The sequence below is a fragment of the Klebsiella ornithinolytica NBRC 105727 = ATCC 31898 genome (genome assembly GCF_001598295.1).
GTDB lineage: Bacteria > Pseudomonadota > Gammaproteobacteria > Enterobacterales > Enterobacteriaceae > Klebsiella > Klebsiella ornithinolytica.
Genome location: NZ_BCYR01000001.1, coordinates 284,161 through 399,503, shown reverse-complemented (window position 1 = coordinate 399,503; position 115,343 = coordinate 284,161). Strand labels below are relative to the sequence as shown.

Here is a 115,343-nt window from a genome sequence, read left to right as displayed (position 1 = left end):
GATAAGGCGTCAGATCGCGCACGTTAGCGCGGGCTAAATCTTCGATGCTCATGCTTGCTCCTTAAGGGCTGCAACGCGCAGCGTAACGGCATTTTTGTGGGCGGTCAGGCGCTCTGCGGCGGCGAGGATCTCAATGGTCGAGGCGAGGGCGGCAAAACCTTCGCGCGACAGCTCCTGCACGGTCATTCGTTTCTGGAAGTCCGCCAGTCCCAGACTTGAACAGGTGGCGGTATAGCCATAGGTCGGCAGCACGTGGTTGGTGCCGGAGGCATAATCACCGGCGGACTCCGGCGACCAGTCGCCGAGGAACACCGAACCGGCGCTGGTAATGTTGTCAACCAGTTCACGGGCGTTACGGGTCTGGATAATCAGGTGTTCCGGACCGTACTGGTTGGAGATTTCTACGCACTGGGCGAGATCGCGGGCCACGATAATACGGCTGGCCGAGAGCGCTTCCCGGGCGGTCTCCGCACGCGGCAGCTCCGCCAGCTGGCGCTCAACGGCGCGGGCGACCTGTTGCCCCATCGCCGCATCCGGCGTCAGCAGGATCACCTGAGAATCCGGGCCGTGCTCCGCCTGCGACAGCAGATCAGAGGCGACAAAGTCCGGCGTCGCGCCGCCGTCGGCAATCACCAGCACTTCCGACGGTCCCGCCGGCATATCGATCGCCGCGCCGTCCAGTCGCTGGCTGACCTGGCGCTTGGCTTCGGTGACGAAGGCGTTGCCCGGGCCAAAAATCTTATCAACTTTTGCCACCGACTCGGTGCCGAAAGCGAGGGCGGCAATCGCCTGAGCGCCGCCGACGTTGAAGATTGTGCGCACGCCGCAAAGCTGGGCCGCGTAAAGAATCTCATCGGCAATCGGTGGCGGCGAGCACAGAACCACCTGCTGGCATCCCGCGATGCGCGCCGGCGTCGCCAGCATCAGTACCGTCGAGAACAGCGGCGCAGAACCGCCGGGAATATAGAGGCCGACGGAGGCGATAGGGCGAGTCACCTGCTGGCAACGTACGCCCGGCAGCGTCTCCACATCCACGCCCGGCAGTTTTTGCGCGTTGTGGAAGGTCTCGATATTGCTGACCGCGACCGCCATGGCTTGTTTCAGCTCATCGCTGAGGCGCGCGCCGGCGGCGGCAATCTCTTCTTCGCTGACTTGCAGCGTTTTGACGTCGGTTTTATCAAACTTTGCGCTGTATTCACGCAGCGCCGCGTCGCCATTGTTTTTGACGTTATCAAGAATGTCCGCTACCGTGCGGGTGATGCTGTCGGAGGCAGAAATCGCCGGGCGCATTAAGAGCTGCTGCTGCTGTTGTGCGCTACAGCTGTTCCAGTCGATGATGGTATTGAAGCTCATGGTCGTTTCCCCTGTCTAATCTCTGAGACAGACCCGTCGGGCCTGTTCCCCGTGGATTACTCCATCATTTTCTCGATGGGCAGTACCAGAATGGAGCTGGCACCCAGCGCTTTCAGTTTTTCCATGGTTTCCCAGAACAGGGTTTCGCTGCTGACCATGTGCATGGCAACGCGCTGTTTGTCACCTGCCAGCGGCAGAATGGTCGGGCGCTCAGCGCCAGGCAGCAGGGCCACCACTTCCTCCAGACGTTCGGTCGGGGCGTGCATCATGATGTATTTGGATTCGCGCGCCTGAATCACCCCCTGAATACGGGTCAGCAGGCGGTCGATTAGCTGCTGTTTGGCATCGGCCATTTCGCCATCGCGCTGAATCAGGCAGGCTTTAGAGCGGAACATCACTTCTACTTCGCGCAGACCGTTGGCCTCCAGGGTGGCGCCGGTGGAGACCAGGTCGCAAATGGCGTCGGCCAGGCCAGCGCGCGGGGCGACTTCAACGGAACCGTTCAGCAGACAGGATTTAAAGGAGATGCCTTTCTGATCGAGGTAGCGCTTCAGCAGGTGCGGGTAGGAGGTGGCAATACGTTTGCCGTCCAGCGACGCCGGGCCGTCCCAGCGTTCATCCGCCGGAGTGGCCAGCGACAGGCGGCAGCCGCCAAAATCAAGACGACGCAGAGTGAAATAGCGCGGGTCTTCACCCTGAGCGCGACGGCTCAGCAGCTCTTCTTCCAGCACGTTCTCGCCAATGATGCCCAGATCCACCACGCCGTCCATAATCAGGCCCGGGATATCGTCATCGCGGACACGCAGAATGTCGATCGGCATATTTTCCGCCAGCGCAATCAGACGCTGGGTGTGCAAATTCACTTTAATGCCACAACGGCTCAGTAATTCGCGTGAATCTTCACTCAGGCGGCCTGATTTTTGAATAGCTATGCGTAAACGGCTGTTGTCTAACATTCTTGTTTCCTCTTAATTCCTGTCTGAATCTGTCCGAATTTGGTTCAAAAAAAAGCCCCCGGAAGTAAATCTTCCGGGGGCTCTATTCGCGCTCATGCACCTCTGGAAGATCTAAACGTCTTCCAGCACACATCGCCTGAAAGACTAGTCAGGATGATGGTGATGATGATGGTGTTTAAATTGAACGCTGTTCATAAAATTCTCTTTGAATGACTATGCATTTGATGCCTTTTAACCTAAACCACTTCAAGCGCAGAAAGCAAGGGCTTTTTGCCATCATTAATTCATTTCATCTTCACTGAAGAAATTGTCAGTTGCCGCTGGCTGGCGTAGCCTTAAGTCAGCACAGCGAAAGAGTCAGGAGCCAGGTATGAAAAAGGTCGCAATTGTCGGTTTAGGATGGCTGGGCATGCCGCTCGCTTTGTCATTGAGCGCGCGGGGATGGCAGGTTACCGGCAGCAAAACCACCCAGGACGGCGTGGAGGCGGCGAGGATGTGCGGTATCGACAGCTTTCCGTTACGCCTGGAGCCGCAGCTGGTCTGCGATGCCGAAGATCTGGATGCATTGATGAACGTGGATGCGCTGGTGATTACGCTGCCGGCTCGCCGCAGCGGGCCCGGGGAGGATTTTTATCTGCAGGCGGTACAGGAGCTTGTCGATACGGCGCTGGCCTACCATATCCCGCGGATCGTCTTCACCAGTTCCACTTCCGTATACGGCAATGCCAGCGGGACGTTAAAAGAAAATTCGCCGCGCGATCCGCAAACCGCCAGCGGCAGGGTGTTGAAGGAGCTGGAGGACTGGCTGCACAACCTTCCGGGCACCTCGGTGGATATTTTGCGTCTGGCCGGACTGGTAGGGCCCTCTCGTCATCCCGGGCGTTTCTTTGCCGGGAAGTCCGCGCCGGACGGTCAGCACGGCGTGAACCTGGTACACCTGCAGGATGTCATTTCAGCAATCGAGCTGCTGCTGCAGGCTCCGAAGGGCGGACACATCTATAATATATGTGCGCCCAAACATCCGGCGCGCGGCGTGTTCTATCCGCAAATGGCCCGTGAACTTGGCTTACCGGCCCCGGTGTTTGCCGATAGCCCAAATGGCGGCAGCGGAAAAATTATTGATGGTAACCGTATCTGCTATGAACTGGGGTTTGACTATCAGTACCCCGATCCGCTGGTGATGCCGATGGAGTAATCCGCCAGCGGGGAATCGCGAACCTAAGGGGGCGGCGATGAAACCACTGCTGGATGTCCTCGTCATTCTGGATGCGCTGGAAAAAGAGGGGAGCTTTGCCGCTGCGTCGGCAAAGCTGTACAAAACGCCTTCTGCGCTGAGCTATACCATTCATAAACTGGAAAGAGATCTCAATATACAGCTGCTTGACCGCAGCGGCCATCGGGCGCGCTTTACCCCCACCGGACAGATGCTGCTGGAAAAGGGGCGCGAAGTTCTGCATACCGTCCGCGAGCTGGAAAAACAGGCGATTAAACTGCATCAGGGCTGGGAAAATGCGCTGGTGCTGGCGGTGGATAACACCTTTCCCTTCTTTTTACTGGCGCCTCTGGTGAGCCGCTTCTATCAGCAGCATACCGCTGCCCGACTGCGTTTTGTCCGCGATACGCCGGCCAGTGGCTGGAGTGCGCTGGTGGAAGGGCGGGCTGATATCGTCGTAGGGGTCTTAAGCGACCCGCCGGCGCTCGTCGGCTATGGTTTTAGCCCGCTGGGCGAGCTGGCGCACATCTTTGTTATCGCGCCGCAGCACCCGCTGGCAAAAATGGATGCGCCGTTAAGCTGGCGGGCGATGAAACACTATCGGGCTATCGTCAGCGGGGGAGAATGGCCGCCGGTTGACGATCAGGAAAGCCTCGTGACGTACGATTTTGCCGGCCAGCTGATGTTGATTAGCGCGGGGCTCGGATGGGGGTATGTGCCCAGGTATCTGGTGCAGGATCAGCTGGAAAGCGGTGAGCTGATAGAGAAAGAGGTGGCCTCTCATTTACCCGCGCATCGCGCATGGCTTGGCTGGAATGAAGACGCCGCCGGACTCTCTTGCGCATGGTGGCGCAGCGAGATTTTAGCAAATAATGCTATCCATACGATCTATGATATTAAAATTGTATAAATATTAATCTGTTAAGTAATTGTGGCGACGATTTGCCGCTTCAACATCTTGTCATTTGGCCAGTAAGTGTTGCAAAATACGCGGCCTGAAAAAATAGAAACTAGCCGACGCTTTTTTAAAGTGTCGGTTATTTTTTTGCTTTAAAGACACATCATTCAATACCAAGAGGCCGGGCTTCGTACCGGATAGATATTTACTAAAAACCGACAGTCGTTGTCGCTGAGGAATACACTAAAATGGGGCAATTTTTTGCTTACGCGCTGGCCTTCGCCGTAAAAGGGGATAACCACCATGTCGCATAACGCTACTCCAAAAACCTCTCGCGTGGAATTACGTAAAACGCTTACGTTGATTCCGGTTGTAATGATGGGCCTGGCCTATATGCAGCCGATGACGCTGTTCGATACGTTTGGTATCGTCTCTGGTTTGACCGACGGTCACGTCGCGACGGCTTACGCCTTCGCGTTGATCGCCATTCTCTTTACGGCACTCAGCTACGGTAAACTGGTTCGTCGTTTCCCGTCAGCGGGTTCCGCTTACACCTACGCTCAGAAATCCATCAGCCCGGCCGTGGGCTTTATGGTGGGCTGGTCATCGCTGCTGGACTATCTGTTCATGCCGATGATCAACATTCTGCTGGCCAAAATTTACTTTGAAGCGCTGGTGCCTTCTATTCCTTCGTGGATCTTCGTTGTCGCGCTGGTGGCCTTTATGACCATCTCTAACCTGCGCAGCATCAAGACCGTAGCAAACTTCAACACCCTGATCGTTATCCTGCAGATGGGGATCGTGGCGGTGATTGTTGGCCTGATTATCTACGGCGTGATGCACGGCGAAGGCGCAGGCACACTGACCAGCACCCGTCCGTTCTGGTCTGAAGGGGCGCACGTGGTGCCGATGATTACCGGTGCGACCATTCTGTGCTTCTCGTTCCTGGGCTTCGATGGCATCTCTTCGCTGTCTGAAGAGACCAAAGACGCTGAGCGCGTGATTCCGAAGGCTATTTTCCTGACTGCGTTGATTGGCGGCCTGATTTTCATCGGTGCCTCTTACTTCCTGCAGCTCTATTTCCCGGATATCTCGCGCTTTAAAGATCCGGACGCATCGCAGCCTGAAATTATGCTGTACGTCGCGGGTAAAACCTTCCAGTGGGGCGTGCTGATCTTCTCCAGCGTGACCGTGCTGGCTTCCGGCATGGCCGCACATGCAGGCGTTTCTCGTCTGATGTACGTCATGGGCCGCGATGGCGTGTTCCCGACCCGTTTCTTCGGCTACGTACATCCGAAATGGCGTACTCCGGCGTGGAACGTGCTGCTGGTTGGCGCGATTGCTCTGCTGGCGATTAAATTCGACCTGGTGACGGCGACGGCGCTGATTAACTTTGGTGCGCTGGTGGCATTTACCTTCGTTAACCTGTCGGTCATCTCCCAGTTCTGGATCCGTGAAAAGCGTAACAAGACGCTGAAAGATCACTTTAACTACCTGATCCTGCCGGTGTGCGGCGCCCTGACCGTGGGTGCGCTGTGGATTAACCTGGAAGAGAGCTCAATGATTCTGGGCCTGATCTGGGGCGGTATTGGTCTGGTGTACCTGGCCTGCGTGACCAAAAGCTTCCGCAACCCGGTACCGCAGTACGAAGACGTAGCGTAACCATCGCCCGTTGTGATTAAAAAAGCCGGAGGGAAACCTCCGGCTTTTTTGTTTTTGTCCTCTGCCGTTCCCGGCCTGACTGCGGCTGATAACCCGAATCACGCCTTCCTACATCACCTTCAGAAGCGCATCCAGCAGCCCGGGAAAGCGCGCGTCGAGATCCTCCCGGCGCAGGGAAATCATATTCTCCCGCCCCTGAGGGCGCTGCCAGATGACGCCGCTATCGCGCAGGACGCGCCAGTGGTGGGTCATCGTCGACTTGGCGATGTCTTCATGACGCAATGCGTTACAGCTCTGCTCGCTGCCGTCGGCCAGGATGCGAACGATCTCCAGGCGCATCGGGTTACCAAGGGCAAAAAGAACATTTTCCAGGCGAATGTGTTCACGTTCGGGGTGATTGGCGATCATAATAATCCTGTGTCGGCGGTTGCGCGGCTCCCGGGAGTCGCGGCCCGTATCGGCGGCTGGCAGCTAATATATCCAAACTGAGGGTCTAACGCCACGCGTGCAAGCCGTCGCTTCACCAATGACAGTAATAGCAAAAATAGTTCGAATATACTCGTACAGTTGTACTATGATGACGGCAGTTAACCACTCTGCGGCACCATTTGGCCGCTTACTGACAGTCAAAATGACTAAGGACGCATCATGCCCCGACCCATCCCTCTCGAACGTTATCGCAACATCGGTATCTCCGCGCATATCGATGCCGGTAAAACCACCACCACCGAGCGCATTCTGTTTTACACCGGAATGAGCCACAAACTGGGTGAAGTACACGATGGCGCGGCAACCACTGACTGGATGGCGCAGGAGCAAGAGCGCGGAATTACGATTACTTCCGCTGCGGTGAGCTGCTTCTGGCCCGGCATGGACCGTAGCTTCGAGCCGCATCGTATCAATATTATCGATACCCCGGGCCACGTGGATTTCACCATCGAAGTAGAGCGCTCGATGCGCGTGCTGGATGGTGCGGTGATGGTCTATGACTCCGTCGGCGGCGTGCAGCCGCAATCGGAAACCGTGTGGCGACAGGCGAATAAATATCACGTTCCGCGGCTGGCCTTCGTCAATAAAATGGACCGTCCGGGCGCCGACTTCTTCCGCGTCGTGCAGATGATGATTGACCGCCTGAAAGCGAATCCCGTGCCGATCGTAATCCCCGTTGGTGCCGAGGAGCATTTCACCGGCGTGGTGGATCTCATCAAAATGCGCGCCATTTTATGGGATGACGCAACCCAGGGGATGACTTTCAGCTATGCGCCGGTACCGGACGAGCTGCTGGCAACCGCCCGGCAGTGGCGAGAAAAAATGGTCTCCGCAGCGGCGGAAGCTAACGATGAGCTGATGGATAAATATCTCGAGAGCGGCGAGTTGAGCGAGGCCGATATTGTGGCCGGGCTGCGTAAACGTACCGTCGGCGGCGAAATTCAGCCGGTGCTGTGCGGCAGCGCCTTTAAAAATAAAGGCGTGCAGCGGATGCTGGATGCGGTTATCGAACTGATGCCTTCGCCGCAGGATGTGCCGGCGATTGACGGCGTTGATGAGAAAGGGCTGCCGGCGGAACGCCATCCTGGCGACGACGAACCGTTCTCGGCGCTGGCGTTTAAACTGATGACCGACCCGTACGTCGGCCAGCTGACCTTTATTCGTGTCTATTCCGGCACCCTGAAAAAAGGCGATGCGGTCTATAATCCGGTCAAAGGCAAGAAAGAACGCATCGGGCGTATTGTGCTGATGCATGCCAACGATCGCCATGAAGTGGATGAGCTGCATGCCGGGGATATTGCCGCCTGCGTCGGGTTGAAAGATGTCACCACCGGCGACACCCTGTGCGATCCGAATGCGATCATTACCCTGGAACGGATGGAGTTCCCGGAACCGGTGATTTCGCTGGCGATTGAGCCGAAAACCAAAGCGGATCAGGAGAAAATGGGGATTGCCCTACAGCGGCTGGCCTCTGAGGATCCCTCTTTCCGTCTGCATACGGATGAAGAGTCCGGACAGACAATTATCTCCGGGATGGGCGAACTGCACCTGGAAATTATCGTCGACCGGATGAAGCGTGAGTTTGGCGTTGAGGCGAATATCGGCCGTCCACAGGTCACCTACCGCGAAACACTGCGTAAAACGGTGAAAGAGGTGGAAGGTAAATTTGTCCGTCAGTCCGGCGGGAAAGGGCAGTATGGTCATGTTGTGCTGACCCTCGAACCGCTGGCGCCGGGGAGCGGTTTTGTGTTTGAAGACGCAACGAAAGGCGGCGTGGTGCCACGCGAGTACATTCCTTCGGTGGAGAAAGGCTTGCGTGAAGCGATGGGCACCGGCGTGCTGGCGGGTTATCCGGTCGTCGATGTCAAAGCGACCCTGACATTTGGTTCGTATCATGATGTCGACTCGTCGGAAATGGCCTTCCGCATGGCGGCGATTTTTGGCTTCAAGGAGGGGGCGCGCAGAGCCGATCCGGTGATTCTCGAACCGGTGATGCATGTGGAGGTGGAAACGCCGGAAGAGTATGCCGGGAATATTATGGGCGATCTCTCTTCTCGTCGTGGCATGGTGCAGGGGATGGAAGAGCGATTCGGCAGCCAGATTATCCGCGCGGATGTTCCGCTGGCTGAAATGTTTGGCTATTCCACTACGCTGCGCTCGATGTCGCAGGGACGAGCGACCTACAGTATGGAGTTCCATCACTACGCGGAAGCCCCGCGCAACGTGGCTGACGCGATTATCGCCAGCCGCGCCAAAGGCTAAATCACCGTTCCCGGGTCGTGGCTCTTGCCTCACCCGGGAGACGGGAGCGTGCTGTATTGGGTTTTATCGCCCGGACAGGGCGCAGCAAGCGCCGCCTCCGGGCGCTCCCGCAAATTAAACAATCTCCTGCGCGTATTGCCACAGCGCCTTCAGCTGTGCGAGCTTTTCACTGTCCTGTTCATGCTGTTGATACAGCATCTGCAACTCATCGGCATAGGCCTGTAAAAACGCCGGCGTAAACACCTCGCGACGATGTTCTAACCAGCGCTGCTGCTCGGCCTCGTCAAGGCTGCCGGGGAAGTTGCGGGCGCGGTAGTTAAACAGCAGACGCTCGATCCGTTTGTCGGCAAAAGTAATATCCAGCGCCGGCAGGTTGCGCGGCTCGGTTTCCAGCACAATTTTCATCGCCGCGCGGTCGGCATCGCTGAAAAAGCCGTTATAGAGCTGAGTATCGACGTTGTCGGAGGGAACAAACGGCTCCGCTTCAGCGAAAATAGCCACCGCTTTTTCCCGCACCTGCGGATGACTGCGCAACAGCTGCAGGTTATCCAGACAGCGCTGGCGGTTAATCCCCAGGCGGTCGGCATCCTGCGGGCGTAGCGTATTATCCTGCGCCAGCACCGGGCATTTGTTGAGATGAACCAGCTTAATCGGTACCGCCGCCAGTTCGCCCAGATCGGCTTTTGGCGTGTACAGACGCTCGCGTAGGGTATCGGCATCCAGTTCCAGCAGCGGCGTCATATCGCCGGCCAGATCGACCATGATCACCGCATTGCGGTTATCCGGATGCCAGGCCAGCGGTGCCACCAGGCTGGTGTTGCCGCGCGCCGCGCCGAACATGCCGGAAACATGGACCAGCGGCTTCATTTGCGGAACGTCGATCAGCGTCGCCAGCTTGCGCTTGTTGCGATGACTATAGAGATAGTCAAACAGACGCGGTTGCCGGGCTTTGACCAGTTTTGCCATGGCGATGGTGGCGTAAACGTCGGCCATCGCGTCGTGGGCGTTGCTGTGTTCAATATCATTAGCGACAGTCAGATGCTCAAGGCGAAAGCTTGGCAGTCCGTCGTCGTTCTCCGGCCAGTTGATCCCTTCCGGGCGCAGGGCGTAACAGGCGCGCATTACATCCAGCAGATCCCAGCGAGAGTTGTCGTGCTGCCAGCTCCAGGCGTAGGGATCGTAAAAGTTACGATAGAAAATATTCCGGCTGACCTCATCATCGAAGCGCACGTTGTTATAGCCGACGATGCAGGTTTTCGGCACCGTGAACAGATCGTGAATCCGGCGGGCAAAGGCGGCTTCATTATCGCCTTTGGCGTTCGCTTCCTGCGGGGTGATCCCGGTTATCATCACCGCCTGCGGCTGCGGCAGATAGTCGTCGGCCAGTTTGCAGTAGAAAACCTCCGGCTCACCGATGATATTCAGTTCGGCATCGGTGCGAATGGCGGCGAACTGGGCCGGCCGATCGAGCGCAGGGTGGGTACCGAAGGTTTCGTAATCGTGGAATAAAAATCCGGGCTGGTTGGCGCTATCTTGCATAATCTGTTCATTTTCCATGGTGGCTGGCACCCGTTATGGTAAACGATTTACCTGGGCATCAGAAGGGCGTTGGCTGCGCGGCGCTTTTGCCGTGTCATATTTTCTTGCAATTAAACCCTGATTTGAAAGGAGAACTTCCGTAAAAAGGACGGCGAATCTGTCAATTTAGAGGATATGCCGTTGAAAGGCCGTTTTTTTATTGCTGTAACTTTGCTCGCTTCGAGCGTTTCTTGCGCATTTGCTGCCAATGATTTCACCGTCACCGTGCCGCCACCGTCCATTCAGGCGGGCTCCTGGGTACTGATGGATTACACGACCGGGCAGATCCTGACTGCGGGTAATGAACACCAGCAGCGCAACCCTGCCAGCCTGACCAAACTCATGACCGGATACGTCGTCGATCGCGCCATCGACAGTCATCGTATCTCCTTTGACGATATTGTGACCGTCGGCCGCGACGCCTGGGCGAAAGGCAACCCTGTCTTTGACGGCTCGTCGTTGATGTTCCTTAAGGCCGGCGATCGGGTCAGCGTCCGGGATTTAAGCCGCGGCCTCATCGTCGACTCCGGCAATGATGCCTGCGTGGCGCTGGCTGATTATGTCGCAGGCGGCCAGCCGCAGTTCGTGGCCATGATGAATGAGTACGTAAAAAAACTGCATCTGCAGGATACCCACTTTGAAACCGTGCATGGCCTGGATGCGCCGGGTCAACACAGCTCGGCGTACGATCTTGCGGTGCTGTCGCGGGCGATCATTCACGGCGAGCCTGACGTTTATCACATGTACAGCCAAAAAAGCCTGACGTGGAACGGGATCACCCAGCAGAACCGGAACGGGCTGCTGTGGGATAAGACCATGAATGTTGATGGATTAAAGACCGGGCATACCTCCGGCGCCGGCTTTAACCTGATTGCCTCCGCGGTGGACGGCCAGCGGCGCCTGATTGCCGTAGTGATGGGGGCCGATAGCCCGAAAGGGCGCGAACAGCAGGCGGCAAAACTGCTGCACTGGGGTCAGCAAAATTTCGACACCGTTCAGGTGCTGCAAAAGGGCAAAAAGGTCGGCAGCGAACGTATCTGGTACGGTGATAAAGAACAAATCCAGCTGGGTACCGATCAGGATTTCTGGCTGGCGCTGCCGAAGTCGGAAGTGCCGCGTATTAAAGCCAAATATGTGCTGGATAAAAAAGATCTTGAGGCGCCAATTGCCGCAAATCAACGGGTCGGGGAAATCTCACTCTATGACGGCGACAAAGTGGTCGCTCACTGGCCGCTGGTGACGCTGGAAAGCGTCGGCAAGGGCGGGGTGTTCTCGCGGATGAGCGATTATCTGCATCACGCGCTGTAACCGCAACGCCCCGCACGGGGCGTTTTTTTTGCTCATTTTTCGCCCCCCTTCATTGGCCACTCTGTGAATCAGCGCACATACTGATGTGCATCACCTGGCTACAGTATATGTACGTTTATACAGTTGTTATCACTGGTGGAGGCAATATGAACTACAGCGTGAAGTCCGTCGGCAAACGAACCATTGCCGGTTTTCATATGGTGGGGCCCTGGGAGCAGACCGTTAAACAGGGTTTTGAGCAGCTTATGGCGTGGGTCAGCGGCCGTCAGACTCCGGCACAGGAGTGGGTGGCCGTTTACTATGACAATCCCGATCAGGTTCCACCGGAGAAGCTGCGCTGCGATACGGTGGTCACCGTAGCAGACGATTTCGTCATTCCGCCCAACAGCGAAGGGGTTATTCTCACTGAGATTGCCGGGGGAGAGTATGCAGTCGCCAGCGCGCGGGTGGAAAATCACGACTTCTCGACGCCGTGGCTGGCGTTCTTCAATAGCCTGGTGCAGAGCAAGGCGTATCGGCTGGCGGAAAAACCCTGTTTTGAGGTCTATCTCAACGACGGCAATCAGGACGGTTACTGGGACATCGAAATGTATGTCGCGGTGGAACGGGTGGCGAAATAAGCGCTTACCCCTGCAGTGGACAAGGTTTTTTACATTAGCGTACTGCTTACATTGAAAAAGCAGTTACAATTGGCCTTTGCTTCCTGCCGCCGTTTGCTTGCTGGAGAGGTCTGTGCGCGCTGATAAATCACTTAAGCCTTTCGAAATCCGTCTGTATCGCCACTATCGCGTGGTGCATGGTATTCGAATTGCTCTGGCCTTTGTCCTTACCTTTTTGCTGGTTCGTTTGCTGAATGTACCGGAAGGGACGTGGCCTCTGATCACTCTGGTGGTGGTGATGGGGCCGATTTCGTTCTGGGGCAACGTCGTACCGCGCGCCTTTGAGCGTATCGGCGGCACTATCCTGGGCTCGGCGCTCGGGCTGGTGGCGTTAAAGCTTGAGCTTATCTCCTTACCCGTCATGGTGCTGTGGTGCGCGGTGGCGATGTTCCTCTGCGGCTGGCTGGCGTTAGGGAAAAAACCGTATCAGGCGCTGCTCATCGGCATTACGCTGGCGGTGGTGGTGGGCGCGCCGCCAGGGGATATGCACACCGCGCTATGGCGAAGCGGCGATGTTATCTTTGGTTCCCTGCTGGCCATGCTGTTCACCGGCATCTGGCCGCAGCGGGCGTTCCTGCACTGGCGAATCCAGATGGCAAATTACGTCACCGCCTTCAACCGTCTTTATCAGGCCGGGTTCTCCCCCAATCTGGTGGAAAGACCGCGGCTGGAAAAACATCTGCAAAAAGTGCTTAACGATGTGGTGAAGATGCGCGGGCTGATTACCCCGGCGAGTAAAGAAACCCATATCCAGAAAGCCATCTTTGAAGCTATTCAAACCGTGAGTCGTAACCTGGTCTGCATGCTGGAACTGCAGATCAATGCATACTGGAGCTCGCGTCCCGGCCATTTTGTGATGCTGAACGCCCACACGCTGCGCGAGACCCAGCAGATGACCCAGCAAACGCTGCTGACGATTGCGCATGCGCTGTATGAAGGTAATCCGCAGCCGATTCGCGCCAACACGGAAAAACTCAATGATATCGTCGCCGAACTGCGCGAACTAATGAAAGAGCATCAGGGAGATAGCCTGGCGGAAACCCCGATCCACGGCTACGTCTGGCTGACGATAGAACTGGCGCGCCAGCTTGAACTGCTGTCGAATTTAATCTGCCGGGCTTTGCGTAAATAAAAACCAGATGCGCGCAATTTGCCCACAGGTTGCTTCGATTCAGCAGCATTTAGGGTTATGATAAACGTAAAGGAAAAAACATTGTCATCCGCGGCTGCTAACAGTTATGTTAGCCCTATATAGCAGTCGCTTTAGCGAATCCGAATCTCAAATATTAGGGGTGTAAAAATGGAAACAACTAAGCCTTCTTTCCAGGACGTACTGGAGTTTGTTCGTCTGTATCGTCGTAAGAACAAATTGCAGCGTGAAATTCAGGACGTTGAGAAAAAGATCCGTGATAACCAGAAGCGCGTACTGCTGCTGGACAACCTCAGTGACTACATCAAACCGGGCATGAGCGTTGAAGCTATTCAGGGCATCATCGCCAGCATGAAAAGCGATTACGAAGATCGTGTTGATGACTACATCATCAAAAATGCCGAACTGTCGAAAGAACGTCGTGACATTTCCAAAAAGCTGAAAGTCATGGGCGAAGCGAAGGTCGAAGAGTAATCGCATCGTACCTGCCCGGCGGCGGCTCTCGCCGTCGGGAATTATCCCCTCTCTGATTTATCTCCTTCTCCCGGTGGCGAACCGCTGCGTCACGCCAGCTTTCATGCGCGACGGCGTTCACGACGGGCTATGGCAAATCACCTGCAAGTGCTACGAGGAACATGATGGACAATCTTTCGGCCTTCATCGCCGACATTCCGCTGCCGGACCGCGCGGCGATGGCTCAGGCGCAACAACATCTGGATGGGTTATTGAAACCACCGGGCAGTCTGGGACGACTGGAGGCGCTGGCAGTACAGCTGGCCGGAATGCCAGGGCTGCAGGGACAGCTGCAGCTGGCGGAAAAAGCCATTGTGGTGATGTGCGCCGATCACGGCGTCTGGCACGAAGGGGTGGCGATCTCGCTGCAGGCCGTTACGGCGATTCAGGCGATAAACATGACCCGCAAGAATACCGGCGTCTGCGTGCTGGCGGCCCAGGCGGGCGCGCAGGTGCATGTAGTCGATGCCGGTATCGACGCGGATCCGATCCCTGGGCTGGTGGATATGAGAGTGGCGCGCGGCAGCGGTAATATTGCCCGCACGGCGGCAATGAGCCGGGAACAGGCGACGGCGCTGCTGCTGGCCAGCATTCGCTATACGCGAGAACTGGCGTCGCAGGGCGTACGCGTGTTCGGCGTTGGCGAACTGGGGATGGCGAACACCACGCCGGCGGCGGCGGTCGTCAGCGTTCTTACCGGGAACGACGCGCAGGATGTGGTGGGCATCGGCGCTAACCTGCCGGTCTCGCAGTTGGGACACAAAGCCGATGTCGTCCGTCGGGCGATTGCTGTGAATCAGCCGCAGGCCGACGATGGTCTTGACGTGCTGGCGAAAGTCGGCGGATTTGATTTGGTGGGGATGACCGGCGTGATGCTGGGCGCCGCCTCCTGCGGACTGCCGGTTGTGCTGGACGGTTTCCTCTCCTATGCCTCCGCACTGGCAGCCTGCCGTCTGGCTCCAGGCGTGCATTCGTATCTGATCCCTTCACATCTGTCGGCGGAAAAAGGGGCGCGTATTGCGCTGGAACATCTGCAGCTGAAGCCCTATCTGGATATGGATATGCGGCTGGGAGAGGGGAGCGGTGCCGCGCTGGCGATGCATCTTGTGCAGGCGGCGTGCACCGTATTTAACGAAATGGGCACCCTGGCGGAGAGTAATATCGTGCTGCCGGAAAGCCGCTAAGCCAGATTCAGGGCGACGGCCGTCGCCCTGAATTTTTGCGGATTTACAGCGCTTTTTGCCATACGCTCTGCGGCAGCAGATAGACATTCGCTTCCGCGTTCATGCCGTCCGTGACGATGTGATGAATCCCGCTGGCCATGACGGCTAGGGTTACGTCAAAGGCGTTCAGGCTGTCACCAAATCCCGCAGTCAGGTTCAGCATTGAGCCGTTGGCCATCAGGTAGACGGTTTTATCGCCCACCCGGTACGCATTAATATACGGCATCACCTCATCGTGGCTGAAGTGACGCAGGTAGCCGCAGTCGATCTCTTCCGCAACGTGGCCGACATTGAGAATAAAGACGCCATCTTTGGCGTTATCCAGCGCCGTACTATTGACCACTTTTTTCGCACCGGTTGCCGTAGCGACAACATCTGCCGAGGCGATGGCATCCTGTAAATCAACAACATGCCAGCCATCGTAGGCCGCCTGCAGGCGACGGGCGGGATCGATCTCTGCCACCATCACCTGTCCGCCAAAGGCTTTTGCTGCGGCGGCAACGCCTTGTCCCACCAGACCGTAGCCAATGACCAGCACTTTCTTCTCATGCAGCGTCAGGTGAGTCGTCTGGAAGAAGGTGTGCCAGGCCGTGAGACCCACCATATGGCGGTTATGCAGTCCCTCTTTAACCGGGAGATCGTCCCAGTTAAAGATAGGGTAGCCGGGACGAATATCGCCCAGGCGGCTGACGCCGGAGCCGGTTGCTTCCAGACCGGCGACGATGTTGCCAAATTCGCCGCGCTGGTGCAGCAGGGTGGTGATATCGGCGCCCATTTCACACAGATGGGTCGGGCCCCAGGCGATCGCTTTTTCCCAGGACTGCTGCCAGTCGGCATCGCTCATATCGCGCCAGGCGCAGGCTTGTGCACCGCGCTCTACCAGCCAGGCGACAACGTCGTCCTGAACGGTGGTGGGGTTACAGGTGGTCAGAAAGACTTTCGCTCCTTTCTCCAGTATCCCCTGCACCAGCGGAATCATTTTCATATCCAGATGCATGCAGCAGGCCAGGCGGACATGGCTCAGATCGGGAAGGGCGGCGACCTGACGCAGCGTGCGCGGCATATTCTGGCTGGCCCATGCCACGTCTTTCACTAAATTTGTCTTATTATTCACTGTATTGTGACCTTCAATCCGTAGAGTGGGTTAAATCCCGGTGGGGAAATGATTCTAACGTAGTGTCCCGGGATCACATAACGGCGGCGCATCGCTAAATTCAGGGGGGAGGGAAGTAGCCCTTCGAAAGATATGGTTGTTAAAATATGGTTAAAAAATGAAAATAAAATATAAGTAATTTATATGACGTGAGTGAGCCGTTCGATGTTAAGCGTTTTACCGACCGCACTGTTTTCGCGGGTCCGCATTTTTCTTGGCCGATTAAAGCCGCATGCTCTGCCCGTTGCCCGAAAACATATCCTCCTCGGCTCGATAGGTGCCGGTACGGGGCTGGCCGTCACCAGTATGTTCAGCCACTGGCTGCTGGGTGAGATGAATCTGTGGTTTATTGCGCCGATGGGGGCCTCTGCAGTGCTGCTGTTCGGCGTGCCGAGCAGTCCGCTGGCGCAGCCGTGGTCAATCGTCGGGGGGAATGTGGTTTCGGCGTTGATCGGTGTTACCGTCGGGATGTGGGTGCCTCAGCTTGCCCTGGCCTGTGGTCTGGCAGCCGGACTGGCTATCGCCGCCATGTACTTCCTCCGCTGTCTGCATCCGCCCGGCGGTGCCGTTGCGCTGACGGCTATCCTCGGCGGAGCGGGCGTACACAGCGCGGGATACCACTTTGTGCTGACGCCGGTACTGCTAAATTCGGCGATGCTGGCGCTACTGGCAATCATCTTCAACAACCTGGTCGGGCGCCGCTATCCCCACCCTCTGGCGGCTGAAGAGGTCAAACCCAAGGTTGTGCCGCTGGGGATCCCGGTGACTCGTGAAGATATTCATGCCGCATTACTCGACGGTCAGTTCCTTGATATTGATGAGGATGACGTGCAGGAACTGCTGGAAAACATCGAGCAAAAGGCACGTATGCGGATGGCCGCCGCGCCGAAAGCATAACGGCACGGGGCCCGGGAAGGTTAAAGCTCTCCGGTCATATATTGGGCGACGCCGCGGCCAAAACTCCAGTCGCCTTTCTGGTTACCGATCACGGAAATCATCAGGTCATCAGCGCTGAGTCCGCAATGTTCCTGCAGCTCAGCGAGCAGGGTGGCATAGAAGAGCTGCTTTTGTTCTTCGCTGCGCGGGCTGGTGTACACCCGCACGACCAGCAGCTTGTTGCTGCGCGTGAATCCCAGTCCGGTATCCTCAATCACCATATGGTGGGCCTTGTTTTCGTGAACAATCTGGTAGCGATCGCGCTCCGGCACTTTAAACGCATGAATAACCGCGCGATGTGCGGCATCCAGCAGAGTATTAAGTTCGCGTTCGCTACGGCCTTCAATCACATCAAATATCAGTAACGGCATGGCAGGTACTCCTTACTTCCGCGGTTGGTAAGCTGACTTCCGCGATGCTAATCCATGTTCTGCCGGGCAAAAACCGCTATAGTGGAATTCATTGTTTATACAGGTGAACAATCGAGATGAATGAGATTCGCCCGGAGAGTTACTGGACCCATCTGTACTGGCTGACGGTGCTGGAAGAGCAAAAAAGCTATACCCGCGCCGCGGAAAAACTGGCGGTCAGCAAGTCGGCGATCAGTCAGAAAATTAGCGAGCTGGAACGGATTACCGGCAAAAAGCTGGTGCATCGCACGACGCGGAATGTGACGCTCAGCGAGGATGGCCTGCGGCTGGTGGCGGAGCTGAACGAACCTTTCGGACAGCTGCGCGATATTTTTGCCGGTACCTGTGATGAAGGCGGGCCGCTGCGGGGAACGCTACGGGTCACGGCGCCGGTCGCCTTTTCCCGTCAACAGCTGGTACCGGCGATTACGCCATTTTTGCACCAGCACCCGCAGCTGCAACTGCAGCTGGAGGTGACCGACCGGCTGGTATCCCTGGCCAGCGAGGGATTTGACCTGGCGATACGCCACTGCCGCCGCGAAGCGTTGCCGGAGACCCACGTGGCCTGGCCGCTGTGCAGTACGGCGACGCTGATCGTCGCCTCGGCAGAGTATATCCGCCGTTTTGGCCGTCCGGATTCCCCGGAGACGTTGCGCCATCATCAGTGTCTGACCTATCCGCGCGGGGCGCAAAGCCCGCAGTGGACGTTCGAGTCCAGCGAGCAACCGGCCGAACGGGTGAGTGTCAAGGTTCATGGCCCCTTCGCGACCAACAATAGCGAATCGCTTCGTGATGCGGTGCTGGCAGGGCTGGGTATTGCGCTGCTGCCTGATTTCAGCGCCCGGGAGGCCATCGGCCGTGGGCTGGTGCAGGAGTTGCTTCCTGGCTGGCGGCCGATCGAGGTTTTCGCGCCAAATCTGTACGTTATCCGCCCCTATGCACCGCGCGTATCACGCGCGGTAGAGACATTCAGCCACTATTTGAAGCACACCTTCAGCTGAACAGCGCCAGCTGTTCCGCCAACGCCTGGTGAAAGCGGGGAAGTAACTCTGTTTCGCCGGGCAGCAGCTGCGCCAGCGTCACGGTTTTATCAGCACGATAGACCCGGCCACTGTTGAGGCGGGCTTCAAAATCGTTCGCGGCCTGATGCGCGCCGATCAGATCGGTATCCACTAAAATCACCGCATGCGCCAGGACAACATGTCCTCGATCATCGGCCAGCGGTCGCCAGTACTGGGCAGTACCGACAATTTTGCGGGCATGGTCACCCTCGCCGCAGGCCAGGTTGTAGCGCCCGTCGCAAAATGATCCCGTCACCGCCTGATAGTGACTCCCGACGCCAAACGTTGCCAGCGTGCGCTGAAGTAGCCCGCAGAGCTGCTGATAGATAGGTTCTGCCGCTTCGCCCAGCGGTTGCGCGATAGGCCAGGCGAGGCTGAGATTGATAATCCCGGGGCCCTGCGGGACCAGTCCACCGCCGGAGCGGCGAAGCCACACCGGCCAGCCGCGGCGGGAAAAAAGCGCGCTGACGGCGCTGAGCTCACTGAATTTGCGATAGCTGCCAGGCACCACCAGTCCTTGCGGCGCCTGCCAGATCTGCGCCACCGCATCGCCGCGGCGGGCCTGTTCAAACAGCGGCTGCTCAGCCAGCGTCGGGTCAGGGCAGTAGAGCAGCGGTAGCGGCTGGGGATGAAACTGTGCGGGCCAGCAGGCCGGGCGGTTGTCCTGAATCATAAGGTCTCCATGTACGCGGCGGTTCCCCGCCGCGTACCGCGCAATCAGGGGTGAGGGGTCTTTTTCATCAACATGGCGGTGACGGCAGAGAGCAGACAGCCGCCGGTCAGGTAAATCGCCACGCTGTGCCAGGAGCCACCGGAGAAGGTGACCAGTGCTGCGGCAATAAATGGCGTAAAGCCGCCGCCAATGACGCTGGCGACCTGATAGCCGACGCCGGCCCCGCTGTAACGATAGCTGGCGCCAAACATCTCGGTGAACATCGGTTGCTGAACGCAAACCACCATATCATGGGCGATATTGGCCAACATCAGGGCGAAAAAGAGGATCCAGAAGTACGACTGACTCTCCAGCGCCATAAAGAACGGGAACGCGCTGAGCGTGCCGATTAGCGCACCGGTAATGTAGATCCGCCGGCGGCCAAAGCGATCCGCAAGCCAGGCGAAGCAGGGGATTGTCAGACAGCTAATCCCACCGACCAGCAGGCCGATATTAAGGAACAGTTCACGCGGCAGGCCGAGGTTCTGCGTTGAGTAATTCAGGGCGAAGGCTGTGACAATATACATGGTCAGCAGTTCGCACAAACGCAGGGCGATAATCAGTAAAAACGCCCCGGGATGACGAAACAGGGCTTCGACGACCGGCAGGCGCTTTTTGGCCGTCTTCAGCTGCGCTTCCTGCTGCTGATTTTCAAATTCGGCGGATTCGGCCATGCCGTTGCGGATCCACAGCGCAACTAACACCAGCACCACGCTGAACAAGAACGGCAGGCGCCAGCCCCAGCTGAGAAACTGCTCGTTGGTGGTGTTGGCGCTGATCAGCGAGACCAGGCCGGTGGAAAGCAGCAGACCCACGCCGTAACCCACCTGAACTCCGCTGCTGTAGAAGGCTTTTTTATTTTTGGGCGCACTTTCTACTGCCAGCAGCGCCGCGCCGCCCCATTCTCCGCCGACGGCGAAGCCCTGAATAGCGCGTAGGGTGACAAGCAGCACGGGGGCCCACCAGCCGATTTGATTGAAAGAAGGGAGCAGACCAATGCAGGCGGTCGCAATCCCCATCATCCAGACGGTCATCATCAGCATCCGTTTGCGGCCGAGGCGATCGCCGAAATGACCGAAGATAATGCCGCCGAGGGGACGAAACAGGAAGCCGACGCCGAAAGTTGCAAAGGCGGCCAGCGTACCCATTGCCGGGCTAATCTGCGGGAAAAATTCGCGGTTAAAAACCAGCGCGGCGGTAATGCCGTAGAGTAAAAAATCGTACCAGTCAACCACCGCGCCGGCAAAGCTGCCCCAGGCCGCTCTTCTGGCGCGATTGAGTGAACATGTCTCCTTGCCGGGGCGGGAGGAAATAAGCGTTGAGTCCATACCTGTCCTGTCTGTTGCCGTGTTTATCATTATTGGAATGAGACGCAGTCTTAGCGGCGTCTGTACAAAGACTACCGCGCTCCAGGATGAGAGAAAAGATTTTTACCGAAAGTGCTGCCTTAATGGCAAAAAATGTGCTTTTTATCGTCAGGCGTAAACACAGGTTCAGAGTGTTCTGGAAAGAGAAAATATTTTTAATCGAGAACCTCACAACCCGCTGCTGACGTCTTTTAAGAATTGACCTTAATGGTTTACAATTAACTTATCTCCAATTCCGGAATGGTGAGCTAAATGCGTCTACTTTTCGCAGTTTTATTTTGTGTTATGGTTTTGCCTAATGCTTTTGCAGAAAAACTGCCTGCCCCTACGGGGAAGCCCGTTTTAACCATTTCCGGCTTGATTGGAAATACAAATGCAGGCGATACCGCGGTTTTTGACCTGGCGGCATTAGAAAAACTGGGGATGGAGACCATTGTCACCACCACGCCCTGGTACTCAGGAAAAGTGCGCTTTGAGGGCGTTTCCCTTAGCAAACTCATGGATTTAGTCGGTGCCAGGGGCAAGACGGCCAAGGTTATTGCCTTGAACGACTATACGACGATGGTCCCGCTCGATGATTTTCGCCAGTTCCCTGTTATCCTCGCGCTAAAATTAAATGGCGAATATATGCACATCCGTGATAAAGGCCCTTTATTTATTGTTTATCCGTACGATAGCAGCCCTGAACTGCAAAACCAGGTTTATTATTCCCGTTCAGCGTGGCAAGTTTCAAAAATTATCATTGAGTAAGGGTTTGATCTTGAATCGAATACTTACCGGGATTATTTTGTCGCTGTTCATCATCACCGGATACATTACCTATCTGGTGCATGAGCGGCAAAGTGAGTTACAGAAATTAACCCGCTATACGGACTCCTGGTCAGTCGCCCAGATAGTATCCGAGTATATGCGGCTGGAGTCGAGTTTAGGCGCATTCGCACTTGGCGTGGAGAGCGCTGACCGCGATCAGGTACGTCTGCGCCTGGATATTATGTTGAGCCAGATTGAACTGTTGCAGCAGGGCGAACTGAGGAATTTTATTCATAAAGATGCCGGGCGCCAGGCTACCGTCGATACGTTGTTCGCTATTTTGCAGCAGCTCGATAGCGGGCTGGATAAAATGACACCTGCTCAGATTAAGACGGTGTTAGGCAAAATGAGAGAGATTGACGGCCCGATGACCTCGCTCGCCTCCACCTCGCTGGTGCAGGGGATTGACGTTGTTAATCATACTCACGATAAAATTCAGAATCTGTATTACATCTATTCAATTATCTCCATCCTGTTGATTACAACCTGTATCACGTTGGGCCTGTTGATGCTGCGGCAGAATAACAATCTGCGGCGTGCCCATGTGCGAATGAAGCTGCTGGCCGACGATCTGCAGCTGTCAAAAGAGAAGCTGCAGGTGCAAAACCGCCGTCTGCAGTACGATGCTTACCATGACTCGCTGACCGGTATGCCGAATCGGCTCTCCTTCTGGCAAAAGTTGCAGGAAATTGTCAATCAGGTCAGGCCTTACGATGGCTGTGCCGTGGTGATGCTTTTCGACCTCGATAATTTTAAAGATGTAAACGATACGCTGGGCCACGATTCCGGCGATAAACTGCTGCAGGAACTGGCCAGCCGCCTGTCGTTTTTCCGTAAAACTGCGGAAACTCTCTATCGTCTGGGAGGCGATGAATTCGCCCTGATCTCCTGTGACCTGAGCGAAGAGATGGCGCTGGAACGGGCGATGGTGATCCGGGAAAAAATCATCCAGCCCTATCAAATCTATGACTCGATGATCAACATCGATGCCTGCATCGGCATCGTGCTTTCCGATCGCGAAACGCGCACCGATTATTTATATAAATGTGCCGATCTGGCGCTGTATGAGGCGAAAAAAGAGGGCGCAGGTACCGTCAAGGTCTTCCGCGCCGGCATGCTGCAACGTCTGCAGGAGAATAAATCGTTCGAGGATGATCTGCTGCAGGCGCTCGGTAATGGTGAATTCCGGGTGTATTACCAACCGATAGCCGACACGGTCAGCGGTGAAATTTACGGTTACGAAGCGCTGGTGCGCTGGTTCCATCCGGTACGCGGCGTGGTTCCGCCGAGCACCTTTATTCCGATTGCCGAGAAAACGGGCATGATAAACGCCCTCGGCGAGTGGGTGCTCAGCACCGCCTGCGAAGAGGCGGCGCGTTGGTCATCGCCGCTTAAGGTCTCGGTAAACGTGTCGCCTATTCAGTTGATTAACAGCTCGTTGACCGATGTGATTGTCAGCGTATTGAAAAAAACGGGCCTCGATCCGCATCGTCTGGATCTGGAGATTACCGAGTCGGATGTGTTCAATGAAAACACCCGCTCTTTAGAGATTCTCAGCCAGCTGCGTGAGCTGGGGATCCAGATTTCGATTGATGATTTTGGTACCGGCTACTCGTCATTGTCGCGGTTGAGCTATTTCCCGTTCGATAAGATAAAAATCGATCGCTCGTTTGTGATTAATATTCCGCTGCAAAAAGACGATCTTGATATTGTGCGTCTGATCATCAGCATGGGAAAAAGTTTACATATGCGTATTGTCGCCGAAGGCGTCGAAACAGAAGAACAACTCCATTCGCTGCAACAATTAGGTTGCGATCTGGTTCAGGGTTATCTAATTGGTAAACCCGGCCCCCTGAACACGCCGGTAAAATAAATCATCTTCTCTCCTGTCTTATCGCGGATCTGATTCACAGGTCCGTCCATTCTTATATTTCAGAAAAACTAACCCTTATTGAGTATTAACGGGGGTAGAAAATTCTCATCTTTAAAAATAATACCCTTAGTGATTAAAAGGGGTATATCATATGCAACATATTTCACCGTTCCCACCGCACGCAAGGGTGCGGAAAGCGAGGCCGAATCATGCAGCGAATTATTATTCCCACCCACTATGTTCATACGCGAACTACGCCCCTGTGGACTACAGAGACGGCGCCCGCCTCTATCTGGCAGCGGCATCTTGATGCCGGAACCCGGCAGGGAGTCTATCCCCGTCTGGCTGTGATGCAGGGGGCTATCCGCTATTACGGCTATGCCGATGAGACCAGCCCGCAGCCGGTGGAAACGCTGACCATTGAAGCCGGACAGTTTGGCGTATTTCCGCCGGAGAAATGGCACCGAATTGAAGCATTGACTGAAGACACCGTCTTCAACGTAGATTTTTATGTCGATCCTCAAATTCTGATAGAGGGATAAGGCTGCACGTATGAACAACGAAAATAGAGGTTATTCACTGGCTGTTGCTAATGGCAACAATAATGACAGACAAGAGAAAGTCTATTTGAAGCCGATGGCGCTATATATTCCCGCCATGGCCGAGCAGGCGCTGGCAGAACTTGTTGCCCCGCTGTCGTCTGACAATAGCCAGGGGAAGGGGTTCACGCTGTCGGTGACCAATAATAATAATGGTGTATCGGTGGATAAAGAGTTTGCCTCCCTGAATGAGCTGCAGGCGCCGGGGGTGGCTGCCGATGCCGTCAAAGATCTGATTAATATCGTGCGCGGTTATGAATCGGATGAAGAGACCAACGTCTGCGGCTGGTAGTTTACAAGCGAAATATCGGGCAGACACCCCGGGTGTCTGCTTTCTTCACCGGCCAGCCCATCTTAGCTGGCGGTATTGTCACTTCCGCTCTTTCCGCTGTCACCTGAAAAGCAGCATCTGACGCTCCTTCGGATCGATTTTCGTACGACAAGCTTATTGTCCCGGCACGGATCCGTCGCCTGCCGTTCCCTCGCTTTATGCGCGTTCTTATTTATAAATATAACTAACTAGTTGGTTATGTGATTGCTGTCGTATTTACCCAACATATTAATTTCTATAATGCTTTGTTGAGAAAAATGATGCTCAACTTTTCTGGTTTAACGTTTTTCAGGCACAAAACACTGAGGTCACAGAGATGAGTCAACCCGACAGCCGTAAACTATCCCTCAATACCGCCACGGTGCGGGAGAAATGGACACTTGATCAGATCATTGAAGGCTGTGCCCGGCATGAGATTCGCGGCATTGCGCCCTGGCGCGATCAGGTCCAGGCGCTGGGGCTGAAAGAGTCCGCACGTCTTATCCGCCACCATGACCTGCTGCTGAGCGGCTATTGTCGCGGCGGTATGTTTCCCGGCAGCACCCCGGAGGAGCGTCGGGAGAAGGCTCTGGATAACCGGCGGGCAGTGGATGAAGCTCTGGAGCTTGGCGCACCTTGCCTGGTGCTGGTGGTCGGAGGGCTGCCTGCGGGATCGAAAGATTTACTCGCCGCCAGGCAGCAGGTGCGTGATGGGCTGAGTGAACTGCTGGACTACGCGCGCCCGCTCGGCATGCCGCTGGCGATTGAGCCCCTGCATCCGATGTACGCCGCCGAGCGCGCCTGCGTAAATACGCTGGCCCAGGCCAACGATCTTTGCGACGAACTAGGCGACGAGGGGCTGGGTATCGCTGTGGATCTCTATCACACCTGGTGGGATCCGCAGTTTCAGCAGCAGATTGAACGGGCAGGCGTCGATCGGCTGTTGGCTTTCCATATTTGCGACTGGTTAGTGCCCACTACGGATATGCTGCTGGATCGCGGCATGATGGGGGACGGAGTTATCGACATTCGTAGCCATCGCCAGGCTATCGAGGCGCTGGGCTACAGCGGTTTGCACGAAGTGGAGATATTCTCCCGTAACAACTGGTGGCAGCGGGACCCGGATGAGGTGCTTGCTATCTGCAAGCAGCGGCACCGCGAATTTGGCTAGGGGAGGGGGTTCCCAGAGCGGTGACTCTGGGAAATAAACGCCTCGTCGCATAATACTCAGAGGCCATAAACCGTCAGCAGATTTTTCATTCGCCGGGTAGCCAGCTGCGGATCTTGCAACAGACCGGCCTGGTCCGCCAGGCGGAAAATTTCGGCATAGTGGCTAATCTCGCGTGCCGCCTGCATGCCGCCGGCCATCGAGAAATGACTCTGGTGACCGTTGAGCCAGGCCAGAAATACAATGCCCGCTTTGTAATACTGCGTCGGCGCTTTAAAGATTTCCCGCGACAGGGCGACAGTGGGGTTCATCAGCCGATAGTATTCCCCGCTATTGCCCAGCGCCAGTTCGTTGAGTGCGGCGGCGGCTACCGGGGCGATAGCGTCGAAAATACCTAACAGCGCATGCGAGTAATGGCCATCCTCTCCGGCAATCAGTTCGGGATAGTTGAAATCGTCGCCGGTGTACATTTTCACCTGTGAAGGCAGGCGCTTACGGAAGGCGACCTCTTTTTCTTTACTCAGCAGCGAAATCTTAATGCCTTCCACTTTATCAACGTTGTTGGCGATGATCTCCAGCACGGTATCCGCGGCGGCAGCAAAATCCGTCGACCCCCAGTAGCCGGCTAACGCCGGGTCAAACATCTCTCCCAGCCAGTGGAGGATAATTTTATCCTGGCTTTGTTCCAGCAGACGGTTATAGACGGCAAGATAATCCTGCGGCGTTTTTGCCACTTTGGCTAAGGCCCGGCTGGCCATCAAAATGATTTTGCCGTTATGTTGTTCGACCAGTTCCATCTGCTCTTCATAGGCCGCGATAACCTGTTCCAGCGTGGTGGCGTGGGCCGCCTCCAGCTGATCGGTCCCCACGCCGGCAGCAAGATCGGCACCGGGTACGGTTTGCGCCTCTTGCAGCGAACGGATAATCAGCTCTTTGGCGATCTCCCAGCTGACTCCCATGCCGCGCTGGGCGGTATCCATTGCTTCGGCAATATTAAACCCAAGTCGCCAGAGATGGTGGCGATAGGCCAGCGTCGCGTCCCAGTCTATGCGCGGATTGTTCAGCCAGTCCGCTCCCTGATGCTGCGGGTCGATCACCACGTGGGCGGCGGCATAGGCGATACGGTTAAACGCGGGGGTGATAACCGTCGGACGTTCTTCTGTGGTCACGAGCGGATAATTCGTCATGATCCCTTGTGGGGTTGGCAGGTGAATGCTAAGCATATTGACTCCTCAGTTAAGTATCTATTTAGTTACTTTTAGGTGTACTTTTTGCCCGCGGAAAAGTCAAGATACTCACGACTAAAGTGATAAGCCGGGCAGCGAATGGTGAGCTGACCGCTGCCTGTGATTGCAATATTTGTCGATTGGTTAACAACAATTATTTAACTGGATTGACAACCATATTTATCCAATGTAGTAACTATCTGGTTATTTAATTAATGTGTTCGAATGTCGTGAGAAACAGACGGCATGACTAATAGCTGGCAGGAGGATGACCATGTATTTGACTGAAACCCATCAACAGATCCGCGAGATGACCCGTAAGTTTGCCGACGAAGTGATTCGGCCTCAGGCGGAAGAGCTGGACAGAGAAGAGCGCTTTGCCGCGGAGATCTACCAACAAATGGGGGAGCTGGGGCTGTTCGGTATCACCGTTCCGGAAGAGTATGGCGGCGTCGGACTGGATGCGGTGGCCTATGCCGTGGTGATGGAAGAACTGTCGCGCGGTTACGCCTCGATTGCCGATCAGTGCGGCCTGGTCGAGCTGCTGGGAACGCTGTTATCAAAATACGGGGATGATGCGCAACGCGCCCAGTGGCTGCCGGGCCTGCTGAATGCCTCGCTGAAAGGGGCCTATTGCATCACCGAAGCCGGGGCCGGTTCCGATGTCTCAGGAATTAAAACCACCGCGACCCGTACTGCGGATGGCTGGGTGCTGAACGGGAGTAAGCTGTGGATCCATAATGCGCCGGTGGCCGATGTGGCCTTTGTGCTGGCGCGCACGGATAAAGAGGCTGGTCACCGCGGCATGAGCATCTTTATTGTCGATTGCTCCCGCGATGGCGTCTCCCGTGGCCCGAAAGAGCACAAAATGGGTCAGCGCTCATCGCAGGTGGGCGAACTGCATTTCAACCAGGTCAGACTGCCGGCACACGCGCTGCTGGGGCCGGAAAACCGCGGCTTTCACATTATGATGAGCGTGCTGAATAAAGGTCGGGTGGGCATCGGCGCGCTGGCAGTCGGTATTGCCCGCGCCGGGCTGGAAGCGGCGATTGAGTATGCGAAACAGCGCGAACAGTTCGGCAAACCGATTGCTGATTTCCAGGGCGTGCAGTTTATGCTGGCGGATATCGCCAAAGATACCGAAGCCGCTCGTCTGCTGGTGCACAGCGCGGCCTATAAAATTGACACTGACGCCGCGGATACTTCGATTGCCTGCTCGATGGCGAAATGCTTTGCCGGCGATGTTGCGGTGCAGCACAGCGGCAATGCGGTGCAAATTTTTGGCGGCGGCGGCTATATTCGCGGCGTGGAGGTGGAACGCCTGTACCGCGACGCCAAGATAACTCAGATCTATGAAGGGACTAACCAGATTCAGCGCATGATTATCGGTCGCAATTTACTGGCGTAATCCTCTGTTACCCGGAAGAACAGGCACTCCAGACGGGGTGCTTTTTTTTTGCCTGTCACCGGCATATGGCGGGAAGGGGGCAGAACGCAGGCAAAGCAAACCCCGATAAAGAAAACCCCGGCGCTGCCGGGGTAAAGAACTGATCACATATTCGGGTAGTTGGGGCCGCTGCCCCCTTCGGGCACCGTCCAGACGATATTCTGCAGAGGATCTTTGATATCGCAGGTTTTACAGTGCACGCAGTTTTGCGCATTAATCTGCAATTTAGGCTTTCCGGCAAGGGTGATGATTTCATAAACCCCCGCCGGGCAATAACGCTGGGCCGGTTCAGCAAAACGCGGCAGCGTTTCCCGTACCGACAGCTCAGGATCTTTTAACCTGAGATGGCAGGGCTGATCTTCATCGTGCGACGTGTTCGCCAGATAGACGGAGGAGGGCTTATCAAAACTCAGCTGGTTATCTGGTTTGGGATAGTTAATGGGGGTGCTTTGTTCCGCTGTCTGCAGCTGCAAGTGATCCGCTTGACGGTCATGCAGCGTGAACGGTAGCTTACCTTTAAACCAGTTCTGATCGATATAGTTAAGCGCCCCGCCTGTCAGCGTACCAAAACGGTGCAGCAGCGGGCCAAAGTTACGTGACTGGCGTAGCTCTTCCCCGAGCCATGATTGATGAAACGCCTGCGCAAAATCAGCAAGGTCCCGTTTGTCATCGGGGGTTTGTATCAGCGCCCGATAGACCGATTCAGCGGCCAGCATCCCGCTTTTCATCGCCGTGTGGCTTCCTTTAATTTTGGCGAAATTGAGCGTGCCCGCGTCGCAGCCAATCAGCAGCCCGCCGGGAAAATGCATTTTGGGCAGCGCGTTGATGCCCCCTTTGGTGATGGCGCGCGCGCCGTAGGAGAGACGTTTTCCGCCGCTGAGGGTTTCGCTAAAGGCCGGGTGATGCTTCATACGCTGAAACTCATCGAACGGGCTTAAATAAGGATTACGGTAGTTGAGATCGACAATCAGCCCGACGACCACCTGATTATTCCCGGCGTGGTAGAGAAAACTCCCCCCCGATGCGCCGTCGCTCAGCGGCCAGCCGGAAGCGTGGATAACCTCTCCGGGGCGGCTTTTTTCCGCTGGGATCTCCCACAGCTCTTTAATACCCAGCGCGTAGTGCTGCGGATCCCGGCCGGCATCAAGTTGATAATTCGCGATCAGCTGTTTGCCCAGATGACCGCGGCAGCCTTCGGCGAACAGCGTATATTTCGCCAGCAGGTTCATACCCGGGGTAAAACCGGGTTTTTCTTCCCCCCGGGCATTGATCCCCATATCGCCGGTGGTGATGCCGGCGACGGCGCCGGCATCGTCATACAGGATGCTGGCGGCGGCAAAACCGGGGAAAATATCTACTCCCATCGCTTCTGCCTGGCGGGCCAGCCAGCGGCAAAAATCCCCCAGGCTAATGACGTAATTACCCGTGTTATGCATTGGGGCAGGGATAAAAGCCGCCGGGATCTTCCACGCTTTTTCACCATCGCGCAGCAACAAGAGTTCATCTTGCGTCACCGGCGTGTTCAGCGGTGCGCCGAGCGACTGCCAGTCGGGGAAGAGTTCGTTGAGCGCCCGGGGTTCGAACAGTGCTCCGGAAAGAATATGCGCGCCAACCTCAGCCCCTTTTTCAATGACGCAAACGCTCAGCTGACGTTGTTCCTGCTGCGCCATTTGCATCAACCGGCAGGCTGCCGATAGCCCGGCGGGTCCTCCACCGACAATGAGGACGTCAAATTCCATCGTTTCACGTTCCAACATAACCTCCATCTTTTGTTGCCTGCCCCATGCTCATCACAGTTTCGCGACCAGCTGCGGCACAATCTCAAACAGATCGCCCACCAGGCTGTAGTCGGCGATTTTGAAAATTGGCGCTTCTTCGTCGCTGTTGATCGCCACGATGACTTTGGCATTGCTCATCCCGGCCAGGTGCTGAATGGCCCCGGAAATACCCACTGCGATATACAGCTCCGGCGCGACAATTTTTCCGGTCTGCCCGACCTGCAGATCGTTGGCGACCATCCCGGCATCGACCGCCGCGCGGGATGCGCCGACGGCGCCGTGCAGTTTGTCGGCAAGCTGTTCGATCAGAGCAAAGTTTTCGCGGCTGCCCAGCGCGCGACCGCCGGAAACCACCACGCGGGCGGTAGCAAGCTGCGGGCGATCGGATTGCGCCAGCTCTTCATGAATAAAACGGGATAGCGGCTGGTGAGCGACGCCGGCGACCTGCTCAATGGGCGCGGCAGACTCGCTTTCTTGCGCTGCCGGGAAGCTGGAGGCGCGCAGGGTCATGACCACCTGCGGGTCGAGACTCTCAACGGTGGCGATTGCGCTGCCCGCATAAACCGGACGTTTGAAGACCCTGGGGCCGACCACTGCAATCACGTCGGAGATTTGCGCGACGTCGGCGAGGGCCGCAACGCGCGGCAGGATGTTTTTCCCGTTTGCGCTGGCGACGGCGAGCAGATGGCTGTAATCCCCGCGGAGCGAAAGCATCAGCGCGGCGACGTTTTCGGCCAGCTGATGTCTAAAGGCGCTATCGTCAGCGAGCAGCACTTTCGCCACCCCGGCAATGCGCGCAGCCTGTTCCGCCACCGCGCGGCAGTTTTCGCCCGCCACCAGCAGGGTCACCTCGCCACCCAGCTCCCGGGCGGCGCTGACCGCATTTTTGGTCACTGCGTTGAGCTGGTTATTGTCATGTTCGACAAGGAGTAAAGTAGCCATATCAAATCACCTTCGCTTCGTTTTTCAGCTTGTTCAACAGTTCATCCACGCTATCGACGCGTACGCCGGCTTCGCGCACTGGCGGGGTTTCGACTTTTAACAGGGTCGTGTGCGGGCGTAGCTCAAGACCAAACTCCTCCACCGGCAGGATGCTGAGCGGTTTCTTTTTCGCTTTCATCATGTTGGGCAGGGAGGTATAGCGCGGCTGGTTAAGGCGCAGGTCGGTGGTGACCACTGCCGGCAGCGTCAACGACACGGTCTGCAGGCCGCCGTCTATTTCACGGGTGACCAGCGCCTGGCCATTCTCAATACGCAGCTCGGCGGCAAAAGTTCCCTGCGGATAACCGCACAGCGCGGCAAGCATTTGCCCGGTCTGGTTATTGTCGCCATCGATGGACTGTTTCCCCATCAGGATTAACGACGGCTGCTCCCGTTCGACCACTTTCGCCAGCAGCTTTGCCAGGTTGAGCGGTTCGAGGGACGAAGGGGTAGCGATGAGCAACCCGCGGTCGGCTCCCATCGCCAGCGCGCTGCGCAGCTGCTCCTGGGCCACTTCTTCACCGATGGTGACCACCACGATCTCGCTGGCGATGCCGAGCTCTTTCAGGCGAATGGCTTCTTCAACCGCAATTTCGCAGAACGGGTTGAGCGCCATTTTCGCGTTGCTCAGATCAACCTGGCTGCCATCGTTTTGTACGCGGATCTTAACGTTATGATCGACAACGCGTTTTACGGGGACGAGAACTTTCATCGTTACCTCTCGGGATGTTGACATGTCTTTCTGGTTTTAAGTAAATAACTATTTAGTTATTTATTCAACCGATTTTTGCCCATGAAAACGAACATGGGCGACAATTTGTGATCAGTGCGACGCGATAATCAGATCGCTGGCTTTCTCGGCGATCATAATGGTGGGGGCATTGGTGTTGGAGCTGACCAGATCGGGCATCACCGACGAGTCCACCACGCGCAGCCCTTCAATGCCGCGAACGCGTAATTGGGTATCGACCACCGACATTTCGTCGACGCCCATTTTGCAGGTGCCCACCGGGTGATAGCAGGTGCGCGCAAACTGGCGGATGTAGTTTTCCAGATCTTTATCGCTTTGCGCGTCCTGTCCCGGCATATGTTCGCGGCGAATATAGGGCGAGAAGGCGCTTTGTTGCATGATATCGCGCATCAGCTTGCAGCCTTCGACACTCATTTTGAGATCGTACGGATCGCTGAGATAGTTCGGGTCGATCAGCGGAGCATCGCTGGCGTTAGCCGAGCGTAATGTGACCCGACCGCGGCTGCGCGGACGCAGGAAGTAGCTGTTAATCGTCACCCCGGAGCCGGAAGGCACCGGTTCGATACCGGCTTCCACCCCGGCACCCGCCAGGAAGTGAATTTGCGTATCGGGAGTGACGGACTGTTTATCGACATACCAGAACGCGCCGCCTTCGACGATGTTCGAACATACCGGCCCTTTGCGGAACAGCAGATATTCCAGCCCGGCCCACAGCATCCAGTGCGTCTTTTTGTACTTGTCATAGCTCAGCGCGTTACTGAGCTCAAAGATCAGGTCGATGCCCAGATGGTCCTGCAGGTTTTCCCCGACCCCCGGGAGATCGGCAACCACCGGAATGCCTTTTTTACTCAGCTCATCGGCCGCGCCAATTCCCGAAAGCTGCAGCAGTTTAGGAGAACCAATGGCTCCGGCGCTGACGATGACTTCACGGCTGGCATGCAGTCGTTGCGGTGTGCCATCCTGATAGATCTCCACGCCGACGGCGCGCTGGTTATCGATAAGCAGCCGGGAAATATGGCAGCCGGTCTTAATCGTGAGATTGCTCCGCTGGCGCGCGTCTTTCAGATAGCCCACCGCCGCGGAACAGCGACGGGCGTTGCGGGTGGTGGTCTGATACAGACCGCAGCCGGCCTGGGTCGCGCCGTTGAAGTCGGGATTGTAGGGCAGTCCCGCCTGCTGGCAGGCTTGACTGAAGGTTTTGCTCATCAGATTAGCGCCGATCGGGCTGGAGACGCCGAGCGGGCCGCCGACGCCGTGCCAGGCGTCGGAAAAGGTGTCGTTATCTTCGGATTTAATAAAATAGCGCTGAATATCGGCAAATGACCAACCGTCACAGCCCTTTTCCGCCGCCCAGCGGTCATAGTCCGCCGGCGTACCGCGGGTGAATACTTCGGCGTTGATAGAACTCCCGCCGCCCAGCACCCGCCCCTGGGCAAACAGCAGCTCACGATTGCCGAGCTGGGGCTGCGGTACCGTTTTATAACCCCATGTCAGCGGCCCGGCGGTGAGTTTGCTAAAGCCAACCGGTAAATGGATGTAGGGGTTGCTGTCCTTTGGACCGGCCTCAACCAGCAGCACTTTGCAGTCGGCGTTTTCGCTTAAGCGCGACGCAAGGACGCTGCCCGCCGAACCGCCGCCAATAATAATGTAGTCGTACATGTCTGATCCTCTGCCCCAAAATCACTCAGCGAGCCATTTAGCGCGCTTGCCCAACTGGATATGTACGGATTTAATCTCGGTATATTCATCCAGACCATAGCTGCCGCTTTCGCGCCCGATACCGGACTGTTTAAAGCCGCCGGAAGGGAGCTCGGGGCCGCCGGCGATAGTGGTATTCACCCACAGTCTGCCCGCCTTCAGATCGCGGAAGCCCTGCACCGCCTTATCCAGATTCGACGTCCAGATGCTGGCCGCCAGCCCGTAGCAGGTGTCATTGGCAATGCCGATCGCCTCTTCATAGCTGTCGAACGGGGTAACGCAGAGCACCGGGCCGAAGATCTCTTCGCGGAAAATAGTCATTTCCGGGGTCACATCATCGAAAATGGTCGGTTCGATAAACAGCCCATTCCCGGTGGGAACCGCCTTGCCGCCGGTGAGCAGGGTCGCCCCCTCATTTTTCCCCTGCTCGATATAGCCGAGCACGGTCTGGTAGTGTTTCTCCGTAACGATCGCGCCAATCTGGGTGCTTTCATTCAGCGGATCGCCGCTGCGCACTTTCTGCGCGCGTTCAACCAGCTTCTGGCAGAAATCTTTATGGATAGAACGTTCAACCAGTAAACGACTGCCGCTGACGCAGCACTGCCCGGTATTGAACAGGAAGCCAAACAGCGTACCGTCCAGCGCGGCGTCAATATCGGCATCGGCAAAAACCACCTGCGGATTTTTACCGCCCAGCTCCAGACCAAGGCGTTTGATGTTTTTTGCCGACGCGTGCAGCGCCATCTGTCCGACGGCGGTGGATCCGGTGAAAGAGACCATATCGATATCGACATGTTCGGTGATCCGCTGGCCGACGACCGAACCGCTGCCGGTGACGACGTTAAATACGCCGTCGGGCAGCCCCGCCTCTTTAAGAATACCGGCCAACAGCAGAGTCGTACCGGATGTGATCTCGGCGGCTTTCGCCACCAGCGTACAGCCGGCGGCCAGAATATAGGGGTAGCGTTCTGCGCCAATAAAGAAAGGGAAGTTCCACGGCGTGATGACGCCGACGACGCCGATGGGTTCGCGAGTCACCAGACCCAGCATGTTGTCGCCGAGATTATTAAAGCTGTCGCCATTGATGCTGCGCGCCAGGCCGGCGGCATATTCCCAGATATCGGCCGCGCCCTGGATCTCGCCGCGTGACTGGGCGATAGGTTTACCGGTTTCCAGCGTTTCCAGCAGCGCCAGTTCCGCAAGGTTCTCGCGAATGAGCTGGGCGGTTTTCAGCAATACCGCCGCACGCGCTGCGCCGCTAATGCGCGACCATTTTCCGCAGTTAAAGGCGTCTCTGGCTGCCTTTACCGCCTCATCAACGTCTTCAACGGTTCCCGCCGGATAGGTGCTAACGACAATATCGTGGGCCGGGCTTTTACGGACAAAACTTTCGCTGCTGTGGCCCGTGGTCCATTTGCCATTGATGAACATCTGAAATTCACGCGCTTTTTCAGGCAGCAAAGGGTGGTTAACGTCTACAGGGTGAAATGTATTACTCATCGTCCTCTTCCCATCGTTCATAGCCTTCCTTACCGCTCGGTAAGAGCCAGCGAGTGATCGTTGTCATCCTGTCCATCGCATTTTTAGATGGGGACAAGATGGGTTGATTGTGTTTGGGTTTAACTTTATGTTTTATAAGTATAATGTTATTTATATATAACTATATGGTTACATATATTAGCATGCTGTTTTTGAATTGAATAAGGAAACGCCAGCCCTTGTAATGAAATTGTTAAGCGGCTAGCAGAAAGGAGATTAGCGAAAAATTTTTCTTGATTTCCGCCAATGAGTAAGGGTTAATCATCAGCCAGATCCGCAACCAAAACGATGTAATGACTAAATCAGCTACGGAAAAAACAGTACAGGTCCGTGACCCTGTTGCGACACAAAATCGGATCCTGAAAGCCGCGAAACGAGAGTTCGCGCAAAAGGGACTCGGCGGCGCACGCATTGACGTTGTCGCTGAAAAAGCAAAATCAAATAAGCGTATGATTTATCACTATTTTGGTAGCAAGGAGCAGCTTTTCCAGAAAGTGGTCGAAGATTCCTACCTTGATATTCGTGCCGCGGAAAAAAAATTAAATCTCGACAGTCTGGAGCCGAAAGAAGCGGTTGAAGCGCTGGTCAGGTTTACCTGGAACTACTACCTGAAAAACCCGGAGTTTCTGACGCTGGTGAACAGCGAAAACCTGCATCGCGCCGTACATCTGAAAAAATCAGTGGCGATCAAGTCGGCACAGAAATCAATGGTTACCCTGATGGAGGGGATTCTGCAGCGCGGTGTGGAGCAGGGTGTTTTCCGGGCGGGCGTTGATGCTGAACAGCTGGTGATCACCATTGCGGCGGTCAACTATTATTACTTCAATAATAAATATACCGGCGCCATTCTGTTCGATCGCAATTTCATGGATGCTGATTCCCTTCAGCAGCGCCTTGATTTTAACGTCGAAACGATAATGCGGATATTACAGCCCTGATATCCGCATCGCTTTGCTCATTCAGAGAGAGACGACCGCGGGGCTGTCGACTTTCGGGCAGAATTGCATACGCTGCAATACATCCTGCTCGAGGTTAACCCCGCTGACGATTGCCGCCAGCTCCACGCCTTCTTCCGTCAGCCGGAAAATGGCGCGCTCCGTAACGTACAACACTTCCTGTCCGCGTTTTATGGCTTCCGGCCCGCTGAAAGTGATATGGCGAACTTTCCGCACCAGTTTGGGAATTTGCCCATGGGACTCGATCTGTAAACGCGCACCCTGCTGGCACACCTGTAGGCCTTTTGCTTCGAAGGTGCCGCAGAAAACGACCTTTTTGGCACCGCAGGTAATATCGATAAAGCCGCCCGGTCCGACGATAGTGTCGCCCAGCTGCGAAACGTTGACATTCCCTTCAGCGTCCATCTCGCCCATGCCGAGGAAGGTGATATCCAGCCCGCCGCCGCTAAACAGATCGAACTGATCGAGCGAGCTGACAATGGCATGCGGATATTTTGCCGCGCCGAACAGCGCGCCGTCGAGAAGCTGGCCGTTGTGAATGCCTTGTTCCACCATTTGCCAGCAGGAGTCGACCAGCGATTTGTCCGCCATGGCTGAGATCCCGCCGGGGATGCCGAACCCATAATTGACCCGCATATTTGGCTTCAGCTCCCGTACCGCCAGACCCGAGATCAGGCGGCGAATGCCCTCTGCCGGCGCGTCGAGCGGGTGTTCATCCGGCGGGGCGACCTGTCCGGAGATGGCCGGATCGTATTCGGCAAGATAGCTCTGCCACTGCGCCGGGCATTCAACGATATGGTCGATCATCACGCCGGGAACGGTGACCTTACGGGCCGGGACAAAGTGCTGATCGGCGGTGGATTTCACCTGGGCGATAACCATCCCACCGTTGTTGTGTGCTGCTAAGGCGACGGCATAAGTATCCAGCTCCGCGGGCTCTTCGCTGGTGGATATGTTCGCCACGACGTCCGCCTGCGATCCGTGAATCACCGCAACATCCACTTTAAACGGTTTGTAATGCAGCCAGGTTTTACCGTCGAGTTCAATACGCGAAACGATATCCTCGCAGGTGATGTCATTGCATTTGCCACCGCTTATCAACGGGTCGACAAAAGTGCCCAGCCCGACGCTGGAAATGACGCCCGGTCGCCCGGCGCCGCTTTCGCGATACAGCGTCATGATGATGCCGGTGGGCAGACAGTAGGCCTCGATCTCATTGTCGCGGGCCATTTTTTGTAGCTCGGAAGACCATGACCAGTGGCCGCCGATGATCCGTTTCACCAGTCCCGGTATAGCGAGGCGGCCAAGACCGGATCCTTTGCCATTGCCAATCCCTAAAGCATGAATCAGGGTGAGATTCCGCGGATGTCCGGTTTCGCGGTAGCGCGTCGCGATGGCCGCCATGACGTAGTCAGACTCCAGCAGGCCGCCGCCGGAGCCGGTGAAGGCAACGGTGGAGTTATCTTTAATCAAAGCAACCGCTTCTTCGACGCTTTTTAGTTTGCCATGCATGCTCGTTATCCTCGTTGAACTCAGTACAAAATAAACTAACTAGTTAGTTACAATTGCAGAAAGTAAAAGCCGGATCAACGTCATTAATGCCGCTTTGTTATCCAGGTAACATTTTCACAACATTCGTTTTGATATAACTATCTTGTTAGTTAATTAAACTCTAAACCTGCAGGAGCACAGACATGGATCCATCACAGAAGAATGCGTTTGGCCGTACCGCTGTTCAGGTTACGGCAATGGGTTACGGTGCCGCGCCAATTGGCAATATTTTCCGTCCCATCAGTGAACAAGAATCGCAGAACATGATTCGCCAGGCGTGGGACAACGGTCTGCGCTATTTTGATACCGCGCCGCTGTATGGCCATGGCCTGAGCGAAGCGAGGATTGGCCACGGTTTGCGCTGGTATCCACGCGATGAGTATGTGTTGTCCACTAAGGTCGGTCGTCTGCTGAAGCCGAAAAAACGTAGCGAAATTGATTCCGGGGTGTGGGTCAACCCGCTGCCGTTTGAGGCGGTCTTTGATTACTCCTATTCGGCAACGATGCGATCCATCGAAGACAGTCTGCAGCGCATGGCGCTGGAGCATATCGATATCGCGTTTATTCACGACTGCGACTTTTATACTCACGGGGATAAACAGCCGCACTACTTTCGTCAGGCGATGGATGGCGCATGGCGCGCGCTGGCGCAGCTGCGCGATGAAGGCGTGATTAAAGCGGTAGGGATGGGCGTCAATGAATGGCAGGTGTGCCATGCTGCGCTGCAGGAAGCCGACTTTGACTGTTTCTTGCTGGCCGGGCGCTATACGCTGCTGGAACAGGAGGCGTTAAAAGCGTTCCTGCCGCTGTGCGAAGAGCGTAATGCGGCGGTGGTGATTGGCGGGGGATTCAACAGCGGGATACTGGCGACCGGGGCGGTTGAGAACGCGAAATATAACTATGGCCCGGCCAGCCCGGCGATTCTGCAAAAAGTCAGCAAAATTGAAAACGTCTGCCGCGATTATCACGTCAGTCTGCCAGCGGCCGCGCTGCAGTTTGTCCTGGCTCACCCGGCGGTGCCCACGATTATTCCCGGCACCCGCACGGTAGTGCAGTTGGAAAACTGCCTGGAGTGGATTGCCGCGCCGATCCCGGATGATTTCTGGCGTACGCTGCAACAACAGGGCCTGCTGGATGAAGGGGCGCCGACGCCAGCCGACCGCAAAGCCTGAGTGACCCGGGAAGGCAAAAAAGGTGCTCATCAGGAGCACCTTTTTTATTGTCATCCCTACACCACCTCCTGGGGAGGTGGTGATTGATTCTGCCGTCTTATCCGTGCGGCGAAAATCTTACTCCTCGGCAATACGTAGCTGAATTTTCAGGTGCTGCGGATGAGCGAGCAGGGTGGAGAAAACCTGCTGAATATCCTCCAGCGGGTGAACGGACTCGCGGAACGGGGCGGTAATAAAACGTTGATGGCTCAGCAGATGCAGCGCCTGGTGCATATCTTCCCCCATCCCGGCCACGCTGCCCTGAATCCTTTGCTCCTTTAAAATTATCTCCAGCGGTTTAATGGCTATCTCGGTTTCCGCATCGGTTAAACCGAAGGCCAGCAGCCGTCCGCCTGGGCGCATAAACGTCAGCGCCTGTTGATACAATTCCGGATGGCCGACGCTTTCGATGACCACGTCGGCGCCGCGTCCCTCCGTGAGCGCCTTGATCTGCTCCAGCGCGCGTTCGGGGTCGGTGATGACGCTATCCGCACCGCACTGTCTGGCGAGCTCGGCCCGCTGCGGATTCAGCTCCACGGCAATAATCGGCGCGGCGCCCAGCAAACGCGCCATCTGAATATGCATGTTGCCCACCGGGCCCGCGCCAATCACCACCACGGACTCTGCCACGCTGAGGCCGATTTTTTTACTGGCGCGCACCACGCAAGAGAAGGGTTCGGTCAGGCAGGCAACGCTATCCGCAATCTCATCGCCGATCGGGATCACCAGACGGGCTGGAATCGCCACATACTGCGCAAACGCGCCGTGGGTGTGAATGCCGAGCTGGCGGATCTCCGGGCAGTTCAGCAGTTCGTTGCGCCGACAATAATAACAGTGGCCGCAGCCGATATTGATATCGGCGACCACCCGCTGGCCCGGCGTCAGAGTCGAGACCTGGCGACCAATGGCAACAATTTCCCCGCTGAACTCGTGGCCGGGAATTAACGGCAGCTTATCCTGGGAGTAATGGCCATTATAGATATGAATATCGGTTCCGCAGATTGAACAGCGGGTGACGCGAATCAGTACCTCGTCGTCGCCGTAGGCGGGGACCGCAACCTGGCGTATTTCGAACGTTTTCGGTGCCGTCAGCACCGCGGCCTTCATTAATTTGGGGATCATCGCCTGCTCCGGTTATTTAACGGTGGAAATTTTGGCGCGATCGATGGTCATCGCGATCGCCGCAATCATCAGCACGCCGAAGAAGATCTGCTGCGCCTGCGCTTCGACGTTCAGATAAGTCATACTGGTACGAATAACGGCCACGATGAGGGTGCCGATAAGCGTGCTCAATACGCCGCCCACGCCCCCGGTCAGCGGCGTGCCGCCCAGCAGCACCGCAACGATGGCCGGTAGCAGGAACTGGTCGGCCATGGTCGGCGATGCGCCGGAAAGACGCGTCGCCAGCAGCACCCCGGCGGCGGCGGAGAACGCGCCGGCAATGGCGAAGGTGATAATCTTCACCTTGATAACCTTCACGCCGCTGGCGAGCGCCGCGGACTCGCCGGCGCCAATCGCCTTCATGTGGCGTCCCAGCGCGGTGCGTCTTTCCATCAGCAGGGCCAGCAGCAGCAGTACCGCCGCGATAATGATTTCCATCGGCAGCGTAAAGACAGTGGAGGTCATCCAGCCAACCGTCTGGCTGCGAATATCCCCTGGAATATAAAACGCGCGTTGTCCGGAAATGACCTGTCCGCTGGCATAGGCAATTCCGCCGACGGCGAGCGTGGTTATGAATGACGATATTTTGAAGCGGGTATGTACCCAGCCGGAGATCGCGCCGAACAGCGCGCCGACCGCCAGGGTGAGCGGAATCGCCAGCACGCCGGTTTGCGACAACAGAATGACCAGCACCACCGTTGACATACTGGCAATCGACTGGGCGGATAAATCTATGCCGCCGATATAAATCACAAAAGTCATGCCAATCGCCATAATAAACAGCGTCGACGCATCCTGCAGGAGCTGGAATATATTGTCGGGTTTAAGAAAATCCGGGTTATAGAGGCTGACGAGGGCGACTAATACCACCAGGGTCAGAATGGGTAAATAACGGGTGATTTTTTCACGCCCGGTTAACGGCGGCCGGGTCGGGCTGCCGGTATTATTTTTTGTCGGCACTGCTAATAAATCAGAACGGGTGATTTTCATGGAGATTTGCCTTAATAACCTAGACGAAGTGCTGCAATAATTCATATTGCTCCGGACGCTTCTCTTCACAGCCGGTGAACTGATATCTCAGCTGGCCGTCCTTAAAAATAGCGATGGTATGGGCGAGACCGATGGCCTCCTCCAGAGAATCGGCGATCAAAATGACGCCGCATTGTTCATCGGTGAAGTCGCGGACTAAGTCGTAGACATCCTCTTTGGCGCCGATATCGAGGCCGCGGGTAGGGTGGTCGAGCAGGATGATTTTCGCCTCGGCGGTTCGCCATTTAGACAGCACCACCTTTTGCTGATTGCCGCCGGAGAGCTTGCCGCACTGTGTATCAATGCTGGCGGTTTTAATCGACAGCTTTTTAACCCACTCATTGGCCAGCTGGCGCTCGTGATGCACCTGCAGCAGTCCGGCGCGGGAATAGTCCTGCAGGTTGGCGAGAGTGATGTTTTCCACCACTGACATTCCTTCGACGATACCCTCGATTTTGCGCTCGCGCGGGATATATCCCACCCCTTCAGCGATGCTGTGCGTGGGGCTGAATTTACGTACCGCTCTACCGTTGAGGAGCACTTCTCCCTGCTCGGGCTGCAGCAAACCGAAGATGGTGCGGATAATCTCTTCGGTACCTGCCCCTTCGGTGCCAACCAGCGCCAGCACTTCGCCGGCGTGCAGCGACAGCGAGACATTCTGATAATGGCCCGGTAATGAGATATTTTTTAACTCTACGAGGGTGGTCGCTTTATGAATGCCATGCTTGCGATGCTCGCGATAATAGCGTTCATCAATATCCCGACCGACCATCTGGCGCTGAATATTCACCACATCAAAACGGTCGCGGGTGAGCATATCCATGACCTGCCCGTCCTTCATCACGTAGATGCGGTCGGAAAGGGTCATCACTTCGTCAAGACGATGCGAAACAAAAATGAAAGAGGCCCGGCTTTTTAGCTCTCTGACCAGCGCAAACAGCAGCTCTATCTCCTGGGCAGGTAACACCGAGGTCGGCTCATCGAGCAGGATAATTAAATGGCCGCTGCTCCTCTCCTCGAGAGTTAAAACCTTCGCCAGCTCTACCAGCTGACGTTGGGTAAACGAAAGCTCTGAGGTGATTGTTTTCGGGTCGATATCCAGTTTGACTTTCGCCAGCTGCTTTCTGGCGGCGGCCGCCATTTTTTTCCAGTTAATCACCCCAAGTTTTTTAAACGGTTGTTCAAAGCCGAGGAAAATATTTTCCATTACGCTCAGATTGGAAATTAGCGACTGCTCCTGAAACACCATCCCGATACCTTGCATCATGGCATCGCGCGGTGAGCGAAATACCACCGGCTGGCCATTAATCAGCACTTCACCTTTATCGTGCTGATAGGCGCCATATATGATTTTCATCAGCGTAGATTTTCCGGCGCCGTTTTCACCGACTAATCCAACAATTTCTCCGGGATTAATTTGCAGATTAATATTTTGCAAAGCCAGAACGCCCGGAAACGATTTACCAACATTTTTGAATTCAAGCATAATCGTCACTTCACTATTTGCAGACGTTTACGATTAGTGACTAATGCCACCGAGATAATAACTAACGCGCCTAAAACGCCCTGCTGGATATAGGTCGGGAAACCGACCAGCACCATGCCATTGTTAATCACGTTGATAATCAGCACGCCGATCAGGCTTTGCCATACGCCGCCGTTGCCGCCCATTAAGGAGGTACCGCCGACGACCACGGAAGTGATGGCGATAAAGGTGTAACCGTCGCCCAGGTTGCTGGCGACCGACCCCAGGCGGGCCACCGCAAAGACGGCGCCCAGGCCGTAAAAGACCCCGGCCAGCGCAAAGCCGAGCACGCGAATACGTTTTACCGACAGACCGGACGCGTAGGCCAGGTGCTCGCCGCCGCCGACCGCATAAAAATTACGTCCCAGCGCGGTATAGCGTTGAATAAACCAGGCGCACAGCAGGGCCGCCCCGGCGAGATAGACCATCAGCGGGAAATCAAAAATGCGTTCGGTCAGCAGGAGCCGGAATGTCCGGTCGGGCAGGGGAATGCGTTCGCCGCCGGTAATCACCATGGTGACACCAATTAAGCTGAAACCAATTCCCAGGCTGACCAGGAACGAGGGGATTTTTAGCGTGACGTGAATCAGACCATTAATGAGCCCACAGGCGGCCGAAATAAGAATCGCTGCGGGGATCGCTAAATAACCGAGTTCGCTAAAGCCGCCCAGCTTCACCATAATAATGGCCAGCATCGAACCGCAGAAAGCCATAATGCCTTCAATTGACAGGTCGATCGAACCCATAATGATGATAAACGTCACGCCAATCGCGATCATTAACGGCGCGGCGCTGGCGGTCAGTAAACGCGAGAAATTACGCACCGATAAAAATCCGGGATAAATCACGCTGATGATGGTGCACAGGAGCAGCAGCACCATCAGCGGCGCCCATTTGCGCAAAAACTCTTTATAGCTTGAATGTGATGACATGTTCGACCTTCACTCATTGAATGTATAACGTCTTCATTGAGAATAAATTTTCGCAGAAGGGGGAATACTATAATTTGCGATACTGAATGGGGCCTTTCGACGCCTGCCAGAAATTGTTCCAGTCGACCACCGGCGTATTCACGATATTCTCCTGATACCATTTCTGCGCGTCATCTTTGGTTATCATGATCGTCGGGCCATAAAATTCGCGATGCTCATGCGGTTCGGCGGATGGTTTGAAGCTGCCGATAGCCGCATGGTGAGCCAGGGAAAGCGCGATGCCGCCGGCCCAGTAGGGGTCAGTGCTCACGGTGCAGAGTATTTCACCGCTGATGCACAGCTTGACGGCGTCCGGGGTACCGTCGTAGGAGACAATGGGTATCTGCCCCGCGAGGCCTTCAGCGCGCAGCGCTTCAATAATGCCGAGAGTCATGCTGTCGTTGGAGGAGAAAATACCTTTGATATCATCCCCGAAGCGGGTGAGCATCGTTGACATCATGTCGTTGGCTTTTGACGTACTCCAGTCCGCATCCTGCCAGTCCAGCAGCTTGATATCCGGATTCTCCTTCAGCTTGTGCATCAACCCCGCTTTGCGTTCAATCGCCGGGACGTTAGAGGCGATACCGCCCAGCCCGACAATCCCGCCCTTTTTGCCCATCGCGTCAAACAGCAGCTGCGCGCACTGCTGGGCCGGTTCGAAATCAGACCAGCTGATATGGGCGACGTAGTTGTCGCCAAAATCCCACGGATGCAGATCGTCGGTTTTGTTCCAGATAGTGGTAATAAATGCGCCGCGCTGCTGACAGGCCGTCACCACCGCCCGGGCGTTAGGGGCATCGTTCGGATCGCAGCCGATCGCCAGCTTCCCTTCGGTTTTCGAGAGCAGGGCTTTGATATCAGAGAGCACCTTCTCGTTATTACCGCCGTTAATCAGACTCACCATCGGCGAGTTTTGCGTCTTCGCATAAGATTGCCCCCCGGCGGCAATCGCGTTCCAGTAGGAGTTATCAGGATCGCGGTAGCCCCAGGCCAGAGTGAAATTCCCCCCTTCGGCAGCCATGGCTTTCGACAGTGGGCTGATAAGCGGGAGCGCAGCCATGCCGCCGATGCCAAGGGCGCTTTTCAGCAGGAATTCACGTCGGCTAATCACGCTTTTTTCAACGAATTTTTTAATAAATGACATAGCGATATTTCCTGTCTTTTCGGTTCACATGGAGGATCGTTTCTGGTGATAAAACGCGTAACATGTAAATAACTAATTACTTACAAGTTGAGGATATATCATCCAGGAAAGTAATTGGCAATGAAGGGGGAGAGAGACAGTTTGCCTGGCGTTTTCATCTGATTAGGAATTATCTAGTTATTTGTTTTTACTGATAATTTATGAATGTACCGTTGGCAAATGCGTCAGCGCCGGTGTGACGGTTCTTTGCCAGCGAATTACTCTTATCGCTATGATTTATATTGTTTTTGTTGTTATTTTTCTGCGGGCGGTGTTTTGCTTGCGTTTGGGAGATCAGTCACAAAGATTTTGCTGACGATCTTGCCCTCAACTCCGCTATCTACCTGGATCGCATATTTGACATTTGTAAGTAACTATTTATTTACAAGTGGCGAGAGCCGTCGCTATGATTTCGGCGTATGCTCAACCAACAATGGGACGAAAAAATGACGGTTAAAACACGACAGGTTGCGTTTATCACCGGCGGGGCTCGCGGCATTGGTTTTGAGATTGCTGCGAAGCTGGCGCAGGCCGGTTTTGATATTGCGCTGAATGATTATCAGGATTCCGCCACGCTACAGGCATCCGTAGCGCGGCTGGAAGGTTGGGGGGTGAATGCGGTTGCGATCCCCGGGGATGTGGCGGATATCAGCCTGCACGACAGGATGCTGGCGCGGGCGGAAAATGCGCTAGGACCGTTGACGACGTTCGTGAATAACGCCGGCGTCTCGGTGACCAGCCGCGGCGATCTCCTCGACGTGACGCCGGAAAGCTACGATCGCTGTCAGGCGGTTAACGCCCGCGCCACGTTCTTCCTCTGTCAGGCTTTTGCCAGACGCCTGCTGGCGCGCACCTGCCAGCCAGAACTGCACTACAGCCTGATCGTGGTCTCTTCTTCGAACGCCTCCGCGGCCTCCATCAATCGCGGAGAGTACTGCGTGTCGAAAGCCGGGGCGGCGATGGTGGCGAAACTGTTTGCCGCGCGACTGGCGCAGGCCGGAGTGCAGGTTTTTGATATCCAGCCGGGGCTGATTGTCACCGAAATGACCCAGCCCTCGCTGGCCATGTATCAACAGCGCGTTGATGAAGGCTTAACGCTGTTGCCGGAACTGGGGACTCCCGCTCAGATAGGCACGATCGTGACCACCCTCGCCAGCGGGGGAATGCCCTATTTAACCGGTCAGGTGATTAGCGCCGATGGCGGAATGCTGGTTCCCCGTTTCTGATTTAAGCAGGTAAATGCGATGAAAATAATTATTGCCCCGGACTCCTTCAAGGAGAGCCTCTCCGCCAGCGCGGTGGCTGATGCTATCGAACGCGGTCTGCGCAGAGCGCTGCCAGATGCGGAATACGTGAAACTGCCGATCGCCGATGGCGGCGAAGGCACGGTTGACGCGCTGATTAATGCCACCGCCGGACAGCTGATTTTCGTCCCGGTTACCGGGCCGATGGGAAGGCCGGTGAACGGTTTTTTTGGCCTGCTGGGGGATGGGAAAACGGCGGTCATTGAAGTGGCCGCCGCCTGCGGTTTGCAGTGGGTGGCGCCGCAGGAGAGGGACCCGCTGATAGCGACCAGCTATGGGGTCGGGGAGCTCATTCGCGCGGCGCTGGATCGCGAGGTCGACAAAATCATTATTGGTCTGGGCGGCAGCGCCACCAATGAGGGGGGGATTGGCATGCTGCAGGCGTTGGGCTGTCGCTGTACCACCGCCGGCGGAGACGAGGTCTCGTGGGGCGCCGGGGGACTTGATCAACTGGCTGAGATTGATTGCTCCGGTCTCGATCCGCGATTAGCCGGGGTAACGTTCCAGCTGGCCTGCGATGTGAACAATACGTTGCTCGGCGAGCAGGGCGCTACGGCCGTTTTTGGTCCGCAAAAAGGGGTGACCGCGCACACGGCGCTGAGAATTGAAAACAACCTCGCCCGGGTCGCCAGCGTTCTCAGGGGCCGCTCCGGAACGGATATCGCCAGCCTCAAGGGCGGTGGTGCGGCCGGCGGAATGGGCGCTACGCTGCAGGGGATACTGGGAGCCGATATCTCCAGCGGCATCGATCTTGTGCTCAACACGCTTAACTTTGATGAGCAGGTGCGCGGGGCCGATCTGGTGATTACCGGTGAAGGGCGCCTTGACGCCCAGACCAGTCGCGGCAAAGGGCCTGCCGGCGTGATCAGCCGTGCGCATGCCCACGGTTGCCCCAGTATTGCGCTGGCCGGGTCGCTCGGCAGTGGTTATGAAGCGCTGTACGCGCTCGGGCTCCGTTCGGCATTTTCGCTGGTTCCTGGCATTATCTCCTATGAACGCGCGCTGCGCGAAGCCGCCGCTCTGCTGGAATCGACGGCGTTCAATATTGCCTCGTTGTGGCATCTGGCTGCGAGCCAGGCGGTTTGTCGCCAGCGCCCTCCGTTGAGGGAAAAAGCATGAATATTCTTTATCAGCCCGAGTTTATCCGCGGTTTTGGCACCTATAAACTGCGCGCAGAGAGATTAATGACGGCCCTGGAACAGGCTCTGAACGTGGGCTATCGGGCGATTGATACCGCGCAGATGTACGAAAATGAACAGGAGATTGGGCAAGTCCTGCGTCATCATCCCGTCGCTCGCAGCGAACTTTGTATTACCACCAAAGTGCTGCCGGCGAATTACTCCGCTGAGCGGTTTATGGCTTCGGTGGCGCAAAGCCTGGCGGCATTGAATGTTGAACAGGTGGATGTGTTGTTGCTGCATAGTCCGCCAAAGCAGGATTTCAGCGCCACGTTGCGTTTGCTGGAACAGGCGCAGCGGCAAGGGCTGACGAAATATATCGGCTTAAGTAATTTCTCTCCGCAGCAGATGGTAAGGGCACGTGAAGCCATTGCCGCGCCGCTGGTTGTCAATCAGGTGGAGTTCCATCCGCTGCTGGATCAAAGCAACTTATTGCAGGCCGCGGTCGCTACGCAAATCCCGCTCTCCTCATACTGTTCAATAGCCCGGGGGGAAGTGCTTAAATACCGGCTTATTCAGAGTCTGGCGGAATATTATGCCCGCACGCCGGCGCAAATTATTTTGCGCTGGATTTTACAGTCGGGCGTGCAGTCAAATACCATGTCCTCCGATCCGCAGAGAATGGCTGAGAACTTCGCGATCCTCGATTTTACGCTGTCCCATATCCACATGCAGCAGATAGCCGAATTAAAAAGTGCCAATTATCGCGTTGTGATGGTGTAAGCCGCGTTATGCGGCGGTGTCTGACGGGGAAGGCGAGTATCGCCTTCCCCGTTATTGTTTATTTTGACGCTGTGACCGTGTCAGCGTCTGGCTGGCGGCTAAGACGTGAAACCGAGTTGTTCCCCCACAGTTCCTGATAACGCAGACCGGTAATCTCCTCGAGAATACGCTGGTTTTGCGGACTTGCGGGGGCGAGTGGCCCGCCGGCGAGGCGCATTCTGTCGCACTCCTCGCGCAGTACCGCATGCGTTTTGATATTCAGCGTAAAGCGACGTGACGCCAGGTAACCGCCAATCAGAAGCAGAGTGGTGCCGAGACTGAGTACGGCCAGGATAATGTAATGCACCGACGCCGGTTGCTGTGGCTGGCCGGGATTAAAATGCGCCAGCTGCAGCAGAACGCCGACGAGCATCACCGCGACCGCCTGCGATGCCTTACGCGTCATGGTCATGACGCCGGCGAAAATACCTTCGCGCCGCAGACCGGTGATCGCTTCGTCGACGTCGGCCATATAGGTGTAGGTATTCCACGGGATATAGTTAATACCGCCGCGACCGAAGCCCGCTACCGCCGAGACCAGCATCAATACGGCAAGATGGGTAAAATCCCCGAGCCATAAAAAACCGTAGGTCAGGCAGGCAAGCGCAAAAAAGGCCACCGCCAGACGATAGGCCGGGGCGGGGCCCCAATGAATACACAGTGGGATCATGCAGAGTACGGCGATCAGCTGCATGATGGACATGATGCCGAGCAATTCGGAGGAGACGGTGGCGGTCTGGAACAGGACGTAGATGACGTAGTAGGTGAAAACGGCATTAAATACATCCTGGGCGATAAACCCGCCGAGATACATCCCAAGATGGGTGCGGAAGGCTTTCACTTTCAGGGTGGAGAGTGCGTCGCTGAAAAAACGCTTGAGTAAAGATCCGGACGCCGCAGGCGGCGCCTGCTGGTCAACGCTGCGCTCTCGTTCCCACGTATTGCAATACACCAACGTCAGGGCGATGGCGCAGATGATGGCAATCACCAGCCCGGCATAAAAGAAGGCGTGGGGGTTATCTTTTCCATACCAGCTAAAAAACAGGGCCGGCAGGTAGGCCGTGATGATGTACGACAGCTGGGCGAAAGAGATTCTGGCCCCTGAGAAGCGGGTTTTCTTTTTGAAGTCATCGGTCATTTCCGGAACCAGGGTTTCATACGGCACCAGAACCATGCTGTAGACCAGTTCGAAGACAAGGTAGGTCAACAGATAATAGAGGTAACCCATATCGCTGACCCAGATAAAACAGTAGGAAAAGACGGCGGGGATACCCGACAGAATAAAGAATTTGCGGCGACCAAACTTTTTCCCCAGAAAAGTATGGCCGAAGTTATCGGTAATATAGCCCATTAACGGACTGGCGATGGCATCGAAGACTCGCGCAATGGCGAAAATGGATGCCGCTTCAACCGCGCTCAGGTGACAGAAATTGGTATAAAAGAACAGCAGCCAGGCACCGGTGAGTGCCGTCGTTCCCATACCAAAAAAATCCCCTGAGCCGTAGCTGAGATAGTGTTTTAACGTGATTTTTCTTGCCATGATATACGCCTGTTATCTGAGTAACGAGTTCGCAGTACCATAGTTCACTGATATCTAAAAGTAACCAACTTGTTAGTTACTTTTGATCGTAGATCACATTTCATTAACCACCAGTCACGCCGTTACCGGCAGCAGGGGAACGTGAAAAAAGCAGCGGTCTACGCCCGATGGGCGCGGCGTGCATCCCGGGTAAATCGGCTGCTTAACCAAAACAGCGGGAGCTGAGCTATCGTTACCAGGAGTACACCGGCTAAGGGGGTCATCGCCATCAGCCCCTTCGCCACGACAGCACTGCCCAGCGTTTCACCGAGGGTTATCCCCAAATTAAACGCCGCAATATTTAAGGCTGAAGCAAAATCGACGGCTTTTGGCGTCCAGCGTTCAGCGGTGCTCAGCATGCCGGCCTGAAAAGCCGGTGACATCCCGAACGCCAGCAGTCCCCACAGGAATAACAGGACCATCACAGGCAGGCGCCAGGGTAATGCCACGGCCAGTAAAATGAGGGTAACTGCCAGCAGCAACAGCATCCGGCGTAATGCAGATGTCCAGCCCCGGGTCACCGTCAGTTTGCCGCCGAGTTGATTCCCGATTAGCGTGGCGATGCCAAAAATAATCAGCAGCAAACTCGCGGTCTGCGATGAAAAGCCGCTGATGTCGGTCAGGATCGGCGTAATAAACGTGAACGCGGCAAAGCTGGCGCCAAAGCCGGTGACGGTTATCGCCATCATGGCCAGAATTTCCGGCCGCAGTAACGCCGCGAGTTGCGTGACGGTTTTACCGGCCTCAGGTACGGCCAGCCGGGGCACCCAGATTGCCGTGGCGACCCACGCTATCACCGCCAGCCCGGCGACGGCGTAAAACGGTAGCCGCCACCCGACGCTATTTCCGATCAGGCTGCCCAGCGGGACGCCGATCACCATGGCTAACGTCAGGCCGGAAAACATCAGAGCAATCGCTCGTCCGCCTTGCCCAGGTGGCGCGAGGCGGCTGGCCACGGTCGCGCCGATGGCAAAGAAACTGCCGTGCGCCACCGCGGTGATGGCCCGGCCTGCCAGCAGCAGCGGGTAGCTGTCCGCCAGCGAGGAGAGGATATTGCCGGCCAGGAATAGCGTTATCAGGCTCAACAACACCGTTTTACGCGCTAACCGCGCCAGACCCAGTACCGCCAGCGGCGTGCCAATCGCCAGTGCGAGCGCATAGAGTCCGACCAGTTTACCCGCCGCGGCCAACGAGACGTGGAGATCTTGCGCGATGGCCGGAAGAACCCCGACAACAATGAACTCAGCTACGCCAATGGCAAAAGAGGTCACCGCCAGGGCCCAAATCCCCGGATGTATTGGCGTTTTCTGACTCATCGTTCACCTGCAGCGGCCTGGGCGATAGACTGATCCTGTTCAACCGTGGCGCCCGCGACACCGACGGCGCCCAGTATGTCGCCATTCGTATCATGTAGTACCACGCCGCCGCCAAAGCTGATTAATCCGCCGTTGGTGTATTCCAGGCTATAGATGGCCCCGCCGGGCTGGGCGTGTTCGCCAAGGTCAATGCTGTCGACGCCAAATAAGGCGGCGGTGCGCGCCTTCTTGATCGATACGTCAATGGTTCCGGCAACCGCACCGTCCATACGCAGGAACTGACGCAGCAGGCCTGAATCGTCGACGACGCAAATTGAAACCGAAAAACCTCGCTCACGGGCCAGGGTTGAGGCACGTAAAATCACATCCCGGGAAAGCTGCTCTAATTTCATTTTCAAAACTCCTCGTGTTAACAGGTGTTTTGATGATTCCAGAACGGCCGGGATGAAGAAACAGGGGAGGGAGATATCCGCTTATTGTTTGATAATGTCAAACTTTCCACCGCATCAATTGTGTGACGAGGTGGTTGATTCGCTCTGCGCTCAGGCGCTGAGAGGGGCCGGAAATACCCAGCGCGGCAACAATTTTCCCGTGTTGACGTAGCGGGAGCGCCAGGCAGTGCAATCCGCATTCAGCTTCTTCGAGATCAACGGCATAGCCCTGACGGATAATCGCCTGCAGTTCTTTTTCCAGCTCTGCGGACATCCCGTCCGCCCGGCGCAGGCTGCGAATAATTTCCGCTTTATCGGCGAGGAGCACTTTGCCGATGGCTGAGGTGGTCATGCCTTCTCTGCGGCCACGCGCGCTGAATACCGGCAGCGGGCCGTTAGCATCGATGGCATCCAGGTAGAGGTATTCGCGCGTTCCGCACGGCACCGCCAGATAACACACCTCGCCGCTGATTTCCGCCGCATATTGCAGCAACGGGGCGAAAAAGGATTTCACCTCCTGGTCGGCATCAATCAGCGTCTGGGCAATGGTTCTTAAGCGCAGACCCAGCGAGTAGCGGGTGCCGTTACGGGTGATATACCCCATTGACGCTAAAGTATTCAGCAACCCGTATATCGTACTTTTATGCAGTGCCGACCGGCGGGCCAGATCGACTAATCGGGCATCGCCACCCTGCTCAGCGATGATCTCAAGGAGATTCATCGCCCGTTCTACGGACTGAATTTTACGACTTTCATCGATCATCGATGTTTCTCTCTGTTGTCGATCCCGACGCTCAATGGCGGGGCAGATAATGGGGCGAATAATGAATAAAAAAGACCGGTGATACAATACGGCGTGTCGATTGCCGCGCGCTCCTGTGCCGTCACTTTTTTGCGTAATTGAAAATGATATTGCTAACCATTATCATCATGGCGCTACGTGAATAAGGCTTATCCGCCAGAGTGATACGGGAAAAACAGGTGAAGAGAGAGTATCAACAGGGGAAGGATCATCCGTCCCGAAACAGGGTCCAGCGCATCGCGGTATCTTGCATGCTCTCCTGTATGGCGCTGCTGTACGCCGGAAAAAGCGCGGCGAAACCGGATATGAAACCGCTGGGGCCGAATATTGCCGATCGCGGGTCTGCGGTATATCACTTCAGCGTTCATCAGTTTGACTCTGCGGATGGCAAAAGGCACTACCGGGTCTGGACCGGCGTACCTGACACATCGCCGCCGCCATCGGGCTACCCGGTCCTGTATATGCTGGACGGTAATGCGCTGATGGACCGCTTGTCTGATGAGCTACTGAAACAGCTGACCCAAAAAACGCCGCCGGTGATTGTGGCGATTGGCTACCAGACGCCGCTGCCTTTCGACACCCGCGCCAGAGCCTACGACTATACGCCTGCGGTGCAGCAGGGGGCCGGGGCCGTTGCCGTCGGCCATTATACGCGCGAGGGCGGCGGCAGCGCGACGTTCCGCCGGCTGCTGGAAGGGCGCATCGCCCCGACGGTAGAAAAAAATATTAACATCGACCCCAATAAACGAGGCCTCTGGGGACACTCCTTCGGCGGGCTGTTCGTACTGGACAGCTGGTTAAGCTCCTCTTTCTTCCACTTTTATTATGCGGCCAGCCCCTCTCTGGGCAGAGATAATTTCGCCCTGCTGACGAGAATGGAATCGCTTAATAAGCAAGAGGCCTGCCACAAGCAGCTCTATTTACTGGAGGGCGACGACCCGTCGGGAAGCAGCGCCGCCGCCGGCGCGGCCGGTGTGCTGAGCAGAGTGCGTAACACGGTTTCCCTCCTGAAGGAGGAGGGGCTGGCAGCCACCTACTGGCATTATCCGGGGCTGACGCACGGGCCGATGTTTAATGCCTCCTTCCGGAGTGCTTTGCTGCATATCGCTACGGCTGGCGAGAGCGGCGTGCAACGGTGCGAACACCGCTAGCCCGAACGGTGTGCTCGGCGAGGCATCGCTCCTGACGCGCTGTCACTGAGAGGGCGCGAGGTGATAATTTAAGCGAGCCGCCGGCGCGGTCTGTCGCATCGGGGGGCATCTTCCTCCCGATGGCAGGGGCTGTTTCGCTGAGCGCAGAAAAGCAAAAAGCCTGCTCGAAAGCAGGCTTTTCTATGTATGGCTCCTCTGACTGGACTCGAACCAGTGACATACGGATTAACAGTCCGCCGTTCTACCGACTGAACTACAGAGGAATCGTTGTGGAGTCGTATCTTAGCGGCGAAAAAAATTTTGTCAAACATCAATTTGCCCGCAAATGTTCAACTGCCGCTTCCATCAACAATTTGTTGCTATTACCGACAATTAATAAGGAAAAATGTTTTGCAGGATCCCTCATTCTCTATCATTATTTGAAATGTAGTTTCAACTTTTCTCACTAAGGTCTCCTTTGAACGTCACCTCCGCAGTAAGCCAGGTCCTGGGACGCACCACCTGGTTCAAAAAGCGTAAAAGTTATCGTGTACTTTACTGGCGTGAAATCAGCCCTCTTGCGGTGCCGATTTTCCTCGAAAACACCTGCGTTTTGCTGATGGGCGTCCTGAGTACGTTCCTCGTCAGCTGGCTGGGAAAAGAGGCCATGGCCGGGGTGGGGCTGGCCGACAGTTTTAATATGGTGATTATGTCGTTCTTCGCCGCCATCGATCTCGGCACCACGGTGGTGGTCGCCTTTAGCCTCGGCAAACGCGACCGGCGGCGGGCGAGGGCGGCGGCAAGACAATCGCTGGCGATTATGACGCTGTTCTCTGTTCTGCTGGCGGTCGCGATCCATGCATTTGGCCGCGAGATCATTAATTTTGTCGCCGGCGATGCCTCGGCGCAGGTGAAGGCCATGGCGCTGACCTATCTGGAGCTGACGGTCTTGAGCTACCCGGCGGCGGCCATTGCGCTTATTGGCAGCGGAGCGCTGCGCGGGGCGGGGAATACCAAAATTCCCCTGCTGATCAATGGCGGGATGAACATCCTCAACATCATTATCAGCAGCATCCTGATCTACGGCATTTTTTCCTGGCCGGGTCTGGGGTTTGTCGGCGCCGGTCTCGGGCTGACCATCGCCCGCTATATTGGCGCCGTGGCGATAGTCTGGGTGCTGGCAATTGGTTTTAACCCGGCGCTGCGCATCTCGCTGAAGAGCTACTTCCAGCCGTTCAATCTGGCGATTATCTGGGAAGTGATGGGCATTGGCATCCCGGCGAGTATTGAGTCGGTCCTGTTCAATGGTGGCAAGCTGCTGACGCAGATGTTTGTTGCGGGGATGGGGACCAACGTTATCGCCGGCAACTTTATTGCTTTTTCCTTCGCTGCGTTGATTAACCTGCCGGGGAACGCGCTGGGTTCCGCTTCGACGATTATTACCGGTAAACGGCTGGGGAAAGGGCAAATCGGACAGGCAGAGCGCCAGGCGTGGCATGTTTTTTGGTTATCCACCATCGTTCTGACGGTGATTGCCTGGGGGACGGCGCCGTTTGCCAATCTTATTGCCTCTTTCTACACCAGCGAAGAAGATGTCAAAGTAGTGGTTAAAGAGCTTCTGTGGCTCAACGCCTTCTTTATGCCTATCTGGGCGACTTCGTGGATCCTGCCCTGCGCCTTTAAAGGCGCGCGCGATGTGCGCTACACCATGTGGGTGTCGATGCTGGGAATGTGGGGCTGCCGTGTCGTAGCGGGTTATACCCTGGGCATTGTGCTGGGAATGGGGGTGATTGGCGTCTGGCTGGGAATGGTGCTCGACTGGGCGGTGCGCGGCGTGCTGTTCTATAGTCGAATGGTCAGCGGGCGCTGGCTATGGAAATATCCGCGCAGCAAGATTCAAGTGGACGAAACATAACCATTTTTCAGGCGTAACGGTACTTTTTGCCCAAAGTGGAGAATAAATCGGCAAACGATTTAAATTGTGAAAACAGCCTTTGACAAGGCCCGGCGGCGCCGTTAATATTCGCCCCGTTCACACGATTCCTCTGTAGTTCAGTCGGTAGAACGGCGGACTGTTAATCCGTATGTCACTGGTTCGAGTCCAGTCAGAGGAGCCATATTTAAGAAGCCCGCTTAAGGAAACTTAAGCGGGCTTTTTGCTTTCAACGCTATCCCCGATAGCCGACCACAATCCCGCGCCGTCCTACCCACGCGACTGCTGGGCCCTGAGGGGGGCGCTGCTATCGCCGTCAGGCATTCGCTTTCATCTACTGACTTCGCCGTTCCCGCAAGATGTGCTCCGGATGCCGGGCGGTGAAAAGAGAGTGCCGATACCCGCCCCCAAAGCGACCGCCCGGGATAAAACGATTTCCGCCTGGCGGGAAGGTCAACTCTCTCTATGCCTGCTGACGGCTACCGGCGGATTAAAGCCCGGCCTTAAGCCGCGATGCCGGCGCTGTTTTGTGCTCCAGTATTTTATCCACCCCTTCGATAAAACCGTCTCCCCCGGGGCCCACGCTTATCCACGCAGGCAGCGTCGGGATGGTCGCCAGGTGATGGCGTAGGGTACTCATACCGAGGGTATGTCTGAATCCGGCAAACATCGGGGCGTCATTTTCAGAGTCTCCGCTATAAAAGACGCTCTCCAGTCCGGCCCGTTCATCCAGGTGGTAAAAGGTCCTGAGGACGTGACGGCTCATGATTAACTTATCGTATTCCCCGGACCAGGCCAGCACCCATAGATTATTCACCGTGGTCTTTAACCCGGCCTCGTGCAACGACTCACGCAGCGTGTCAGTGCGCACGGTATGAGCGGGCAGGTCAAAGGCCAGGCCGGACAGGCGGAAGGGCTGGTCTGCCGCAAGGGTTGCCCACCGGTATTGTTCGGTGATTTTCCGCGCAATCGCGGTGAGTTTTTCCTGCACGTCGGCCTGCTTGTCCGCATGCCAAAAATAGCGGTTTACCCCATGGCCATCGGCGGCACGCTGAAAGAAAAAGCCGCCATTCTCGCCGATGACGCCATCGACAGGCCACATTCTGACCATCTGATCGCACCATCCTGCCGGGGCGCCGGTAACGGGTATCACCCGGATACCGGCAGACTGCAGCCGCTCTAATGCCGCATAGGTGGCGGCGGAAAGCCGTCCGCGAAAGGTGAGCGTTTCATCCATATCGGTCAGAACATATTGCACCGAAGAGAAGAGTCCCTGTGATGCCAGCGCAAGCGGTCGCATATCCACTCCCAATATAAAGAAACGATGTTATCGCGCTTTGGGTCGCAGGCGTTATAACGGAAGGCGATGAGTTATACCGTGGCTGAAGTCCGGCGCTGGGAGAAAGCCCGCCGGTGGGCGGGCCGATGGTGGTCGGTCGCGAGACCGCTTTGTCGCTTTCTCTTTACCCGTAATGGCGTCGGATAAAGAGGGTGAAAGGTTAGCGGAACGGCGGTTCGTTGAAGGTACGCAGCTTGCGCGAATGCATGTGGTCACCCTCGGCGCGCAGCAGATCAATAGCTTTAATACCTATTTGCAGATGCTCGGAGATTGCCCCTTCATAAAAGCGGTTGGCCTGGCCCGGTAGCTTAATTTCGCCGTGCAGCGGCTTATCGGAGACGCATAGCAATGTGCCGTACGGGACGCGGAAGCGGTAGCCCTGGGCCGCGATGGTGGCGCTCTCCATGTCGATGGCCACGGCACGGCTGAGGTTGAAACGCAGCGCCGAGGCGGAATAGCGCAGCTCCCAGTTGCGGTCATCCGTGGTCACCACCGTACCGGTACGCAGCCGCTGTTTAACCTCTTCGCCAGGCATACCGCTGATTTGCTTGGTAGCGTCGTACAGCGCGCGCTGTACTTCGGCAATGCTGGGAATCGGGATATCCGGCGGCAGCACGGCATCCAGAACGTGGTCATCACGCAGGTAGGCGTGGGCCAGCACGTAGTCGCCGATGGTCTGGCTTTCACGCAGACCGCCGCAGTGGCCAATCATCAGCCAGACGTCAGGGCGCAGCACCGCCAGATGATCGCAGATGTTCTTGGCGTTCGCCGGGCCGACGCCAATATTAATGAGCGTAATACCCTGGCCATCTTTGGTGATCAGATGCCAGGCGGGCATCTGATGCTTTTTCCACGCCAGATCGGAAATGGCCTGCTCCGGCGCTTCCGTATCGGCGGTTATCCAGATCCCGCCGGCGCAGGAAAGCGCGATATAAGGGCTGTCAGGATCGAGAATCTGACTGCACCCCCAGCTCACGAACTCATCAACATAACGGGTATAGTTGGTAAACAGAACGTACGGCTGAAAATGATCGACCGGTGTCCCGGTATAGTGCCGCAGGCGCGCGAGAGAGAAATCGACGCGGCGGGCGTCAAAATGAGAAAGCGGGTGGTGTTCGGTGGGATGGAACAGCCCGTCTGCGGTTTCATCGCCAATTTGCGACAGCTCGGTGGTCGGGAAATGGCGGGTCAGGCCCGCGCTCATCGAACGATCGAGCGTTAAGGCGGAGCCGTCGATGACATACGGATAAGGGATTTCATGCTGCGATAGCCCGACGCTGATATGCGCGCCGTAATCCTGATACAACGACGTGAGCTGCTCCAGCAGATAGGCGCGAAACAGCTTAGGATTGGTAATGGTGGTGGTGTAGCAACCGGCATGGGTGAAGCGGCCCCAGGCCCGGGTTTTTAGCGCTTTATGGTCTGCGCCGTCCCACGAAACGGACAGCTGCGGATAGACAAACAAGCCGTTAGCTCGATCGTCGTCATCCGGGAGAACGCTGTGGTTGATATATTCGCCGATGGCTTTACGTAATGCATTGACCGAACGCTCATACTGCAGTTCAAGCTGATTCAGCGCTTGTTCCGGGGTCAGACTGGCGGCCTTGTGGTTCATCTTCGCTCCTTTTTTCAGGTCTGCTGACATGCTTGATAGTATGTCACAGACGGAAAAGAGCGAAGGGGAATTTCAGCCGTTCCACGGTGAAAGTGATTGAATTAAATATTGTTGCTGCAGGGTCGGGTGCTGATTTATTGCCCAGGCTGGGTGATTTCCGCCCAACGTTCGCTGCTGAAGTGCGTGGCTTTTATCACTTTTAATGTCATAGCAGGATTGTCATTGAGGCAATACAGGGCATTTGCCAGCGGCGTGAGTTTATCCCCACACTGCAAAGCGCATTGCCGGGTGGTGATTTCGGCAATCACCAATAAATGCGCGCTTTGTAATACTGCGTAATAGTCTTGTGCGTTCTTAGATGATTGTACTTTTTTTATCCGCCATTCCATAAGACATTCCCTGATCTGCGCTATTCCTGGCGATAATTGCCCGTTACCTCTTTTCTTACAATAAGAATAGCCTAATGGTTTAGGATGCGTTTAATCTGAAAAGATTCAGAATATCGTCACATGCATAATGGTCCGAATAAGAATACCAATGATCGCGCCAGGGGCGGCAAAGCGGAACAGTCGAACAAAGCGCGAGCTCACGCCAAGGAATATACCAATGCCGGGCAGATCGAAGGTCTGAATTAATAGTCCGGCTGAGGCGTTGAGTTGGCTGACGGTGACTTTGCCTTGCTGCAGCAGTTCAGAGACCACGCCAAAATAGGCGGTACCGCCTGCGATACATTTGACCAGCGCAGGAAGGACAAAGTTGACTGGAATATGCAGCCACTGCAGCAGCGGCATCAGCAGATGCTGAAGCATGCCGATGATGCCGGCCGCTTGCATCACCCCGACGATGGTTAATGACAGGATCAGCATCGGCACCGCGCCGAGCGCAAGACGAATGGCATCTGATCCCGCATTGTTAATGACCGCAATCACCCCCTGGCTGTTTTGTTCGGCGTTGGGTAGCGCCTCCGCCCGGGCATTCTCCATCACTGACAGACGGCGCCCGATGACGTGCCAGGTGACCGCCCCCGCACACAGACCGCCGATAATCGAAATGCAAATCGAGGCCATCCAGTGCAGTCCGAAAGGAGTGAGAGGGTAAAAGACGTTGCCCTGGCCCATGGCAAAGACCATAGCGAGCGTGGCGGCCATCTGGCGATCCGAGACGCCACGCTTATCCATAATGGCCAGCGTCGCCAACGGGGCGGCGAAACTCACGAAGTTAATCTGAATCAACGCGAAGGCGCTCATCCCGCCAAGGCCAAAAGGTTTGAGCAGCGGCGCGACCCAGCGGACGATAACGTCCAGGACTCCGCGGACTTCCAGATATTTCATGATCATCAGCATGACGACCATAATGGGCAATAGCGTATAAAGCGCGACATCAACGGAAGATTTTCCCGCCGACATAATAATGCCGATAAGATCCATTTAACTCTCAATCATCGAATAGCGAAATGATAATGGTCATCATCATAATCCTCGTCAGACGGAAATGATACGGCTACCCGTTATCAGCCGTCCAGCAATGAAATGAAAGAATAAGCTAACGATATGACTTCATAATATGACGGCTTGCGGTTTATATGTCGTGTTTCGGTTTTGAATGAGGAGGGCTGTTGGTGAGATATTTTTTCATTCGATGCGTTAACGACCTGGGATGCTATCTGGAAAAATATGGTCAACTATATGGCCAACTAACGTCATCAGCGAAGCCATCAGAAAATAACCCGGTGACGACACATATCGTCACCGGGGGAAGTTAGCGAATCATTTCGGACGCAATTTTCTCAGCCACCATAATAATAGGCGCATTGATATTGGCGGTGGGGACACGCGGCAGGATGGAACCGTCGACGATACGTAATTTCGACAGGCCATGAACCCGGCCCTGATTGTCCGTAACCGCCATCTCATCGCTGCCCATACGACAGGTGCTGGTCGGATGATGTTCCGTATTTGCTACCCGGCGTAGCCAGGCTTCTATCTCGCTATCACTTGCGGAGAGCGAAGGCGTGTCGACAAATCCGCTAAGATAGCCCTCCCATGCGGGCTGATGAACCATTTCCAATGTTTTCCTGATCCCCTGAATCATCTCCGTAATGTCCCGTTTGTCGGATAAATAGTTGAAGCGAATCACGGGTTTTTGCCGAGGATCTGCCGAGCGAAGTGAGACGGACCCCCGACTGTAAGGACGCATCTGGCTGACAAAATACTGGAACCCATCGGCGATATGCACTTTTCCTGACTGGAAATCGGCCAGGAAAGGTAAAAATTCATGCTGCATATTGATGTAGTCAACGTCATCGCTGCTCTTAAAGAAAGCGCCAACTTCGAAGAAATTCGTCGCCCCTAACCCGGATTTGAATAATGACCATTCAGCTCCGAGCTTGAGACGTCCCAGCATATTAAGCTGTTTGCAGATAGAGACTCCTGCCGGGGAGCGAAAACGCAGAGGGGCCACAACGTGATCCTGCAAGCAGGCGCCGACGCCAGGAAGATGGGTGACGAGATCTATGCCGTGCTTGCTGAGCTGCGCCCGGTCGCCCACGCCTGACAGCAGGAGTAGATGAGGAGAGCCAATACTTCCTGCACACACAATAACCTCGCGAGAGGCGTGAATATCCTGGCGTGTTCCGCCATGTTGCAATGTCACGCCTGTCGCCTCTGTACCAGAAAAAAGAATACGCTCGACCAGACAGTCGGTCATCACGGTCAGATTCGGTCGGTTTGCCACAGGTTTGAGATAAGCCAGGCTGGTACTGCACCGTACCCCGTTGCGAATCGTTGCCTGAGTGACGTGGACGCCTTCTTGAGAACCGCTGTTATAGTCCCCGGCATTTTTCAGGCCAAACTGTTGGCCAGCGTCGAGAAAACGCTGATACAAAGGATGGTCTGCTTTACTGCGTGTTACGGAGATTGGACCATGACCCCCGCGTTCGGGGTCGCGTCCATCCTCGAAGTTTTCCAGTTTTTTGAAAAAGGGGAGGCAGTCGGCAAAATCCCAACCGCTGACGCCTAGATTTTTCCAGTTGTCATAATCTTTGTGGTGGCCTCGGACATGAACCATCCCATTGATCGATGAGCTTCCTCCCAGACAGCGCCCGCGCGCCTGACCGATGGTGCGACCGCCGAGTTCTGTTTCTGGTTCGCTTTCAAATTTCCAGTTATAGATATCGCTCTCAATCGGAAAGGTCAGCGCTGCGGGCATCTTGATAAAGATGCTGTTATCTCGTGGGCCCGCCTCTATCAGGCAGACGCGTATTTCAGGATTGGCCGTGAGTCTGTTTGCCATCACACAGCCTGCGGAACCTGCGCCAATCACCAGATAATCAAACTCCTGAATATGTTTAACCATGTTTTTAACCTGACTCTTATGACTTAATGGATACGGATTGTTGTCTGGCAGATGACGTAATATCGGTATGTTCGGGTTCATTGGCGACAACATATAGTGATAACGCTTTCCAACGGCGCTGACCGCTGCTTTTCAGCTTATATAAGCGCCATAAGCCGATGAGTAATAGCCCGGCAAAGGCAACCGGCGCGTAACCGACCGGCGGCTCCGGTAAAGGAAACAGAGAATAGTAGAGGACGCACAGCAGGACTGCGCTGGAAAAGATGGGGAACAGGATGTGCATCGTAATGCTTAACGATTTGCGCATGGTTGTGGTGAAAAAGCGGATCACGCCGATATTGCCCATTATGTAGACGAAAACATAAATAATGGTCGCGAGTGTGGCCAGCATAAAGAACACCTGATCGGGGGCGACAAGAGATCCCGCAATGAGGCCAATCACCAGACTTAACAAGGTTTGGGTCAGAATTGCGATGTGCGGCGTACGATGCTGTGGGTGCACTTTTTTCAACCATACCGGCATGGTCTCTGAGCGAGCCATGGCAAACCAGTTACGCGTGGCATCAACCGTGCAAGCAATACAGACCGCGATACCAGAGTTCAGTAACGCCAGTAATACCAGTACCCACGCCGGTCCCCACAAACGATGCGCGACGGTTAGTGCCGGGTTCTCCGTTGCCGCTCCTAGCGTGTCCATATGGGCAATTCCCCAGCCGGACTGAATTCCCCATGCGCAGAAGACATAAAAAATACCCAGTAAAATGACAGAGCCTACGATAGCCTGAGGAATGACTTTCCGCGGGTTGCGTGCCTCTTCTGCAACGGCGGCCGCACCTTCCCAGCCGGTGAACGCAAAGATGGATAAAACCACGGCCAGGAAAAAACCGTGAGAGGTTGGCGCGTTGGTTGGCAGGAAGCCAGCAAGTGTGACGCCCCCTTCACCGGGTGAAAGCAGACCACATAATGCCAGGGCAGCGACAATAAGAATTTCGAAAACCGATAAGACAGTCAGCATTTTTCCGGAGGTTTTAATGCCTCTGTAGGCCACCGTTCCGACCAGAATCAAAATAAACAACGTGATAGCCTGCCAGGGAATATGAATTCCGTAGTTCCTGGCAATTTCATTTTGCATAACAAAACCGGTATAGGCAGCCAGTCCGCCCGGAATCAGTGCCACTATCCATGAATACATCCAGCCGACGATAAAACCTGCGCTCGGGCCGACGGTGGCGCTCACGTAGGTATAGAACCCTCCCGCAGATGGAAAGTGTTTCCCCAGCTGTGCCAGCGAAACCGCGACGATGAGGCCGATGATGAAAGCCACAATGTAGGCGGAAGGTGCGCTCAGGCCTGCCTGCTGAGTATTAAATGCAATCGTGGTCAGTACCCCCACGGCGGGGGCTATCTGCGCAATGCTTTGCATCAAAACGGTAGGCAGGCCAATCGAGTTACGCTGCAAACCCGTCTCTTGCCCAATGGAAGAACGATCGGCTTTCATTGAAAACTCCTGGTTCAGTGTTAGGAAAATTCATCAAATGTTGTTGATATGTTTCGTTGGGGAGTATGTATGCATGAAATCGTGCAAGTCAACGCCTGATATTGTGTGTCGAGATGATTTATTCGCCTTTTTGTGACTTGTATAGCGTTTTTTTAATATTGACTGCACGAATTCGTGCATGTAGCATGAAAACATCATCAACAAAGAGGGTAAACTTATGTCACTTAAGGACAGTCCATACGAAGCCGATCTTCATGAACAGGTCACTGCGCTAAAGGCGCAGCTTGCTTATACCTTACCGCCGGCATTAGGTGAATTGGATTTGCACGCTTTCGGGCGAATTGTGTTATCAGGTATGGGCTCATCAGACTATGCAACCATCCCGGTGGAGCGTGAACTGCTGGCGATGGGATTACCCGTATGGCGCGTGGATGCAGGGAAATTGATGGATACGCCTGAGCTTGTTACGTCGGATACCCTGCTGTGGCTAACGTCTCAGTCAGGAATGAGTGGTGAAGTGGTGGCACTACTGGATATGTTGAAAGGGGAACGGCGACCGGCGACTATCATTGGCGTCACGAATGGCGAAACCAGCGAGCTGGCAAAGCAAAGCGATATTGTGGTTACGCTGAAATCTGGGCATGAGTCCACCGTCAGCGCGAAAAGCTATCTCAATACTCTGGTCGCGCAGTATCGTATTTTCCTGGCGCTGACCGGGCAGAGTGAAGCTTCATTACTGGCAGAACTGACGGCATTTTTACCACATGTTGCCGGACTAATTGCCGAAGATACCTTCGTACATCCTTTAACCGAGGCGCTATTTCGCCATTCACAGCCGCGCATTGCGTTAATTGGTATTGGGGCTGATGGCACAACAGCTATGACGGGGGCACTCATTTTGAAAGAGGCCAGCAAAATGACCGCAGAAGGTTATCTTGGTGGTGAGTTCCGACATGGTCCAATGGAAACCTCCGGCGAAGGAATGCTGGCTCTGTTGATTGGCGATAAAGGCAGTGAAACGCTGACCCACCTTGCTGAGGAGCTGGGTGCCAATGGTACGACCGTGGTGACTATTGGACCAGAACGTTATGGGAATGGAGTACATCTACCGACCTCGTCCGGTGAAGCTTTATTACGCCTGATTGGCGGGATGCTGTACATCCAGCACATGACCGTAGCGTTTGCGAAAGCGAAAGGACTGGTGCCAGGCCAGTTTTTCTATGGACAGAAAATTACGGTAAAAATTTAATATTCCGTCGGCGCTGTCGGCATACACGGTAGGGAGAGTAGGTTGAGATGATGCAGCCAAATGTTTGTGCTGGCCTTGATATGGGGGGGACGGGCATCCGGATTGTTATTATGCGTGAAGAGCGTGTTTTGGCCTCCACGACGATATCGACAGCATCGTTTGCCGATCTCGCACAACGACAGCGAGTTTCGATATTAGCGCAGAGTATTCTCGGCTTGCTTCCCTACGGTACCCGACTTATTGGCGTGGGTATCGGGGCCAGCGGGCCGGTTAATGTCGAGACGGGGGTGATTGATAATCCGTATACCTTGCCAGCTTTTTCAGGTTTTCCTCTCGCGGCACAGATGGAAACCTGTCTGCAGGTACCGGTCAGAATGGATAACGATGCTACGACAGCCGCATTGGGCGAGCACCATTTTGGCGCGGGGATTGGCAGCTCGCGGATGTTGATGGTGACACTGGGTACCGGAGTAGGGGTCGCATTGCTCGATCGCGGTAAGCCGTTTCGGATGGCAAACGGCAGCCATCCGGAAGCCGGGCATATTGCTGTCAGTGATGATGAGCGGGTTTGCTACTGCGGTCTGACCGGGTGTTGGGAAAGCCTGGCTGCACGTAGCTGGTTGCAAACTACGCTCATGGAACGAGTGCCAGAGGTTGATTATCGGCGGCAACGCCTGGTCGACTGGCTGGAAATTTGCCGGCAGTCTCCGGAGATAGCCAGCGTGTTTTATCAGTATGGACGGCAGGTCGGGAAAGGGTTGGGATCTCTCTTGATGGCGTACGGTCCTGACACGACGGTATTGAGCGGCAGCGCGGCGTCACTCTATCCGTTGTTCGAACAGGGTCTGCAAAGTGTTCTTCAGCGCGCTGCGGGTTTCGAGATTAATCGCGATATTCATATTTCGCTGCTTGGCGATACTGCCGGAGCCATGGGAGCAACCCGGCTTCTTCCTGATGCGACTTTGCTTATTTAGCTGATTACTATTACTATTCACACGAAATCGTGCATATCACATGGGATGTAGTCAATGACCGCGACAGAGCGCAGAAATCAAATTATCGAGCTGATCAATGAGCGGGGATACATCAATAGCGGCGAGCTATCCGCTTTTTTTTCTGTTGATAGCTCAACCATTCGCCGTGATTTAGCGTTTCTTGAAAAGAATGGTCGCCTGTTGCGCACCCACGGCGGCGTTCTGCCGCAGCAAGACTCGTTGGATGGCGATTCTCCCTGGAACGTGCGGCGTGATATGAACGTTCAGGCCAAATGTGCAATAGCCCAGGCGGCATTGGCCTGTATTCAAGATGGTCAGACGCTGATTCTGGATAATGGCTCAACCGTATATCAGCTGGCCGTTGCGCTGCGGGAAAGAAAAAATATTACCGTTATTACTAACGATTTGATGATCGCCATGCAGCTCTCTCAGCATCCGTCTATCACTTTGCATGTCGCTGGCGGAGTGATGCTCAATAATGTGTATACCCTTGTTGGACCGGATACCCTCAGTAAATTTGCGAACGTGCATACTGATTGGGCGTTTCTTGGCGCTGAGGGCGTTCATTTCGATAGCGGGATTACCAACATCAATACGGTAGAAGTCTCTGTAAAACAGGCGATGATCGCAGCGGCAAACCAGACAATAGTGCTAGCCGATAGTTCTAAAATTGGTCATAAAGCATTCTCACATGTATGCGGCCTGGATCTTATTACCCGGGTTATCACTGACGATCGGCGCGCTATCAAAGATGTTAAGCGCTACGGTGATAAACTGGAAATAGTGAGTATGTAAAGGGCGGGGAGGTCACGAGGGCTATTACGCGGCGAGGTCTTTTCAAATCAGATGGAAGGCTGTGGCACTCACGATCCGAAACCAAAGAGTAGGGAACAGGCGTAGCGAGAGAAAGTAAAAAGGCCGCTTAAGTTTCTTTAAGCGACCTTGTTAAATATGACCCGGTGCTGGCCCTGACGCAGCAGGTTGAAAGGGATGGTGTCATGTTGGTATTTATCAAACCCGGTCGGACAGCACCGAATACCTTTATCGAACGGTGCAACCGGATGCACCGGACAGAATACTGAATTTTTAACTGGTCAGAACGCTAAATAAGTTAACCGGAGAGGTGACTTTTTACTTCGGGAAATATTGCAGATATTGCGGTGAGAGGTAATTTGGGCATCCAGGTACGGGTTGTTCTACGAGAGGTTTAAATTTCCGCGGCTTCCCGAGGATGGGTAAATAAGGTTTTTGGTCTGTGATGATCACAATACCAATTCAGTTGTGAGAGGGGTGCGGTGACAGCACCCCTTTATACACTCTTAGAAGAAATCAATGCGCGTATTGATACCGACGGTGCGACCCATATTGACCTGCGCTACGGCGCTGCTGCCGTTCATATAGCCATAGGTACGGTAACGACGATCGAACAGGTTATCGACATAAACGGAAATATTCATCCGTTCAGTCGCCTGCCAGCCCAGGCTGCTGTCCAGAGTGGCGTAAGCGCCTTGCCGCAGCTGGTTGTCGCCATCGAAATAATGCGGCCCGACAAGATTGACCGCCAGTCGGGGCATCAGCGCCCCATAGCGGGTATCGATCAGGCCGTTTACGCTGCTTCCTGCGCCATAACGCGGCACGAACGGCACCCGGTTACCGCGATACAGCTCACTGTCATTGGTGAATTCGGAACGGATCGCGTTGCCATTGATATCCCATGACCAGCCCGGTGCGAACCGCCATTTTGCTTCAAGCTCAACGCCGGTGGCGTCGGCTTTCCCCGCATTGCTTAAAGTTTGCATCCCGACCGGACCTGAGTAGAGCTGCATGTCTTTGGTATGGGTATAAAACGCTGCGGCTTGTAGCGTAACATCGGCGGTTTCGTAGCGAGTGCCAAGCTCATAGTTAATAGATTTCTCTGCCATGAACGGTTTGGCATCAAGACCCGCCGTAGGCACAATATTATATCCGGAAGGTTTATATCCCTGGGCTACGCGGGTATACACTCTCCAGTCGTCGGCCAGCATATAGCCTGCGGAGAGTTGCCCGAGCACCCGATCGTCATTGCTCTTACCCTGGTCGCCAAATGGGCTACCGAGCACGCTGCCGTGATATTGCGTGCTGGCCTTATCATGTGAGAAGCGAACGCCGCCACCGATATCAAAACGATCGCTTAAATGCCAGGTCAGGTCACCGTAGGCGGCCAGAGTTTCAGCGCTGGTATAGCCGGTGCTGCTTAAATAAGGCATTGTCGGCATGTCGTAGGTCGAATTTATCTTCTCGCGGGTGTTCTGCCGATACAACCCGAACACCATATCAACGGTACGCGTATCGCCGAGGGTGGCGGCGCGCAGCTCCTGCACATCCTGATTCCAGCGCTGGGGCATATTGACGATTAACGAGCCAGAAGGGAAGGTTCGCGAATAATCCTGCTGCTGCCAGGCGCCGATCAGATTGTAAACCCAGTCAGCGGTGGTGTACTTCGCGCTCAGGGTCTGGCTGTCAGTGCAGCGCCGCATGTACGGGTCTGGTGAACCCTCGCCGAGCGACAGCTTACGGCTCTTAATATCATTCCATGCCACATAGGCATCCTGGGTGGCGCGAGTACATTCGCGTGAGGCGGAAAAACCCATCTCCCAGGGCCGATCGTCCGGCGCCAGACGCAGTTTCACATTCCCTATGCTGGCGCGGGTGCCGCCTAGATCATCGCTTCCCGTCGCGGGGTTAATCATCTCACCATCATCAACCTGGCGTAACAGAGTGACGCTACCGTACAGCAGGCCATCCTCAATGGGGCCGCTCAGGTTGAATTTGCTACGATAACTGTCGCGACTGCTGACACCACCTTCAATATAGCCGCGAAGCGTGCTGTCCGGCTGCTGGGTGACGATGTTGATAATCCCGCCCTGAGCGCTTTTGCCGTATAACGTTCCCTGCGGGCCACGCAGCAACTCTACGCTTTGCACATCGGTTAGCGCCTGGATGGTGTTAGTGGAAAGCTGAGGGACGCCATCGACATACAGGGTGACGGCAGGGTTATAAAAGTCCTGGGCTGAAGAGATGCCGCGTAGCGAGATCGTTGAAAAAAGCATGTTGCCGCTATTTTCAATATTGAGCCCGGGCAAGACTCTGGGGAGTTTGTCGCTGGCGGTCACGCCGGCGTCGCTTAACTCCGGCGCGCTGACAACGGTAGAAGAGACATTGTTGGCTGAGGCCGAACGAGAAGATTGTTTACTGGCGGTTACCACCATCGTGCTTTCGTCCGGCTGGGAAGTTTGGGCATGGGCAATGGCAGGAAGCAAAAAACCTCCCAGAACCAGAGGATAAAACCGTGTCATTTTCATTGTTATGAGTCCCTGTAAAACGGCGAAGCGCCAAAATACCGACAATATTGAGTTGAAAATGATAACCATTTCTAATTGCGCTGCTACCCGAAACGGGTTTATTTCAACCTGTTTCGGGTAGGGTTACGCTTATTGGGCAGAAGGGTGATAGCGGTCGATGGCGAGAGCCGTCAGGCGCTTTTTGTCTATCTTGCCGACGGCGGTGAGCGGCCAGTGGTTCAGGAACTCGATTTGGTCAGGGATTTTCCACGCGCTGAGCCCCATACTGGTCAACTGTTGACGTAGCTGCTGATAGTCAGATGGTGTTTGTTGCGCGATGATAAATGCGCAAATCCGCTCGCCAAGTAGCGTGTCCGGCGCGGCGACCACGGCGCAATCCTTCACCTCTTCTAAACGCATCAATGCCGATTCGACTTCCGCCGCGGCGATTTTTTCTCCGGCACGATTGATCTGCTCTTTTAGGCGCCCCTCAACGCACAGGTTTCCCGCCTCATCCAGCCTGACATTGTCACCAGTGCGGTAAAACCCCTGCGCATTAAAGGCGTGCGCGTTGTGAGCAGGAGCGCGGTAATAGCCCGAAATGGTGTAAGGGCCGCGTGTTAACAACTGCCCGATTTCGCCCGGGGCGACGTCGTTCTCGTTTTCATCAACGATTCGGATTTGATCCTCGGGAGACAACGGACGTCCCTGGCTGTGGAGAACGGTGGTTCGCGGATCGTCCAGCCGGGTAAAACAGAGCAGCCCTTCCGCCATACCGAAGACCTGTTGCAAGGTGCAGTCAAAGGTGGCGATAACCTGCTCAGCAAGCGCCGGGTCGAGCCGGGCGCCGCCCACCTGAATGACGCGCAGAGAGGAGAGATCGCTCTCTTCCCACTCTCTGGCCTGGATCCACAATTGCGCCAGCGCCGGAACCAGAGCAACGTGGGTGACTCCTTCATTAGCGATTAAGGGCATCACCTCATCGCAACTGGGGCTGTCGGTCAGCACCACTTTTCCGCCGCAGGCCAGCGTTCCCAGAATGCCGGGGCAGGCTAGCGGAAAGTTATGCGCCACGGGGAGGACGGCGAGATACACGCTCTGTTGACTGATGCCGCACAGTTCGGCAGACGCGCTGAAGTTATAGCTATAGTCGGCATGCCGGCGCGGGATAAGCTTTGGCGTCCCGGTTGTGCCGCCTGAGAGCAGCAGCAGCGCGGTGGCGGAAACATCAGGCTGCGGCCACTCCTGCCGTTCACCGCGCAGCGAGAAGAGAGGCGTAAAATCGTCGCCTGCGCGCTCTTCTACAACCAGAACATGACGTAAGCAGGCGTGTTTATGCGCCATCTGGCGGGCCAGCTCTGCGTGGTTTTCCCCGTGAATAACGTAAGCGACGGGTTGCGCCAGCGCCATCAGCGCGTCGATATCCAGCGCCCGTTGGGAGGGCATCGCCAGAACCGGGATAACGCCCAGTCTTAACAAGGCGAACAGCAGGATCACAAACGCGTTGCCGTTAGGAAGCTGCACAATCACCTGCTCCCCCGGGTGCAAACCCAGTGAGGACAGACCTGCGGCAAGTTCGTCGACCCGTGCATCAAGCGCGCTGTAGGTAAGTGAACCCTGTGCATCAACGACGGCAATTCGCGAGGCATAGCGGACCGCCCAGTGGCGCAACTGCTCGGCAATGGGGAAGGGATACGGTTTAATCAGAGATTCAAAAGAAGAATGCATACATCACCTTTCTAAAATGCTGGGCCGTTTTTGCAAAGCGGTCATCGCAGAAAATGCGTGGGGAAAATGGCGGACAATCTGCGTAAAAAAAGACCGGGATTGTTGAAGGGGATAGAAATGGTCGCCGTCAATCACGACCGGGCCTGTAACGTGGCGCAGCCACTGATGCCAGGCATCGACCTGTTGCCAGGAGGCTTCGCGATCGTGGCTGCCGCACAATAGCAGCGCGGGAGTGCGCAAGGGGGGACAGACATCGGGCGAGTCGTAGTGATAGCTCTCGGTGGCGTAAAAGTCAGCGCGCAGGAGAGGAAGAAACAGCGACATTAACTCCTTGTTTTGCCGCAGTTCAGGAGAACATCCGCCAATGTCTATCAGCTCAGCGATAAAGTCGGCATCATCGCGGTGGCTGAGCTGGCGTTCAGAACGCAGATGCGGGGCATGGCACCCGGAAATAATCAGTCCTTGCGGCACATGCCCCCGCTGTTCCAGAAGTCGACAGGTTTCAAACGCCACCTGAGCGCCCATGCTGTGCCCGGCGAGTAAAAGCGGTGTATCAGGCGATAGCGTCTCTTCCAGTTCGTTGGCCAGCAGCTCCGCCAGTTGCGTAATGCTTCTGACCGGCGCCAGATGGCGAAGGCGATCGCGCCCCGGCCAGATCACCAGGGAAAGCGCGCAGTTCGCCATTTGAGCATCTCGCCAGTGGCGAAACGCGCTACTGCTGCCACCAGCGAAAGGGCACATGACCAGATGCGCAGTATTGGCGCTCCGGGCGGGCCACAGCGGGATACACATTGTAGATTGCATCACAGCGCCTCCTTATCATCGGTGTAGAAACCGACTAAGCGGTCGTGGTGCGGCGGCGTAAGGCGTCTGATCTCCGCGCTGCCAGCCTTACGTAATATCTGCTGCCATAAACGGGATAGCGCTATCTGATGAGCACTGTGGCAGGCCGCTGGCGCATGTTCGCCCGCCAGATGGCCGCACAGCTGTTGCAGCAGCCAACTGACGCCCTCCGGCCCGGCGCTTTCGCAACAGTCACGCCAGTTCAGAGGGGCTACGCTGCGCGTCAGACCGGGTGGGTCGCGCAGGATCTCCGGCCTGCGATAGAGGCTGTGGGCGTTCTCCTGATGGTCTGCGACAAACAGGCTGGATGACCAGATGACGGGGCCGTAGCTCGCCTCCAGCGAAAGGTGGCCTTCCGGCCAGCCCAGCAGCAGGCGGTGCATAATAAGACTATGCATATCCGGATCCTCAGGGTCGAGATAGCGCTGAAGCAGCAGGCAGGCTTCTCCTTCCGGCCAGCGGAGTTTCAGGCAGTGAAAATCATTAAAGCTGCCGACCACGTCGCACTCTACGGTGGCGGCATCCACGCCCAGCGCCAGCAGCAACAAATCCAGGGTCGAGTAGAGCAACTGTCGGCTGGTGGTGGCGTGGACTACCGGCGGCGCCTTCGCCAGGCAGCGCCGTAGCTGCTGCGCATCGCTAAGCCATGTGCGTCCTGCAGGCGTATGCGGATAAAACGTGTTGACCCAATAGCAGCAGCCCTGTTCCTGCGCCAGCGTTTGTAATGAACTGATGTCATCCGGATGGAGGGGATGCTCCTGAATGACGTGCACACCGCGCGTCAGAAAGTGTCTGGCAAGCTGCGTACCGGTGCCACCGGCGACGGTCGAACGCACGACAATACAGGCAATATCCGGCATCTCGGTTATCTGCTCCGACGAGGTATACAGCGGAATACCAAAGGCATGAGCCAGCTCCCTCGATCGCGCGCTTCCCTGGGCCAGCAGGCCAACCAGTTCCAGCCCTTTCCCGGGCCGCATAAAGGCATTAAGGTACATTTCGCCAAATTTGGCGCCCACAATCAGTACGCGTTGTTTTGGGATGGCAGACTGCATCATAACGTGTTCTCCGGTTGCGTTGAGGTGGCGCCAAGCCAGCGCTTAATGTGTCGTGCGCAGGCCTGAACGTGGGGAAGTTCCAGCATGATTTGCCAGTGGCTGGCTTCAATCACATAGTCGTCAGCGTTGTTTATCCAGTCCTGCCATTCGGTTTCTGCCGGCGTCCAGCGCGCGGGTCTCCCGGCGGCATAGACCATGAGACAGGGGATCGGAACGCTTTCGCATGGCGTATGCTCAACCAGCAAACGCAGCAGATGCGCGATGTTGTCGAGCCACGCTTCTGCCGCTTGCTGCGTCAGGTTTGGCGACACCATACCGGCCGTTTTAGCGAGGCTGATAAAGTCGGCCAGCTGGCTGTCGGGTGCCTGTTGGTCGAAATGTTCCGCCAGCGCCAGAGGCGTTTGTCCTGCAGCTAACAGGCGCAGCAGGGCTGTCCGGTTTTGGCAACAGAAATCCTGTCGACACACGGGATCGATTAACGCGATCCGAACCGGCTCGCCCCTGGCGTACAGGCGCTGTGCGGCGCCCGCCGCAAGAAAAGCGCCGTACGACCAACCCGCCAGCACGTACGGGCCGTGAGGCTGCTGGCGGCGGATGCACTCGACATATTCGTCGATCATCTGGTCAAACGTTGCAAAGCGCTGCGGTGATTTTGCCTGCAGGCCGAAAACGCGCATATTCAGCGTACTGGATAGCGGGAGCCAGGCGCTGACATCGCCGTCCGAGGCGTGGAAGACGAACAGGGTTTCGTCGCCATCGCCCTGGCAAATGGGGATCGGGTTGTCCTCTCCCGCCGAACAGGCCTGCAGGTGGGCGCAGAAGTCGCTCAGCGTCGAATGGGTGAACAGATCCTGAAGGTTGGCCCTCGCAATCCCTCTTTGGTTCAACTGCGCCACCATCCTTGTCGCCATCAGACTGTCGCCTCCCGACTCGAAAAAGTCGTGATGTCTTGCCACAGGGCGAGACAGCAGCGATTGCCAGAGTTCAGCCACCTGTTTTTCCAGCGCCGGGTTCCCCCCGGCAGCTGGCATGGGTTCAGCAGGTTCAACCAGCGCATCAGATGGAGCATGCAGCGGCGCAAACAGCGTTTCTCTTTGCCGGATCTGTAAAACGGGCAGACCGCTGCCAAAACGCTGCTGTAAATCGCGGCGCACGGCTTCTTTGTCCGGGCGATTTACACCGGGTGAACGGGCCACCAGCAGATGCTGGCGCAGCGGTGACGACTCCTGCGCGGGCCACGCCAGCTCGTTGGCAAACCCGGCCTGAACAAGAACCTCCTGCCACGCCGAAAGGGTGAGCATCGGCTTCTCATCCCGACGGCGGAAATCGCGGTATCCGCTTAATCCCTCAATAAAGCCCACGCTCGCCAGCTGGAATACACTGTTTCGCTCCGTCGCCTCAACGATCAGCAAGCGTCCGCCGGCGTTCAGCAACAGTTTTAATCGGCGCAACGTCTGGACGACATGGCTGGCGTCGTGGAGCACGTTGACGGCAATGATCAGGTCGTAACCCGCCTCCGGGTGGGCGCTGAAATCCAGCGGCTGGTTGATATCGAACAATGCGTAAGTGACGCGTGATTGATCGTGGAAACGGCCTCTGGCATCGTTGAGGAATTGCGCAGAGACGTCGGTAAAGTGGTACGACTGCCGCGTGTTCCGCGTGGCTTCCAGCACCGGTGCGGCAGTGGCCGCGGTTCCGGCGCCAACCTCCAGAATCCGTTCTGCGCCGCACAAGGCGGCAATCTGCGCGGTGTAGCGATTCAGACAGGCGCTGGCAGGGTTGTCCCGATACAGTGCGTCAGTGACGCGCAGCGACTCGTTGAACAGCAATTCCAGCGGAGAACAGCGTCCGGAGAAGAGATCGTCGTGCCGGGCGATGCAGGTGTCCAGATACTGCGCCAGCGCCTGGCTCCATTGGCTTTGCGGGCATGCCTGCTGAGGTTCAGGAATCTCGCTGAGCGGAATACGGCAGCGCCAGCTTTCACCTTCGCGGATTAACCATTCTCTTTCCGTCAGACACTGTAGCCACTGGCGCAGCAGGCGCTGGTGAGACGCTTGCGCGGACAGCGCCTCTGCTATCCCGGTAAAGCGATGGGCGATCTCCGGCGTGGTGAACAGGCCGTGGCGATTTAGCGTGGCCGCAATACCCTGCAGCGCACGCGCTTCCAGCCAGCGCCAGGTCGCCTCCAGCTCATCAAGTTGCGCCTGCTCAGGCAACGGCAGCGCCAGCCGGGCAAGATCGTGCCCGTCAGAAGCGGCGGTTAAGCGCGGCGGATCGTCGGCCATCACAATATCCAGCGTTAACGCGCCTGCATCGCTTATTTCCGCCCTGGCCTGTTGGATGTGCGGATGTTCGAGCGTCGCCTGCTCAATATCCCGCAGATCGTAGTCGGCCTGCGCGCTCAGCGGCCAGCGTCGGCGGGGAATATGCCCGGCGATGCCACTGGTGCTAGTCTTCAGGCTTTCAGGACTGGTCATGACGGCCTGCAGAATGGCGCAGTAGTCATTGAACATCGCTTCAGCAGCGCCTGGCTCCAGTACGTTGTCCATGCAGTACCAGCTAAACATCAACTCGTCGTCGCTCTCCATGACCTGATGATCCAGCCAGACCTGCGGCGTTTGGGTGAACACATAGCAGGGTTCGCCAAACAGATGGCTCATTGCCCGATCGATAGTCATCCCTTCCAGCGTCATCCCCAGCATGCTGGTAAAGACTATCGGCATGAGCGGTTGACGTTGTGACCCGCGCAGGCGACCCAGCTCACGGATCACCTCAACACCGTTCATTTCACTGTGTGCCATGTTTTGCCAGAGGCGCCGTTGGGTCTGTTGCATTTGCTCCTGCAGCGTCACCGGTGTTGAGAAGTTAAAATCGACCAGCGTGACGGAGGTAAAATCACCAATCAACTGGTTGATTTGCGGATGGATCGGCTGGCGATTGAAGAAGGTCAGGTTTAGCGTAAAGGCCGGGGTGCGACTCCAGCGTTCAAGGGCGGTGGCAAACAGCGTGAGCAGCGCGGCAGACGGCGTGACGCCTTGCTGCTGCCAGCGCTGTTTTACTGCCTGCCATTCTTTCTTGCCGATCGTCGATTTGAAGGTGGTGAAGCGTGGCGTTTCCGGGGCTGTTTCAACCACCGGGAGCTCGGGCGCTAAGGGCAATTGCGGCAGTTTTTCCTGCCAGTAGTCCCAGGCATCGTGCCATGCCGGGGTCTGTCGACGCGCCTGTTCAGCCATCACATAATCACGGAAGGTAATATCGAGCGGCGCCAGCGTTTCGCCGCGCCAGGCCTGCGCCAGGTCGTCCATCATGACTTTAAAACTCTGCACATCGAACTGCAAAAGGTCGAGGTTCATGTGCAGGCGGTAGTGGCAATCGTCGATTTCGCTGACCGCCAGCTCAAAGAGAGGCCACTGGTCGGCAGGCAAAACGCGATAGCTAAGTTCATGCCGCCGTTTTTCCAGCGCTATGCGCTGTTCTGTCGGAGAAAGCATGCGCAGATCATCACGGGCGATGCGATATTCCGGCGTTGTCGCCAGGATTCGCTGCTGCCCGTCGGCATCCACTACCATGCGCAACATATCGTGACGGGCAATGAGCTGGTTCCAGGCTTTCTCCAGCACGGTGAGATCGAACTCATCGTGGCGTTTATCCCACTCAAACAGGACGTGGCAGGCAACGCCACCATAGCCAATGAGATGTGTGCGCCCCAGCCAGTAGGCGTGCTGAATGGGTGTCAGCGGGAAGGGCATATAACGCTCACTGGCGTCGTGCCGCAATACTTCCGGCTGCGAAGCGCCAGGCGTCGCCTCGGGCTTACCGCAGATAAGCTGCGCGAGGCCATGAGGCGACAGATCCTGCCATGCCCGTTCCGCATTGATGCGTACGCCCAGGTAGTGCTGAATATCACTACTGAGTTCAAGGAAGAGCAGCGAGTCCATGCCAAGTTGCAACAGATCCTGGTTAGGGAGCAATGACGCCGGATCGTTTAGTCGTAGCTGAACCGCAATCCGCTTTTTCAGCCATGCCATCACCGCCGTTTCATCGCTCAGGCTGCCGTTAAAGGCGTTGTCATCAGCAGGAGGGATGACGGGCGTTGCGGTTTTTCCCGCAGCACCGACGTTAAACAGAGCCTGTTGTAACGGGGGCATTTTGTCGATGAAAACGCGCATCGCCAGCCGCCACGGAGTACCGCGCATCACCGCCTGTTCCAGGTGCCAGCAGCCTTCAGCATCGCTTAACGCACCCATGCCACGGCTGGCGAGCGCCGCCAACATTTCCGGCGTGGCCGCCCGACCGCTTTCCCCCCATGCGCCCCAGGCGACAGAGAGCGTTTTCGGCGCATCAAGGGTGGAAAACTGTTGGGCCAGCCCGTCGAGATAACCGCAGGCCAGCGCATGGGCGCTTTGACCCGAGGCGCCGAGGGTGGCGGCAGCGGAGGAGTAGAGAATAAGATAACGTCCGCCGTGGTTGCGCAGGGTTTGCAATAGCTGGGTTGCCGCCTGCGCTTTTACCGCGAAAACGGCGGCCAGCGGGGGGTGATCAAGCTCCTGCAAGGGGGCATCAGCCAATACGCCAGCGGCATGAATCGCCCCGGCAATGCCGCCGTTGGCCGCCAGTTCATCAAGAACCGTGGCCAGTTTTCCGGCATCGCCCACATCACAACGGCAGACGCGGGTCTGCTCACCCTCGATGTCGCGTAGCCATGATTCATCCACGCGCGGCGCCAGCAGGGCGATGCGTCGCGCCCCTTTTTCTCTGAGCCAGTTCACGGCAAGACGGCCTAATCCGCCAAACGCTCCCGTTACCAGATGCCAGCGGTTATCGCCAGCAAACACGTTTGCCGGTAATTCGGCGGCGCATCCCGTATTGGGCGCCAGTGAAGGGAGCCAGAGGGTGTTACCCCGCGCGGCGAGCCAGCGCTGAGAGAGGGAGACGGCGCTCAACCCTCGATGCAGCGTTTCTCCCGGGGTGTTTTCGGCGAGATCGATGGCGGCAATCAACCGTTCTGGCTGTTCGTTGGCCGCGACACGAAGCAAGGCCCATAGAGCATGATGGGAGGCAGAAAGCGCCTCATTTTCCTCGATTCGCCACGCGCGGTGAGTGACCACAATCAAACCGGCTGTGCTGGCGGTAAGTGCCTCCATCACTTTCTCCGCTAAGGCCAGAGTATCCTCGCTCTCCTCAATAACCATCAGGAGCAAAGAGGCCTGCGGATCGTGGATGATGCCGTATTGCGCCAGCTTGTCGCCGCGCGCAAGCGTATTGGCGCTGAAGCTGAAGGTAAGAGGATGGTCAACGCTGGCGACGTTGTAGGGCGTCCAGCGCCATTGATAATGCGTTTGCGGGGCAGGAAGAGGCGCGGCGGGCGAAAGCGGCAGCCACTCGCCATCAGGACGACGGGCTTCAACGCGCATCTGACCGCGGGAAAACGCGTTGTTTTGCCAGCTTAAACGAACGTCCCCCAGCCATTCCGGGGCGGTGACGAGGGGCGGCTCCCCGGGAAAATCATCGCCATGACGCTGTGAGAGCTGGCACCAGGCCTCCTGCCAGCGGGCGTTAAACCGCTCAGGCTGACCAGCACAATCAGACCAGTCGGCGAGGTAGTCAGCGCTATCCGTCAACGCCTGTCCCAACACCGGGTCTGATGGCGCGCTGCCTGAGGTTGCACAAACCGCCTGACCGGGCAGCGTGGCAAGAATGATATGTTCGCTCATCCCGGCGGTTGGGCTGCCATCCTGCGGTAGCCACTCCACTTTGCTGAATCCGGCCCGGCGACACTGTTGTTGCCACTGATCGGTGGTGAGGAATAACTCACCTTCGCGGGCGCCGATATCCTGTAGCGGGAGGACCAGCGGACCGAAAACGAAATCAAACAGACGCATTGGCTGGGTGATTTCGCGCATCAGCAGGCGTCCGCCCGGTTTGAGCAGGGGGCGCAGATTGTCGAGCGTGTGGCCAATATGGCGCGTGGCATGAATCACGTTCGCCGCCACGATAAGATCGTAAGACTGCGCCTGGAAACCCTGAGATTGGGCCTCTTTTTCGAGATCCAGCTCGTTGTAATGCACAAACTCATAGTCGGCGAATTTCTGCTGCGCGCGGCGGGTGAACAGCGCGGAGATATCGGTGAAATGGTACTCCAGCGCTGGAACGCCTCTGAGTTCCGGCAGTAGCCACGCGGTGGTCCCGCCGGTTCCGCCGCCGACTTCAAGAATGCGCAATGGCTGGCGGGGCTGACGCGTCTGGAGGATACCGCGTAATACCCCAGCGGCGATTTGGTTGAAATAGCGGCCAAAGCTGAACTCCTGGTACAACACCTCCACACCGTCGGAGGCGCTTTGCGGGAAGATAATCGCCACCGGTTCTTCCGCGCCGCTCATCATTTCATATAACCGATCGCCGGCACGGGCGATAGTATCGGGAATGGCCTGAAAACCCTCACAATAACTGGCAAGTTCCGTCAGCAGTGATTCCCGCTGTTGATGATCTATGGGACGGGCGCGGGTGTAACGTCCGTCGGCGCAGCGGTAATCGCCGTCGACCACGCAGTTGTTGAGCAGGCGCTGGAGCAACTGCTGGTAGCGGGGCAGCAGACGGCCACGGCGCATGATGGTTATGGCGTCCACGCCGTGCTCAATGGCATCGCCGGTACAGCGTTGAACCAGCCGATCGACATAGATGGCGTGCAGTCGCGTGGCGCACTGTTTAAGCGCTTCCAGACGGGGGAGATCGAGCGCTGTTGCGGCGCGACTCGCCACCGCCAGCCCGGCGGACAGCGCTGCGTCGGCAGGCTCGTTGGCGCGGGAGGCGCGATCTTTCCAGTAACGCTCGGTATCAAACGGATAGCAGGGGGCAGCGATACGTTGTCCATCGCCCGCCAGCAGGTCGGCCCACGGTAAGGCGACGCCGGCCGCGTAAAGCTGGAGCAGGGCCTGATTGAGGACATCGCTCGCCTCTTTGCTACGTCGGGCGCTGGCTATCCAGTATGCGTTATCGCGATATTCGCGCTGCCCGCAAGCAACCAGCTGAGCATCAGGCCCTGTCTCAAGAAAAATGCGGGCGCCGAGTTCATGCGCCACCTGAATACTCTGGATAAAACGTACCGGCTGGCGCATGTGTCGGCGCCAGTAGTCCGCCTGATTGAGCGTTGACTCATCGATGACGTCGGCGAGGAGCGTGGAGATAAGCGGTATTTGTCCCGGCTCAGCGTGCAGCCCCGCGCAGGCTTCCTGAAAGCGGTCGAGTATGGGTTCCAGTAAAGCGGAGTGCGCGGCGCCGGTTACGCTCAGACGACGATAGTTGATGTCATGCTGAGAAAGTGCGGCGCAAAATTCCGCGAGACGGGCCTCCGGCCCGGAAAATACCGTATGTTGCGTGCCATTGTTGGCGGCGAGATCCAGCTCAAAGCGGCGGGCCAGCGGCATTAGCGTGTCTTCGTTTGCAAATACCGCCACCATGGCGCCGCTCGCGCACTGCTGCATGAGCGCGCCGCGCCGACAAACCAGTGGCATGACCTGTTCAATCGTATAGTGTCCGCAGACGACGGCAGCGGCAAATTCACCGACGGAATGACCCATAGCGAAGTCTGGTTTTAGCCCTTCAGCGCGCCAGTGCGCCGCCATTGCGATTTCAAACGCGACAATCGCCGGCTGGGCCCAGGCCATATTGTCCAGCTGCGTCGAGTCGGGGTTAAACATCGCTTCCCGCAGTGATGGCGTGAGCATTTCGCTACAGGCGGAAAAACAGCGATCCAGCGTGTCGGCAAACGCCGTCGAATGTCGGTACATTGCCTGGCCCATCGTGCGCCAGTGCGAACCCTGCCCGGTAAACAGCCATGTCTGCTTGCCGCTGGCGCCGTGGCCGCTGTAAACAGGCGGCCCCGATTTATCAGTAGCCCAGGCACTGAGCGCAGCGGCGGTTTCACGGTTTAATGGCACCGCCAGGCGGAAGGGAAGATCGAGACGGCGCGCGTGCATGGCCGTAAAGGCCAGATTGTTGGCATCTGCATTCTGCGCCAGCGCCCCGGCATAATTGGTCGCCAGTTGCCGCAGCGCGCTGTCGCTGGCGGCGCTGAGTAGTAGCGCGGTGCTCTCTCTGTCGCCATCGGCATTGGGGAGGCGCGTTTTGAGCGCGTCGGGCAGCGAGGCGACGATCATATGGCAGTTGGTGCCACCAATACCAAAGGAGGAGACGCCCGCATAGCGTATTTCGTCCTGCCACGCCTGTGCCGACACCGGTATGGTAAAGGGGCTCTCTTCAAGCTTAAGCGCCGGGTTGGGCGAGTGAAAATGCAGCATTGGCGGAATTTGGCCGCGGCTTACCGCCAGAACGGTTTTCAGCAATCCGGCAATACCCGCTGCGGTATCCAGGTGGCCCATGTTACTTTTCACGGAACCCAGCGCACAGCGTTGCTCCTGCGGACGTGGCGCGTAGACGTTGCGTAGCGCTTCAATTTCAATCGCGTCGCCCAGCGGTGTGCCGGTGCCGTGCGTTTCAATGTAACCGATCTGCCTGTCGTCGATGGCCGCCAGCATTAACGCCTCTTCGATGACCGCCTGCTGTCCTGCGACGGAAGGGGCGGTATAACCGACCTTTCTGTTGCCGTCGTTGTTGACCGCGCTGGAGAGGATCACCGAGATAATCGGATCGCCTGACAGCAGCGCATCTCTCAGGCGACGCAAAACCACGCAACCCAGACCGTTACCGGCCCAGGTACCTTCCGCTGAGGCGTCAAAAGGACGACAGTGACCATCGGGAGAAAAAATCATCCCGGGCTGGTAGCGGTAGCCCGCCTGCTGGGGGAAAGAGAGCGCCACGCCGCCGGCAACCGCCATATCGGATTCACCTGCGCGCAGACTTTCGCAAGCCAGATGCACGGCAACCAGCGAACTGGAGCAGGCGGTCTGTACTGAGAGTGCCGGACCGTGCAAATTGAGTTTGTAGGCGGCGCGGGTGGCAATATAGTCCTTGTCATTGCCCATCAGAGATTGCAGGCCCTTTACCTGCGCGACTTCAGTCACGTTCAGCGCCTCACGACCGGGATAGGTACTCATCCGGGAAGAGGCGAAAACGCCGGTCTTATGCGGGACGGCGCCGGGGGCATAACCGGCATGCTCCAGCGCATGCCAGACCGCCTGTAAAAACAGGCGCTGCTGCGGGTCCATCGATTCCGCTTCCTGTCGTGAATAGCCAAACAGAGTGGCGTCGAAGCAATCGGCATTTTCTAAAACCGTACCGATATTGACGTAATGAGGATCGTCAACGGTGGCGGCTTCCAGACCGACGGCCAGAAGCTCTTCGCGCGCAAAGCGTCGGCTGCATTCACGACCTTCCAGCAGGTTTTTCCAGAACGTTTCGCCATCCGGCGATTCAGGAAAATGGCAGGCATAGCCGATAACCGCGACAGGTTCGCAGTCCGGGAAGTGTTGAGCGATCGATGCATCAATGGAATCTGCTGTCGGCGCAGAAGAGAAGCGCAAGTTATCCATAATCGGTCCCGTTTCCTAAGATTCACAAAGTCAATGGAACGCCATGCATGCACGATAGCGTTCCGGGGAAAATCAGTTTGCTTCGCGCTATATCCGTCGCTGACGACGGCGAACAGGGCGAGGGCGTTGGGTTTTCTCCACCGAGGCGATGCCGGTCAGATAATCAGCCAGGGCGGCAGGAGAAGGGTGGGTGAAGAGATCCAGCAACGTCAGGGTGGAAAATTCGTGACGCTGTAATAAAACGTGCAGTTGCACCAGATTCAGCGACGTTGCGCCCGCCTCAAAGAAGTTTTCAGCTGGGGTGACTGGCACGCCAGCCACTTCGCGGAAGGCGTCGCAAATCAGGCTGACCGTGCGTTCGTCCGCCGCACCGTGTGGCTGAGCGTGCTCAGGGCATACGCGCTGTGGGCGCTCTGCGCGTTGCCCCGCGTGCTCAGCAGGGGGCACCAGCGCGGCGAGCGGCCGTTGCCAGGCGCTTTCATCCTCGGCCATTCGGTTGAGCAATGCGCAATACTGTTCAAACTGGCGTTCCACCTGGCCCGAAGGAAACAGGGCAGCGACAAAATCCCAGTTGAAGCGCAGTTCGCCTTCGGACTCATAAACCTGGTGATCGAGCCAGACCTGCGGCGTCTGGGAAATGCCCCAGACCGGCTTGAGCAGATTGCGCCGGGCAAGGAAGTTATCCTGTTCAAAGCCCAGCGCGCTGGTAAAGACGACGGGCATCGAAACGGCGGGCACGTTTTGCCGCTGCGCCAGTTGACGCATCACGCGGATTGCCGACACATCGCGGTGGCTGAGGTTTTGGCTCAGTCGCTGCTGCAGTAACTGCGCGCTGTGCAACCAGCTCTCGCCGGGATGCCAGCTCAGCAGCATCAGCGAGGTGAAATCGCCGAGGATCTGGTTGATTTGCGGGTGCAGTGGTCGTCTGTCGAAAAGTGTAAGGTTAAGCGTGAAGTCAGGCTGCGCACTCCATGCAGAGAGAACCGTTGACCATACGGACAACAGCACGGCCGATGGGGTGAGGTGTGCGTCAGCCGCCCGTTTTTTCAGACGACGCCAGCGCGCACTATCCATTGCACCGTTCAGGCGAGCGAAGCGCGGCGCCTCAACCTCCTGAGGCAAGCAGCGCAGCGGCAACGCAGGCGCTGGCGGAATATCATCAAGTCGCGCCTGCCACCAGGCCAGAGAGTCTGCATTGGGCGACTGGAGCGAGGATTGCTGTAGATAGTCCCTGAAGGTGACGGGAAGCGGCGGAGGGAGCTGTTGCGGATAGCGATAGCCGTGTTCCAGCTCCGCCAACAGGATCTGCATGCTCAGCCCGTCCAGCAGCAGGTTATCCAGACATAGCCACAGGCGGGCGGGCATCCCGTCCACAAATCCGGCCTGGAGATCGAATACCGGCCAGACTTCGGGATTGAGTACCTGATGCGCCAGTTTTTCCCGTACCCGCAACGCCTCTTCAGGCGTATGGAAGGTGTGCGTGGGTATCACCCAAGGGGGCGTCTGTGCGAGAACCTGCTGTTGACCATCACGCACAACGGCGCGCAGCATATCGTGGCGGGCGATTAATCGGTTCCAGACCGTCTCCAGCCGGGTGATGTCCAGTTCGGCAATTTCAAATTCAACAAAGAAGTGAGAGCCGACGCCGCCCAGGGCAAAGCCCGGCTGACGCCCCACCAGGTAAGCCTGCTGCACGTCGGTAAGCGCAAAGGGCTGGTAGCGTTCTTCAGGGGAGTGGACAAATTGTTGTTCGACAGGAACGTCGATTTTACGCAGCGTGGCGGCAAAATCTGCCAGCCGGGGCTGATTAAACAGGTCGCTTAATTGCGCTTCGTAACCTGCCTGACGGAGTTGCCCGGTCAGACGGGTAGCCAGCAAACTATCGCCGCCTTGTTGGAAAAAGTCGGTCTCTCTGGTGACGGGGCCCGTCGATAAGAGTTGTTGCCAGAGGGTGGCAACCTGTTTTTCAATGTCGCCCCGAGGTAAATCCGCCTCGGCCCGGTTTTCCGCTTCCGGGGTATGACGCTGCTTCAGCGCCTGATAGTCAATTTTCCCGTTAGCCGTCAGCGGTAGGGCATCGAGGAAGACAATTCGTTGCGGCACCATCCACCCCGGCAAGCGTTCGGCGAGGGCGGCCTGAAGTTTACGAGGATCGCGACGCACCTGGCTATCAGGACATTGTACGAGGAAGCGTTGTAACCCCGCGACCTCATCGCCATGCTGGCAGTTGAAGGCGGCGGCGGTAAATAATGCCGCCCAGTCTGCGCTGTTATGGAGCAAAGCCTCCGGCTGCCCATCGGTTAACAGGAGCGTGCTGAGCAGGGCAGACGGCGTTAACTGACGAAACTCCATCACGTAGAGCAGTGCGCCGGGGGCGGCAAGCTGTTGTAATGTTGCCAGGAGAGCGGGGTCTTCTGGCAACAGACGATGCAGAGCGTTGTTAAGCCAGATAATGTCCGCCGAGTGGGCGTGCGCCGCCAGCGTGTCTGCATGCCAGGGGAACAGCCGGGCGTCGGACCAGGGAGAAAGCCTCTGCCGGGCGTTCAGCAGCATCTCCTGGCTATGCTCAAGCCCGACATACTCAATCTGTTCAGCATTGAGCTGTGTTAACAGCGATTCTGCGGCGCGGCCAGTGCGGGTTCCCACCTCAAGCAGGCGTACCGGGCGCTGTAAACGTGGCGCAAGCCGTTGGCAAATTGTCGCCAGTTCCTGAATATACCAGGCGCTGGCCGGATGGTCGAAGGCCAGATTTTCCGGCGACCACCGGGCATCGTTCAGTAATGACAGTTCGTCGCGGGCGCCGCGAAGAATTTGCGCTAAGGTGACATCATGCCCGCTGAAATGCGGGTGTTCATCCTCGCGTTCTTCATGAGCGCAGACTTGATACTCTTCAGCTACGGGCTTCAGGCGCTGTTGCGTAACGAGAAATGCTAACCAGCGCTCCACCACGGCCTGCCAGCGTGGCTGGATAGCGAGTGCGTTCATCAGGGAGAGCGGATCGGCGCCAGGGGTTTGACCCGGCTTCAGTTTTAACAGCCGATGCTGAAGGAAATCGGCGACCTGTTCGGCGGATATCTCTGGCGAGAGCGTGCAGTAGGGCAATGCGCCCGCAAGCGCGTGCCATGCCTGCGGTAGTGCCGGGTCTCGATGATGGGGAACGCAAAAATCCTCGCCTTGAGGAACAACATATGCCACCAGCGTCTTTTCTTTTTCGCCAACCGCCACCACGGTTGATTGTTTCACGCCCGTCAGCTGGCTGAGCGCGTTTTCTATTTCGCCCAGCTCGATGCGATATCCTCCGACTTTGACCTGCTTGTCACGACGACCGAGGAACTCTACTGTGCCGTCTGGCCAGTAGCAGCCGAGATCGCCGGTGCGATACCAGCGCTCGCCGGAGAGCGTCAAAAATTGCTGCTCGCTGCGCAGGGGATCGTTGAAATAGCCTTCCGCGACCCCGATGCCGCCAATCCATAATTCGCCTGACACCCAGTCAGGGCAGTCCCGGTTCTGTTCATCCACCACCCGGTAGCGTTGGTTGGTTAGAGGAAAACCGTAAGGGATGGCACGCCAGTGGTCAGGGACCTGCTTAACCTCGCAGACGTTAGACCAGATCGACGCCTCGGTGGCGCCGCCCATGGCGATAAATTGTCCTTGCGGCCGGAAGGCCCGATAACGGGCGGGGAGCGCAAGACCGATCCAGTCGCCGGAAAGCATCACCGCGCGCAGATTTTCCGGCGTGGCGTCGGCGAAACCTTCACACCAGGTCAGCAGCATATCGAACAGCGCCGGGACGCTGTTCCAGAGCGTGACATGATGGCGTTGGATCAGCTCACACCATGCGTGAGGATCGCGCCGTTGGTTTTCCATCACCATAACCAGCGCGCCGCCGGCGCTCAGCACGCCAAAAATGTCGTAAACCGATAAGTCAAAATGCAGGGCGGACAGCGCCAGCATCCTGTCTCCGGGGCCAACCTGATAGCGGCTATTGATGTCGTAACAGGTGTTGAGCGCTCCCCGGTGCGAAATGACTACGCCTTTCGGCGTGCCGGTAGAACCGGAGGTGTAGATAATGTAGGCCGGTTGCGTGGAGGCGCGTGCCACCGGGTTGGCGATCGGCTTCGCCTCAATGGCCTGCTGCCAGGCAAGGACGGGTATCGCGTCTGACCAGACGCCGGCGTCGTGCTGGCAAATGAGCACCAGCCGGACGCTGGCGTCAGCGTAGATTTTCTCGCGCCGGGCGGCGGGCTGGTCCAGCGAAACCGGAACATAAACCGCGCCGGCCAGCAGGACGGCCAGAACGGCAACAAGTTGTCCCGCGCCTTTCGACATCGTGATAGCCACATTGTCGCCGGGCTGAACCCCGCACTCAATTAACCTGCCCGCGCAACGGTGGGCGTAGTCTGTCAGCTCACGATAACTCCACTGATAACGCATGTCCGTCACCGCCAGCGCCTGCGGCTGTTGCAGAGCGATACGGAAAATGCCTTCATGCAGCAAGCCTTTGGGAATGGGGCCGTCGGTGGCGTTGGCCCGTTCGCGTATCGCGCGCTGGCTGGCGGGCATCATATCGGCGAACGGCTTTTGCCAGGCGGTTTCGTCATCGCAGAGTTGGTTAATCAGCTGGCAGTAGGCGTCGAACAACGTCTCGACTAAGGCCGGAGGGAACAGCGCGTCGTTGCTGTCCCATTGCAGCCAGACCTCGCCTTGATGCTCGAACGCCAGATGATCTATCCAGACCTGCGGCGTTTGCGAGATGCCCCATTCAGGCTCGCCCAACGGTGACTCTGCGCGACTGCTGTAGAGGGAACGCCCCAGATTGCTGGTAAATACCACCGGGGCGCCGTGGGGGTAGCGCTGCTGGCGTTTGAGTTCACGGAGCAGTTCGACGCCGGACCAGTGGCGATGCTCCCAGTCTTCAGTAAACGTCAGCTGGTTTTTCCGCGCCAGGTTGCTGACGGTATCGCCGTCGCAGGCGGTATCCAGCAAAAGAATATTGGTGAAGTCGGCAAGCATTGCGTCAACCGCCGGGTGCAGCGGCTGGCGGTCGAATAAAGTGATGTTAAGCAGCAGACGCGTCAGGCCGCCCCAGCGAGCCAGAACGGCGGAAAAACAGGTCGCCAGTGCCATTGTCGGCGTGACGCCATATTCGCCAGCCCGTTGGCTAAAGACGCGCCAACGTGTTGCCGGGACAATCATGCGGCGCCGGGTATTACGGACTTCACGTAGCGTGGCGGGTTCGCAGGCCAGCGGCAAGACAGGCGCGGGAGGAAGCGTCGGTGCTTTCGCCAGCCAGTAGGCGCGCGCTTCGTCTCTCAGCGGTTGATTAATCTTCTGCTGGTGCAGTAAATACGAGCGGAAATCATAGCCGGTGTCGATAGCCGATAGCGATTCTCCGGCCAGCAGTGCGTTGAGTTCATCGAAGAAAAGCGTAAAGCTGGAGGCATCCATAATCAACAGGTCAATATTGACATGGAGGCGGTGGCGATTGTCCGGTAAGAGCGTTAGCTGAAAATCAAACGTTTCGCCGATCTCCACGCGTAAAAGACGGTGGCTCAGGCGCTGGCGCAGCGCTTGCAGATAGGCCTCGCGGCTTTCAGCATCATTATGGCGTAAATCATGAAGGGTGACGCCGTTCCAGTAAGGTTGCGGCAACCAGACCTGCTGCCCGTCGGGGCGAAAGGCGATATGCAGCATCGGGTGGCGTTGCAGCAAGGTCGTGATGGCCTGCTCCAGCTGCGACGCCGTCAGACAATGGCCTGCAAACTCCTGATACAGGTGGCACCCCACGCCGCCAAGCGTCTGTCCCGGCATACGGCCCGTCAGGTAGGCGTGCTGTACCGGCGTCAGAGGGAAGGGGGTACTTTCAGCCATTTTCGGCCAGGCGGTTTCGTCCGGCGGTGTTTCGTCGTCCGGTTTTTCAACACTACGGCTGCGCATCAACTGGCGCCATGCGGCCAGCGTGGGGGCGGCATACAGTTCGCGAAGGGTAAGGCGATAGCCTTTTTTACGGAACCAGTGTAACCATCTCATCAACCTGATTGAATCCAGGCCTGCCTGGATCAGATTGCTCTCTTCATGTAACTGCTGCGGCGTTAAATTCAGCTCCTGCATGAGCCGCTCGCGTAATTGTTGGTAATCAGCCGTGTGGCGGTTGCCCGGTAACAGCGAATCCTGAGAGGGTGCGCCAGAAATCATTCTTCCTCCTGATGGCACGTCTTACCAAAAAGCATTGTCTACATGAGAATAATAATTATTAACAATTGAGTGCTACCCGAAACGGGTTTATTTATGCCCGTTTCGGGTTGGCGGCAGGCAGAAAGCGCAGAGGCCCGGATGGGATATCCGGGCCTCTGTCAGGGAGGAATTGATGAGGAGACAACCCCGATTACATCACGCGTTTAAAGGTCGAAGGGGTAACACCAAACTGTTTCTGGAAGGCGGCAGAGAAATGGCTGGCGTTGGCATAGCCCAGATCGGCTGCCACCGTCATGACCGAGGTATTGCCATTGGCCAGGCGTCTTCTGGCTTCCTGCATGCGTTCTGCCTGAAACAGACCATAGACGCTGTTGTTGAACAGAACGCGGAACCCCCGCTTAATTTTGAGCACGCTCAGACCGGACTCTCTGGCCAGCTCTGCGACGCCCGGTGCTTGCGTCAGGTCTGCCAGCAGCAGATCCTTCGCCCGCAGCAGTTTCTGGCGTTCCATTGGGTTGAAGTGGCAGGAGAGGCAACCGGTGTCTTCGCGATGTTCATCCAGCACCAGACTGAGCATCACCAGACTTTGTCCCTGTAGCCAAAGCGTCGATGGCTTTTGCTCATGACTGAAGCCGCTGTGCATCCGCATCAGCGCGTGACGCAAGGCTTGAGCCGTTAAGTGGGTTTCAGCATTACAACGCTGCTGCTGACAGCAGCAGTGGGAGTCGATCTTCTTCTTAATGACCGCGCTAATATCCGGCACCCACAGCGCGAGGGTTTCAGGGCTGAAGGAGAGCGTAATGCTCTCGAAGCGGCCACAATAGGAGGCGCTGCCGCGGCAGCCGGGCGTATGGGTAATGTAATGGCGATTACGCGCAAGCTCCCAGTCGGTATGGCGTCTGAGTCCCTGGATAGCAAAGTGAGATGTGCCTTCCAGAATGCACGAGAAGTTAATCCTGCCCAGATCGTCATGTAGCTGCAACGTCTCAGGCCGCGCAAAATTCCCCCTCCAGAGCAAAATATCCATCCCTTCCTGCAACGAACAGCGTAGCAGTTCACACTGGGCAGGAATATTGCCATCCTTTACGGGTTTCCCGGCTACCAACTGATGAATAGAGATTTCAGATTGCGTTTGTGGTGACTCCGTCATGACCTGGTTATCTCCCTGTGGCTTAGTCCAATGCGGGTATATACCCGTCATACTTCAAGCTGCATGTGCGTTGATTGGGTTACTCGGCTCATTCATGAGCTTTACCCTGGCGGGCCGCCGCGACACGGCATTCAACTCTGTTCCAGACAGATTTGTCCCGCCCCCCGTCAATGATTGCTATAAATTTCTGGGATTCCCTCGCTTGCCGCCTTCCTGCAACTCGAACTATTTAGGGTAAAAATAGAACCGAATGGGGTAGATGAGTAATTGATAATGGTTATTATTCACATTAATTATCAGAACGCCACTCTGAATTGTCGTTTTTGGTGTGCGTAAAAATTCATCAGGAAATTCAGCCATTCCCATGTCATCTCAATCATCAAATACTGAATCGCTATCCCGATTTCCGCTCTGGCAGGTGATTACACCGGTTCGCCGGAAGGTTATTTTAGCGATGGCGCTGGCGGGGCTGGCGGCATTAACCAGCCTGGGAGCGCTCCTTTTTCTGGCGTGGAGTCTGCGCGACATCCGCGCGACGCCTGACGCGATTCCTGCCTGGCCGCTGAGTGGCCTGATTAGCTGCGTGGTATTGACTTTTGTCCTGCGCCTGCAGGCATTCAATATCTCTCATTACGCGGCTTTTCATCTGGAGAACATTCTGCGCAGCAGGTTAGCCCGTAAAGCATTGCAGCTTTCGCCTGGCGCGTTACAGCAAATGGGCAGCGGATCAGTGGCGAAAGTGATGCTGGATGATGTGAAGTCGTTACATATTTTTGTGGCTGACAGCACGCCGCTCTACGCCCGCGCGGTCATCATGCCGCTGGCGACTATCGTTATCTTGTTCTGGCTGGATTGGCGACTGGCTATCGCGACGCTGGGGGTACTGGCGTTTGGCTCGGTTGTTCTCGTGCTCGCCCGCCAGCGTTCGGAAGATTTGGCCCAGCGTTATCATCAGGCGCGCGAGCAAGTCAGCGCGGCGGTTATTGAGTTCGTGCAGGCCATGCCCGTAGTGAGAACGTTTGACAGCGGCAGCAGCAGTTTTTTGCGCTACCAACATGCCCTTGAAGAGTGGGTTGGCGTGCTCAAAACCTGGTATCGCAAAGCCGGTTTTTCAGCACGTTTTTCATTCTCGATTCTGAATCCTCTCCCGACCTTATTTGTCCTGATCTGGTCGGGATACGGCCTGTTGCACTATGGCGGTTTCGACTTTATCGCGTGGGTGGCCGTTTTACTGCTCGGCAGCGGAATGGCCGAAGCCGTGATGCCAATGATGATGCTCAATAACCTGGTCGCGCAAACGCGTTTAAGCATTCAGCGTATTTATCAGGTTCTCGCAATGCCGGAGTTATCGCTGCCGCTATCTGACCAACAGCCGAAAGAGGCGAGTATTACCTTTGAGCAGGTGAGCTTCCATTATCCGCAAGCGCGGGCTGATGCCGCGTTGCAGGAGGTGAGCTTTCATGTACCTGCCGGGCAAATTGTGGCGCTGGTCGGGCCAAGCGGCGCCGGGAAAAGCACCGTGGCACGCTTGCTGCTGCGTTACGCCGATCCCGACAAAGGCCACATCCGTATTGGCGGCGTGGATCTTCGCGATATGCAGACGAACACCTTGATGAAGCAACTCTCTTTTGTGTTTCAGGATAACTTCCTTTTTGCCGACACAATCGCCAATAACATTCGTCTGGGCGCGCCGGATACGCCGCTGGAGGCGGTAGTCGCGGCGGCCAGGGTGGCGCAGGCCCATGAATTTATTAGCGCACTGCCAGAGGGGTACAACACGCGAGTCGGGGAACGCGGGGTATTTCTCTCCGGCGGTCAGCGACAGCGCATCACCATCGCCCGGGCGCTTTTGCAGGACCGCCCCATCCTGGTGCTCGATGAGGCGACGGCGTTTGCTGACCCGGAAAACGAAGCCGCGCTTATCAAGGCGCTGGCGGCGGCGATGCGCGGCCGGACGGTCATCATGGTCGCGCATCGCCTCTCAATGGTGACTCAGGCTGATGTGATATTGCTGTTTTCCGACGGTCGGCTCAGGGAAATGGGCAACCATGCGCAACTTCTGGAACAGGGCGGCTTGTATCAACGGCTCTGGCAACACTATCAGCAGGCGCAGCGTTGGGTACCGGGTGGCGTACAGGAAGAGGGAGTGGAAAATGGAAGACAATAATCCTGCGGATAACCTGGCCTGGCGCGTCATCTGGCGTCAGCTTATCTCCAGCGTTGGCAGCCAGGCCGGGATGCTGCGGCGCAGTATGCTGGCGCTATTGCTGGCGGCATTCATGCAGGGGATCGCCTTTGCCTGTCTTTATCCGATCATTGATGCGCTGTTACGGGGGGATGCATCGTCACTTCTCAACTGGGCAGTGGCCTTCAGCATTGCCGCGATTGTGACGCTGGCGCTACGTTGGTATGGCCTGGGCTTTGAATACCGCGGCCATCTGGCGCAGGCTACCCATGAGTTACGTCTGCGCCTGGGCGAGCAATTACGCAGCGTGCCGCTGGAGAAACTCCAGCGCGGACGGGCAGGGGAAATGAACGCTTTGCTGCTGGGCAGCGTGGATGAAAACCTTAATTATGTTATTGCGATAGCCAATATTTTGTTACTCACCCTTGTTACGCCATTGACGGCGTCGCTGGCGACTTTGTGGATAGACTGGCGGCTGGGGCTGGTGATGCTACTGGTCTTCCCTCTGCTGGTGCCGTTTTATTACTGGCGCCGTCCGGCGATGCGGCGACAGATGCAGATGCTGGGGAAAGCGCATCAGCAGCTGAGCGGTGATATCGTTGAATTTGCTCAGGGGATGATGGTATTGCGTACCTGCGGTAGCGATGCCGATAAAAGCCGGGCGCTGCTGGCGCATTTCGATGCGCTGGAAAACTTACAGACCCGCACTCACCGTCAGAGCGCTGGCGCGACGATGTTGATCGCCAGCGTCGTAGAGCTGGGTCTGCAGGTGGTGGTGTTATCCGGGATCGTCTGGGTGGTGACGGGGACCCTGAACCTCGCCTTCCTGATTGCCGCCGTCGCGATGATTATGCGCTTTGCAGAACCGATGGCGATGTTTATCAGCTACACCTCGGTCGTGGAACTGATCGCCAGCGCCCTCCAGCGGATTGAGCAGTTTATGGCGATTGCGCCGCTTGCCGTCACAGAACAAAGCGAGCTGCCGGAACGTTACGATATCCGTTTTGATCATGTCAGCTATCGCTACGAAGAAGGCGACGGGCAGGCACTCAATAACGTTTCTTTGACGTTCCCCGCAGCCAGTATGAGCGCGCTGGTGGGCGCCTCTGGGGCAGGCAAAACCACGGTCACAAAACTGTTAATGCGCTACGCCGATCCGCAGCAAGGACAGATTTCTATTGGCGGCGTCGATATTCGCCGCCTGAGGCCAGAACAGCTCAATAGCCTGATTTCTGTTGTTTTCCAGGATGTCTGGCTGTTTGATGACACGCTGCTGGCGAATATCCGTATCGCGCGCCCACAGGCGACGCAGCAGGAGGTGGAGGAAGCCGCCCGCGCGGCGCAGTGCCTTGAGTTTATTTCCCGTCTTCCGCAAGGCTGGTTGACGCCAATGGGTGAGATGGGTGGGCAGTTATCGGGCGGCGAGCGCCAGCGGATTTCCATTGCCCGAGCGTTATTGAAAAATGCGCCGGTCGTCATTCTTGATGAACCGACCGCCGCACTGGATATTGAAAGCGAACTGGCGGTACAGAAAGCTATCGATAACCTGGTTCACAATCGGACGGTGATTATTATCGCCCACCGTTTATCAACCATCGCCGGAGCGGGAAACATCCTGGTGATGGAAGAGGGGCGCGTGGTTGAGCAGGGCACTCACGCGCAATTGCTCTCCCGTCCAGGACGTTATCAGGCGCTGTGGCAAGCGCAAATGGCCGCGCGCGCGTGGCGCGACGAAGGGGCTTCTGCGCCTGGAGAATGGGCTCATGAGTGACCTTCAGTCGAATGTGAAACCGCTGACGTTAACAACCGGGCGGGTGATTTTTGCTATTGCCGGCGTTTATGTGACGCAGAGTCTGGTATCGGCGCTGTCTATGCAGTCCTTACCCGCGCTGGTGCGCGCTGCCGGCGGATCGCTGGCGCTTGCTGGGGCGACAACGCTGTTTATGTTGCCCTGGGCGCTGAAGTTTATTTGGGCGCCGTGGATCGAGCGCTGGCGGCTCCCGCCCGATAGCCCGGAGCGCCGTTCCCGCATGTTAATCCTGCGTGGTCAGGTCGCGTTAGCGGCGCTCCTGATGATGGCCGCTGCGATCGGCTGGTTCGGGCGAGAAGGGGGATTTCCCGATACGCAAATCGTGGCGTTATTTGTGCTGTTCATGGTGGCAGGCACGGTCGCCTCCACCATTGATATCGCCAGCGACGGTTTTTGCGTCGATCAGCTGACCCGCGCGGGTTATGGCTGGGGAAACAGCGTGCAGGTTGGCGGTAGCTATCTGGGGATGATGTGCGGTGGCGGGGTGTTCCTGATGCTGTCGGCGGCATCCGGCTGGCCTGTCGCCATGCTGATCATGGCGCTGCTGATTATGGTGTTATCACTCCCGCTGTGGCGCATTACGGAGCCGACGCGAACGGTGACGGTCCCGCATGTTCCGGCGTTAGGTTATGCGCTAAGGCGAAGACAGGCGCGTCTGGGCTTACTGCTGGTATTGATGCTGAATTCCGGTATGCGGTTTGTGCTGCCTCTTCTGGCGCCGCTGTTGTTGGATCATGGGCTGAGTATGTCAGCGCTGGGTGCGCTGTTTAGCGGCGGTAATATTGCGGCGGGCATAGCAGGAACGCTGGCCGGCGGATTACTGATGAAGTACACCTCACCCGGCAGAGCGCTGTTGACGGCTTATGGCGTCCAGGGGATCGCACTGCTGGCGGTGGTGGTGACGCTGATGATGGCGCCGGGTCATCTGCTGTTGCCCGTTCTCCAGTGTCTGGTCATTATCCAGTCCATTTCGCTGGCCTGCGCGCTGGTCTGTCTTTATGCCACGCTGATGTCGCTTTCATCACCCTTACAGGCCGGCGTCGACTTCACCCTCTTTCAATGTACTGACGCGGCAATCGCCATTCTGGCTGGCGTTGTCGGCGGCATTGTGGCCCAACATTTTGGCTATGCGGCCTGCTTCCTGTTTGCCGGGATATTCACGTTACTGGCGGCGTGGGTTGCCCATATCCGGCTGCATTCGGCAAACAAACTGATGACCAGCTCAATTGATTGAACCGGGAATAACACAGAGAGGTAAGGGATGAAAATCAGTGAATTTTTACACCTGGCGCTACCAGAGGAACAATGGCTGCCGACGATTTCTGGCGTCTTACGCCAGTTCGGAGATGAAGAGTGCTATGTCTACGAGCGTCAACCCTGTTGGTATTTAGGTAAAGGATGCCTGGCACGGTTGCACATTAATGCCGACGGAACGCAGGCGACATTCATTGATGATGCCGGGGAGCAAAAATGGGCGGTGGATTCCATTGTCGACTGCGCGCGTCGTTTTATGGCGCATCCGCAGGTGCAAGGGCGTCGGGTATATGGGCAGGTTGGGTTCAACTTTGCGGCGCATGCGCGGGGGATTGCCTTCGACGCCGGCGAGTGGCCGCTGCTGACATTAACCGTTCCCCGGGAAGAGCTTGTGTTTGAAAAGGGAAATGTCACCGTTTATACGGACTCCGCTGAGGGATGTCGACGTCTGTGCGAGTGGGTAAAAGAGGCCAGTACAACCACGCGAGGGGACTCCATGGCTGTGGATACCGCCCTCAATGGTGAGGTGTATAAACAACAGGTGGCGCGCGCCGTTGCGGAGATCAGCCGGGGCGAATATGTCAAAGTGATTATCTCGCGCGCCATTCCGCTGCCATCGCGGATTGATATGCCCGCCACCCTGTTATACGGGCGGCAGGCAAACACGCCCACGCGGTCGTTTATGTTCCGCCAGCAAGGACGCGAAGCGCTGGGTTTTAGCCCGGAACTGGTGATGTCGGTAACGGGCAATAAAGTGGTCACTGAACCGCTTGCGGGCACCCGCGATCGCATGGGAAGTCCGGAGCAAAATAAGGCGAAAGAGACAGAGCTGCTGCACGACAGTAAAGAGGTGCTTGAGCATATCCTTTCTGTCAAAGAAGCTCTTGCTGAACTGGCGGTGGTTTGCCGGCCGGGCAGCGTGGTGGTTGAAGATTTAATGTCGGTCCGCAAGCGTGGCAGCGTTCAGCATCTGGGCTCTGGCGTGAGCGGTCAGCTTGCGGAAAACAAAGATGCCTGGGATGCATTTACCGTGCTGTTCCCGTCGATTACCGCCTCGGGTATCCCTAAAAATGCTGCTCTGAACGCCATTATGCGAATTGAGAAGACCCCGCGAGAGCTCTATTCCGGCGCAATTCTGCTACTGGAAGATGCGCGCTTCGATGCGGCGTTAGTCCTGCGTTCCGTATTTCAGGACAGTCAACGGTGCTGGATACAGGCGGGAGCAGGGATCATTGCCCAATCTACGCCGGAACGTGAACTGACGGAAACCCGGGAGAAATTAGCGAGCATTGCGCCCTATCTCATGGTATCGGAGTGATGGCTAAGCCGTTCCGGTCGTCCCTCCGGGACAAGGGCGGAAGAGTGGTGCCGATGGGCGATGTCATCGCGACTGGTCACCGGGCTGCTGTCGATTAATCCCTGATGGATGGCCTGGCGCTTGTTATTACCGTGGTACGGCCGTCTGCAGGAAGCCACTTCCCGCAGAACTTTTCTTCAATTCCTTTCAGTCGGTCAATGAGATGACGAGTTTTATTGGCGGTCGAACTGACCTGTCCGGATTTGACGACGCATTTTTCCGATGCTGAGGATGACATCAAAACGCAGCGGGAAAATTTTCACGCTAGCTTATTGAATCAACGCGATATAAGGATTCATAAGGATACGCCAAAGCAAAAAGCCCGCTTAAGTTTCCTTAAGCGGGCTTCTTAAATATGGCTCCTCTGACTGGACTCGAACCAGTGACATACGGATTAACAGTCCGCCGTTCTACCGACTGAACTACAGAGGAATCGTGTGAACGGGGCGCATATTAACGGCGGCGCATGACCTTGTCAAAGACAGAATCACCCGAATCTGTTTGATTGCTGACAATTTCAGCAATGGCGATGCGTTTGCGCTGTTTTCCATCAATGCGCACCGTTGTGGTGCACATATACCCCTAATGGAGCATAGCGTAATCCGCTTACCGGGCAAATAAATGCTCTGTTGCTATCAGAATCGCTTATCACGCCGCCTGGCGCGGCCTTTGCACCGTTGCGAAAAAACTGGCAAGCAAATTGCAAAACCTCTGTAACTCAATAGCCAGCGTTGGTACTGGCTTTCCTTACAGGAGGCAAAATGAACTTAAGACGACTGAAGTATTTTGTGAAAATCGTCGATATCGGCAGTCTGACTCAGGCTGCTGAAGTCTTGCACATCGCACAACCGGCGCTGAGCCAGCAGGTGGCGACCCTGGAAGGCGAACTGGACCAGCAGCTGCTGATTCGGACAAAGCGCGGCGTGACGCCGACCGAAGCCGGGAAGATTCTCTACACCCATGCGCGCACAATCCTGCGTCAGTGCGAGCAGGCGCAGCTGGCGGTGAATAACGTGGGTCATACGCTCAGCGGCCAGGTCTCGATTGGCCTTGCGCCGGGGACCGCGGCTTCTGCCATTACCATGCCGCTGCTGCAGACGGTCCGCAATGAGCTGCCTGAAGTGATGGTCTACCTGCAGGAAAGTAGCGGGACAATCCTGAACGACAAATTGCTCAGCGGCCAGCTGGATATGGCCGTGCTCTACGAGCGCTCGCCGGTCGCTGGCATCATCAGCCAGCCTTTGTTGAAAGAAGATCTTTATCTGGTGGGAACCCGCGATTGCCCGGGCCAGAGCGTCGATCTGACCGCAGTGGCGGAGATGAACCTGTTCCTGCCGCGCGATTACAGCGCAGTACGTGCGCGAGTGACGGAAGCGTTCACCCTGCGTCGTCTGTCGGCGAAAATTATCGGCGAAATCGAATCCATTACGACGCTAACCGCGGCGATTGCCAGCGGAATGGGCGTCACCGTGCTGCCTGAGTCCGCGGCGCGATCGCTGTGCGGTGCGGCAAACGGCTGGATGGCGCGGATCAGTACCCCATCGATGAGTCTGTCGTTATCGCTGAACATGTCGGCGAAGGGCAGCCTGTCGCCGCAGGCACAGGCGGTGAAAGAGATTCTACTTTCGCTGGTGAGTCGTCCTTCGCTGGAGAATCGTGAATTGTTGTTGGTAAGTTAATCTATATTCCCGAAAGGAATAAGTTGCTGGTTTTTATTATTTGTTAGTAAGGACAACAGACTTTAACAATAGAGCATATGTTATGTCTGATAGCCCGGAGGAAAGGGTGAATTTCCAGCAACTAAAAATTATTCGTGAGGCTGCCCGTCAGGACTACAACCTGACGGAAGTCGCAAATATGCTGTATACATCGCAATCGGGCGTGAGCCGTCATATTCGTGAACTGGAAGAAGAGCTGGGGATCGAGATCTTCATCCGACGCGGTAAGCGTCTGCTGGGGATGACGGAGCCGGGTAAAGCGCTCTTATCCATTGCCGAACGCATTCTCAATGAAGCCAGCAATGTCCGCCGTCTTGCCGACCTGTTTACCAATGATGCCTCCGGTGTGCTCACGATTGCGACGACTCATACCCAGGCGCGCTACAGCCTGCCGCCGGTGATTAAAGCTTTCCGGGAGCTCTTTTCCGATGTGCGGCTGGAGCTGATTCAGGGTACCCCTCAGGAGATTGAAGCGCTATTGCATAACGGTGGCGCAGATATCGGTATCGCCAGTGAACGTCTGAGTAACGATCCGACTCTGGTGGCTTTTCCCTGGTTCCGCTGGCATCACAGCCTGCTGGTGCCGAAAGATCACCCGCTGGTGCAAACCACCCCTTTAACCCTGGAAGCTATTTCCCGCTGGCCGTTAATTACCTACCGCCAGGGCATCACCGGGCGCTCGCGTATTGATGAAGCCTTTAACCGTAAAGGGCTGATGCCGGATATTGTCCTTAGCGCACAGGACTCCGATGTCATTAAAACCTATGTTGAGCTCGGACTCGGCGTCGGGCTGGTGGCGGAACAATCGGGCGATGCCCGGGAGTCAGACACCTTCACCCGCCTGGAAACCCGGCACCTTTTCGATGCCAATACCGTCTGGTTAGGGCTTAAACGCGGGCAGCTGCAGCGTAATTACGTCTGGCGGTTTATCGAGCTGTGCAACGCCGGGCTGTCGCTGGATGAAATTAAACGCCAGGCAATGGAGCCGGAAGAAGCGGCCATTGATTATCAGATTTAAAATGTCATCGCGGTGGCGGATAAAGGAACAGCGGTCCGCTGCCACGAGGAGGTGAGAAAAACGCTATAATTCATTCACGATTGTCGCGACTGAGGAAGGGAAATAAATGGTGCGGCGTGTGAAATGGTTTTGCTCTCTTTTAGTTATTCTCTCAAGCCAGTGTGCGCTGGCCGTCAGTTATCCGCTGCCGCCGGAAGGAAGCCGCCTGGTGGGAAGCCCGCAGCGGGTTACCGTACCGCACAACAATACGCAACCGTTGGAGGCCTTTGCGGCGCAATATGGCCAGGGGCTGAGCAACATGCTGGAGGCCAACCCCGGCGTTGATGTCTTTCTCCCGAAGTCGGGGACGACGCTGGTGATCCCGCAGCAGTTGATTTTACCTGACACGGTTCGCGAAGGTATTGTGGTCAACGTTGCGGAAATGCGCCTCTATTACTATCCGCCGGAAGGCAACACCGTTGAAGTTTTGCCGATTGGCATCGGCCAGGCGGGGCGCGAAACGCCGCGCAACTGGGTGACGACCGTAGAACGTAAGCAGGAAGCGCCGACCTGGACGCCAACGGCTAATACCCGGCGTGAATATGCCCGCCGAGGTGAGAGCCTGCCAGCGTTCGTTCCGGCGGGGCCGGATAACCCAATGGGACTGTACGCAATTTATATCGGCAGGTTGTACGCGATTCATGGCACCAATGCCAATTTTGGTATCGGGCTGCGCGTCAGTCAGGGATGCATTCGCTTACGTAATGACGATATCAAATATCTGTTCGATAACGTCCCGGTTGGCACTCGCGTGCAGATTATCGATCGGCCGGTGAAGTTTACCGCAGAGCCGGACGGTAGCCGCTGGGTGGAAGTTCATGAGCCGCTATCGCGTAACCGCGCAGAATACGAATCTGACAGAAAAGTGCCGTTACCCACGACCACAGGCATCCAGGCGTTTGTGAAGGGGGAAGGCGTCAATGTGATTCGGGCGGAGCAGGCTCTTGAACGACGCTCCGGAATGCCGGTCAATATCAGCGAGGCCGGCACGCAAAGTCATATCGGGAGCTAGCGAGCCCGCTTCTTTTGGGTCCTTTGTTGCATAAGGCATGACTGACCTGCGGTTTTTTCAGATCAAAATTTAGTCTCCGGTATTATTTATGACAGGCCAGGGCCAGAAGATCGCTCTGGCCTGTCATTTTCAATAAATTATCTATTTTATCAATGTAATACAGATCATTTTACAACCACTCATACCCACCCCAAAGCATGAAACCCGTCTCTGTCAGCCGGGAATGTCTTCATTTGTCATGCCTCTTTGAAGCCACTTTCTTTCGCGCCTTAGCGGGATCATTTCCAGGAATATCCCCCTGTTCATTTCGTGACCCGACTCCCATTTTATCCATTTTTCAAATGGTCACTCTTGCTAACTATGTGGCGAAGTGTATTTTAGCATATAACTTCACAAATAATTGTGAAGAAGGAAAGTACATCACAAACCTGTTTTGAAGGATCCACCCTTATGTCCGAACTGAAATTTGCCACGCGTTTAAACTCTTTTGCCTCAGGAGCTAACCTCTACTGGCCGGATCTTCAGGGAAAACCCTCTGTACTGCAGATGATTGCTCGTGCCGGTACGGTTAAGGGGTTAACCCACCTTGATCTGAACTACCCGCAACACATCACGACGGATATTCAAACGCTGCGCCAGGCCATTGAAGATGCAGGGCTGGCGGTCAACGGAATGCAAATGCGCTGGGATGCACCGCAATTTAAAATCGGGGCATTTACTAACCCTAATCCGCAGATCCGCCGCGAGGCCATTGAACTGACAAAACGCGGGATTGATGCCGGACGGGAATTTGGTTCCCGCCTGATGACGCTCTGGATGGGGCAGGATGGCTATGACTATTGCTTCCAGGCCGATTACAAAAAAATCTGGGACGATGCGGTGAGTGCGGTCCGCGAAATTGCCGAATATGCGCCGGACGTTGATATCAGTATTGAATACAAACCGAATGAACCGCGGGCTTACAGTATTTTCCCCAATGCCACGACCTGTTTGCTGGCGGTAGAAGAGGCGGGTTGCCCGAACCTGGGTATCACGCTCGATTTTGCTCATGTGCTGTTTGCTAATGAGATCCCGGCCTACGCAGCTGCGATGGTCGCTCGCCGTTCACGCCTGCTGGGGCTTGATCTCAATGATGGCTGGGGGAAACGTGACGATGGCTTGATGGTGGGGTCGGTAAATCCGCGTGCCACGCTGGAATTCCTCTGGCAGATGCAGAGAGATGGTTATCAGGGCGCCTATTACTTTGACACCTTCCCGGATGCCAGCGGTCTTGATCCGGTTCGTGAAGCTGAAATCAACATTGCTACCGTTACCCGATTGCTCAAACTGTGTGCCCGGCTTAATGATAATGATGAACTGACCTCAGCCATCAGCCGTCAGGATGCGGTGGCCTCTCAACGAATCGTCAATGACATCATGCTAGCCAGATAGTGGCAAGCATTAGCAAAAATAAGAAAGCGTTCCCTACGTGACAATAGAAGGCTGAAAAATGAAAAAACTCATACTCTCTGTACTCGCCTCTTCTTTACTGTGCTCGATGGCTTATGCCGCCGATTTAGCCCCGCTGAAATCGGATACTGAGCCCGATCGCACGGACTGGACCCAGCTCAGCAGCAAATATGGTCCAATGCCGAAAGTCGACAGCAAACTAAAAATAGGCGGCGTATCAAAAACGCTGACCAATGAATACTGGCGTTCACTTGGCGAAGGTTACCAAAACGTCGGTAAAAAATATGGTTTCACCGTGGCTTATCAGGCAGCTGCAAATGAGGACGATCAGCTGGGCCAGCTATCAATTGCGGAAACGCTTATCTCCCAAGGGTTTAATGGTCTTCTGGTATCCCCCCAGACCGATATTAACCTTGAGCCCGCTCTCGAAAGTGCCACCAGTAAAAGAATTCCCGTGGTCAACGTTAACGATGCCGTGATGCCAAATGCTCCGTATTACGTGGGTAATGTGCAGAAGGATAACGGTGTACGGGTGGCGAAATGGTTCATTGAACATCATCCGCAGGGCGGCAAGGTCGCGGTGATCGAGGGCCAGCCAGGAGTCTATGCTGCCGGTCAGCGTACCAGTGGCTTCAAAGAGACGCTGCAGGCCAATGGCAAATTCAATATTGTCGCCAGCGTGCCGGCGAACTGGAGTCGCGAACAGGCGTTTAATGCCGCCTCAACCATTTTACAGCAGCATCCCGATCTGATTGGCTTTTACGCGAATAACGACACCATGGCGCTGGGGGTCGTGGAAGCGGTTCGTTCGTTGAATAAAGCCGGGCAGGTGGCCGTCTTCGGTACCGATGGTATTTCAGATGCTTATGCCTCGATTAAACGCGGTGAGCTGACAGGAACGGTGGATAGCTTCCCGGTGCTGACGGGGGAAGTTGCAATGGAAGTTATGCTGCGTCTGATTGATGGTCAGAAAATCTCCCGCGTGGTCTCGACGCCCCAGGCTTTAATCACCAAAGAGAATGCGGACGCCTTCTCAACCAAAGATAACGACAAGCTGCGTCAACTGCTGGCTCAGCAGTAAGCCAGGCGGAGGGTGTATGGAACAGTATCGCTTAATGATGCGTGGAATTAGTAAAACATACGGTAATGCGGCGGCATTGCAGGACGTGGACTTTGCGGTCAAACCTGGAGAGGTACATGCTCTGATTGGTGAGAATGGCGCGGGAAAATCCACGCTGTTAAATATTCTTTCAGGTGTACGAGAGGCCGATAGCGGTGAGATTAGCGTCAACGGGCAAACCGTTCAGATGAAGAATCCGTTGAGTGCGCGCCATGCCGGCATTGCCATGATTCATCAAGAATTACAGCATGTTCCGGAACTCTCCGTCGCGCAGAATATGTTTCTTTGCCGACCGCTAACCAAAGCAAAAGGTCTATGGGTGGATAAACAGGCTCAGCTGGAAAGAGCTGAGCTGATCCTCAAGCAACTGGATCCGACAATCGATCCCAATGAGCCGATCAAAAACCTGAAAGTCTCACAGCAGCAGATTGTGGAAATAGCTCGCGCCATGCTCGACGATGCAAAAATTATCGCGATGGACGAGCCGACATCCAGTCTGACTCCGAGAGAGTTCGACCGGTTGGCCGAGCTGATTTCGGATCTGAAAGCTATGGGGGTATCGCTTATCTATGTTTCTCATAAGATGAACGAAATTTTCAAAGTCTGCGACCGGGCCACCATTATGCGGGATGGCAGGCAGGTTGGGGTGGTGAATATTTGTGATGAGGATGAAGAGAGCATCGTCTCAAAGATGGTCGGGCGCAAGATTGAGAAACTTGAGCACAACTCATATGTGACCGAGCGCGAAGTGCTTCGCGTAGAGAATCTCTCTCGGGGTGGCGCTGTGAGCGATGCCAGTTTTACCGTCCGTGCGGGTGAGGTGCTCGGTATTGCGGGTCTGGTCGGAGCCGGGCGTACGGAACTGATGAAACTGATTGCCGGTATTGATAAGCGCAGCAGCGGCAACGTGTTTGTTAACGGTAAGGCAGTACGCAATCACAACGTCACTGCTGCCATCAGGTCCGGTATCGGCCTGGTGCCTGAAGACCGCAAGAAAGAAGGGATTATTAAAGAACGTGCGGTGAAGATGAACATGGCGCTGCCTTCAATGCGTAACTTCACCATTTCGGGAATGATCAGTAAAGTTAAGCTTAATCGGGTGGCGCATGAAGTGATGAGCGATTTGAAGCTACGACCACTGAACATTGATAAAACGATTGGCACATTAAGTGGAGGTAATCAGCAGAAAGTTATTATTGGACGCTGGGTCGCCGCAGATGCTCAGGTTTTTCTGTTTGACGAGCCAACCCGGGGAATTGATATTGGGGCAAAATCAGAAATTTATAATCTGATAGAAAAACTGGCCCGTGCAGGCAAAGCGATTGTTGTTGTCTCTTCAGAGATGACAGAGATTATTCGTATTTCTGACCGCGTACTGGTTATGCGTGAAGGGAAGATTACTAAAGAACTGAAAGGTGATGCCATCACGGAAGATAATATTGCACGCTCTGCCATTAAAGATGTCGAAGAGACCATTTAAACTTCTTACCCGTATTAATTTGAAAGGCCATAATCATGATTTCACAAAGTAATTCCCGGCCCGAAAAGCTTCGTGCACTGCCGTTTAAATTTAACCTTCGCGATGCCGGAACATTAATTGGTTTGCTTATTATCATTATTACGTTTTCTTTTCTATCACCGGTGTTTTTCACCATCCCTAATTTGTTGAATATTTTACAGCAATCATCCATTAACGCATTAATTGCGCTCGGGATGACTCTGGTCATTATCTCCGGAGGGATCGATCTTTCGGTTGGTCCGACCGCAGCATTATCGGCGGTTTTAGGGGCAACCATGATGGTAGCCGGCGTCCCCGTGCCGCTGGCCATTCTGGCAACGCTGGGAATTGGGGCTATCTGCGGCGTCTTTAGCGGTTCGCTGGTTGCCTATGCCGGATTGCAACCCTTCATTGTTACCCTCGGGGGGCTGTCGTTGTTCCGTGCTGTCGCGCTGATTTATACCGGCGGCAATCCGGTATTTGGCATCCCGACGGAATTCCGTAGCCTGATTAACAGTGAAATCTTTGGCATTCCAACGCCTATCGTTATTGTCGCCGTTATTGCTTTAGTGCTGTGGACCGTCATGAATAAAACGCCGTTAGGAGAATATATTCTGGCTGTTGGCGGCAATGAAGAAGCCGCTCGCGTTGCCGGCGTGCCGGTGAAAAGAACCAAGGTCACGGTATTTGTTATCTCAGGAACCCTGGCCTCTCTGGCCTCTCTGATCTTGATTGGCCGGTTAGGCGCTGCGGAACCAACGATTGGCAATCTGTGGGAACTGGATGCCATTGCCGCCGCGGCCATCGGTGGGGCTTCACTGATGGGAGGGAAAGGCAGCGTTGTAGGCACAATTATTGGCGCGATCATTCTCGGCGCATTACGCAATGGTTTGACGTTACTAAATATTCAGGCCTTTTACCAATTGCTTGCTACTGGTCTTATTATTATCATAGCTATGTTGATTGACAGAGCGACCAGAGGCAAGTAATGAAGCAAGATCCACGAGCCATTGGTGCTCAAATCCGTATGCGACTGCCCCAGCTGACACCCTTAGAGCGACGTGTGGTTGAGGCGATCATCGCCCGAACCGATATTACTGAGCAAACCTCTCTAAAAGAAATTGCCCAGGAGAATAATGTTTCAGAAGCGATGATTGTCAAAATAGCCAAGAAGCTTAACTTTTCAGGTTTTAGAAACTTCAGAACTGGCTTGATTTATTATAACCAGTCTGAAGTGGCAAGTTTACACGCGGAAATTGAGCCTGATGATTCATCGGAACAACTGTTGTCAAAAGTATTCAGAACATCGATTCAGGCTATTGAAGAGACAATGTCTATTCTGGATATTGCAGAGTTTGACCGCGCTGCGGACATTATATTCAAGGCTCGACATATTGACTTATATGCTGTCGGTGGTTCTGCCACGGTAGCACGTGACTTATCCCACAAGCTTTTAAAGATTGGTATTAAGTCGACGGTCTATGACGACGCCCATATTATGTTGATGTCCGCTGCGGTGCTATCTGACGACGATGCTGTACTTGCAATCAGTCACTCTGGCGCAACGCGTGCCGTTAACGATCCGGTAAAACTGGCGGCACGCAATGGCGCTAAAGTGATTGCGATTACGAATTATGCCGAATCGCCTATTGCGCGTAATGCGCATGTGGTACTCAATTCAACGTCTCAGGGATCGCATTTGCTAGGGGAAAACGCCGCGTCACGCATTGCTCAGCTCAACATTCTGGATGCATTGTTTGTGGCCATTGCGAAGAAGGATCTGAAGCAGGCGGAGAAGAATTTGATGAAAACCCAGCATGCGGTTCAGGACCTGCGAGAATATTAACTATGGGTAAAATTGTTGTGGCGGGCAGCCTCCATTACGACATCATGCTGGATGCGCATCATCGCCCGGAAAAAGGTGAAACGGTAATGGGCACGGGCTGTGCTTACAAGTTTGGCGGTAAAGGGGGCAATCAAGCCATATCCGCTGCTCGTGCGGGAGGGGACGTCATTTTTATTGGTGCGGTAGGGGCTGATGCGCAAGGGGCGTTTCTTCTGCAGACGCTTCGTGATGCCGGAGTCAATATCGAGTCAGTCGCCAAAATAGATGAGATACCTTCCGGGATGAGCGTGGCGATTTCTGATGTCGATGGTGATTATGGTGCGGTTGTCGTCTCAAATGCGAATCAGCATATTCCGGCAAAACTCTTTCAACGGGGTGACATCTGGCAAGATGCCGGAATGCTGGTTCTACAAAATGAAGTTCCGGAAACGATAAATCTATGTGCGGCCATCGAAGCCAGCAAGCGGGGGATTCCGGTCTGTATCAATGCGGCGCCGGCCAGAGAACTGAGTCCGCAGCTGGAAAGCTGCATCACTTTGCTGGTGGTTAATGCCATAGAGGCGCGTGATATGAGTGGCGTGACGGTGAACGACCTTTCTTCAGCTCTGGAGGCCGCTGAATCATTGGCTAAACGTTTCTCTCAGGTTGTTGTCACTGCCGGCGAACATGGTGTCGCGTTTTGTGAAGCGGGCATTGCAGGCTCGACGTTAGCCGCCAGGCGGATAACGCTGGTGAGTACTCATGGCGCTGGTGATTGTTTTATGGGGGTTTTATGCACCAGCCTGATGCATGGAGAGGCGCTTAGCGATGCGGTATTTCGTGCGAATGAAGCTGCCGCCCGCCATGTCTCTCAACCCCGGGCATAAACAGGTCTTCCGCCATCCAGAGCCTTTTGTATGGCAAAACTAACAGCTGATTTGTCTTCAGAAGAAGGCTGAAAAGCAAAAAGCCCGCTTAAGTTTCCTTAAACGGGCTTCTTAAATATGGCTCCTCTGACTGGACTCGAACCAGTGACATACGGATTAACAGTCCGCCGTTCTACCGACTGAACTACAGAGGAATCGTGTGAACGAGGCGCATACTACTGGCCTGGCATTTTTGTGTCAACACTAAAATTAACTCACTGATTCAAATGGTTAAATTTAAGTCAACTCGTTGTTTTAGTGCACAAGGTGTTCGTCATCTGTATCTAGCCGGCCATTCTCACGTAATCTTTGTAAGGGATCCTGGCGATAGAAATGGCAAAAACGCTGCCAAAGAGCCGGAAAGCGCGGGGCAAACAGCTCTGGTGCGCTAAAGAAATATTCGGATAACACGGCAAAACACTCGGCCGGGTCGGTCGCCGCATAGGCGTCAATACTGGCGGCGCTCTCGCCAACCAGATCGATCTCATCCTGAATGTTGTTCATCGCCGCGTGGAGGTCGTGCTCCCAGCCGGCGACTTCACGTAACGGAATCAGCGGCACGCCGCTGGCGCGATCGCCATTGCGCATATCCAGCTTATGTGCAACTTCGTGCACGATAAGGTTGAAACCAGATGCATCGAAAGAGTCCTGAATATCCAGCCAGTTCAGGATGATTGGCCCTTGTTGCCAGCTCTGGCCGGACTGGACAATCCGTTGATTGTGGACCAGACCAATATCGTCTTCCCATTCATCATCAACCACGAATGGGGCAGGGTAGATTAGCACCTCGTGGAAGCCATCCAGCCACTCAATGCCAAGCTCAAGAACCGGCAAACAGAACAGCAGGGCAATGCGGGCGTTTTGCAGCGGAGTGAGTTCAAGCCCTTGCAGGGCAACCAGGCGTTTTTGTTGCAGAAAGCGTGCCGCCATCTGCACCAGTTCCTGCTGCTCTTGCGCAGAAAGATTGGCTAAAACAGGAATGGCAAGCGCGTGTTCCCAGGGCATTTCTGCGTTGCCGGACTCTTCATCTACTTTCCAGGGCCATTTAAACATCATATTGCTCGCAAAGTCGTCACTTGAACATAATTAAAGAGACAGGAACTATTAAAGTGCCAAAGAACCTGGCATTATAGCAACCTCAGCGGAGAGATGCCGGAGCGGCTGAACGGACCGGTCTCGAAAACCGGAGTAGGGGCAACTCTACCGGGGGTTCAAATCCCCCTCTCTCCGCCACTATTCAAACACTTACGTCAATTCCTTTCAACGACCCGCGTCACACACTTCTATTGTGTTGGTATAACGGAGCGTCGCAAGTCCATCAATCATCATCCTCTGATTTCTCGTCGACGGGAAGGGCTTACCTCGAGGATATCCGAATGCTTCCTGCTGGCAGAAGATTTCTCTCCTCGTCGCTATAGATGAGAGAAGGGGGGGGTGCTGACGTTAAGGCAAGAGCAGGTGGGCAGGGCAGAAGTCGAATCTGAAAAACAAAGCCCGCACGCGGCGGGCTTTAAAACGTAAATTGCATCAGAACTGATAGGTAATACCGACAGCAAACTGATTGTCTTCGGCGGCACCAGTTACGATGCTGTCTTTGTGATCGATCAGGTTAAATTTGTAAGCACTGTAGACATTGAAGTTTTTGTTGAAGTAGTACCAGGTACCCAGCTCGATATAATTCTTCATTTCGGCAGTCTTGTCGCCATTAGTGCCGAGATCTTTGCCTTTTGCATAAACATAGCCGAGAGAAGGGCGCAGACCAAAATCAAACTGGTACTGAACAACGGCCTCGATATTCTGCGTTTTGTTGGCGAAAACGCCATTTTCCATTGGCGTCATATTATGCGATTCGGCATACATCACCGCCGTGTAAAGGCTATTGGCATCATACTTGGTGGCTAAACTCCAGACTTCTGCGGTTTCACCTTTACGATCTGCCGCCTGCTCGTCGGTACGGTCTGAATTGCTGTATGCGGCGGCAAAACCAAATCCATCGATGTTGTAATCGACTGACGTGCTATACCCGTCACCGTTAGCTTTCAAACGATCGCGGTTATTATTTTTACCCTGATATTGCAGTGCGATTGTCAGGCCATCAACCAGGCCGAAAAAGTCGCTGTTACGATAAGTGGCGACGCCGTTGGTGCGAGCCGTCATAAAGTTGTCGGTTGCTACCAGGCCATCGCCACCCCATTCGACCAGCATATCGGTGTAACCCGCCGCGTCATAAACCAGACCATAGTTACGACCATAATCAAATGAGCCGTAGTTGGCGAATCTTAAACCAGCAAACGCCAGACGCGTTGCGCTACCCTGTTCGCCTTCTGGTTTATCGGCTTTGATGTTGTATTCAAACTGTCCATAGCCGGTCAGATCGCTGTTAATCTGCGTTTCACCTTTTACGCCGAAACGGGCATAAGTGGTATCCTTGGAGTTATTGTCACTGTTGTTGCGATCGGTGTTGGTGAAAATGTGTTCACCCACCATTTTGCCGTAGAAATCCAGCTTGTTTCCGTTCTTATTGTAGATTTCTGCTGCATTGACGGTTCCGGCCACTAATAATGCCGGAATCAAAAGTGCCAGTGTTTTTCTTTTCATTATATATTCCCTTTTAATCATCATTAATATGAATAGGTGTGCGTGTTGCAAAAAGCAATTTCATAGTATCGGCAAGGTTCAATTTTATTTAAAATAAAAATGTAAATAAATTATATCCAATATTGCAAAATGTTTCATTTTGAATTTTTATATTAAAAATTTATCATTTTGAAATGATGTATTTTTGTGGTTTATTGTTTTTAATAACAATATGTTAGGTGTTTGTGGTGATGTATTCATGTCATTAATTTAATTATCATAAATTATGAGTGTCATTTAAATGATTTGGGTGGGTTATTTAATTCTCGGATAATGCGTGATGCTGCAATGTGCGTGCGGATTTATACGGGCTTTGAGGATGGGGAAATATCTCTCCGCTATACGAACGGTAGTGAGCCAGCGTGCTGGTTATTATTATCCGCCACAGATTTATGGCGATGGATAATAAATCCTGTGCTGCAGTGGCACGTAAGTATCGCTATCTCGCGATGGTTAAAAGCGCTTGTTCACCGGAGGAAGGTGCTGTTTCGTTATCTTTTTCACAGTATAATGTGACGTGCGTCACCTTTTTTGCCGGGTGCCGCGGTTTCGTTGTCAGTTAAAGGAGAGGAGTTAATGGAGCAGAAAGCGAAACGAAGCCCGGGTGGGAAACTTGCCCTGTGGGTCTTTTATGCCTTTTGTGGTTACTTTCTGTGGGCAATGGCGCGCTACTGGTGGGTCGTTGGCAAAATAGAAAGTGTCCCCGGTGCGACAATTGACGGCGATCTGGGATCGACGTCAGGTAAGTGGCTTGGCGCTCTGCTCGGGTTCCTTGTGCTGAGCGTGGTTGGCGCTATTCTGGGGGCGATAGCCTGGTACACCCGCCCTGACCCCAGGATGCATGAACAACACGATTAAAGTTGCTATGCTCAACGCTGACTTCTCTCAGAGGAACGCGTATGCAACAACTAGACTGGCAGCAACGCTTTGAAGCCTGGCTTGCGGGACATCTCACCCAGGGCGACTCCGCCCACGACATTTCGCACTTTCGTCGCGTGTGGGGAACCGCGCAGCGGCTGGCTGAAGAGAGTCAGGCCGATCGCCTGGTCATTCTGACCGCCTGTTATTTTCATGACATTGTTAGCCTGCCGAAAAACCATCCCGAGCGCAGCCGCTCCTCGGTGATGGCGGCAGAAAAAACGCTGGCTATTCTCCAGTCGTCATTCCCCGATTTTCCGCGCGACCGCTATCCAGCCGTTTATCATGCGATTGAAGCGCACAGTTTCAGTGCCGGTATTTCCCCACAAAGCGCGGAGGCGAAAATTGTCCAGGACGCCGATCGGCTGGAGGCGCTTGGCGCAATTGGTCTGGCCCGCGTCTTCGCGGTCTCCGGGGCGCTGAACAACATCCTGTTTGATGCTGACGATCCCTTTGCTGACCAGCGTAAACTGGATGACAAAAAATATGCGCTGGACCATTTCCAGTGCAAGCTGTTGCGTTTACCCGACACGATGCAAACGGACAAAGGAAAAGAGATGGCGATACATAATGCGCGCTTCCTCGTGCAATTTATGGCCAAGCTTAGCGCTGAACTTCGCGGCGACCCACTGTCGGTCGATGAGGCGGTTTTAAGGCGCTTTGAGCCACTGGCCTGAAACTGCCCGCATGATTTATGGTAATCTCTGCAAAATTGTCCGGGCTGGTTGAGGGTATGCCGCAAAATTTATCGAAGGAAAAGAGCCTGTTGTTGCCTCCGGAACCTGCCGGGGAAGAGGCTCAGGCGCTGTTACGCCAGCTGATGGCAATATACGATGTGAAAACGCTGGTGGCATTTCTGCTGGCCGTTGGCGATCGCCACTGGAGCCCGGCGATCTTAAAACGCGTGGCGACGGTTCAGCGGGCGGCTAGCCGTATTACGGCCAATGAGTATGCCCGTCTGGCAACGCTGCTGCCGCCACCGCCGGCCCACCATCCCCGTTATGCTTTTCGGTTCGTCGATCTCTTTGCGGGAATCGGCGGGATCCGCAGCGGCTTTGAGGCGATCCGCGGGCAGTGTGTTTTCACCAGCGAATGGAATAAGCACGCGGTGCGCACCTACAAAGCCAACTGGTATTGTGACCCGAATCAGCACCGCTTCAACGAAGACATTCGTGATATTACCCTCAGCCATCGCCCGGATGTCAGCGATGAACAAGCCGCGCAGCATATTCGCGAGACCATTCCTCCCCACGATGTTCTGCTGGCGGGCTTTCCTTGCCAGCCTTTTTCGCTCGCCGGGGTATCGAAGAAAAATGCGCTGGGCCGGGCCCACGGTTTCGCGTGTGAAACCCAGGGAACGCTGTTCTTTGATGTGGTCAGAATTATCGCCGCCCGCAGGCCTGCCATCTTTGTACTGGAGAACGTTAAAAACCTGAAAAGCCATGATAAAGGACGGACATTCCGCATTATCATGCAGACGCTGGATGAACTGGGTTATGAAGTCTCCGATGCCGACCACAGCGGCGCCGACGATCCGAAAGTGATCGATGGACGTCATTTCTTACCCCAGCACCGCGAACGTATTGTACTGGTGGGCTTCCGTCGCGATCTCCAGCTGCACGACGGTTTTACCTTGCGCGATATCTCAAAATATTACCCGACCGCGCGGCCGACCTTTGGCGATCTGCTGGAACCGACGGTGGATGCTAAATTTATTCTGACGCCGGTGCTGTGGAAGTATCTGTATCACTATGCGCGCAAGCATCAGGCGCTGGGCAACGGGTTCGGTTACGGCCTGGTTGATCCGCGCAATCCTCAGAGCGTGGCGCGCACGCTATCCGCACGCTATTACAAAGACGGAGCCGAGATTCTGGTCGATCGCGGCTGGGACCGCCCGTTGGGCGAACAACACTTCGACGATGCGCAAAATCAGCTTCGTCGTCCGCGCCGGCTGACGCCGCGCGAATGTGCGCGGTTGATGGGGTTTGAAAGCCCGCAGGGCTATCGCTTCCGCATTCCGGTTTCCGATACCCAGGCCTATCGTCAGTTCGGCAATTCGGTGGTGGTGCCGGTGTTTGCGGCCGTCGCGAAATTACTTGCGCCGCGAATCGCGCAGGCCGTGGCGCAGCGTGAATCCGAGGATGAAGCCGGTGGACGTCCACGATAAAGCCACGCGCAGTAAAAACATGCGGGCGATTGGCCAGCGCGATACGGCGATCGAAAAACGCCTTGCCGCGCTGCTCGCTCAGGCCGGATTTACGTTTACCGTTCAGGATGCGACCCTGCCGGGGCGGCCGGATTTTGTCGTGCCAGAGTACCGCTGCGCTATCTTTGCCCACGGCTGTTTCTGGCATCACCATCGTTGCTATCTGTTTAAAGTGCCCGCAACGCGCACGGCGTTCTGGCTGGAGAAAATTGGCAAGAACGTCGCGCGCGATAGCCGCGATATCATGCGCTTGCAAGAGCAGGGGTGGCGGGTGCTGATCGTCTGGGAATGTGCGCTGCGCGGGCGACTGAAGCTGAGCGATGAGGCGCTGACTGAGCGTCTGGAAGAGTGGATCTGCGGCGGCGGTCACCGCGCGCAGATCGACACGCAGGGCATTGGCGAGCCAGAGCTTACTTCTCCACCTCACAAGGCGTAACTTCAGCTCGGGCGGGGAACAGGTATTTCCCCAGCGTGACCAGCACCACGGCAAAAATAATGACGCCCAGCGCCAGCCACTCGATGGACGAAAGGCTCTCTCCGGCAAATCCGGTCCCCAGCAGGACCGCCACCACGGGATTCACGTAAGCGTAGCTGGTGGCGACGGCGGGGGTAACGTTACGAATTAAATACATGTAGGCGTTAATGGCGATAAGAGAACCAAAAATCGCCAGATAGGCAACGGCAAAAATACTGGACCATGACGGCATTTGACTCAGGGTTTCGCCGGTCGCCCAGGAGGCGACCGCCAGGACCACGCCCGCGGCGAGCATTTCAATCGCCCCAGCCATCATGCCCGTCGGAAGCTCAATTCGGGAGCCGTAAACCGAACCAAATGCCCAGCTCATTGAACCGATAAGGATCAACAGCGCCCCCCACGGATTACCGCTCAGATTCCCGCCGCTGTTAAGCAGAATGATGCCCGCCAGACCAATAGCAATCCCCAACCACTCAATCTTGCGGGTGGTGATACCAAAAAAACGGCTAAAGCAGAGCGTGAAGAGCGGCACGGTCGCCACCATGACCGCCGCAATGCCAGAAGGCACATGCTGGTGCTCGGCCAGGGTGACAAAACCATTGCCGACGGCCAGCAGCAGGATGCCGATCAGCGCCGCATTGAGCAGAGGCCTGAGCGGTGGAAGCGAGTGGCCGGTTGCCAGCAAATAAGCGAGCAGTAGCCCGCCGGCGGAGAGAAAACGGATACCGGCCATCATCAACGGCGGCCAGCTGGCAACGCCAATGGCAATGGCAAAATAGGTCGATCCCCAGATGATATAAAGCGCAAACAGGGCGCCGATAAGGGGCAGAAGCTGGCGGGTAGACATACGTCCTCACGACGGTACAGAGATAGAAAGGAGACATATAGTAAACGTGAAAACTACTGCGCTGGCGAGCGCTTTAATTGATCGATAATTGTTAAATTTATATTGACTCCGCGCATCTCTGGGCGAAAAAGCACTTTTACCTCATACTTATGCGGACATGGCCGCTAAGCGTTCAGGCTGCGGCTGGACGCCAGGGGATTAACCCTCAATAAATGAAGGAATACAATTTTGGCAGGAAGTAGTCTTTTAACGCTGTTGGATGATATCGCCACCTTGCTTGACGATATCTCCGTGATGGGGAAACTGGCAGCGAAAAAAACGGCCGGCGTACTGGGAGACGATCTCTCTCTCAATGCTCAGCAGGTGACGGGCGTACGGGCCAATCGTGAGCTCCCCGTTGTCTGGGGCGTTGCAAAGGGATCGTTGGTCAATAAAGTGATTTTAGTGCCGTTGGCCTTACTGATCAGCGCGTTTATTCCCTGGGCGATTACGCCATTGCTGATGCTGGGCGGCGCATTCCTGTGCTACGAAGGCGTTGAGAAAGTGCTGCACAGTCTGCAGGCGCGCAAACACAAGGAAGATCCGCAGGCCCGTCAGCAGCGTCTGGAAGCGCTGGCGCAGCAAGATCCGCAGGCCTTTGAACGCGATAAAGTGAAAGGGGCGATACGCACAGACTTTATTCTGTCCGCTGAAATCGTGGCCATTACGCTGGGAATCGTGGCCGATGCGCCGCTGCTCAATCAGATTCTGATTCTCTCCGGGATTGCCATCCTGGTGACCGTTGGCGTGTACGGTCTGGTCGGCATTATCGTGAAGCTGGATGATATGGGCTACTGGCTGGTGAAGAAGAGCAGCGCGCTGGCGCGCTGGGTCGGTAACGGGTTACTGGCGGTTGCGCCGCGCCTGATGAAGCTGCTCTCCATCGTCGGGACACTGGCGATGTTTCTGGTCGGCGGCGGCATTATCGTACACGGCATCGCGCCGCTTCATCATGCGGTTGAACAGTGGGCTGGTGAACAGTCCGCCCTCATCGCCTCACTGCTGCCGACCGGCGTCCACCTGGTGCTGGGCTTTATCGTCGGTGCGGTAGTGCTGGCGGGCGTGAAGGTTATCAGCGGCTTTCGCGCTACGGCAGAGTAAAATCGCCCGGCGATTATGCAAAATTGCTCAGCTTCGTCTATGGTGAAACGGTTTCTCCCAGATGACGGACTAAAAAATGGTATTGTTGGTCAGTGATGAAGTGAGGCGAAAAAGCGGAGGGCCGCGCATGGTTGTGACGGGCTTCGCCAGCGGAATGGTCGAGTGTCGTTGGTACGACGGTTATGTCGTAAAACGCGAGGCGTTTCGTGAAGATGAGTTAGTGCGTGGGGAAGGGCAGCGACAGAAGAGTGCCTGACCCCTATAGCGCCCGGCAAAAGCCGGGCGCTTTGTCGTTATGCTGCTTAGTTAACCAACAGGGAGCGTTGATGACGTTTGTTGCTTTGATTGTACTGCGAGAGAACAATGGATAAACCACTGTGGGTAAGAAAACTTCGCCGCGTTTCTCGCCCGGGACATGTGGTTAATTATTGTTTTGTCGCAGTACTCTTTTTTTCTACGCTCCTGATCTGGCGCGAAGTGATGGTGTTGGAAGGGGCCTACGTCACAAACCAGCGCAACAATCTTGAAAACGTCGCCGATGAACTGGACAGTCTGCTGCTGTTCAACATCGACAGAATGGTGTTTTTTCGCAACGGGATGCAGTCGGCGCTGGAAACGCCGCTGGATTTTGAGATTTTGCGTAATGCAGAACAGGAATACATGAGCAAACGCCATGAACCGATCTGGTCCGTGGCGTTACATAACCGGCGTACTCTGCCGGTGTATGGCGTTTCCGATGACTTTGTCGACAGTCAGAGCTCGCTCTCGCGCAACGATGCCCTGACCGGTAATGAGCTGATGGCGGTTCTGGAGCTGGGGTATCTCCTGCGTCTGGTCGAGAATAACCGCGGATTTAACGAACGCATGCTGTACATTTCGCGCAGCGGTTTTTTTACCAGCACCACGTTGCCAAAAAACGCGGTACAGGCCCAGACGTTATATACCCATGCGATCGCCGCCCCGTGGTTTACC

General features: G+C 55.7%; 91 protein-coding genes, 5 tRNA genes, 1 pseudogene and 1 other annotated feature (2 of these 98 only partly in view). Of the genes and pseudogenes, 52 read left to right on the top strand and 45 right to left on the bottom strand.

Going from position 1 to position 115,343, the window contains the following annotated elements:
* The 4 genes from hisC to hisL all read right to left on the bottom strand — a co-directional run.
* Window positions 1-52, bottom strand: the start of a protein-coding gene (gene hisC, locus ROR01S_RS01815; RefSeq protein ID WP_064359044.1) for a histidinol-phosphate transaminase. It extends 1,010 nt beyond the left edge of the window; the window shows 52 of its 1,062 coding nt (coding positions 1-52); the start codon lies at window positions 50-52; its stop codon lies off the left edge, out of view.
* The gene (gene hisD, locus ROR01S_RS01810) at window positions 49-1,353 is read right to left on the bottom strand and encodes a histidinol dehydrogenase (RefSeq protein ID WP_064359043.1); all 1,305 of its coding nucleotides are present in this window, start codon (window positions 1,351-1,353) and stop codon (window positions 49-51) included. The genes hisC and hisD overlap by 4 nt, the downstream gene beginning before the upstream one ends.
* 56 nt (window positions 1,354-1,409) lie before the next feature.
* The gene (gene hisG, locus ROR01S_RS01805; RefSeq protein ID WP_015583940.1) at window positions 1,410-2,309 is read right to left on the bottom strand and encodes an ATP phosphoribosyltransferase; all 900 of its coding nucleotides are present in this window, start codon (window positions 2,307-2,309) and stop codon (window positions 1,410-1,412) included.
* A 46-nt stretch (window positions 2,310-2,355) separates the two neighbouring features.
* Window positions 2,356-2,478: a sequence feature (His leader region), on the bottom strand.
* Entirely contained in the window at window positions 2,454-2,504 is a 51-nt protein-coding gene (gene hisL / locus ROR01S_RS26920; RefSeq protein WP_099130698.1) for a his operon leader peptide, read from the bottom strand. Its footprint overlaps the feature before it by 25 nt.
* Window positions 2,505-2,679: 175 nt before the next feature.
* Here hisL and ROR01S_RS01800 point away from each other — a divergent pair, with 175 nt between their 5' ends.
* The 4 genes from ROR01S_RS01800 to ROR01S_RS01790 all read left to right on the top strand — a co-directional run bounded on the left by ROR01S_RS01800 (window position 2,680) and on the right by ROR01S_RS01790 (window position 6,082).
* Window positions 2,680-3,504 carry an SDR family oxidoreductase gene (locus ROR01S_RS01800; protein WP_015583941.1) on the top strand — a complete coding sequence of 275 codons (825 nt, stop codon included), beginning with the start codon at window positions 2,680-2,682 and terminating at the stop codon, window positions 3,502-3,504.
* 37 nt (window positions 3,505-3,541) lie between these two features.
* A complete protein-coding gene (locus ROR01S_RS01795) occupies window positions 3,542-4,432 on the top strand; it encodes a LysR family transcriptional regulator (protein WP_064359042.1) in 891 nt (296 codons plus the stop codon).
* A 236-nt stretch (window positions 4,433-4,668) separates the two neighbouring features.
* Complete coding sequence (yoeI, locus tag ROR01S_RS27675) at window positions 4,669-4,734, top strand: membrane protein YoeI (RefSeq protein ID WP_099002043.1); 66 nt, start codon at window positions 4,669-4,671, stop codon at window positions 4,732-4,734.
* Window positions 4,724-6,082, top strand: a complete 1,359-nt coding sequence (locus ROR01S_RS01790) for an APC family permease (protein WP_004864512.1) — start codon at window positions 4,724-4,726, stop codon at window positions 6,080-6,082. The genes yoeI and ROR01S_RS01790 overlap by 11 nt, the downstream gene beginning before the upstream one ends.
* A gap of 108 nt (window positions 6,083-6,190) precedes the next feature.
* Here the strand turns inward: ROR01S_RS01790 and ROR01S_RS01785 are convergent, their stop codons facing one another.
* The gene (locus ROR01S_RS01785; RefSeq protein WP_004864510.1) at window positions 6,191-6,490 is read right to left on the bottom strand and encodes an ArsR/SmtB family transcription factor; all 300 of its coding nucleotides are present in this window, start codon (window positions 6,488-6,490) and stop codon (window positions 6,191-6,193) included.
* Window positions 6,491-6,730: 240 nt separating this feature from the next.
* On the opposite strand from ROR01S_RS01785, the gene fusA reads away from it, so the two are divergent.
* Window positions 6,731-8,833, top strand: coding sequence for an elongation factor G (gene fusA / locus ROR01S_RS01780; protein WP_015583943.1), 2,103 nt, complete (start codon window positions 6,731-6,733; stop codon window positions 8,831-8,833).
* A 114-nt stretch (window positions 8,834-8,947) separates the two neighbouring features.
* Here the strand turns inward: fusA and sbcB are convergent, their stop codons facing one another.
* Window positions 8,948-10,372, bottom strand: coding sequence for an exodeoxyribonuclease I (gene sbcB / locus ROR01S_RS01775; protein ID WP_015583944.1), 1,425 nt, complete (start codon window positions 10,370-10,372; stop codon window positions 8,948-8,950).
* 180 nt (window positions 10,373-10,552) lie between these two features.
* Here sbcB and dacD point away from each other — a divergent pair, with 180 nt between their 5' ends.
* The 5 genes from dacD (at window position 10,553) to cobT (ending at window position 15,225) form a co-directional block, all read left to right on the top strand.
* Complete coding sequence (gene dacD / locus ROR01S_RS01770; RefSeq protein WP_064359126.1) at window positions 10,553-11,719, top strand: serine-type D-Ala-D-Ala carboxypeptidase DacD; 1,167 nt, start codon at window positions 10,553-10,555, stop codon at window positions 11,717-11,719.
* 146 nt (window positions 11,720-11,865) lie between these two features.
* Window positions 11,866-12,339 (top strand): DNA gyrase inhibitor SbmC, encoded by a 474-nt coding sequence (gene sbmC, locus ROR01S_RS01765; RefSeq protein WP_064359041.1) that lies wholly within the window; start codon window positions 11,866-11,868, stop codon window positions 12,337-12,339.
* A 112-nt stretch (window positions 12,340-12,451) separates the two neighbouring features.
* Complete coding sequence (locus tag ROR01S_RS01760; protein ID WP_004864501.1) at window positions 12,452-13,510, top strand: FUSC family protein; 1,059 nt, start codon at window positions 12,452-12,454, stop codon at window positions 13,508-13,510.
* 168 nt (window positions 13,511-13,678) lie between these two features.
* On the top strand, window positions 13,679-14,002 hold the full coding sequence (locus ROR01S_RS01755; protein ID WP_004864499.1) for a DUF496 family protein: 324 nt from the start codon (window positions 13,679-13,681) through the stop codon (window positions 14,000-14,002).
* Window positions 14,003-14,166: 164 nt separating this feature from the next.
* Window positions 14,167-15,225: a nicotinate-nucleotide--dimethylbenzimidazole phosphoribosyltransferase gene (gene cobT / locus ROR01S_RS01750; RefSeq protein WP_064359040.1), complete on the top strand. Its 1,059-nt coding sequence runs from the start codon at window positions 14,167-14,169 to the stop codon at window positions 15,223-15,225.
* A 43-nt stretch (window positions 15,226-15,268) separates the two neighbouring features.
* Here cobT and ROR01S_RS01745 read toward each other — a convergent pair whose 3' ends face one another.
* On the bottom strand, window positions 15,269-16,378 hold the full coding sequence (locus tag ROR01S_RS01745) for an adenosylhomocysteinase (RefSeq protein ID WP_064359039.1): 1,110 nt from the start codon (window positions 16,376-16,378) through the stop codon (window positions 15,269-15,271).
* 204 nt (window positions 16,379-16,582) lie between these two features.
* Here ROR01S_RS01745 and ROR01S_RS01740 point away from each other — a divergent pair, with 204 nt between their 5' ends.
* Complete coding sequence (locus ROR01S_RS01740; RefSeq protein ID WP_004864493.1) at window positions 16,583-17,314, top strand: HPP family protein; 732 nt, start codon at window positions 16,583-16,585, stop codon at window positions 17,312-17,314.
* Window positions 17,315-17,334: 20 nt separating this feature from the next.
* Here ROR01S_RS01740 and ROR01S_RS01735 read toward each other — a convergent pair whose 3' ends face one another.
* Window positions 17,335-17,724, bottom strand: a complete 390-nt coding sequence (locus ROR01S_RS01735; RefSeq protein WP_004864491.1) for a tautomerase family protein — start codon at window positions 17,722-17,724, stop codon at window positions 17,335-17,337.
* A gap of 116 nt (window positions 17,725-17,840) precedes the next feature.
* Here ROR01S_RS01735 and ROR01S_RS01730 point away from each other — a divergent pair, with 116 nt between their 5' ends.
* Window positions 17,841-18,764 (top strand): LysR family transcriptional regulator, encoded by a 924-nt coding sequence (locus ROR01S_RS01730; RefSeq protein ID WP_004864488.1) that lies wholly within the window; start codon window positions 17,841-17,843, stop codon window positions 18,762-18,764.
* On the opposite strand, the gene ROR01S_RS01725 is transcribed toward ROR01S_RS01730, so the two are convergent.
* A complete protein-coding gene (locus ROR01S_RS01725; RefSeq protein ID WP_004864487.1) occupies window positions 18,757-19,497 on the bottom strand; it encodes a lipoyl protein ligase domain-containing protein in 741 nt (246 codons plus the stop codon). The two genes, ROR01S_RS01730 and ROR01S_RS01725, sit on opposite strands and share 8 nt — an antisense overlap.
* A 44-nt stretch (window positions 19,498-19,541) precedes the next feature.
* Window positions 19,542-20,864 carry a shikimate transporter gene (shiA, locus tag ROR01S_RS01720; RefSeq protein ID WP_004864485.1) on the bottom strand — a complete coding sequence of 441 codons (1,323 nt, stop codon included), beginning with the start codon at window positions 20,862-20,864 and terminating at the stop codon, window positions 19,542-19,544.
* Between the two features lie 291 nt (window positions 20,865-21,155).
* Here shiA and ROR01S_RS01715 point away from each other — a divergent pair, with 291 nt between their 5' ends.
* The 5 genes from ROR01S_RS01715 to ROR01S_RS01695 all read left to right on the top strand — a co-directional run bounded on the left by ROR01S_RS01715 (window position 21,156) and on the right by ROR01S_RS01695 (window position 25,666).
* A complete protein-coding gene (locus tag ROR01S_RS01715; RefSeq protein ID WP_004864483.1) occupies window positions 21,156-21,653 on the top strand; it encodes a putative pterin-binding protein in 498 nt (165 codons plus the stop codon).
* A 10-nt stretch (window positions 21,654-21,663) separates the two neighbouring features.
* Window positions 21,664-23,586, top strand: coding sequence for a putative bifunctional diguanylate cyclase/phosphodiesterase (locus tag ROR01S_RS01710; protein WP_004864480.1), 1,923 nt, complete (start codon window positions 21,664-21,666; stop codon window positions 23,584-23,586).
* Window positions 23,587-23,795: 209 nt separating this feature from the next.
* Window positions 23,796-24,128, top strand: coding sequence for a TehB family protein (locus tag ROR01S_RS01705; protein ID WP_004864478.1), 333 nt, complete (start codon window positions 23,796-23,798; stop codon window positions 24,126-24,128).
* A 10-nt stretch (window positions 24,129-24,138) separates the two neighbouring features.
* Complete coding sequence (locus tag ROR01S_RS01700) at window positions 24,139-24,477, top strand: DUF1869 domain-containing protein (RefSeq protein ID WP_004864476.1); 339 nt, start codon at window positions 24,139-24,141, stop codon at window positions 24,475-24,477.
* Window positions 24,478-24,832: 355 nt separating this feature from the next.
* Entirely contained in the window at window positions 24,833-25,666 is an 834-nt protein-coding gene (locus ROR01S_RS01695) for a sugar phosphate isomerase/epimerase family protein (protein ID WP_004864474.1), read from the top strand.
* A 56-nt stretch (window positions 25,667-25,722) separates the two neighbouring features.
* On the opposite strand, the gene ROR01S_RS01690 is transcribed toward ROR01S_RS01695, so the two are convergent.
* Window positions 25,723-26,886, bottom strand: a complete 1,164-nt coding sequence (locus tag ROR01S_RS01690) for a dihydrodipicolinate synthase family protein (protein ID WP_004864471.1) — start codon at window positions 26,884-26,886, stop codon at window positions 25,723-25,725.
* Between the two features lie 277 nt (window positions 26,887-27,163).
* Here ROR01S_RS01690 and ROR01S_RS01685 point away from each other — a divergent pair, with 277 nt between their 5' ends.
* Window positions 27,164-28,297, top strand: coding sequence for an acyl-CoA dehydrogenase family protein (locus ROR01S_RS01685; protein ID WP_015583953.1), 1,134 nt, complete (start codon window positions 27,164-27,166; stop codon window positions 28,295-28,297).
* A 143-nt stretch (window positions 28,298-28,440) separates the two neighbouring features.
* Here ROR01S_RS01685 and ROR01S_RS01680 read toward each other — a convergent pair whose 3' ends face one another.
* From ROR01S_RS01680 to ROR01S_RS01660, 5 genes are all read right to left on the bottom strand, one after another.
* The gene (locus ROR01S_RS01680; RefSeq protein WP_064359038.1) at window positions 28,441-30,102 is read right to left on the bottom strand and encodes an electron transfer flavoprotein-ubiquinone oxidoreductase; all 1,662 of its coding nucleotides are present in this window, start codon (window positions 30,100-30,102) and stop codon (window positions 28,441-28,443) included.
* A gap of 24 nt (window positions 30,103-30,126) precedes the next feature.
* Window positions 30,127-31,056, bottom strand: a complete 930-nt coding sequence (locus ROR01S_RS01675) for an electron transfer flavoprotein subunit alpha/FixB family protein (RefSeq protein WP_004864466.1) — start codon at window positions 31,054-31,056, stop codon at window positions 30,127-30,129.
* Between the two features lies 1 nt (window position 31,057).
* Window positions 31,058-31,807: an electron transfer flavoprotein subunit beta/FixA family protein gene (locus ROR01S_RS01670; RefSeq protein ID WP_004864465.1), complete on the bottom strand. Its 750-nt coding sequence runs from the start codon at window positions 31,805-31,807 to the stop codon at window positions 31,058-31,060.
* A gap of 111 nt (window positions 31,808-31,918) precedes the next feature.
* Complete coding sequence (locus tag ROR01S_RS01665; RefSeq protein WP_044351168.1) at window positions 31,919-33,505, bottom strand: GMC family oxidoreductase; 1,587 nt, start codon at window positions 33,503-33,505, stop codon at window positions 31,919-31,921.
* 21 nt (window positions 33,506-33,526) lie between these two features.
* Complete coding sequence (locus ROR01S_RS01660) at window positions 33,527-35,044, bottom strand: aldehyde dehydrogenase family protein (protein WP_064359037.1); 1,518 nt, start codon at window positions 35,042-35,044, stop codon at window positions 33,527-33,529.
* Between the two features lie 332 nt (window positions 35,045-35,376).
* On the opposite strand from ROR01S_RS01660, the gene ROR01S_RS01655 reads away from it, so the two are divergent.
* Window positions 35,377-36,021, top strand: coding sequence for a TetR/AcrR family transcriptional regulator (locus ROR01S_RS01655; protein ID WP_004864459.1), 645 nt, complete (start codon window positions 35,377-35,379; stop codon window positions 36,019-36,021).
* A 21-nt stretch (window positions 36,022-36,042) separates the two neighbouring features.
* Here the strand turns inward: ROR01S_RS01655 and ROR01S_RS01650 are convergent, their stop codons facing one another.
* Window positions 36,043-37,551 carry an acyl CoA:acetate/3-ketoacid CoA transferase gene (locus tag ROR01S_RS01650; RefSeq protein ID WP_004864457.1) on the bottom strand — a complete coding sequence of 503 codons (1,509 nt, stop codon included), beginning with the start codon at window positions 37,549-37,551 and terminating at the stop codon, window positions 36,043-36,045.
* Window positions 37,552-37,733: 182 nt separating this feature from the next.
* Between ROR01S_RS01650 and ROR01S_RS01645 the strand changes: the two genes are divergently transcribed.
* Window positions 37,734-38,762: an aldo/keto reductase gene (locus ROR01S_RS01645; RefSeq protein WP_064359036.1), complete on the top strand. Its 1,029-nt coding sequence runs from the start codon at window positions 37,734-37,736 to the stop codon at window positions 38,760-38,762.
* Between the two features lie 117 nt (window positions 38,763-38,879).
* On the opposite strand, the gene ROR01S_RS01640 is transcribed toward ROR01S_RS01645, so the two are convergent.
* The 5 genes from ROR01S_RS01640 to ROR01S_RS01620 all read right to left on the bottom strand — a co-directional run bounded on the left by ROR01S_RS01640 (window position 38,880) and on the right by ROR01S_RS01620 (window position 44,631).
* Entirely contained in the window at window positions 38,880-39,923 is a 1,044-nt protein-coding gene (locus tag ROR01S_RS01640; RefSeq protein ID WP_064359035.1) for a zinc-dependent alcohol dehydrogenase, read from the bottom strand.
* Between the two features lie 12 nt (window positions 39,924-39,935).
* Window positions 39,936-40,952, bottom strand: a complete 1,017-nt coding sequence (locus ROR01S_RS01635) for an ABC transporter permease (protein WP_004864451.1) — start codon at window positions 40,950-40,952, stop codon at window positions 39,936-39,938.
* Window positions 40,953-40,971: 19 nt separating this feature from the next.
* The gene (locus tag ROR01S_RS01630) at window positions 40,972-42,477 is read right to left on the bottom strand and encodes a sugar ABC transporter ATP-binding protein (protein ID WP_004864448.1); all 1,506 of its coding nucleotides are present in this window, start codon (window positions 42,475-42,477) and stop codon (window positions 40,972-40,974) included.
* 5 nt (window positions 42,478-42,482) lie between these two features.
* Window positions 42,483-43,448 (bottom strand): ABC transporter permease, encoded by a 966-nt coding sequence (locus ROR01S_RS01625; protein WP_004864446.1) that lies wholly within the window; start codon window positions 43,446-43,448, stop codon window positions 42,483-42,485.
* Window positions 43,449-43,515: 67 nt separating this feature from the next.
* A complete protein-coding gene (locus tag ROR01S_RS01620) occupies window positions 43,516-44,631 on the bottom strand; it encodes a sugar ABC transporter substrate-binding protein (RefSeq protein WP_004864444.1) in 1,116 nt (371 codons plus the stop codon).
* A gap of 485 nt (window positions 44,632-45,116) precedes the next feature.
* Here ROR01S_RS01620 and ROR01S_RS01615 point away from each other — a divergent pair, with 485 nt between their 5' ends.
* Genes ROR01S_RS01615 through ROR01S_RS01605 form a run of 3 tightly spaced genes read left to right on the top strand, consistent with a single transcriptional unit; the run spans window position 45,117 to window position 47,875 of the window.
* Window positions 45,117-45,896: a 3-ketoacyl-ACP reductase gene (locus ROR01S_RS01615; RefSeq protein WP_004864443.1), complete on the top strand. Its 780-nt coding sequence runs from the start codon at window positions 45,117-45,119 to the stop codon at window positions 45,894-45,896.
* 18 nt (window positions 45,897-45,914) lie between these two features.
* Window positions 45,915-47,093 carry a glycerate kinase gene (locus ROR01S_RS01610; RefSeq protein WP_004864441.1) on the top strand — a complete coding sequence of 393 codons (1,179 nt, stop codon included), beginning with the start codon at window positions 45,915-45,917 and terminating at the stop codon, window positions 47,091-47,093.
* Window positions 47,090-47,875, top strand: a complete 786-nt coding sequence (locus ROR01S_RS01605; RefSeq protein ID WP_064359034.1) for an aldo/keto reductase — start codon at window positions 47,090-47,092, stop codon at window positions 47,873-47,875. The genes ROR01S_RS01610 and ROR01S_RS01605 overlap by 4 nt, the downstream gene beginning before the upstream one ends.
* Before the next feature lie 58 nt (window positions 47,876-47,933).
* Here ROR01S_RS01605 and ROR01S_RS01600 read toward each other — a convergent pair whose 3' ends face one another.
* From ROR01S_RS01600 to ROR01S_RS01585, 4 genes are all read right to left on the bottom strand, one after another.
* Window positions 47,934-49,457, bottom strand: coding sequence for an MFS transporter (locus ROR01S_RS01600; RefSeq protein WP_480040307.1), 1,524 nt, complete (start codon window positions 49,455-49,457; stop codon window positions 47,934-47,936).
* Between the two features lie 155 nt (window positions 49,458-49,612).
* Window positions 49,613-50,809 carry an MFS transporter gene (locus ROR01S_RS01595; protein ID WP_004864434.1) on the bottom strand — a complete coding sequence of 399 codons (1,197 nt, stop codon included), beginning with the start codon at window positions 50,807-50,809 and terminating at the stop codon, window positions 49,613-49,615.
* Window positions 50,806-51,201 (bottom strand): GlcG/HbpS family heme-binding protein, encoded by a 396-nt coding sequence (locus ROR01S_RS01590; RefSeq protein WP_004864432.1) that lies wholly within the window; start codon window positions 51,199-51,201, stop codon window positions 50,806-50,808. The genes ROR01S_RS01595 and ROR01S_RS01590 overlap by 4 nt, the downstream gene beginning before the upstream one ends.
* 97 nt (window positions 51,202-51,298) lie before the next feature.
* Complete coding sequence (locus ROR01S_RS01585; RefSeq protein ID WP_015583964.1) at window positions 51,299-52,003, bottom strand: IclR family transcriptional regulator; 705 nt, start codon at window positions 52,001-52,003, stop codon at window positions 51,299-51,301.
* A 290-nt stretch (window positions 52,004-52,293) separates the two neighbouring features.
* Here ROR01S_RS01585 and ROR01S_RS01580 point away from each other — a divergent pair, with 290 nt between their 5' ends.
* Entirely contained in the window at window positions 52,294-53,193 is a 900-nt protein-coding gene (locus tag ROR01S_RS01580; protein WP_064359033.1) for an alpha/beta hydrolase, read from the top strand.
* 187 nt (window positions 53,194-53,380) lie between these two features.
* Here the strand turns inward: ROR01S_RS01580 and ROR01S_RS01575 are convergent.
* Window positions 53,381-53,456 (bottom strand) — tRNA-Asn (locus ROR01S_RS01575).
* Between the two features lie 6 nt (window positions 53,457-53,462).
* Between ROR01S_RS01575 and ROR01S_RS27670 the strand changes: the two genes are divergently transcribed.
* From ROR01S_RS27670 to ROR01S_RS01565, 3 genes are all read left to right on the top strand, one after another.
* A complete protein-coding gene (locus tag ROR01S_RS27670; RefSeq protein WP_219173556.1) occupies window positions 53,463-53,642 on the top strand; it encodes a DUF5951 family protein in 180 nt (59 codons plus the stop codon).
* A gap of 8 nt (window positions 53,643-53,650) precedes the next feature.
* Window positions 53,651-55,087, top strand: coding sequence for an EmmdR/YeeO family multidrug/toxin efflux MATE transporter (locus tag ROR01S_RS01570; protein WP_064359032.1), 1,437 nt, complete (start codon window positions 53,651-53,653; stop codon window positions 55,085-55,087).
* 126 nt (window positions 55,088-55,213) lie between these two features.
* Window positions 55,214-55,289 (top strand) — tRNA-Asn (locus tag ROR01S_RS01565).
* A 306-nt stretch (window positions 55,290-55,595) separates the two neighbouring features.
* Here the strand turns inward: ROR01S_RS01565 and ROR01S_RS01560 are convergent.
* The 6 genes from ROR01S_RS01560 to ROR01S_RS01535 form a co-directional block, all read right to left on the bottom strand.
* Window positions 55,596-56,405: an HAD-IIB family hydrolase gene (locus ROR01S_RS01560; protein ID WP_064359031.1), complete on the bottom strand. Its 810-nt coding sequence runs from the start codon at window positions 56,403-56,405 to the stop codon at window positions 55,596-55,598.
* A 199-nt stretch (window positions 56,406-56,604) separates the two neighbouring features.
* Complete coding sequence (locus ROR01S_RS01555; protein WP_004864423.1) at window positions 56,605-58,059, bottom strand: AMP nucleosidase; 1,455 nt, start codon at window positions 58,057-58,059, stop codon at window positions 56,605-56,607.
* Window positions 58,060-58,193: 134 nt separating this feature from the next.
* Window positions 58,194-58,448, bottom strand: a complete 255-nt coding sequence (locus tag ROR01S_RS01550) for a histidine kinase (protein ID WP_004864420.1) — start codon at window positions 58,446-58,448, stop codon at window positions 58,194-58,196.
* Between the two features lie 105 nt (window positions 58,449-58,553).
* Entirely contained in the window at window positions 58,554-59,486 is a 933-nt protein-coding gene (locus ROR01S_RS01545; protein WP_015583967.1) for a nucleoside recognition domain-containing protein, read from the bottom strand.
* 331 nt (window positions 59,487-59,817) lie between these two features.
* Window positions 59,818-61,413, bottom strand: coding sequence for a choline dehydrogenase (locus ROR01S_RS01540; RefSeq protein ID WP_048023864.1), 1,596 nt, complete (start codon window positions 61,411-61,413; stop codon window positions 59,818-59,820).
* A gap of 16 nt (window positions 61,414-61,429) precedes the next feature.
* Window positions 61,430-62,911: an APC family permease gene (locus tag ROR01S_RS01535; protein WP_064359030.1), complete on the bottom strand. Its 1,482-nt coding sequence runs from the start codon at window positions 62,909-62,911 to the stop codon at window positions 61,430-61,432.
* Window positions 62,912-63,128: 217 nt separating this feature from the next.
* On the opposite strand from ROR01S_RS01535, the gene ROR01S_RS01530 reads away from it, so the two are divergent.
* The 4 genes and pseudogenes from ROR01S_RS01530 to ROR01S_RS27745 all read left to right on the top strand — a co-directional run.
* Window positions 63,129-64,160, top strand: a complete 1,032-nt coding sequence (locus ROR01S_RS01530) for an SIS domain-containing protein (protein ID WP_048023867.1) — start codon at window positions 63,129-63,131, stop codon at window positions 64,158-64,160.
* A 47-nt stretch (window positions 64,161-64,207) separates the two neighbouring features.
* Window positions 64,208-65,134 (top strand): ROK family protein, encoded by a 927-nt coding sequence (locus tag ROR01S_RS01525; RefSeq protein ID WP_048023869.1) that lies wholly within the window; start codon window positions 64,208-64,210, stop codon window positions 65,132-65,134.
* A gap of 54 nt (window positions 65,135-65,188) precedes the next feature.
* Complete coding sequence (locus ROR01S_RS01520; protein ID WP_048023871.1) at window positions 65,189-65,950, top strand: DeoR/GlpR family DNA-binding transcription regulator; 762 nt, start codon at window positions 65,189-65,191, stop codon at window positions 65,948-65,950.
* Window positions 65,951-66,117: 167 nt separating this feature from the next.
* A pseudogene (locus ROR01S_RS27745) lies at window positions 66,118-66,231 on the top strand (IS3 family transposase); the annotation flags it as partial.
* A gap of 243 nt (window positions 66,232-66,474) precedes the next feature.
* Here ROR01S_RS27745 and ROR01S_RS01515 read toward each other — a convergent pair.
* The 7 genes from ROR01S_RS01515 to ybtA form a co-directional block, all read right to left on the bottom strand.
* Entirely contained in the window at window positions 66,475-68,496 is a 2,022-nt protein-coding gene (locus ROR01S_RS01515) for a TonB-dependent receptor (RefSeq protein ID WP_064359029.1), read from the bottom strand.
* 129 nt (window positions 68,497-68,625) lie between these two features.
* Entirely contained in the window at window positions 68,626-70,203 is a 1,578-nt protein-coding gene (ybtE, locus tag ROR01S_RS01510; RefSeq protein ID WP_064359028.1) for a yersiniabactin biosynthesis salycil-AMP ligase YbtE, read from the bottom strand.
* 3 nt (window positions 70,204-70,206) lie between these two features.
* A complete protein-coding gene (ybtT, locus tag ROR01S_RS01505; RefSeq protein ID WP_064359027.1) occupies window positions 70,207-71,010 on the bottom strand; it encodes a yersiniabactin biosynthesis thioesterase YbtT in 804 nt (267 codons plus the stop codon).
* Window positions 71,007-72,104 (bottom strand): yersiniabactin biosynthesis oxidoreductase YbtU, encoded by a 1,098-nt coding sequence (gene ybtU / locus ROR01S_RS01500; RefSeq protein WP_064359026.1) that lies wholly within the window; start codon window positions 72,102-72,104, stop codon window positions 71,007-71,009. Before ybtU ends, ybtT begins: the two co-directional genes overlap by 4 nt.
* Window positions 72,101-81,592, bottom strand: coding sequence for a yersiniabactin polyketide synthase HMWP1 (gene irp1 / locus ROR01S_RS01495; RefSeq protein ID WP_064359025.1), 9,492 nt, complete (start codon window positions 81,590-81,592; stop codon window positions 72,101-72,103). Before irp1 ends, ybtU begins: the two co-directional genes overlap by 4 nt.
* A gap of 87 nt (window positions 81,593-81,679) precedes the next feature.
* Window positions 81,680-87,787, bottom strand: a complete 6,108-nt coding sequence (gene irp2, locus ROR01S_RS01490) for a yersiniabactin non-ribosomal peptide synthetase HMWP2 (RefSeq protein WP_064359024.1) — start codon at window positions 87,785-87,787, stop codon at window positions 81,680-81,682.
* 190 nt (window positions 87,788-87,977) lie between these two features.
* Window positions 87,978-88,937 carry a yersiniabactin transcriptional regulator YbtA gene (gene ybtA, locus ROR01S_RS01485; protein ID WP_004864402.1) on the bottom strand — a complete coding sequence of 320 codons (960 nt, stop codon included), beginning with the start codon at window positions 88,935-88,937 and terminating at the stop codon, window positions 87,978-87,980.
* A gap of 454 nt (window positions 88,938-89,391) precedes the next feature.
* On the opposite strand from ybtA, the gene ybtP reads away from it, so the two are divergent.
* The 4 genes from ybtP to ybtS are packed head-to-tail and all read left to right on the top strand — an operon-like array spanning window position 89,392 to window position 95,504.
* Window positions 89,392-91,104, top strand: coding sequence for a yersiniabactin ABC transporter ATP-binding/permease protein YbtP (gene ybtP / locus ROR01S_RS01480; protein WP_004864400.1), 1,713 nt, complete (start codon window positions 89,392-89,394; stop codon window positions 91,102-91,104).
* Entirely contained in the window at window positions 91,091-92,893 is a 1,803-nt protein-coding gene (gene ybtQ, locus ROR01S_RS01475) for a yersiniabactin ABC transporter ATP-binding/permease protein YbtQ (RefSeq protein WP_064359023.1), read from the top strand. The genes ybtP and ybtQ overlap by 14 nt, the downstream gene beginning before the upstream one ends.
* Entirely contained in the window at window positions 92,886-94,166 is a 1,281-nt protein-coding gene (gene ybtX / locus ROR01S_RS01470; protein ID WP_004864395.1) for a yersiniabactin-associated zinc MFS transporter YbtX, read from the top strand. The genes ybtQ and ybtX overlap by 8 nt, the downstream gene beginning before the upstream one ends.
* Window positions 94,167-94,193: 27 nt before the next feature.
* The gene (gene ybtS / locus ROR01S_RS01465; protein WP_015583977.1) at window positions 94,194-95,504 is read left to right on the top strand and encodes a yersiniabactin biosynthesis salicylate synthase Irp9/YbtS; all 1,311 of its coding nucleotides are present in this window, start codon (window positions 94,194-94,196) and stop codon (window positions 95,502-95,504) included.
* A gap of 395 nt (window positions 95,505-95,899) precedes the next feature.
* Here the strand turns inward: ybtS and ROR01S_RS01460 are convergent.
* A tRNA-Asn gene (locus ROR01S_RS01460) sits at window positions 95,900-95,975 on the bottom strand.
* A 329-nt stretch (window positions 95,976-96,304) separates the two neighbouring features.
* Between ROR01S_RS01460 and nac the strand changes: the two genes are divergently transcribed.
* The 9 genes from nac to ROR01S_RS01415 all read left to right on the top strand — a co-directional run bounded on the left by nac (window position 96,305) and on the right by ROR01S_RS01415 (window position 106,109).
* Window positions 96,305-97,222, top strand: coding sequence for a nitrogen assimilation transcriptional regulator NAC (nac, locus tag ROR01S_RS01455; protein ID WP_004864391.1), 918 nt, complete (start codon window positions 96,305-96,307; stop codon window positions 97,220-97,222).
* Window positions 97,223-97,328: 106 nt separating this feature from the next.
* Window positions 97,329-98,279: an HTH-type transcriptional regulator Cbl gene (gene cbl / locus ROR01S_RS01450; RefSeq protein WP_015583978.1), complete on the top strand. Its 951-nt coding sequence runs from the start codon at window positions 97,329-97,331 to the stop codon at window positions 98,277-98,279.
* Between the two features lie 106 nt (window positions 98,280-98,385).
* Window positions 98,386-99,330 (top strand): L,D-transpeptidase, encoded by a 945-nt coding sequence (gene ldtA / locus ROR01S_RS01445; RefSeq protein ID WP_004864386.1) that lies wholly within the window; start codon window positions 98,386-98,388, stop codon window positions 99,328-99,330.
* A 450-nt stretch (window positions 99,331-99,780) separates the two neighbouring features.
* Window positions 99,781-100,761, top strand: coding sequence for a TIM barrel protein (locus ROR01S_RS01440; protein WP_015583980.1), 981 nt, complete (start codon window positions 99,781-99,783; stop codon window positions 100,759-100,761).
* 58 nt (window positions 100,762-100,819) lie between these two features.
* Entirely contained in the window at window positions 100,820-101,860 is a 1,041-nt protein-coding gene (locus ROR01S_RS01435) for a sugar ABC transporter substrate-binding protein (protein WP_004864381.1), read from the top strand.
* Between the two features lie 16 nt (window positions 101,861-101,876).
* Window positions 101,877-103,379, top strand: a complete 1,503-nt coding sequence (locus ROR01S_RS01430) for a sugar ABC transporter ATP-binding protein (protein WP_064359022.1) — start codon at window positions 101,877-101,879, stop codon at window positions 103,377-103,379.
* 35 nt (window positions 103,380-103,414) lie between these two features.
* The gene (locus ROR01S_RS01425; protein WP_004864377.1) at window positions 103,415-104,386 is read left to right on the top strand and encodes an ABC transporter permease; all 972 of its coding nucleotides are present in this window, start codon (window positions 103,415-103,417) and stop codon (window positions 104,384-104,386) included.
* Window positions 104,386-105,243 (top strand): MurR/RpiR family transcriptional regulator, encoded by an 858-nt coding sequence (locus ROR01S_RS01420; RefSeq protein ID WP_004864376.1) that lies wholly within the window; start codon window positions 104,386-104,388, stop codon window positions 105,241-105,243. The genes ROR01S_RS01425 and ROR01S_RS01420 overlap by 1 nt, the downstream gene beginning before the upstream one ends.
* Window positions 105,244-105,245: 2 nt before the next feature.
* A complete protein-coding gene (locus ROR01S_RS01415) occupies window positions 105,246-106,109 on the top strand; it encodes a ribokinase (RefSeq protein ID WP_032717843.1) in 864 nt (287 codons plus the stop codon).
* A gap of 118 nt (window positions 106,110-106,227) precedes the next feature.
* Here ROR01S_RS01415 and ROR01S_RS01410 read toward each other — a convergent pair.
* A tRNA-Asn gene (locus tag ROR01S_RS01410) sits at window positions 106,228-106,303 on the bottom strand.
* Window positions 106,304-106,403: 100 nt separating this feature from the next.
* The gene (gene mtfA, locus ROR01S_RS01405; protein ID WP_160873414.1) at window positions 106,404-107,204 is read right to left on the bottom strand and encodes a DgsA anti-repressor MtfA; all 801 of its coding nucleotides are present in this window, start codon (window positions 107,202-107,204) and stop codon (window positions 106,404-106,406) included.
* An 87-nt stretch (window positions 107,205-107,291) separates the two neighbouring features.
* Here mtfA and ROR01S_RS01400 point away from each other — a divergent pair.
* Window positions 107,292-107,381: transfer RNA gene (locus ROR01S_RS01400), tRNA-Ser, on the top strand.
* A 294-nt stretch (window positions 107,382-107,675) separates the two neighbouring features.
* Here ROR01S_RS01400 and ROR01S_RS01395 read toward each other — a convergent pair.
* Window positions 107,676-108,746, bottom strand: a complete 1,071-nt coding sequence (locus ROR01S_RS01395; RefSeq protein ID WP_064359021.1) for a porin — start codon at window positions 108,744-108,746, stop codon at window positions 107,676-107,678.
* Between the two features lie 615 nt (window positions 108,747-109,361).
* Here ROR01S_RS01395 and drpB point away from each other — a divergent pair.
* The 4 genes from drpB to ROR01S_RS01375 are packed head-to-tail and all read left to right on the top strand — an operon-like array spanning window position 109,362 to window position 112,345.
* Complete coding sequence (gene drpB / locus ROR01S_RS01390; RefSeq protein ID WP_004864207.1) at window positions 109,362-109,643, top strand: cell division protein DrpB; 282 nt, start codon at window positions 109,362-109,364, stop codon at window positions 109,641-109,643.
* A 41-nt stretch (window positions 109,644-109,684) separates the two neighbouring features.
* The gene (locus ROR01S_RS01385; RefSeq protein WP_015583983.1) at window positions 109,685-110,380 is read left to right on the top strand and encodes a phosphohydrolase; all 696 of its coding nucleotides are present in this window, start codon (window positions 109,685-109,687) and stop codon (window positions 110,378-110,380) included.
* Window positions 110,381-110,436: 56 nt separating this feature from the next.
* Entirely contained in the window at window positions 110,437-111,870 is a 1,434-nt protein-coding gene (locus tag ROR01S_RS01380) for a DNA cytosine methyltransferase (RefSeq protein WP_064359125.1), read from the top strand.
* Window positions 111,845-112,345: a very short patch repair endonuclease gene (locus ROR01S_RS01375; protein ID WP_032717077.1), complete on the top strand. Its 501-nt coding sequence runs from the start codon at window positions 111,845-111,847 to the stop codon at window positions 112,343-112,345. Before ROR01S_RS01380 ends, ROR01S_RS01375 begins: the two co-directional genes overlap by 26 nt.
* On the opposite strand, the gene yedA is transcribed toward ROR01S_RS01375, so the two are convergent.
* On the bottom strand, window positions 112,320-113,231 hold the full coding sequence (gene yedA / locus ROR01S_RS01370) for a drug/metabolite exporter YedA (RefSeq protein ID WP_015583985.1): 912 nt from the start codon (window positions 113,229-113,231) through the stop codon (window positions 112,320-112,322). The genes ROR01S_RS01375 and yedA overlap by 26 nt on opposite strands.
* Before the next feature lie 228 nt (window positions 113,232-113,459).
* On the opposite strand from yedA, the gene ROR01S_RS01365 reads away from it, so the two are divergent.
* From ROR01S_RS01365 to dgcQ, 3 genes are all read left to right on the top strand, one after another.
* Complete coding sequence (locus ROR01S_RS01365; RefSeq protein ID WP_004864193.1) at window positions 113,460-114,371, top strand: DUF808 domain-containing protein; 912 nt, start codon at window positions 113,460-113,462, stop codon at window positions 114,369-114,371.
* 76 nt (window positions 114,372-114,447) lie between these two features.
* Window positions 114,448-114,627: a YodC family protein gene (locus ROR01S_RS01360; RefSeq protein ID WP_015583987.1), complete on the top strand. Its 180-nt coding sequence runs from the start codon at window positions 114,448-114,450 to the stop codon at window positions 114,625-114,627.
* A 107-nt stretch (window positions 114,628-114,734) separates the two neighbouring features.
* On the top strand, window positions 114,735-115,343 hold the 5' portion of the coding sequence (gene dgcQ, locus ROR01S_RS01355) for a cellulose biosynthesis regulator diguanylate cyclase DgcQ (protein ID WP_064359020.1). It continues 1,086 nt past the right edge of the window; the window shows 609 of its 1,695 coding nt (coding positions 1-609); the start codon lies at window positions 114,735-114,737; the stop codon falls past the right edge of the window.

What these genes read in the sequence shown, in the direction of transcription:
- ROR01S_RS01580 (WP_064359033.1), top strand. Translation starts at nt 52,294, where the DNA reads ATGCTCTCCTGTATGGCGCTGCTGTACGCCGGAAAAAGCGCGGCGAAA.
- ROR01S_RS01440 (WP_015583980.1), top strand. Translation starts at nt 99,781, where the DNA reads ATGTCCGAACTGAAATTTGCCACGCGTTTAAACTCTTTTGCCTCAGGA.
- ROR01S_RS01685 (WP_015583953.1), top strand. Translation starts at nt 27,164, where the DNA reads ATGTATTTGACTGAAACCCATCAACAGATCCGCGAGATGACCCGTAAG.
- ROR01S_RS01520 (WP_048023871.1), top strand. Translation starts at nt 65,189, where the DNA reads ATGACCGCGACAGAGCGCAGAAATCAAATTATCGAGCTGATCAATGAG.
- ROR01S_RS01700 (WP_004864476.1), top strand. Translation starts at nt 24,139, where the DNA reads ATGAACAACGAAAATAGAGGTTATTCACTGGCTGTTGCTAATGGCAAC.
- ROR01S_RS01550 (WP_004864420.1), bottom strand. Translation starts at nt 58,448, where the DNA reads ATGGAATGGCGGATAAAAAAAGTACAATCATCTAAGAACGCACAAGAC.
- ROR01S_RS01680 (WP_064359038.1), bottom strand. Translation starts at nt 30,102, where the DNA reads ATGGAGGTTATGTTGGAACGTGAAACGATGGAATTTGACGTCCTCATT.
- ldtA (WP_004864386.1), top strand. Translation starts at nt 98,386, where the DNA reads ATGGTGCGGCGTGTGAAATGGTTTTGCTCTCTTTTAGTTATTCTCTCA.
- ROR01S_RS01725 (WP_004864487.1), bottom strand. Translation starts at nt 19,497, where the DNA reads ATGATTCAGGACAACCGCCCGGCCTGCTGGCCCGCACAGTTTCATCCC.
- ROR01S_RS01655 (WP_004864459.1), top strand. Translation starts at nt 35,377, where the DNA reads ATGACTAAATCAGCTACGGAAAAAACAGTACAGGTCCGTGACCCTGTT.
- ROR01S_RS01415 (WP_032717843.1), top strand. Translation starts at nt 105,246, where the DNA reads ATGGGTAAAATTGTTGTGGCGGGCAGCCTCCATTACGACATCATGCTG.
- ROR01S_RS01535 (WP_064359030.1), bottom strand. Translation starts at nt 62,911, where the DNA reads ATGAAAGCCGATCGTTCTTCCATTGGGCAAGAGACGGGTTTGCAGCGT.
- hisG (WP_015583940.1), bottom strand. Translation starts at nt 2,309, where the DNA reads ATGTTAGACAACAGCCGTTTACGCATAGCTATTCAAAAATCAGGCCGC.
- ROR01S_RS01660 (WP_064359037.1), bottom strand. Translation starts at nt 35,044, where the DNA reads ATGAGTAATACATTTCACCCTGTAGACGTTAACCACCCTTTGCTGCCT.
- ROR01S_RS01430 (WP_064359022.1), top strand. Translation starts at nt 101,877, where the DNA reads ATGGAACAGTATCGCTTAATGATGCGTGGAATTAGTAAAACATACGGT.
- drpB (WP_004864207.1), top strand. Translation starts at nt 109,362, where the DNA reads ATGGAGCAGAAAGCGAAACGAAGCCCGGGTGGGAAACTTGCCCTGTGG.
- ROR01S_RS01625 (WP_004864446.1), bottom strand. Translation starts at nt 43,448, where the DNA reads ATGTCATCACATTCAAGCTATAAAGAGTTTTTGCGCAAATGGGCGCCG.
- nac (WP_004864391.1), top strand. Translation starts at nt 96,305, where the DNA reads ATGAACTTAAGACGACTGAAGTATTTTGTGAAAATCGTCGATATCGGC.
- ROR01S_RS01785 (WP_004864510.1), bottom strand. Translation starts at nt 6,490, where the DNA reads ATGATCGCCAATCACCCCGAACGTGAACACATTCGCCTGGAAAATGTT.
- irp1 (WP_064359025.1), bottom strand. Translation starts at nt 81,592, where the DNA reads ATGGATAACTTGCGCTTCTCTTCTGCGCCGACAGCAGATTCCATTGAT.
- ROR01S_RS01630 (WP_004864448.1), bottom strand. Translation starts at nt 42,477, where the DNA reads ATGCTTGAATTCAAAAATGTTGGTAAATCGTTTCCGGGCGTTCTGGCT.
- ROR01S_RS01605 (WP_064359034.1), top strand. Translation starts at nt 47,090, where the DNA reads ATGAATATTCTTTATCAGCCCGAGTTTATCCGCGGTTTTGGCACCTAT.
- ROR01S_RS01645 (WP_064359036.1), top strand. Translation starts at nt 37,734, where the DNA reads ATGGATCCATCACAGAAGAATGCGTTTGGCCGTACCGCTGTTCAGGTT.
- ybtE (WP_064359028.1), bottom strand. Translation starts at nt 70,203, where the DNA reads ATGCATTCTTCTTTTGAATCTCTGATTAAACCGTATCCCTTCCCCATT.
- ybtA (WP_004864402.1), bottom strand. Translation starts at nt 88,937, where the DNA reads ATGACGGAGTCACCACAAACGCAATCTGAAATCTCTATTCATCAGTTG.
- hisD (WP_064359043.1), bottom strand. Translation starts at nt 1,353, where the DNA reads ATGAGCTTCAATACCATCATCGACTGGAACAGCTGTAGCGCACAACAG.
- ROR01S_RS01555 (WP_004864423.1), bottom strand. Translation starts at nt 58,059, where the DNA reads ATGAACCACAAGGCCGCCAGTCTGACCCCGGAACAAGCGCTGAATCAG.
- ybtX (WP_004864395.1), top strand. Translation starts at nt 92,886, where the DNA reads ATGAGTGACCTTCAGTCGAATGTGAAACCGCTGACGTTAACAACCGGG.
- ROR01S_RS01665 (WP_044351168.1), bottom strand. Translation starts at nt 33,505, where the DNA reads ATGTACGACTACATTATTATTGGCGGCGGTTCGGCGGGCAGCGTCCTT.
- ybtS (WP_015583977.1), top strand. Translation starts at nt 94,194, where the DNA reads ATGAAAATCAGTGAATTTTTACACCTGGCGCTACCAGAGGAACAATGG.
- sbmC (WP_064359041.1), top strand. Translation starts at nt 11,866, where the DNA reads ATGAACTACAGCGTGAAGTCCGTCGGCAAACGAACCATTGCCGGTTTT.
- ybtQ (WP_064359023.1), top strand. Translation starts at nt 91,091, where the DNA reads ATGGAAGACAATAATCCTGCGGATAACCTGGCCTGGCGCGTCATCTGG.
- mtfA (WP_160873414.1), bottom strand. Translation starts at nt 107,204, where the DNA reads ATGATGTTTAAATGGCCCTGGAAAGTAGATGAAGAGTCCGGCAACGCA.
- ROR01S_RS01670 (WP_004864465.1), bottom strand. Translation starts at nt 31,807, where the DNA reads ATGAAAGTTCTCGTCCCCGTAAAACGCGTTGTCGATCATAACGTTAAG.
- ROR01S_RS01560 (WP_064359031.1), bottom strand. Translation starts at nt 56,405, where the DNA reads ATGCGACCGCTTGCGCTGGCATCACAGGGACTCTTCTCTTCGGTGCAA.
- fusA (WP_015583943.1), top strand. Translation starts at nt 6,731, where the DNA reads ATGCCCCGACCCATCCCTCTCGAACGTTATCGCAACATCGGTATCTCC.
- ROR01S_RS01420 (WP_004864376.1), top strand. Translation starts at nt 104,386, where the DNA reads ATGAAGCAAGATCCACGAGCCATTGGTGCTCAAATCCGTATGCGACTG.
- ROR01S_RS01530 (WP_048023867.1), top strand. Translation starts at nt 63,129, where the DNA reads ATGTCACTTAAGGACAGTCCATACGAAGCCGATCTTCATGAACAGGTC.
- shiA (WP_004864485.1), bottom strand. Translation starts at nt 20,864, where the DNA reads ATGGACTCAACGCTTATTTCCTCCCGCCCCGGCAAGGAGACATGTTCA.
- ROR01S_RS01595 (WP_004864434.1), bottom strand. Translation starts at nt 50,809, where the DNA reads ATGAGTCAGAAAACGCCAATACATCCGGGGATTTGGGCCCTGGCGGTG.
- ROR01S_RS01620 (WP_004864444.1), bottom strand. Translation starts at nt 44,631, where the DNA reads ATGTCATTTATTAAAAAATTCGTTGAAAAAAGCGTGATTAGCCGACGT.
- ROR01S_RS01790 (WP_004864512.1), top strand. Translation starts at nt 4,724, where the DNA reads ATGTCGCATAACGCTACTCCAAAAACCTCTCGCGTGGAATTACGTAAA.
- ROR01S_RS01730 (WP_004864488.1), top strand. Translation starts at nt 17,841, where the DNA reads ATGAATGAGATTCGCCCGGAGAGTTACTGGACCCATCTGTACTGGCTG.
- ROR01S_RS01585 (WP_015583964.1), bottom strand. Translation starts at nt 52,003, where the DNA reads ATGATCGATGAAAGTCGTAAAATTCAGTCCGTAGAACGGGCGATGAAT.
- ROR01S_RS01705 (WP_004864478.1), top strand. Translation starts at nt 23,796, where the DNA reads ATGCAGCGAATTATTATTCCCACCCACTATGTTCATACGCGAACTACG.
- ROR01S_RS01360 (WP_015583987.1), top strand. Translation starts at nt 114,448, where the DNA reads ATGGTATTGTTGGTCAGTGATGAAGTGAGGCGAAAAAGCGGAGGGCCG.
- ROR01S_RS01435 (WP_004864381.1), top strand. Translation starts at nt 100,820, where the DNA reads ATGAAAAAACTCATACTCTCTGTACTCGCCTCTTCTTTACTGTGCTCG.
- ROR01S_RS01640 (WP_064359035.1), bottom strand. Translation starts at nt 39,923, where the DNA reads ATGATCCCCAAATTAATGAAGGCCGCGGTGCTGACGGCACCGAAAACG.
- ROR01S_RS01610 (WP_004864441.1), top strand. Translation starts at nt 45,915, where the DNA reads ATGAAAATAATTATTGCCCCGGACTCCTTCAAGGAGAGCCTCTCCGCC.
- ROR01S_RS01635 (WP_004864451.1), bottom strand. Translation starts at nt 40,952, where the DNA reads ATGAAAATCACCCGTTCTGATTTATTAGCAGTGCCGACAAAAAATAAT.
- ROR01S_RS01715 (WP_004864483.1), top strand. Translation starts at nt 21,156, where the DNA reads ATGCGTCTACTTTTCGCAGTTTTATTTTGTGTTATGGTTTTGCCTAAT.
- ROR01S_RS01380 (WP_064359125.1), top strand. Translation starts at nt 110,437, where the DNA reads ATGCCGCAAAATTTATCGAAGGAAAAGAGCCTGTTGTTGCCTCCGGAA.
- ROR01S_RS01540 (WP_048023864.1), bottom strand. Translation starts at nt 61,413, where the DNA reads ATGGTTAAACATATTCAGGAGTTTGATTATCTGGTGATTGGCGCAGGT.
- ROR01S_RS01800 (WP_015583941.1), top strand. Translation starts at nt 2,680, where the DNA reads ATGAAAAAGGTCGCAATTGTCGGTTTAGGATGGCTGGGCATGCCGCTC.
- ROR01S_RS01675 (WP_004864466.1), bottom strand. Translation starts at nt 31,056, where the DNA reads ATGGCTACTTTACTCCTTGTCGAACATGACAATAACCAGCTCAACGCA.
- ROR01S_RS01650 (WP_004864457.1), bottom strand. Translation starts at nt 37,551, where the DNA reads ATGCATGGCAAACTAAAAAGCGTCGAAGAAGCGGTTGCTTTGATTAAA.
- ROR01S_RS01695 (WP_004864474.1), top strand. Translation starts at nt 24,833, where the DNA reads ATGAGTCAACCCGACAGCCGTAAACTATCCCTCAATACCGCCACGGTG.
- yedA (WP_015583985.1), bottom strand. Translation starts at nt 113,231, where the DNA reads ATGTCTACCCGCCAGCTTCTGCCCCTTATCGGCGCCCTGTTTGCGCTT.
- ROR01S_RS01615 (WP_004864443.1), top strand. Translation starts at nt 45,117, where the DNA reads ATGACGGTTAAAACACGACAGGTTGCGTTTATCACCGGCGGGGCTCGC.
- ROR01S_RS01385 (WP_015583983.1), top strand. Translation starts at nt 109,685, where the DNA reads ATGCAACAACTAGACTGGCAGCAACGCTTTGAAGCCTGGCTTGCGGGA.
- ROR01S_RS01515 (WP_064359029.1), bottom strand. Translation starts at nt 68,496, where the DNA reads ATGAAAATGACACGGTTTTATCCTCTGGTTCTGGGAGGTTTTTTGCTT.
- cobT (WP_064359040.1), top strand. Translation starts at nt 14,167, where the DNA reads ATGGACAATCTTTCGGCCTTCATCGCCGACATTCCGCTGCCGGACCGC.
- ROR01S_RS01735 (WP_004864491.1), bottom strand. Translation starts at nt 17,724, where the DNA reads ATGCCGTTACTGATATTTGATGTGATTGAAGGCCGTAGCGAACGCGAA.
- ROR01S_RS01395 (WP_064359021.1), bottom strand. Translation starts at nt 108,746, where the DNA reads ATGAAAAGAAAAACACTGGCACTTTTGATTCCGGCATTATTAGTGGCC.
- ybtP (WP_004864400.1), top strand. Translation starts at nt 89,392, where the DNA reads ATGGCGCTGGCGGGGCTGGCGGCATTAACCAGCCTGGGAGCGCTCCTT.
- sbcB (WP_015583944.1), bottom strand. Translation starts at nt 10,372, where the DNA reads ATGCAAGATAGCGCCAACCAGCCCGGATTTTTATTCCACGATTACGAA.
- ROR01S_RS01755 (WP_004864499.1), top strand. Translation starts at nt 13,679, where the DNA reads ATGGAAACAACTAAGCCTTCTTTCCAGGACGTACTGGAGTTTGTTCGT.
- ROR01S_RS01375 (WP_032717077.1), top strand. Translation starts at nt 111,845, where the DNA reads ATGAAGCCGGTGGACGTCCACGATAAAGCCACGCGCAGTAAAAACATG.
- ybtU (WP_064359026.1), bottom strand. Translation starts at nt 72,104, where the DNA reads ATGATGCAGTCTGCCATCCCAAAACAACGCGTACTGATTGTGGGCGCC.
- irp2 (WP_064359024.1), bottom strand. Translation starts at nt 87,787, where the DNA reads ATGATTTCTGGCGCACCCTCTCAGGATTCGCTGTTACCGGGCAACCGC.
- ROR01S_RS01525 (WP_048023869.1), top strand. Translation starts at nt 64,208, where the DNA reads ATGATGCAGCCAAATGTTTGTGCTGGCCTTGATATGGGGGGGACGGGC.
- ROR01S_RS01425 (WP_004864377.1), top strand. Translation starts at nt 103,415, where the DNA reads ATGATTTCACAAAGTAATTCCCGGCCCGAAAAGCTTCGTGCACTGCCG.
- ROR01S_RS01740 (WP_004864493.1), top strand. Translation starts at nt 16,583, where the DNA reads ATGTTAAGCGTTTTACCGACCGCACTGTTTTCGCGGGTCCGCATTTTT.
- ROR01S_RS01690 (WP_004864471.1), bottom strand. Translation starts at nt 26,886, where the DNA reads ATGCTTAGCATTCACCTGCCAACCCCACAAGGGATCATGACGAATTAT.
- ROR01S_RS01590 (WP_004864432.1), bottom strand. Translation starts at nt 51,201, where the DNA reads ATGAAATTAGAGCAGCTTTCCCGGGATGTGATTTTACGTGCCTCAACC.
- ROR01S_RS01795 (WP_064359042.1), top strand. Translation starts at nt 3,542, where the DNA reads ATGAAACCACTGCTGGATGTCCTCGTCATTCTGGATGCGCTGGAAAAA.
- ROR01S_RS01545 (WP_015583967.1), bottom strand. Translation starts at nt 59,486, where the DNA reads ATGGATCTTATCGGCATTATTATGTCGGCGGGAAAATCTTCCGTTGAT.